The 115343-nt window shown below is 67.2% G+C and carries 77 protein-coding genes and 2 pseudogenes (1 of these 79 cut by a window edge); 36 read left to right on the forward strand and 43 right to left on the reverse strand.

Annotated elements, in window-relative coordinates; all coding sequences use genetic code 11:
• The 6 genes from ACFWO8_RS02830 to ACFWO8_RS02855 form a co-directional block, all read left to right on the forward strand.
• Window positions 1–529, forward strand: the final stretch of a protein-coding gene (locus ACFWO8_RS02830) for an ATP-binding protein (protein WP_378940822.1). Its footprint begins 2282 nt before the window's first position; the window shows 529 of its 2811 coding nt (coding positions 2283–2811); the start codon falls outside the window, past its left edge; its stop codon occupies window positions 527–529.
• Complete coding sequence (locus ACFWO8_RS02835; RefSeq protein WP_019049250.1) at window positions 526–930, forward strand: roadblock/LC7 domain-containing protein; 405 nt, start codon at window positions 526–528, stop codon at window positions 928–930. Before ACFWO8_RS02830 ends, ACFWO8_RS02835 begins: the two co-directional genes overlap by 4 nt.
• Window positions 931–936: 6 nt before the next feature.
• Window positions 937–1308 carry a DUF742 domain-containing protein gene (locus tag ACFWO8_RS02840; protein WP_056813973.1) on the forward strand — a complete coding sequence of 124 codons (372 nt, stop codon included), beginning with the start codon at window positions 937–939 and terminating at the stop codon, window positions 1306–1308.
• A gap of 4 nt (window positions 1309–1312) precedes the next feature.
• Window positions 1313–1912: an ATP/GTP-binding protein gene (locus tag ACFWO8_RS02845; protein ID WP_378943098.1), complete on the forward strand. Its 600-nt coding sequence runs from the start codon at window positions 1313–1315 to the stop codon at window positions 1910–1912.
• The gene (locus ACFWO8_RS02850; protein WP_378940824.1) at window positions 1905–2681 is read left to right on the forward strand and encodes a hypothetical protein; all 777 of its coding nucleotides are present in this window, start codon (window positions 1905–1907) and stop codon (window positions 2679–2681) included. Before ACFWO8_RS02845 ends, ACFWO8_RS02850 begins: the two co-directional genes overlap by 8 nt.
• A gap of 504 nt (window positions 2682–3185) precedes the next feature.
• Window positions 3186–3410 (forward strand): hypothetical protein, encoded by a 225-nt coding sequence (locus ACFWO8_RS02855; protein ID WP_062986981.1) that lies wholly within the window; start codon window positions 3186–3188, stop codon window positions 3408–3410.
• A 180-nt stretch (window positions 3411–3590) separates the two neighbouring features.
• On the opposite strand, the gene rpmF is transcribed toward ACFWO8_RS02855, so the two are convergent.
• The 3 genes from rpmF to mrf are packed head-to-tail and all read right to left on the reverse strand — an operon-like array spanning window position 3591 to window position 5335.
• A complete protein-coding gene (gene rpmF, locus ACFWO8_RS02860; RefSeq protein ID WP_378911147.1) occupies window positions 3591–3764 on the reverse strand; it encodes a 50S ribosomal protein L32 in 174 nt (57 codons plus the stop codon).
• 3 nt (window positions 3765–3767) lie between these two features.
• Window positions 3768–4034: a type B 50S ribosomal protein L31 gene (locus ACFWO8_RS02865; protein ID WP_378940827.1), complete on the reverse strand. Its 267-nt coding sequence runs from the start codon at window positions 4032–4034 to the stop codon at window positions 3768–3770.
• Window positions 4031–5335, reverse strand: a complete 1305-nt coding sequence (gene mrf, locus ACFWO8_RS02870) for a ribosome hibernation factor-recruiting GTPase MRF (protein ID WP_378940829.1) — start codon at window positions 5333–5335, stop codon at window positions 4031–4033. The genes ACFWO8_RS02865 and mrf overlap by 4 nt, the downstream gene beginning before the upstream one ends.
• A 103-nt stretch (window positions 5336–5438) precedes the next feature.
• Between mrf and rpmB the strand changes: the two genes are divergently transcribed.
• The 4 genes from rpmB to rpsR all read left to right on the forward strand — a co-directional run bounded on the left by rpmB (window position 5439) and on the right by rpsR (window position 6528).
• Window positions 5439–5675: a 50S ribosomal protein L28 gene (gene rpmB / locus ACFWO8_RS02875; protein WP_194826729.1), complete on the forward strand. Its 237-nt coding sequence runs from the start codon at window positions 5439–5441 to the stop codon at window positions 5673–5675.
• A gap of 9 nt (window positions 5676–5684) precedes the next feature.
• A complete protein-coding gene (gene rpmG / locus ACFWO8_RS02880; RefSeq protein WP_056813994.1) occupies window positions 5685–5855 on the forward strand; it encodes a 50S ribosomal protein L33 in 171 nt (56 codons plus the stop codon).
• Between the two features lie 73 nt (window positions 5856–5928).
• Window positions 5929–6234, forward strand: a complete 306-nt coding sequence (gene rpsN, locus ACFWO8_RS02885) for a 30S ribosomal protein S14 (RefSeq protein ID WP_378940831.1) — start codon at window positions 5929–5931, stop codon at window positions 6232–6234.
• Window positions 6235–6270: 36 nt separating this feature from the next.
• On the forward strand, window positions 6271–6528 hold the full coding sequence (gene rpsR / locus ACFWO8_RS02890) for a 30S ribosomal protein S18 (RefSeq protein ID WP_378913384.1): 258 nt from the start codon (window positions 6271–6273) through the stop codon (window positions 6526–6528).
• Between the two features lie 59 nt (window positions 6529–6587).
• Here the strand turns inward: rpsR and ACFWO8_RS02895 are convergent, their stop codons facing one another.
• Window positions 6588–7139 carry a LysM peptidoglycan-binding domain-containing protein gene (locus ACFWO8_RS02895; RefSeq protein WP_378940833.1) on the reverse strand — a complete coding sequence of 184 codons (552 nt, stop codon included), beginning with the start codon at window positions 7137–7139 and terminating at the stop codon, window positions 6588–6590.
• A gap of 170 nt (window positions 7140–7309) precedes the next feature.
• On the opposite strand from ACFWO8_RS02895, the gene ACFWO8_RS02900 reads away from it, so the two are divergent.
• The 3 genes from ACFWO8_RS02900 to ACFWO8_RS02910 all read left to right on the forward strand — a co-directional run bounded on the left by ACFWO8_RS02900 (window position 7310) and on the right by ACFWO8_RS02910 (window position 8780).
• Window positions 7310–7753: a hypothetical protein gene (locus tag ACFWO8_RS02900; RefSeq protein ID WP_378940835.1), complete on the forward strand. Its 444-nt coding sequence runs from the start codon at window positions 7310–7312 to the stop codon at window positions 7751–7753.
• A gap of 97 nt (window positions 7754–7850) precedes the next feature.
• Window positions 7851–8516 (forward strand): TNT domain-containing protein, encoded by a 666-nt coding sequence (locus ACFWO8_RS02905; RefSeq protein ID WP_378940837.1) that lies wholly within the window; start codon window positions 7851–7853, stop codon window positions 8514–8516.
• A 15-nt stretch (window positions 8517–8531) separates the two neighbouring features.
• Complete coding sequence (locus ACFWO8_RS02910; protein ID WP_378940839.1) at window positions 8532–8780, forward strand: hypothetical protein; 249 nt, start codon at window positions 8532–8534, stop codon at window positions 8778–8780.
• 53 nt (window positions 8781–8833) lie between these two features.
• Here the strand turns inward: ACFWO8_RS02910 and purH are convergent, their stop codons facing one another.
• The 6 genes from purH to sucC form a co-directional block, all read right to left on the reverse strand.
• Entirely contained in the window at window positions 8834–10399 is a 1566-nt protein-coding gene (gene purH / locus ACFWO8_RS02915) for a bifunctional phosphoribosylaminoimidazolecarboxamide formyltransferase/IMP cyclohydrolase (RefSeq protein WP_378940841.1), read from the reverse strand.
• A complete protein-coding gene (gene purN / locus ACFWO8_RS02920; protein ID WP_378943111.1) occupies window positions 10392–11072 on the reverse strand; it encodes a phosphoribosylglycinamide formyltransferase in 681 nt (226 codons plus the stop codon). Before purN ends, purH begins: the two co-directional genes overlap by 8 nt.
• A 36-nt stretch (window positions 11073–11108) precedes the next feature.
• On the reverse strand, window positions 11109–12629 hold the full coding sequence (locus ACFWO8_RS02925; protein WP_378940843.1) for a DUF6350 family protein: 1521 nt from the start codon (window positions 12627–12629) through the stop codon (window positions 11109–11111).
• Between the two features lie 154 nt (window positions 12630–12783).
• The gene (locus ACFWO8_RS02930) at window positions 12784–13806 is read right to left on the reverse strand and encodes a DUF5336 domain-containing protein (protein ID WP_378940845.1); all 1023 of its coding nucleotides are present in this window, start codon (window positions 13804–13806) and stop codon (window positions 12784–12786) included.
• Between the two features lie 204 nt (window positions 13807–14010).
• Window positions 14011–14928, reverse strand: a complete 918-nt coding sequence (gene sucD / locus ACFWO8_RS02935) for a succinate--CoA ligase subunit alpha (protein ID WP_378940847.1) — start codon at window positions 14926–14928, stop codon at window positions 14011–14013.
• A gap of 12 nt (window positions 14929–14940) precedes the next feature.
• Window positions 14941–16110: an ADP-forming succinate--CoA ligase subunit beta gene (gene sucC, locus ACFWO8_RS02940; RefSeq protein WP_378940849.1), complete on the reverse strand. Its 1170-nt coding sequence runs from the start codon at window positions 16108–16110 to the stop codon at window positions 14941–14943.
• Window positions 16111–16627: 517 nt separating this feature from the next.
• Here sucC and ACFWO8_RS02945 point away from each other — a divergent pair.
• Together ACFWO8_RS02945 and ACFWO8_RS02950 are read left to right on the forward strand one after the other, a co-directional pair.
• A complete protein-coding gene (locus ACFWO8_RS02945) occupies window positions 16628–17668 on the forward strand; it encodes a M23 family metallopeptidase (RefSeq protein ID WP_378940851.1) in 1041 nt (346 codons plus the stop codon).
• Between the two features lie 203 nt (window positions 17669–17871).
• Window positions 17872–19251, forward strand: a complete 1380-nt coding sequence (locus ACFWO8_RS02950; RefSeq protein WP_378940853.1) for a DUF1731 domain-containing protein — start codon at window positions 17872–17874, stop codon at window positions 19249–19251.
• Between the two features lie 276 nt (window positions 19252–19527).
• Here ACFWO8_RS02950 and ACFWO8_RS02955 read toward each other — a convergent pair whose 3' ends face one another.
• Window positions 19528–22110 (reverse strand): UvrD-helicase domain-containing protein, encoded by a 2583-nt coding sequence (locus tag ACFWO8_RS02955; RefSeq protein ID WP_378940855.1) that lies wholly within the window; start codon window positions 22108–22110, stop codon window positions 19528–19530.
• A 379-nt stretch (window positions 22111–22489) separates the two neighbouring features.
• On the opposite strand from ACFWO8_RS02955, the gene ACFWO8_RS02960 reads away from it, so the two are divergent.
• Window positions 22490–22783 (forward strand): chorismate mutase, encoded by a 294-nt coding sequence (locus tag ACFWO8_RS02960; RefSeq protein ID WP_056816138.1) that lies wholly within the window; start codon window positions 22490–22492, stop codon window positions 22781–22783.
• Between the two features lie 99 nt (window positions 22784–22882).
• On the opposite strand, the gene ACFWO8_RS02965 is transcribed toward ACFWO8_RS02960, so the two are convergent.
• A complete protein-coding gene (locus ACFWO8_RS02965) occupies window positions 22883–24340 on the reverse strand; it encodes an NAD-dependent succinate-semialdehyde dehydrogenase (protein WP_378940857.1) in 1458 nt (485 codons plus the stop codon).
• 91 nt (window positions 24341–24431) lie between these two features.
• Between ACFWO8_RS02965 and pgi the strand changes: the two genes are divergently transcribed.
• Both pgi and ACFWO8_RS02975 read left to right on the forward strand, forming a co-directional pair.
• Entirely contained in the window at window positions 24432–26072 is a 1641-nt protein-coding gene (pgi, locus tag ACFWO8_RS02970) for a glucose-6-phosphate isomerase (protein ID WP_378940859.1), read from the forward strand.
• Between the two features lie 70 nt (window positions 26073–26142).
• Window positions 26143–27240: a hypothetical protein gene (locus ACFWO8_RS02975; protein WP_378940861.1), complete on the forward strand. Its 1098-nt coding sequence runs from the start codon at window positions 26143–26145 to the stop codon at window positions 27238–27240.
• Here ACFWO8_RS02975 and ACFWO8_RS02980 read toward each other — a convergent pair.
• From ACFWO8_RS02980 to ACFWO8_RS03005, 6 genes are all read right to left on the reverse strand, one after another.
• Window positions 27201–28667, reverse strand: a complete 1467-nt coding sequence (locus tag ACFWO8_RS02980) for a GAD-like domain-containing protein (RefSeq protein ID WP_378940863.1) — start codon at window positions 28665–28667, stop codon at window positions 27201–27203. The genes ACFWO8_RS02975 and ACFWO8_RS02980 overlap by 40 nt on opposite strands.
• Window positions 28668–28857: 190 nt before the next feature.
• Entirely contained in the window at window positions 28858–29397 is a 540-nt protein-coding gene (locus ACFWO8_RS02985; protein ID WP_378940865.1) for a potassium channel family protein, read from the reverse strand.
• A 376-nt stretch (window positions 29398–29773) separates the two neighbouring features.
• Window positions 29774–30919: an RNA-guided endonuclease InsQ/TnpB family protein gene (locus tag ACFWO8_RS02990; RefSeq protein ID WP_378940867.1), complete on the reverse strand. Its 1146-nt coding sequence runs from the start codon at window positions 30917–30919 to the stop codon at window positions 29774–29776.
• A 177-nt stretch (window positions 30920–31096) separates the two neighbouring features.
• Entirely contained in the window at window positions 31097–31540 is a 444-nt protein-coding gene (locus tag ACFWO8_RS02995; protein WP_378940869.1) for a hypothetical protein, read from the reverse strand.
• Between the two features lie 41 nt (window positions 31541–31581).
• On the reverse strand, window positions 31582–33210 hold the full coding sequence (locus tag ACFWO8_RS03000) for an acyl-CoA dehydrogenase family protein (protein WP_378940871.1): 1629 nt from the start codon (window positions 33208–33210) through the stop codon (window positions 31582–31584).
• A 19-nt stretch (window positions 33211–33229) separates the two neighbouring features.
• Window positions 33230–33835 carry a TetR/AcrR family transcriptional regulator gene (locus tag ACFWO8_RS03005; RefSeq protein WP_378940873.1) on the reverse strand — a complete coding sequence of 202 codons (606 nt, stop codon included), beginning with the start codon at window positions 33833–33835 and terminating at the stop codon, window positions 33230–33232.
• A 63-nt stretch (window positions 33836–33898) separates the two neighbouring features.
• On the opposite strand from ACFWO8_RS03005, the gene ACFWO8_RS03010 reads away from it, so the two are divergent.
• Complete coding sequence (locus ACFWO8_RS03010) at window positions 33899–34696, forward strand: crotonase/enoyl-CoA hydratase family protein (RefSeq protein ID WP_378940875.1); 798 nt, start codon at window positions 33899–33901, stop codon at window positions 34694–34696.
• Complete coding sequence (locus tag ACFWO8_RS03015) at window positions 34696–36060, forward strand: hypothetical protein (protein WP_378940877.1); 1365 nt, start codon at window positions 34696–34698, stop codon at window positions 36058–36060. Before ACFWO8_RS03010 ends, ACFWO8_RS03015 begins: the two co-directional genes overlap by 1 nt.
• A 23-nt stretch (window positions 36061–36083) precedes the next feature.
• On the opposite strand, the gene ACFWO8_RS03020 is transcribed toward ACFWO8_RS03015, so the two are convergent.
• A complete protein-coding gene (locus tag ACFWO8_RS03020; protein ID WP_378940879.1) occupies window positions 36084–37382 on the reverse strand; it encodes an alpha/beta hydrolase in 1299 nt (432 codons plus the stop codon).
• 132 nt (window positions 37383–37514) lie between these two features.
• On the opposite strand from ACFWO8_RS03020, the gene ACFWO8_RS03025 reads away from it, so the two are divergent.
• On the forward strand, window positions 37515–39617 hold the full coding sequence (locus ACFWO8_RS03025; protein WP_378940881.1) for a bifunctional lysylphosphatidylglycerol flippase/synthetase MprF: 2103 nt from the start codon (window positions 37515–37517) through the stop codon (window positions 39615–39617).
• A 58-nt stretch (window positions 39618–39675) separates the two neighbouring features.
• Here the strand turns inward: ACFWO8_RS03025 and ACFWO8_RS03030 are convergent, their stop codons facing one another.
• Window positions 39676–40368, reverse strand: coding sequence for a pyridoxamine 5'-phosphate oxidase family protein (locus ACFWO8_RS03030; protein WP_378940883.1), 693 nt, complete (start codon window positions 40366–40368; stop codon window positions 39676–39678).
• Between the two features lie 79 nt (window positions 40369–40447).
• Here ACFWO8_RS03030 and ACFWO8_RS03035 point away from each other — a divergent pair, with 79 nt between their 5' ends.
• Genes ACFWO8_RS03035 through ACFWO8_RS03045 form a run of 3 tightly spaced genes read left to right on the forward strand, consistent with a single transcriptional unit; the run spans window position 40448 to window position 43581 of the window.
• Complete coding sequence (locus tag ACFWO8_RS03035; protein WP_378940885.1) at window positions 40448–41842, forward strand: PLP-dependent aminotransferase family protein; 1395 nt, start codon at window positions 40448–40450, stop codon at window positions 41840–41842.
• 51 nt (window positions 41843–41893) lie between these two features.
• Window positions 41894–42139 carry a DUF2630 family protein gene (locus tag ACFWO8_RS03040; protein ID WP_378940887.1) on the forward strand — a complete coding sequence of 82 codons (246 nt, stop codon included), beginning with the start codon at window positions 41894–41896 and terminating at the stop codon, window positions 42137–42139.
• The gene (locus ACFWO8_RS03045; RefSeq protein ID WP_378940889.1) at window positions 42136–43581 is read left to right on the forward strand and encodes a dihydrolipoyl dehydrogenase family protein; all 1446 of its coding nucleotides are present in this window, start codon (window positions 42136–42138) and stop codon (window positions 43579–43581) included. The genes ACFWO8_RS03040 and ACFWO8_RS03045 overlap by 4 nt, the downstream gene beginning before the upstream one ends.
• Here ACFWO8_RS03045 and ACFWO8_RS03050 read toward each other — a convergent pair.
• Window positions 43574–44443 carry an Fpg/Nei family DNA glycosylase gene (locus tag ACFWO8_RS03050; RefSeq protein WP_378940891.1) on the reverse strand — a complete coding sequence of 290 codons (870 nt, stop codon included), beginning with the start codon at window positions 44441–44443 and terminating at the stop codon, window positions 43574–43576. The two genes, ACFWO8_RS03045 and ACFWO8_RS03050, sit on opposite strands and share 8 nt — an antisense overlap.
• A 43-nt stretch (window positions 44444–44486) precedes the next feature.
• Entirely contained in the window at window positions 44487–45227 is a 741-nt protein-coding gene (cobF, locus tag ACFWO8_RS03055; protein ID WP_378940893.1) for a precorrin-6A synthase (deacetylating), read from the reverse strand.
• Window positions 45228–45285: 58 nt separating this feature from the next.
• On the opposite strand from cobF, the gene ACFWO8_RS03060 reads away from it, so the two are divergent.
• The 6 genes from ACFWO8_RS03060 (at window position 45286) to ACFWO8_RS03085 (ending at window position 49527) form a co-directional block, all read left to right on the forward strand.
• A complete protein-coding gene (locus ACFWO8_RS03060) occupies window positions 45286–46089 on the forward strand; it encodes a thymidylate synthase (RefSeq protein WP_378940895.1) in 804 nt (267 codons plus the stop codon).
• Window positions 46086–46571: a dihydrofolate reductase gene (locus ACFWO8_RS03065; RefSeq protein WP_378940897.1), complete on the forward strand. Its 486-nt coding sequence runs from the start codon at window positions 46086–46088 to the stop codon at window positions 46569–46571. The genes ACFWO8_RS03060 and ACFWO8_RS03065 overlap by 4 nt, the downstream gene beginning before the upstream one ends.
• 126 nt (window positions 46572–46697) lie before the next feature.
• Complete coding sequence (locus tag ACFWO8_RS03070) at window positions 46698–47024, forward strand: cupin domain-containing protein (protein WP_378940899.1); 327 nt, start codon at window positions 46698–46700, stop codon at window positions 47022–47024.
• Window positions 47025–47102: 78 nt separating this feature from the next.
• Complete coding sequence (locus ACFWO8_RS03075; RefSeq protein ID WP_378940901.1) at window positions 47103–48155, forward strand: Dyp-type peroxidase; 1053 nt, start codon at window positions 47103–47105, stop codon at window positions 48153–48155.
• Window positions 48156–48953, forward strand: coding sequence for a family 1 encapsulin nanocompartment shell protein (locus ACFWO8_RS03080; protein ID WP_378940903.1), 798 nt, complete (start codon window positions 48156–48158; stop codon window positions 48951–48953).
• 46 nt (window positions 48954–48999) lie between these two features.
• A complete protein-coding gene (locus tag ACFWO8_RS03085; RefSeq protein WP_378940905.1) occupies window positions 49000–49527 on the forward strand; it encodes a hypothetical protein in 528 nt (175 codons plus the stop codon).
• Between the two features lie 74 nt (window positions 49528–49601).
• Here the strand turns inward: ACFWO8_RS03085 and ACFWO8_RS03090 are convergent.
• The 7 genes and pseudogenes from ACFWO8_RS03090 to ACFWO8_RS03120 form a co-directional block, all read right to left on the reverse strand.
• A pseudogene (locus ACFWO8_RS03090) lies at window positions 49602–50126 on the reverse strand (alpha/beta fold hydrolase); the annotation flags it as partial.
• Entirely contained in the window at window positions 50074–50358 is a 285-nt protein-coding gene (locus tag ACFWO8_RS03095; RefSeq protein WP_378940907.1) for an ATP-grasp domain-containing protein, read from the reverse strand. The gene ACFWO8_RS03095 and the pseudogene ACFWO8_RS03090, both read right to left, overlap by 53 nt.
• Before the next feature lie 312 nt (window positions 50359–50670).
• A complete protein-coding gene (locus tag ACFWO8_RS03100; RefSeq protein WP_378940909.1) occupies window positions 50671–51249 on the reverse strand; it encodes a Uma2 family endonuclease in 579 nt (192 codons plus the stop codon).
• Window positions 51250–51388: 139 nt separating this feature from the next.
• Window positions 51389–96076, reverse strand: coding sequence for a non-ribosomal peptide synthase/polyketide synthase (locus tag ACFWO8_RS03105; RefSeq protein ID WP_378940911.1), 44688 nt, complete (start codon window positions 96074–96076; stop codon window positions 51389–51391).
• 420 nt (window positions 96077–96496) lie between these two features.
• Window positions 96497–97240, reverse strand: coding sequence for a precorrin-4 C(11)-methyltransferase (gene cobM, locus ACFWO8_RS03110; RefSeq protein ID WP_378940913.1), 744 nt, complete (start codon window positions 97238–97240; stop codon window positions 96497–96499).
• A gap of 31 nt (window positions 97241–97271) precedes the next feature.
• Window positions 97272–97706 carry a type II toxin-antitoxin system VapC family toxin gene (locus ACFWO8_RS03115; protein ID WP_378940915.1) on the reverse strand — a complete coding sequence of 145 codons (435 nt, stop codon included), beginning with the start codon at window positions 97704–97706 and terminating at the stop codon, window positions 97272–97274.
• Window positions 97703–97957: a type II toxin-antitoxin system Phd/YefM family antitoxin gene (locus tag ACFWO8_RS03120; RefSeq protein ID WP_378940917.1), complete on the reverse strand. Its 255-nt coding sequence runs from the start codon at window positions 97955–97957 to the stop codon at window positions 97703–97705. Before ACFWO8_RS03120 ends, ACFWO8_RS03115 begins: the two co-directional genes overlap by 4 nt.
• A 239-nt stretch (window positions 97958–98196) precedes the next feature.
• Between ACFWO8_RS03120 and ACFWO8_RS03125 the strand changes: the two genes are divergently transcribed.
• On the forward strand, window positions 98197–98826 hold the full coding sequence (locus ACFWO8_RS03125; RefSeq protein WP_378940919.1) for a DUF3105 domain-containing protein: 630 nt from the start codon (window positions 98197–98199) through the stop codon (window positions 98824–98826).
• On the opposite strand, the gene ACFWO8_RS03130 is transcribed toward ACFWO8_RS03125, so the two are convergent.
• The 7 genes and pseudogenes from ACFWO8_RS03130 to ACFWO8_RS03160 form a co-directional block, all read right to left on the reverse strand.
• Entirely contained in the window at window positions 98823–99248 is a 426-nt protein-coding gene (locus tag ACFWO8_RS03130; protein WP_378940921.1) for a PPOX class F420-dependent oxidoreductase, read from the reverse strand. The genes ACFWO8_RS03125 and ACFWO8_RS03130 overlap by 4 nt on opposite strands.
• A gap of 58 nt (window positions 99249–99306) precedes the next feature.
• Window positions 99307–99429 carry an XRE family transcriptional regulator gene (locus tag ACFWO8_RS03135; protein ID WP_378943116.1) on the reverse strand — a complete coding sequence of 41 codons (123 nt, stop codon included), beginning with the start codon at window positions 99427–99429 and terminating at the stop codon, window positions 99307–99309.
• 57 nt (window positions 99430–99486) lie between these two features.
• Window positions 99487–99948 carry a hypothetical protein gene (locus tag ACFWO8_RS03140; RefSeq protein ID WP_378940923.1) on the reverse strand — a complete coding sequence of 154 codons (462 nt, stop codon included), beginning with the start codon at window positions 99946–99948 and terminating at the stop codon, window positions 99487–99489.
• Window positions 99949–100283: 335 nt separating this feature from the next.
• Complete coding sequence (locus tag ACFWO8_RS03145) at window positions 100284–101072, reverse strand: nucleotidyl transferase AbiEii/AbiGii toxin family protein (protein ID WP_378943121.1); 789 nt, start codon at window positions 101070–101072, stop codon at window positions 100284–100286.
• 110 nt (window positions 101073–101182) lie between these two features.
• On the reverse strand, window positions 101183–102235 hold the full coding sequence (locus tag ACFWO8_RS03150) for a type IV toxin-antitoxin system AbiEi family antitoxin domain-containing protein (RefSeq protein ID WP_378940925.1): 1053 nt from the start codon (window positions 102233–102235) through the stop codon (window positions 101183–101185).
• Between the two features lie 419 nt (window positions 102236–102654).
• Window positions 102655–102774: pseudogene (locus tag ACFWO8_RS03155) on the reverse strand (PPOX class F420-dependent oxidoreductase); the annotation flags it as partial.
• 221 nt (window positions 102775–102995) lie between these two features.
• Complete coding sequence (locus tag ACFWO8_RS03160) at window positions 102996–103811, reverse strand: DUF6159 family protein (RefSeq protein ID WP_378940927.1); 816 nt, start codon at window positions 103809–103811, stop codon at window positions 102996–102998.
• Window positions 103812–104069: 258 nt separating this feature from the next.
• Here ACFWO8_RS03160 and ACFWO8_RS03165 point away from each other — a divergent pair, with 258 nt between their 5' ends.
• From ACFWO8_RS03165 to ACFWO8_RS03180, 4 genes are read left to right on the forward strand one after another with little or no spacing between them, the layout of a single operon-like run.
• The gene (locus ACFWO8_RS03165; protein ID WP_378940929.1) at window positions 104070–104597 is read left to right on the forward strand and encodes a DUF3558 domain-containing protein; all 528 of its coding nucleotides are present in this window, start codon (window positions 104070–104072) and stop codon (window positions 104595–104597) included.
• Window positions 104598–104631: 34 nt separating this feature from the next.
• Entirely contained in the window at window positions 104632–105057 is a 426-nt protein-coding gene (locus ACFWO8_RS03170) for a hypothetical protein (protein ID WP_378940931.1), read from the forward strand.
• Entirely contained in the window at window positions 105057–106262 is a 1206-nt protein-coding gene (locus tag ACFWO8_RS03175; protein ID WP_378940933.1) for a hypothetical protein, read from the forward strand. Before ACFWO8_RS03170 ends, ACFWO8_RS03175 begins: the two co-directional genes overlap by 1 nt.
• The gene (locus ACFWO8_RS03180; RefSeq protein ID WP_378940935.1) at window positions 106259–107038 is read left to right on the forward strand and encodes an ESX secretion-associated protein EspG; all 780 of its coding nucleotides are present in this window, start codon (window positions 106259–106261) and stop codon (window positions 107036–107038) included. The genes ACFWO8_RS03175 and ACFWO8_RS03180 overlap by 4 nt, the downstream gene beginning before the upstream one ends.
• Before the next feature lie 642 nt (window positions 107039–107680).
• On the opposite strand, the gene ACFWO8_RS03185 is transcribed toward ACFWO8_RS03180, so the two are convergent.
• Both ACFWO8_RS03185 and ACFWO8_RS03190 read right to left on the reverse strand, forming a co-directional pair.
• A complete protein-coding gene (locus ACFWO8_RS03185) occupies window positions 107681–108151 on the reverse strand; it encodes a hypothetical protein (RefSeq protein WP_378940937.1) in 471 nt (156 codons plus the stop codon).
• The gene (locus ACFWO8_RS03190; RefSeq protein ID WP_378940939.1) at window positions 108136–109362 is read right to left on the reverse strand and encodes a hypothetical protein; all 1227 of its coding nucleotides are present in this window, start codon (window positions 109360–109362) and stop codon (window positions 108136–108138) included. The genes ACFWO8_RS03185 and ACFWO8_RS03190 overlap by 16 nt, the downstream gene beginning before the upstream one ends.
• A gap of 573 nt (window positions 109363–109935) precedes the next feature.
• Between ACFWO8_RS03190 and ACFWO8_RS03195 the strand changes: the two genes are divergently transcribed.
• Window positions 109936–110703 carry a DUF3558 domain-containing protein gene (locus tag ACFWO8_RS03195; RefSeq protein WP_378940941.1) on the forward strand — a complete coding sequence of 256 codons (768 nt, stop codon included), beginning with the start codon at window positions 109936–109938 and terminating at the stop codon, window positions 110701–110703.
• 338 nt (window positions 110704–111041) lie between these two features.
• Here ACFWO8_RS03195 and ACFWO8_RS03200 read toward each other — a convergent pair whose 3' ends face one another.
• The 5 genes from ACFWO8_RS03200 to ACFWO8_RS03220 form a co-directional block, all read right to left on the reverse strand.
• Window positions 111042–111509 (reverse strand): hypothetical protein, encoded by a 468-nt coding sequence (locus ACFWO8_RS03200; RefSeq protein ID WP_378940943.1) that lies wholly within the window; start codon window positions 111507–111509, stop codon window positions 111042–111044.
• Between the two features lie 256 nt (window positions 111510–111765).
• Entirely contained in the window at window positions 111766–112215 is a 450-nt protein-coding gene (locus ACFWO8_RS03205; RefSeq protein WP_378940945.1) for a hypothetical protein, read from the reverse strand.
• A complete protein-coding gene (locus tag ACFWO8_RS03210) occupies window positions 112215–113417 on the reverse strand; it encodes a hypothetical protein (RefSeq protein ID WP_378940947.1) in 1203 nt (400 codons plus the stop codon). The genes ACFWO8_RS03205 and ACFWO8_RS03210 overlap by 1 nt, the downstream gene beginning before the upstream one ends.
• A 45-nt stretch (window positions 113418–113462) precedes the next feature.
• A complete protein-coding gene (locus ACFWO8_RS03215) occupies window positions 113463–114347 on the reverse strand; it encodes a DUF3558 family protein (RefSeq protein WP_378940949.1) in 885 nt (294 codons plus the stop codon).
• A gap of 490 nt (window positions 114348–114837) precedes the next feature.
• Entirely contained in the window at window positions 114838–115116 is a 279-nt protein-coding gene (locus ACFWO8_RS03220) for a helix-turn-helix domain-containing protein (RefSeq protein WP_378940951.1), read from the reverse strand.
• Between the last annotated feature and the right edge of the window lie 227 nt (window positions 115117–115343).

Raw genomic sequence — 115343 nt, forward strand, 5'->3', positions numbered from 1 at the left:
TCCGCCGACGCCGGCACCCGACTCGCTGTCCTTCGGCCTGCCACAGCGCATCCCCGCGAGCGCGCTGGCCGAGCTCTCCGCCCCCTCCGCACCTGCCGCACCCTCGGAGCCGGAGCCGGTCGCACGACCCTTCGACGCCGACCCGATGCCGACGACGAGCACCCGCTTGCAGCCGGTCTCCGGCCCGGCACCGACCCCGATCTACCAACGGATGGTCTCGGAGTGGCTCGTCGAACCCGCGTCCGCCCCTGCCGAATCCGGTAACGGCATCGGCGCGTCGTGGAGTGCCCCCGGCGACGCGGGCTGGTCGGCCGCCGCCGAGGCGGACCACCCAGCCACGTCCTCGCGAACGAGCGGCGGGCTGCCGATCCGCAAGCCGGGCGCTCAGCTCGTCCCCGGTGGGCTCACCCCCGCGGAAGAAGAGGGAGCTCGCGACCCCGAGGAGATCCGCAACAACTTGACCCGACATCTCAGTGGCGTCCGCAGCGGCCGTGCCGAGATCCAGTACAACGACGGAGGCCTCGAATGAGCAACGCGCACCCCACAGACGAGAATCTGAACTGGTTGGTCGCCCGCTTCACCCGCGACGTACCCGGCGTCTCGCACGCGGTGCTCGTCTCGGCCGACGGACTGCTCCAGGCGACCAGTCCCCATCTGCCCTCGGACCGCGCCGAGCAATTGGCCGCGGTCACCGCCGGTTTGGCCAGCCTGTCGATGGGTGCGGCGCACCTGTTCGACGGTGGCAAGGTGATGCAGTCGATCGTGGAGATGCAGCGGGGCTATCTGCTGGTGATGAGCGTCGGAAACGGTTCGCACCTGGCGGTTCTGGCCAACAAGAGCCACGACATCGGCCGCATCGGCTACGAGATGGCGTTGCTCGTCGACCGGGTGGGCTCGGCGGTCACCGCCACCGCCCGCTCCGCCGGCTGAGGTGAGATGTCGAGCCCTTACGGATCCGATCACCGGCCGACGACGCGAGTCAGGCCCTATGCCCTGACCTCCGGCCGCACCGAGCCCGCGATCGCACTGCCCTTGGAGGCAGTCGTCGAAACGGTCTCTTATACAGCTCACAATGACTGGTCCGCAGGCGATTTGCGGATCGAAATCGTGCGTCTTGCCACACATCGGCTCTCTGTCGTCGAGATTGCTGCATACCTTGGTCGCCCACTGGGTATGGTCCGGGTGATGATCGGTGATCTCGTAGTGGGCGGGATTCTTCGAGTGCATTCGACGCTGACCGAACAGGCGAGCTACGACGAACGCCGATCACTGATGGAGAGGACTTTGCGTGGACTCCGTGGCCTCTGATGGCATGCGCCCGCCGGTATCAGAACAGCGAGTCGCATCGACCAAGATCGTCGTGGCCGGTGGATTCGGGGCCGGTAAAACGACTTTCGTCGGTGCGGTGTCGGAGATCGTGCCGCTGCGCACCGAGGCGATGGTGACCCATTTCTCCGACGGCATCGACGACCTCGCCGAGACGCCGGAAAAGGAAACCACCACCGTAGCCATGGACTTCGGCCGCATCGTGCTGCCCGGCAACCTGGTGCTCTACCTGTTCGGCACCCCGGGGCAGAAACGCTTCTGGTTCATGTGGGACGACCTGATCCGTGGTGCCATCGGCGCGGTGGTGCTGATCGATACCCGCAGGCTGGAAGACAGCTTCGCCGCCGTCGACTTCTTCGAGGCGCGCGGGCTGCCGTTCCTGATCGCGGTGAACCGCTTCCCCAACGCCCCCCGCTTCCCCATCGCCGAACTGCGCGAAGCGCTCTCGGTGCGCGAGGGGATCCCGATCGTCGACATCGACGCGCGCAACGCCGTCGAGGTCCGTCAGGCACTGGCGGCGGTGACCGAATACGCCATCGCCCAGCTCGAGCCGCAGCAGTTCGAAGGAGCGGGCAGGCGTGCTTGATGTGCTCGCCGCGACCGGTGCCGAAACTTTCGCGCACGGCACCGGTATCGCGTGGCTCGCGCTGGATCTGTCAGCGCTCGGGGCACTGGTGTCGTTCGCCTGCATCCGGCACGCGAAGTACTCGATCCGGTTCCGGCTCATCTGGCTGACGATGGCCGCGGTCTCGCTCGGTGGTGTCGGGCTGTGGCTGGCGAATTCGGTCGCGCTGCTCGCGATGCGGGTGAACGACAGCGTCATGCGGTACAACGTCGCGCTCGGTGCGGCGGCGCTGGCCATCGCGGTGGTCGGCGTGCTGGCCGGATTGCTGATCAGTGGCCGGACCACACAGGTGCCGCGGCTGATCATCGGCGGGCTGACGATGGGTTTGAGTGTCGGACTGTCGACCTATCTGACCCTGGACGCGCTTGCCGTGCAGGGCACCGTCGACGAGTCGCTCGGCCTCATCGGGGTTTCCGTGCTGGTGTCGATGGCGCTGTGCACCGCGACCCTGTGGGTGTCGCAGGTGGTCCGGCGGGTGCCGGTGCGGGTGCTGGTGTCGGTGCTGTTCGCGCTCGGCGTCGCCGCGGTGTACTACACGGCGGTCGCCGCGCTGACGTTCTCGATCGATCCGGGTATCCGGACACCGACCGGGCTGTCGCTGTTCGACCTGGTGTTCCCGATGTTCGTGATCGGCGCGCTCGGTTTGACTGTGCCGATCACCGCGGTGCTGGTGGCGCCGGATCGGCGAGATGCCGCGGCCCCGGTGCGTCAGCCCGTTCCGGCCCGCTGAAGGCAACCAGCTAACGTCCGGTTTGTCGGAATCTTTCCGGTCTTCCGCCCCGCTGATCGAAGCTCTCGCGACCTGCGGCGAACTGCCGCGAAAAACGCCCCTGAAGTGGCGATGAGCGGGTTCCCCTGACTCGGAGAACCCGCCCTCCCGCACGAGAGTACATACCTGTGAGGGACTCCGCATCAGTGGTTGGGGAATTTTCTTGTGGCGAAAAACAAACCAAGAGTTGGTAATTCGACCGCCAGCAAATATTCCGCAAGCCATTCGACGCGTCCGCGCCAAGTGGCATGCATCACACCGTTAACGGGGCGGTTGCCCCACACCCTCCCCTAAGGCCCTGAACAGGCACAACAGTGTCGGAGTAAGGCCCCTGGACATATGGCCGCGCAGAACGAACCGCCGACGCCGTGGAAGCCCACCACACGGTGCGCCAACCGAGTTATGGTCGCTGCAGGGCGCATTCGTCTCGCCCAGCACATCCAAGGTTCGTTCGAAGGAGTTCGCATGGCCGTCAACGTGGTGCTCGACAAAGTCCTCGACAAGGAATTCGAGAACAAGACGCTCGCGGAAATTCTCGCCGCTCCCCCCTCAGCGCTCGCCGGTCTCACCGAGGCGCACGACAAGCAACTGCTCGAAGCGCTGAAGATCAAAACCATCGCCGACCTGGGCAACAACAAGTTCTTCCAGCTCGCCGCGGCCCTGGTCGCACTGGCCGAGCGCGAAGGCTGAATTTTCTAGCGGCTGGCGCCGCGGGGTTTGCGGCCCCCGGTTGCCTCGAATCCGAGGGGCGATACTGCGGCTTCGCCGTTACGTCTCGCCCCTCGGATCCGAGGCGGGCCGCAAACCCAGGACGGTAGAGACAGCCCGATGGCCTGTCAGGAGTTTCCTGGCAGGCCATCGTCATTGCTTTCAGAGGCGGGCTGGGTCGATCATGCCCTTGCGTACGGCGTTGACGATCCGGCGTGGCACTCGGTATTCGACGCCTGCCACCGTCACCGGGACCAGCTGTGGCACTTCCGCTTTCCACTGCGCGCGTCTGCTTCGTGTGTTGGAGCGCGACATTCTGCGCTTGGGAACCGCCATGATTCAGCCTTCCTTGCCTGTGCGCGAGCGCTTTCCGTACTTGCGCTCGAACTTCTCGACCCGGCCCTGGGTGTCGAGGTTGCGGGCGGTGCCCGTCCAGAACGGGTGCGAATCGGAGGTCACGTCGACCGTCATGAGCGGATAGGTGTTCCCGTCGGCCCATTCGATCGTCCGGTCGCTGGTCGCGGTCGACCTGGTCAGGAACTTCTTCCCGGTGCTCGCGTCCTCGAACACGACGGGGTGGTAATCGGGATGGATGCCCGCTTTCATGCCGTTTCTCCTCTCGGATTGGTGCGCTCGCTCACCGAGGCCGTTGCCTCGGTGGGGTCGGCGCAGGGATCTTCGTGCCAGTCGCCGAAGGGGTCCTCCCACAACGCGACTCGTTCCGGTGCCCGCTCGACGAGCAGCAGTTCGTCGTCCTCCACCAGCGCCCAGTGCAGGGCATGGCGGATCTCGGCGGGGTCCGCGTCATGGGCCAGGATCACCAGCGACACGTCGCGATCGCCGAATCGCTCGTCCCAGCCCAGCGCGGCCATCACCCGCCGATCGGCGTCGACGGCGGCCTGCTCCTGCGCGCTCATCGCGGCCAGCCAGCGACCGGCACCACCGACCCGCAGTCCGCCGCCCGCCGACTCGAGCCACACCACGTGATCGGGCTGGGTCGCCAGCCAGATCCGGCCACGGGCGGTGACCACGCCGTCGAGCAGGACGTCGAGCGCCTCGTGCAACCGCTCGGGATGAAACGGCCTGCGCGCGGCGAATTCGACGATCGAGACACCGCAGTCGGTACTCAGCGGCGGCTGCCCGCGCAACAACGGCGCGTGCGCGCCGAAGATCCGGCCGCGGCGCGAATCGGCGGGCACGCGGGTCAGCAAGGCGCCGATCTCCATCGCGTCGAAGCCAGGCAATTCGTCGAGCCAGGCGGTCGGTGCCGCGGGTGCCAGCCGGTCGAGGACCGCCCCGAGTCGTTCGCGATCGAGCGCGTCGGCCCCAGCGGCAAGGACGACCAGCGCGTCGGCGAAGTCGACCTGGCCGACCGCCACCTGCGCGACCGTACGCTCGTCGTCGGCCGAGGCCAGTCCACGATCGGCCAGCACCTCGTCGCCGGTGGCGTCGGCCAGCCACTGCTGCCCGTCGAGGCAGGTCAGCACGGCCTCGATCCGCACGGAACGCCCGGCGGGCCCATCGACGCGATCGGCGACGCCGGTCACCACGACATTCTCGATCGCGTGACACAGCGCCTCGGCCTCGATGCCGGGATCCAGCGCCAGCACGATGCGGTCGATATGAGCTCGGGTGGCGAGCGTGCACAGCATCGGTAGCAGGTCGGCGCGCAGCGTGCACGACACACAGCCGTGCGCGAGCTCGAGCACCGTGGTGCTCACCTTGCCCGCGGTACGCACCGTGCGGCGCACCACGCCTTCACGCAGTTCGGCGAGGTCGTGATGCAGCACCACGGTGCCCGCGTCCGCGCTCAACGTCTCCGCGATGTGTTCGACGCCGCCCATGGCGGGTCCCGAGAAGCCGGCCAGCAGCACCACGGGCGTTCTCCGGTCTGACTGGTCAAGCACCCGAAACCCCTTTCGACAATGATTTTCATTTGCTTCAGCGCGACTGTACAGTGCGGAATAATCGTTGTCGAAAATGGTTGTCATAACCATGGAAGGAGGTCGCATGTCGGCCCACTGCCAGGTCACCGGTCGCAAGCCCGGCTTCGGAAAAGCCGTCTCGCACTCGCACCGGCGCACCAACCGACGCTGGAACCCCAACATCCAGCACAAGACCTACTACCTGCCCAGCGAGGGCCGCCGCATCACGCTGACGGTCTCCACCAAGGGCATCAAGACCATCGACCGCGACGGGATCGAGGCTGTAGTGGCTCGGATCCGCGCTCGCGGGGACAAGATCTAGGAGCTGAACATGGCCTCGAAATCGACCGATATCCGGCCGATCGTCAAGCTGAAGTCCACCGCCGACACCGGCTTCACCTACGTCACCCGCAAGAACCGCCGCAATGACCCAGACCGGCTGGTTCTGCGCAAATACGACCCCGTCGTGCGCCGCCACGTCGACTTCCGCGAGGAGCGCTGACGCTCCCTGAGCTCAGGGCCGGAAGCGGCAGCGCAGCGTAACCATGTAGGCACAGTGAAGGGAGCCAATAGATATGGCGAAAAAGTCCAAGATCGCCCGCAATGAACAGCGCCGCGAGATCGTCGAACGGTTCGCGGCCCGGCGTGCCGAGCTCAAGGAGATCATCCGCAAGCCGAGCACCGGCGACATCGAACGCTCCGCCGCACAGGCCGAACTGCGCGACCAGCCGCGCAATGCCAGTCCGGTACGATTGCGTAATCGGGACGCTGCTGACGGCCGCCCACGCGGCTATCTCCGCAAGTTCGGCCTCTCCCGTGTTCGTGTGCGCGAGATGGCCCACCGGGGCGAGCTGCCCGGGGTCCACAAATCGAGCTGGTAGAGACTCCCCAAACTGATTCGTGAGAAGGAATATCCCATGGCAGTGAAGCGAGCACCGTCCAAGAAGGCACGTGCCGACCAGGGCCGTAAGCCGAAGAAGAATCCGCTGATCACCGCGGGCATCGAGTACGTCGACTACAAAGACGTCAACCTGCTGCGCACCTTCATCTCCGATCGCGGCAAGATCCGCAGCCGCCGCGTCACCGGCCTGACCCCGCAGCAGCAGCGTCAGGTCGCCGTCGCGGTGAAGAACGCGCGCGAAATGGCGCTGCTGCCGTTCACCACCACCAAGTAGCACCGTGAACACGAGAATGGCCCCGAAGCTGTTGCCTCGGGGCCACTTTCGTCTGCGTTTTACGGGATGGTCAGTACCTGACCGGCGTTGATGAGATCCGGGTTGTCGATACCGGAGGCCGCGGCGATCTCCTGGTAGCGGTTGCCGTCACCGTAGAAGCGCTCCGAGATGGCCCACAGGGTGTCGCCCGACTCGACCGTGTAGGTCTGCGCGGCCGGCGCGACCTCTTCGGCGATCGGGGCGGCGGCGACCGGCTCGGGAGCAGGCAGCGGGTTGTCGGTATTGGTGGCGGTGGACCACGCGACCGAACCGTCGGTGCCGTAGAGCACGACGTTGCGGTCGGGCTGCACGACCAGCTTCTCGACGTTGCGGCCACTGGTGTCGGTCGCCCAGATGCGCGCCCCGCCACCGCTGTAGACGACGAAATCGCCGTCGTGCTGCAGAGCCGCGCGCTGCGCGTCCTGCCCATGCGTCATAGCGGCCCAGACGACGTTGCCGTCGGGCTCACTCAGCACGAGGTTGCCGTCCGGCTGCAGAGCCAGGGTGTACGCACCGCCGGTCAGGGACTGACCCAGACCCAGTTCTTCGCCTACGCGCAGCGTGTCGGCCACGTTGTTCCTTTCGAAGATCGCCAATTGCTTCAGCCCAACAGAAGATGCCGGCCGATTGCCGCAGAGCCGCATCGCAGCCGAATGTAGTCCTCGCGGCGGGGAAATGGAGGGGTTATGCGCAGGGTTCGCGGAAAGTTCACGGGCGGGCCGTGCCGTCTAGGGTTGACGCCATGAGAACGATGTCGCGCTACACCGCCGCCGCGGCGGCCGTGGCCGTGCTGATCGCACCCCTCACCGCCTGCGGATCCTCGGATGATCCTGCGCCCCAACATGTTACATCGAACGCCAACAGCCGCCCCGAGGACCCGAAACCCGGCATCGGCCAGCCCTTCATCGCCGATCCCACCCTCGTCGATCCGCACCCGATCCCCTTCACATCCTGGAATCGCCTGAGCGACACCAAGATCAGCGTCAACTTCCAGACCGGCAATCCCGAGTGCTACGCCGTGGACGCTACCGTCACCGAAACCTCCGAGGCGGTCACCGTCGCCCTGCGCTCCGGAACCCGCGCGGATGCCGTGAACAAGATGTGCACCATGAACGCCGTCTTCGGCACGCTGGAAATCCCGTTGGGCTCGCCACTGGGCACCCGTGAGGTCCGCGACGCGAAATAGCCGAATTCGGACGAAACGCCGCCAGCCGGACCCGATCCAGCACGGCGAGATGCTCTAATGGCGCCAAGCGGTTTCGCCCCATCGAGGAGGCAATCACGTGCGCTCGAGTCCAATTTTCGCGATCGTTTCCGCCGTGGTGGCGTTGCTCGCGGGGCCCCCAGCCATCGGTTCGGCCGCACCGGCCGGGCCGTGCTCGCCGGGTGCCCCCGACATCGCACCGGAAACCACCACTTTCTACGACGCCGACCGCCAGTACCTCGGCCCGGACCCACTGCCGACACAGCCACCGGTCGGCCCCCTCCTACCCGGCTATCAGCGGTTCGGCACCTTGAGCGCCGACCAGTTCGTCGCGAAATACCGCACCGAGCAGGGGTGGTGGATCTACCCACCCGAGGATGGATTCGTCGTACGGGCCGGACAACCCATGCGTCACCCGCAGGCATTGCCACCGGGCAAGCGCGTCGACCGTTTCGGCTACTCGGGCGGCAAATTCCTTGCCCCACAAGGTGATTCGTTCGCCGCACGCGCCCTACCGCCCCAGAACCTCAACACCCCGACCGGCACACCGCTGAGCAACTACCACCGGTATTGCGTACTCAAACCATTCCAGGTCGACGCGGGCCCGATCGCGGCGTGGTTCGAACAGCCCGGCGGCGGCACCCAGTACAAACTGGAGTCGAGCCACCTCCCCGAGGCGGGCGCAGCTTTGAGCGTCACCTGGCTGCTGCAGAACGGCTACCTCGTCGAAGAACGACCGTCCTGAGCGGAGTGATCAACCATGAATCTCCAACAACTCGCTGCCGCCCTCACTGCCGCGGGTCTACCCCCTGATTCATTCCAAATCGCCGAGGTACACGAAACCAGGCCGACGCCCACCGACTTCTGGTTCCTGCGGCCGGGCCCCGACCACGGCTGGGAGGTGGGCGCCTACGAGCGGGGACAATTCGACGTGCGGGCGTGCTTCGACACCGAATCCAATGCCGCCCAATGGATGCTGACCACCCTCACCGGCACTCCATCGAACTGACGAAAACGGGTGCCGCACCGAGGATTCGGCGCGGCACCCGTTCGGGTTTCGACTCAGTGGGCGAAGTGGCGGGCACCCGTCAGGTACAGGGTGACGCCGGCTTCCTTGCAGAGTTCGATGGTGTCCTTGTCGCGGATCGAACCACCCGGCTGCACGATCGCGCGCACGCCCGCGGCCACCAGGATCTCCGAACCGTCCGAGAACGGGAAGAAGGCGTCGGAGGCGGCGACAGAGCCTTTCGCACGCTCACCCGCGCGCTCGACGGCGAGCTTGCAGGAGTCAACGCGGTTGACCTGGCCCATGCCGACGCCGACCGCGGCGCCGTCCTCGGCGAGCAGGATCGCGTTCGACTTCACCGAACGACATGCACGCCAAGCGAATTCGAGGTCGGCGAGGGTGGTGACGTCGGCCGGATCGCCCGCCGCGAGGGTCCAGTTCACCGGATCGTCGCCCGCGGCGTCGAGGACATCGCGGTCCTGCAGCAGCGCACCGCCGCTGATCGGACGCAGCTCAACACCCTTGCGCTGCGGCGCTTCGGCCACCAGCACGCGCACATTCTTCTTGCGCTGCAACACTTCCACGGCACCGGGCGCGTACCCGGGAGCGATGATCACCTCGGTGAAGATCTCGGCGACCTGCTCGGCCATCTCGACGCTGACCTCACGGTTGGCCGCGATCACACCACCGTAGGCACTGACCGGGTCGGTGGCGTGCGCCTTGCGATGCGCCTCCGCGATATCGGCCGCGACGGCGATGCCACACGGGTTGGCGTGCTTGATCACCGCGACCGCTGGCTCGTCGAAGTCGAACGCGGCACGCCAGGCAGCGTCACCGTCGGTGTAGTTGTTGTACGACATCTCCTTGCCGTGCAACTGCTCGGCCTGCGCGATCCCGACCGTGCCGTCGTTGCTGGTGTACAGCGCGGCGGCCTGGTGCGGGTTCTCGCCGTAGCGCAGCACCGCGGCGCGCTCCCACGAACCGGCGACCCAGCCGGGGAACTGCTCGGTCTCCTCGGCGACGGCGGGCACGGCGACCGAGCCCATCCAGCTCGCGACGGCCACGTCGTAGCTCGCGGTGTGCTGGAAGGCCTTGGCGGCCAGCGCGGTCCGCTCGGCGAGGGTGAACCCACCGGACTTCACCGCGGCCAGCACGTCGTCGTAGTCGGTGACGTCGACGACCACACCCACGGACGGGTGGTTCTTCGCCGCGGCACGCACCATCGACGGCCCACCGATATCGATCTGCTCGACACACTCGTCGACGCTCGCGCCACTGGCCACGGTCTGGGTGAACGGGTACAGGTTCACCACGACCAGCTGGAACGCCTCGACACCCAGCTCGACGAGCTGATCGACATGCTCGGCGCGACGGGTGTCGGCCAGGATGCCCGCGTGCACACGGGGGTGCAGCGTCTTGACGCGGCCGTCGAGGGTCTCCGGGAATCCGGTCAGATCCTCGACCTTGGTGACCGGAATCCCGGCCTCGGCGATCTTGCCCGCGGTCGACCCGGTCGACACCAGCTCCACACCGGCAGCGTACAGCCCGGTGGCGAGCTCGATGAGCCCGGACTTGTCGTAGACGCTCACCAGCGCCCTCTGGATCGCCTTACGTTCACTCACCGGCGTGCTCGCTCACTGGTATTTCTGCCTTTCGTCCGTCGGAGACAATGCCTCGCGTCGCGACGGCGGCGATGACCTCCGCCAGTAACCGTCGCTCGACAACCTTGATGCGCTCCTGCAGCGTGTCCTCGTCGTCGCCGGGCGCCACCGCGACCGTCTCCTGCGCGAGGATCGGGCCGGTGTCGATGCCCGCGTCGACCAGGTGCACGGTGCAGCCGGTGACCTTGACGCCGTAGGCGAGCGCGTCACGCACCCCGTGCGCGCCGGGGAACGACGGCAGCAGCGCGGGATGAGTGTTGATGAGCCGACCGCCGAAACGTTCCATGAACGCGGGGCCGAGGATCTTCATGAAGCCTGCCAGGACCACCAGATCGGGCTTGTGCGCGTCGACGGCCTCGGTGAGGGCGACGTTCCAGGCTTCCCGATCGGCGAAATCTTTGAGGCCCACCTTGAAGTGCGGTACTCCGGCGGCGTCGGCGTGCGCGGTGGCCGGGCAGTCCCGGTCGACGCCGACGGCGACGATCTCGGCCGGGTAGCCGGGCTCGCGTGCGGCGGCCAGCAGTGCGTTGAGCAGCGAGCCGGTGCCCGAGGCCAGAACGACGACGGTGGCCGGTGTTCTGGCGGGCTTCCACGGGGCAAACGAGGACGTCAGCGCTCTACTCCTGCGTGTGATCGGGCGGCGGCGATGGCGATAGGCGCCGGGTCGAGCTTAGCGACCGGGGGTCTTGTCCCCGTCCGGCAGGTCCGACTCGACCACTTCGACGTCGACGATGTCGTCGGTTGGCTCGTCGGTCGAGCCGGGTGCGGCGATGCTCACTTCGACGTCGTCATCGAAGTCCTCGACCAGTTCGCCGTCGACTTCGACTGCGGGATCGTCGTATTCGACGGCATCCTCGTAGTCGGCGGGATCGTCGTCGTCGTACTCGTCGTCATACTCGTCGTCGTCGTAGTAGTAGTCGTCGTCCTCGTAGTCGTCGTCGTACTTTTCGTACTCGTCGTAGTCCTCGACCGGCGCGGTCGGTGCCAGGAAGCGGCGGGCGAACACCATGCCGACGAAGCCGCCGAAACCGAACCAGGTGACCATCAGCACGACCAGCATCAGCAGATCGACGCCGACCCACCCGACCGCACCGAGCTGACCGCTGCCGAGGATCGCGAGCACCAGGAATGTCAGCGTGGACAGCGCGGCGCAGGTGAGTGTCGCCCATGGCGCGCCGGGCCGATCGTCGCTGGTGCGGCCCAGTTCGATCCCGCCGAGCACACCCACGGCGAGCGGAACCACCAGCAGCGCGGCCCACCACGCGGACGCGGGCCCTTCCGGCACGGGGATCAGCGCGGGCAGCACCGGCATGTGCCCGCCGGTCACCCCGAACAGGCCGACCGACCCGGCACCGAACAGCACCGCGGCACCGCTGAGGATCCCCGCCGCCCCGATCACCACATTCGGCAGGTAGAGCAGGGAAACCAACGTCATGCCGAGCACATCGGTGAAATTGTGGGCTTGCTCAAAGGCACCGTCGAGCCGGGACAGATGGACGAAGAAGGAGATCGCGGTGGCCAGTGCGGCGCAGCCGAGCATGCGGAGCACGGTGCGACGCGCGGCGCGGGCACCGAGGACCGCCCACTCCGGGATCTCGATCGGCACCAGCGCGCACAGCGAACCCCACGCCCGACTGCCGATCCCGGCGGCGGCCGCCATCAGATACAGCACGAGCACCCAGCCGAACGCCGCGATCGGACCGGCCGATTCGAGTGGGGTGACGCCTGCGGCATCGCCGGTGACGGCGAGGCAGACGGCTGTCATCAGCAGCGGTCCGGCCAGCACCGCGCCGGTCAACCAGCCCAGCTCGACGGGAGTCGGACGATTCGGGACGGCACGCGCGCATTCGCGGGCGGCCAGCCAGACCAGCACGGCCGTGGGTACCAGCGGGAGCAGGCCGAGCGTCGTCCTGCCGACCGTGAGCGGAACCTGGTGCGCGGCAAGCCAGGTCGCGGCGACCGCGGCGGGCGCGCTGGTGAGATCGGTCCCGGTGGTGAGCATGACCACGAGTACGAGTAGCACCGTCGCCGCCAAGGCGGTGATAGTCGGCCTCGCCGCGACCAGCAGCAGGGTTCGCGCCCGCTCGGGCGAGAGTGACCACCAACCGGGCTCGGGCGGTGGTGCGGCGACTGTCTCCTCGGTGCCGCGTGACCCGGAGGTCCGGCGCACGAGGGCGTTACGGGAGCTCATGACAATTCAGCGTGGCAGCTTCCCCGGCAGCCGCGGGTCAGGCGCGCCGCGAGCCCACAGGCGTACCTGTGGGCTCGCGACCGAACCTGGACCACCGTGCGGCAGCCGTGTCAATTTCGGCATGTCCGGGCATTGACCGACCATGCCTGCGGTTTTACTTGTTGTCGTCGTTCGGACGGAACGCGGTGGTCGCGTCGGCCGCCGGATCGGCGGTCTGCTCGCCACCGAACGGCTGGCCCGGCGACGACGGCTGCGCGCCACCATAGGTCGGCGCACCGAACGGCTGGCCCTGCTGCTGCCCACCGAAGGTCTGCGTCGCGCTCTCATCAGGACGCGGCTGTGCCTGCGGCGCCGAACCGTACGGCGAGGGCTGCTGCTGCGGGGCACCGTACTGCTGGCCGTACGGGGACTGCTGCGGCTGACCGTAAGACTGCTGACCCGGCTGACCGTAGGACGGCTGCTGCGCCTGCGGCACCGACGGCTGGCTCTGCTGGCCGTACGGCGACGGCGACTGCGTCGGGTACTGCCCACCGGTCTGGGCCTGGCCGTAACCGGTCTGGCCGTAGGACTGCTGGCCGGTGGTCTGGCCGTAGCCCTGCTGCTGGCCGTAACCCTGCTGACCGTACTGGCCGTACTGGCCCGGCTGCTGTTGCGGCTGAGCCGGTTTCGGCGCGGGCACCTTGATGAGGCCGAGGCCGAACAGCAGCGCCAGCACCAGCAGCACCGCGACGATGAACGAAAGGGCAACCACGACGAAGGCACCCCACTGCAGTTCGGTGCCTTCGCCCGCCTTGATCAACGACACGACGACGCCGGCGAACGCGGCCACGGCGACCGCCGCCGCTACCCCGAGAACGTTCTGCTTGGGCAGCAACGACAGACCTGCCAGCAGCGCGGCGACGAGCACCAGCGTGGCGTTCACCGAGCCCGAGGTTTCGAAGAAGCTCACCGTCTCGGTGGTCTTGAGCAGGGTGATACCCACGAACGGCGCGAAACCGAGCAGGAATGTCACCACACCGAGTCCGGCGCCGGCCGCGGTCAGAATGAACGGCAGCCCTATGCCTTCCGACCCGGTAGCGGTCGATGGAGCCGCCGCGGCGGCTCCGGTACTCGGGCCCTGAGGCGCGGCGGGCGTCGCGGGTGTGTTGTACCCGGAGCCCCCGGTCGGGTATGACATGTCTCGTCGTCTCCTTGTCGAGTCGTGCGCATCGGTCGCGTCGAACTGACTGGTGCCTGATCCGATACCTGACGCTACTGCACGCCACGGCCCCGGTCATCACCTACCGATGCAGGCTGTGGATAAACCACTGCCTGTGGATGAATCGACGAAGGCCGCCCAGGTTAAACCTGAAGGCGGCCTTCGACAGTGTGAGATTTGCGATCAAGCAGAAGCGATGGACGCCTTCTCCAGGATCTCGCGAGCGAGCGCGGCGGTCGCGGACGGCGTCTTGCCGACCTTCACGCCTGCGGCCTCGAGCGCGTCCTGCTTGGCCTGCGCGGTACCGCCACCACTGGAGACGATGGCGCCGGCGTGGCCCATGGTCTTGCCCTCGGGCGCGGTGAAACCGGCGACGTAGCCGACGACCGGCTTGGTCACGTTGGCCTTGATGTAGGCCGCGGCACGCTCTTCGGCGTCGCCACCGATCTCGCCGATCATGACGATGATCTTGGTCTCGGGGTCCTTCTCGAACGCCTCGATGGCGTCGATGTGGGTGGTGCCGATAACCGGGTCGCCGCCGATGCCGATCGCGGTCGAGAAACCGAAATCACGCAGCTCGTACATCATCTGGTAGGTCAGGGTGCCCGACTTCGACACCAGGCCGATCGGGCCCTTGCCGGTGATGTTGTTCGGGGTGATGCCGACCAGCGCCTCGCCGGGGGTGATGATGCCGGGGCAGTTCGGGCCGATGATGCGGGTCTTCTCGCCCTTTTCGACGTTGTAGGCCCACGCGAACGCGGAGTCCTGCACCGGGATGCCCTCGGTGATGACCACGAGCAGCGGGATCTCCGCGTCGATGGCCTCGATGATGGCGTCCTTGGAGAAGGCGGGCGGCACGAACGCGATGGAGGTGTCGGCGCCGGTCTTCTCGATCGCCTCGGCGACGGACGCGAACACGGGCAGCTCGATCTCGTTGCCGTCTTTATCGGTGTGCTTGACCGTGGTCCCGGCCTTGCGCGCGTTCACGCCGCCGACGACGTTGGTGCCCGCCTTCAGCATCAGCGCGGTGTGCTTGGTGCCCTCGCCGCCGGTGATGCCCTGGACGATGACCTTGTTGTCCTTGTTCAGGAAGATGGACATGTTCGCTGTTCCTTACTTGGCGCTGAAGGCGAGTTCGGCGGCCTTGTCGGCGCCCTCGTCCATGGTCTGGGCCAGCGTCACCAGCGGGTGGTTGGCCTCGGCGAGGATGCGGCGACCCTCTTCGACGTTGTTGCCGTCCAGACGAACGACCAGCGGCTTGGTGGCCGCGGCACCGAGCACCTCGAGCGCGCCGACGATGCCGTTGGCGACCGCGTCACAGGCGGTGATGCCACCGAACACGTTGACGAACACGCTCTTGACCTGCGCGTCGCCCAGGATGACGTCCAGACCCGCGGCCATCACCGAAGCCGAAGCGCCACCGCCGATGTCGAGGAAGTTGGCGGGCTTCACGCCGCCGTGGTTCTCACCGGCGTAGGCGACGACGTCCAGGGTCGACATGACCAGACCGGCGCCGTTGCCGATGATGCCGACCTCACCGTCGAGCTTGACGTAGTTGAGGTCGTTTTCCTTGGCCTTGAGCTCGAGCGGGTCGGTCGCGTCGACGTCGGCGAACTCGAGGTGGTCGGGATGCCGGTACTCGGCGTTCTCGTCCAGGGTGACCTTGCCGTCGAGGGCGAGGATCTCGTCGGTGGGGGTGCGCACCAGCGGGTTGACCTCGACCAGGGTGGTGTCTTCGTTGATGAAGACCTCCCACAGCTTCTGGATGGTCACGGCCGCGGCGTCGAGCACGTCGGCGGGCAGGTGGCCCTTCTCCGCGATCTCACGGGCGAAGGCCAGGTCGACACCCTTGACGGCGTCGACGGCGATCTTGGCGAGGCGCTCGGGAGTCTTCTCCGCTACCTCTTCGATCTCCATGCCGCCCTCGACCGAACACATGGCCAGGTAGGTGCGGTTGGAGCGGTCGAGCAGGAAGGAGATGTAGTACTCCTCCGCGATGTCCTTGGCCTCGGCGACCAGGAGCTTCTTGACGATGTGGCCCTTGATGTCGAGGCCGAGAATGTTCTGCGCGTGCGTGAACGCGTCTTCCGGGGTGGCCGCGTACTTGACGCCGCCAGCCTTGCCGCGGCCGCCCACCTTGACCTGCGCCTTGACCATCACGGGCTTGCCGATTTCCTCGGCAATGGCGCGTGCTTCTTCGGCCGTGTCGCAAACACGACCCTCGGACGAAGGCACTCCGTGCTTAACGAAGAGCTCCTTCGCCTGATATTCGAAGAGATCCATGTACTCACCGTCTCGTCTGCGTTGCTATGACAACGTCTTTGTTGGCGGCCCGACGTCGGTAGCGGGTCGGATCGGACTGTAGCTAGTCACGGGGAGGGGTAAACGACCACGTTCATAGTAAGTGGCGCAGGTCACGACCCTTTACGGAGGCCCCGAAAAACCGCTGGCCAAGGCTACTGGCGAGTAGTTTTTCGATGTTTTTCGGCACCTTGGCAGGTCGGGCCGCCTAAAGTCCGGGCCCCCCGGCATCTACTACGTTATGTCGTCGACAGACCTCACCCGGAATGCCGGAAACAGGTGAGATATTCCGCCGCGTTACGGTGACGAATGTCACACACGCGTGTAGGTTTTCGACCAGCGCTTGCCACTCTGCAATCGCTTCGTTACCGTCAATGCGGTCGAAGTCACAACCAGGTCACGACAACCAGGTCACGACTGGCAAGTCAGGACTGAGGAGGACGACAAGCTTGAGGTACTTCAGTACTCGCTTGGAACAGCTGGCGATTCGGCACAGCCGATGAACCACCGCTCCACCCTTCCAGTCGAAGATCGCACCACCTCCGGCCACCGTTACCGGTACGCCGACGAATACACATCGCACCCGCAGGCTCGTCGCGCTCCCGCCGCCGCATGGCCGCAGACCGACGACGCGTGGCGCGACCAGAACACCTGGTCCGACGACGCGGCATGGACGCCCGCCGAGGACGAATGGACCGCGGACGAGTCCTATGACACCGGCACCTACGCCACCGACTGGGCGCCCGCGGCCGAAGAGACCACCGCTGAAGAACCGCCGGCTCCGCGCCGCGCCGATCGTCGCGGTGGCGCACACCGCGTCCCCGCACCGCCCGCCGCGCTGAAGGGCCGCGCCGCGGTCATCGCCGTCGCCGCCGGCGCCGTTGTCGCCGCAGGTCAGGCGGCTATGGCCGATCCCGGTCAGCCCGCACACGGCATCGATTACGAGGCCGCGGGCCAGGTCCACGAGATCGCCGCACAGTCGATGAGCACCGCCGACATCGGCGACCCAGGCACCGGCGCGTCGCCGCAGGTACTCGACGCCACCGCCGTCGCCGACAAGAACCACTTCGACGACATCCTCGCCAAGGGCGCCAAGTTCGCCGAAGACCTCGCCGCCCAGGAATCCGCCAAGCTGCGGCCCCTGTTCGCCAAGTTCACCTCGGGCAACTACACCTCCGGTTACGGTGCTCGCTGGGGCGTCCAGCACCTCGGCATCGACGTCGCGGGCCCGATCGGCACCCCGATCTACGCGGTCGCCGACGGCACCATCATCGAAGCGGGCCCGGCCTCGGGTTTCGGCATGTGGGTCCGGGTCCTGCACGACGACGGCACCGTCACCATCTACGGCCACATCGACACCGCCACCGTCTCGCAAGGCGAGCGTGTGATGGCAGGCGACCAGATCGCCACCATGGGCAACCGCGGCTTCTCCACCGGCCCGCACTGCCACTTCGAGGTCTGGCTCAACGGCACCAACAAGATCGACCCGGTCCCGTGGCTGGCCACCCGCGGCATCAGCCTCGGCTCCCAGCGCGACTGAGCTGTTCCGCCTCTCCGGGTATTTTGGCCGGGCTTAGGTGCGGTGTGATTTGCGTTGGCGACCGGCGGGATGTTGTGGGGTGGGTTTGCTGTTGTCGGTGAGTTACCCATGTTCGTGCGTTGATCAGGTGTTGCGTATTGCTAGGTCTTTACGTGACCAGTAGCACGCTTCCTCTCTGTCATGGGCGGGGTTAGCGTTGCGGTATGGCTGGTACAACGAAGTACACGCAGTTCATCGGGCTCGCACCGGAATTGGTGTGGGGGGTGCTCGGGGATCTCGAGCAGTGGCCGGAGTGGAATCCCGGGGTGCGGTCGGTGCGGATGCACGGGCCGGTTGCCGTCGGTGCCACCGGCGACTACCTCCCCAACGGAAAAGTCTCAGCGCGGATTCACGGCCGTTTCGCCGAACCGTTCACTGTCACCGCGTTCGAACCGAATCGTGAGCTCGGGATCGAGCAGCCCGAACCCGCGGGCACCATGTACCTCACCTGGCGGCTGACCCCTTGCGACGGTGGCACCGAAATCACCCAGGAACTCCGTTTCACCGGTCCCTCTGCCGCCGCGGCCCGCACCGTTGTCCGGCCGTTCATCGAAACCGATGCGCGCGTGAACTTCTCGCGCCTGGCCCGGCTGGCCGGACTCGCTCCGGCCGACGACGCGCTGAATGTCGTCATCGCGGGCGGCACCGGTGCGCTCGGTCTCCAGATCGCGGCCGACCTGACCTGCCGCGGCCAGCGCGTCACCCTGCTGACCCGCCGCCGCAACCCGGACCTCCCGTTCCGCCAGACCGAATGGGACGGCCGCTCGGTCGGCGCCTGGTCCGCCGAACTGCGCGAACCCGGTCGGCTCGCGGTGATCAACCTCGCCGGAAAGCTGGTGGACTGCAGGCCGACCGAACGCAATATCGCGGAATTGCGCTCCAGCCGAGTCGATTCCACCACCGCCCTTGTCGCCGCGGCGGGTCTTCGCGACACCCCCGTCGACTATTGGGTTCAAGCCAGCACCACGGCCATCTGGTCGGACGCGGGCGAAACCCGGTGCACCGAAACAACTCCCCTCCCCGTCGGCCTCCCACAGATGACCGGCGTCGCCCAGCCATGGGAGGAAGCGTTCGACCCCGCCCGCGCCGACCACTGGACGATCCTGCGCACCTCCATCGTCCTCGACCCCGACGCCCCCGCCCTCAAACGCCTCGGCCAGCTCACCAAGGCCGGCCTCGGCGGCCGCGTAGGCCCCGGCGATCAGTGGTTCAGCTGGATCCACATCGAAGACTGGCTGGCCATCGTCCGCGCGTCACTAGGCCTCGACCCCACCGTCACCCTCCCCGACGGCATCCTCGTAGCCGCCACCGAATTCCCGGTCCGCAACACCGAACTCATGTCCACCCTCCGCCGAATCCTGCACCGCCCCCCATCACCCCCCACCCCCTCGGCGATCCTGAAAATAGGCGCGGTGGCCCTCCGCACCGACCCCGCCCTCGGCCTCACCGGCCGCCACGCCACCTCCGAAGTCCTCCACAAAGCAGGCTTCGACTTCAAATACCCCACCCTCGACGAGGCCCTGACCGACCTACTCCCCCACTGACCCCGACAACGCACTCCCAACCACACCGTGCACCTCAAGACCGCCATGACCGCACTACCAACCACCGCACTCCCGACCCCTAGGGAGGGACGGCCACGAAGTGGCCGGTCCGCGGCCGGGTCGCCGGTTAGCGCTCGAAAGCGCTGAGCCGAAGGCTCTAGTCTCGAGCGCTAACCGGCGGCCCCTTGGGGCCGCGGACACGCGCGCGCCAGCGCGCCAATAAACACAGCGTCAAACCTGCCTGGGACTACCAGACCCTGGATCCCCAGCCCACAATCACAACTTCACAATGGTCCGACTGAACTGCGGAATCAACCGAATCTTCCCCGCCGACCCGAAGTCGATGGTCACCGTAGCCAACGGCCCCACCCCATCAGCAGCGACAACCCGCCCCAACCCATACTTGTCATCGGTAACCCGATCACCCACGGCCAGAACCAATTCCGTGTTGTTCCGCTTTACTGCCCCACCCGGCGCCGGCCTGCGCTCACCGGATCCCCCACGCACACCGGGCCGCTGATCCCACCCACTCCCACTGGTCCAATCCCGATCGAACCCACTGTCCTCACCCCGGCGCCGCCCCCGCTGCACCGGCGAGATCACCGGCTCCAACCTGCGCCAATCCAGCAGATGCTGCGGAATCTCCTGCAGGAACCGCGATTCCGGATTGGACACCGGCTGCCCCCAGCCCGACCGCACCACCGCGCGCGAAAGATAGAGCCGCTGACGCGCCCGCGTAATCCCCACATAGGCCAGCCGACGTTCCTCGGCCAGCTCGTTGGGATCACCCAGCGCCCGCATGTGCGGGAACTGCCCGTCCTCCCAACCGGTTACGAAGACCACGGGGAATTCCAGCCCCTTGGCCGTGTGCAGCGTCATCATGGTGACCACACCTGTGCCTTCGTCCGGGATCTGATCGGTATCGGCGACCAGTGACACCCGCTCGAGGAACGCGGCCAGCGACCCCGGCTCCGGTTCACCATCGCCCGACTCCGGCACCAGCCCTTCCTCACGCGCCGCCTCGGCATTGTTGAATGCCTCGGAACTGAATTCGCGTGCGACGCTGACCAATTCGTTGAGGTTGTCGAGCCGCGCGCCGTCCTGCGGATCGTCGGAGGCTTCCAGTTCGCCGCGATATCCGGTGCGGTCGAGCACCGCCTCGACCACATTGCCCACATCGGGATAGTCGCTGTCGGCCCGCTTACCGGCCACCCGGATCTCGTCGAGCAGCTCGAGGAATCCCGCGATGGCCCGCTGCGCGCGGGTATTCAGCAACGCGACCTTGCCATCGGCCGCATCGCGCAGTGCCGCGGCGAAACCGATGCCGCGCTGTTCGGCGTGCACCGCCACGCAGGCCTCCGCGCGATCGCCGATCCCGCGACGCGGAGTGTTGAGAACGCGGCGCACACTCACCGCGTCTTCGGGATTTTCCAGCACCCGCAGGTACGCCACCACGTCACGCACTTCTTTGCGCTCGTAGAACCGCACACCACCGACGACCTTGTACGGCAGGCCCATTCGGATGAAGATCTCTTCCAGCGCACGCGAATTGTTGTTGGTGCGATAGAACACCGCCACATCGCCGTAGTTGGCATCGCCGGTGTCGACGAGCCGGTCGATCTCCTTGGCGACGAAAGAGGCTTCGTCGTGTTCGTTGTCGGCGACGTAGCCGGTGATCAGTTCACCCTCGCCGGAATCGGTCCACAGTTTCTTCTCGCGCCTGCCCTCGTTGCGCGCGATCACCGCGTTGGCGGCGGACAGAATGTGCTGGGTGGAACGGTAGTTCTGTTCCAGCAGAATGGTTTCCGCATCCGGGAAGTCGCGTTCGAATTCCTCGATATTGCGGATCGTGGCGCCACGGAACGCGTAGATCGACTGATCGGCGTCGCCGACCACACACAACTCGCTCGGCTCGACCGACTGCTCGTCCGCCTCGCTGTGATGGCCGACCAGCTCACGCACCAGCACATACTGGGCGTGGTTGGTGTCCTGGTACTCGTCGACCAGCACATGCCGGAACCGGCGCCGGTAATACTCGGCGACCTGCGGATGGTTCTGCAGCAGTGCCACCGTCTCGCCGATCAGATCGTCGAAGTCCATCGCGTTGGCCGTGCGCAGCCGCCGCTGGTACTCGCCGTAGACCCTGGCGACCAGGGCGGGCAGTTCGGTGTCGTCGGCTTCGGCGTCGGCAGCGGCCTTTTCCGGACCGATCAGTTCGTTCTTCAGATTCGAAATGGCGGTCGACAGCAAACGCGCGGAATACTTCTTCGTGTCGATCTCGAAATCGCGGCTGATCATCGTGAGCAACCGCCGCGAATCATCGGCGTCGTAGATCGAGAAATTCGAATTCAAGCCGGGCAGCAGTGCGGCCTGCATCCGCAGAATGCGCACACAGCTGGAATGGAAGGTCGACACCCACATGCTGGCCGCGCGCGGACCGACCAGCCCGGCGACCCGCTCCCGCATCTCGGCGGCGGCCTTGTTGGTGAAGGTGATGGCCAAGATCTCACCGGTGCGCACGCCACGCGCCGCGAGCAGGTAGGCGATCCGGCGGGTGAGCACCGCGGTCTTGCCCGAACCCGCGCCCGCCACGATCAGCAGCGGGGAACCCGCGTGCATCACCGCGGCACGCTGGGGCGGGTTGAGCCCGTCGAGCAGTCGCTCGATCTCCTCGGCGCGCTGTTGTTCGCGCTCCTGGCGCCGCTGCGACTGTTCGGCGCTGTTCCTGGCCGCCGCCTGAGCCAGCGCCGACGCGCCGGTGCCACCACCGTCCCGGGGCGGTAGCGCGGCACCGCTCGGCGCGGGCGCTGGTTCGCTGGGATCGGTGGCTGAGGCGTGGGGAGCGACCGTGATATCCATCGTCTGTCCACGCTACCGGCGGGCACCGACAAGCCGCGAACCGCCGCCGCCGCGATGACCGGCCGACGACGGCCCGGCAAACCACCGGTGAACGCGGCCAGGTCGGCACAGACCGCACCCTGTGAACGTTCTCAGCGAATTCCTAAACAGAACTGTTTTGCCTACCTAGCAGCCCGTGGCAGACTGGGCCACATGTTCAGCGCTTCTCCGCATGCCCGGATCGGCTGCCGATCCGATATCGTGACGGTGCGTACGATTTATTGCGCGCTCCCGGGGGGATCAGGTACCGCCCATCGGGAAAGTTTCAGGGTGACGGAACAGATCGGGTAACAGGCCGTTCGGTTTGACCGATCCAAGTTCTGACACGAGGAGATGAATGATGAGCACCCCCGCTACGACCACGGGCTCCGATTCGGCCTTGCCGCAATCCGAAGCCGAGATCGACAAGCTCCGCCTCGAGATCGACCAGCTCGACGCCACGATCCTTGCCGCGATCAAACGCCGCAGCGAAATTTCCCGGATCATCGGCCGCACCCGCATGGCTTCCGGCGGTACGCGCTTGGTCCACAGCCGCGAGATGAAGGTGCTCGAGCGCTTCAGCGAGCTCGGCCAGGAGGGTCACACTCTCGCCATGCTCCTGCTCCGCCTCGGCCGCGGCCGCCTCGGCCGCTAGACAACCCCACAAACCACGCGGCGGACCAGCCAGTTCGCCGCTTCCAAAAAGCCGCCCCGGGTGCGACACCATCCCCGGGGCGGTTATTTTTGTCCCGGCTCAGGTCAGGGCGATGTATTTGGTGTTCAGATATTCCTCGATGCCCTCGGTGCCGCCCTCGCGACCGAAGCCTGATTCCTTGACGCCGCCGAACGGGGCCGCGGGGTCGGAGATGACGCCACGGTTGACGCCGACCATGCCACTCTCCAGCGACTCCGAGATGCGAAGCGCCCGGTCGAGGTCGCGGGTGAAGACGTAGCTGACCAGTCCGTATTCGGTGTCGTTGGCGGCGGCGACGCCCTCGTCCTCGGTATCGAAAGCGACGATCGGGGCCACCGGGCCGAACACCTCCTCGCGCAGGATGCGGGCGGTCGGCGGAACATCGGCCAGGATCGTGGCCGGGTAGTACCAGCCAGGACCGCCGGGGGCCTTGCCGCCGATCAGCACTCGCGCGCCAACGGAAACGGCGTCATCGACCAGGTCGCTCACGATCTCGCGCTGGTCCTCGCTCACCAGCGGGCCGAGGGTGGTCGCCGAGTCGGTGCCCGGACCCATCACGACGGTGTCGGCCATCGCGGCGACGAACTTCTCGGTGAACTCGGCGACCACGCCACGCTGCACATAGAACCGGTTGGCCGCGGTGCACGCTTCGCCGCCGTTGCGCAGCTTCGCCTGCATCGCACCGGCCACGGCGGCGTCGATATCGGCATCGTCGAAGACGACGAACGGCGCGTTACCGCCCAATTCCATGGACGTGCGCAGCAACCGGTTCGCGGACGCGGAGACCAGTTTCTTGCCGACTTCGGTGGAACCGGTGAAGGTGAGCTTGCGCAGCCGCGGATCGTCGATCAGCGGACTCGTGACAGCCCCGGAACGCTGGGTGGTGACCACCGACAGCACCCCGTCGGGCAGGCCGGCTTCGCTACAGAGCTTGGCCAGCGCCAGCATGGTCAGCGGGGTCGCCGAGGCGGGTTTGACGATCATCGTGCAGCCGGCCGCCAGCGCCGGCCCGATCTTGCGGGTGCCCATGGCCAGCGGGAAATTCCACGGCGTGATCGCCAGGCACGGCCCCACCGGCTGCTTGGCGACCATGATCCGGCCCGTCCCCGACGGCGCGTTCAGATATCGCCCGTGAATGCGCACCGCCTCCTCGCTGTTCCAGCGGAAGAACTCGGCGCCATAGCGCACCTCATTGCGGCTCTCGGACAGCGCCTTGCCCATTTCGAGCGTCATCAACAGCGCGAATTCCTCCGCCCGCGCGGTCAATTGCTCGAACACCGTTCGCAGGATTTCGCCCCGCTCCCGCGACGGCGTCGCCGCCCACGCCTCCCCCGCCGCGACGGCCGTGTCGAGTGCCCGCATCGCGTCCTCGGGAGTCGCGTCGGCCACCTGTGCGAGCACCGTCCCGTCGGCCGGATTGCGCACGTCGAAAGTCCCACCCCCGGTGGCCTCGACAGGTCCGGAGCCGATCCACAAACCCCTGGGTACGAATTCGAGTACGTCGCGTTCAGACACCATGAGCCCAGCCTAAGCCCGCTGCCCCGGCCACCACCTCGAACCTGCGAACACACGCGGCGCCCCTCGATGGCCAACGCGGTACCCTCGGGTCGTGAGCAGCGACATCACCGAGTCTTCGGCCTGGCAGGCACTGCGCAGCAATCACCGCACTGTTGCACCGATGCATCTACGACAGCTGTTCGCCGATGACCCGGCACGCGGCCGCGAGCTGACGCTGCAGGTGGCCGACCTGCACATCGATTACAGCAAACATCGGGTGACTCGCGAAACCCTGCGCCTGCTCGTCGATCTCGCGCGCACGGCGGGTGTGCCGCAACGCCGTGACGCGATGTATTCCGGTCAGCACATCAACACCTCCGAGGACCGGGCGGTCGGGCATATCGCCCTGCGCCTGCCGGTCGGCGACCAGCTCTGGATCGACGGCACCGACGCCGACGCCGAGGTGCACGACGTCCTGCGCCGGATGGGCGAATTCGCCGATTCGGTGCGCTCGGGTAAGTGGCGTGGCGCGACCTCCGAACGCATCGAGACCATCGTCAATATCGGTATCGGCGGTTCGGATCTGGGCCCCGACATGGTGTATCGCGCGTTGCGCCACTATGTCGACGCGGGCATCGACGCGCGTTTCGTCTCGAATGCCGATCCCGCCGATCTGGTCGCCAAGCTCACCGGACTCGACCCGGCGACCACCCTGTTCATCGTCGCGTCCAAGACGTTCTCGACGCTGGAAACCCTCACCAACGCGACCGCCGCGCGCCGCTGGCTGGTCGACGCGCTGGGCGAGGAAGCGGTCGCCAAGCATTTCGTCGCGGTGTCGACGAACGCGGAACGGGTGGCCGACTTCGGGATCGACACCGACAATATGTTCGGTTTCTGGGATTGGGTCGGCGGCCGCTACTCGGTGGATTCGGCGATCGGCCTTTCGGTGATGGTGACTATCGGCAAAGAGCGGTTCGCCGAGTTCCTCAGCGGAATGCACGCCATGGACAAGCATTTCGCGACCGCGCCGCTGGAAGAGAACGCACCGGTGCTGCTGGCGATGCTCGGCATCTGGTACTCGAATTTCTTCGGCGCGGAATCCCGTGCGGTACTGCCCTATTCGAACGATATGGCCCGATTCCCCGCCTATCTCCAGCAATTGACAATGGAGTCCAACGGTAAGTCGGTGCGCGCCGACGGCACCCCGGTGACCTCATCGACCGGCGAGATCTTTTGGGGCGAGCCGGGTACCAACGGTCAGCACGCCTTCTACCAGCTCCTGCATCAGGGCACCCGCCTGGTCCCCGCCGACTTCCTCGGCTTCGCCAGGTCCACCGACGACCTGCCGACCCGCGACGGCACCGGCAGCATGCACGACATCTTGATGAGCAACCTGTTCGCGCAGTCGAAGGTGCTGGCATTCGGCAAGACCGCCGAGGAGATCCGCGCCGAGGGCACCGACCCGGAACTGGTGCCGCACAAGGTGATGCCGGGCAACCGGCCGAGCACCACGATCCTGGCGGCCGAACTCACGCCGTCGGCGCTGGGTCAGCTGATCGCGCTCTACGAGCACCAGGTGTTCGTCGAGGGCATCATCTGGGGTGTCGACAGTTTCGACCAGTGGGGTGTCGAGCTGGGCAAACAGCAGGCGCTGGCCCTGATGCCGTTGCTCAGCGGTCCGGAAAAGCCGGTGTCAGTGGGTGATTCGTCGACCGACGAGCTCATCGACTGGTATCGGGCGCACCGCCGCTGATCTCGTCGGTTAATAGACAATGGGGCGGACAGACCCTGCTACCCCACTACCGTCGCAATACAATCGAAGTGTGAGAAAACCGTGGGGCGATTTCGGCGTCGATGAATGGCTGTGGACACAGATCCGCAACCCGCGACCGAGCCTCGTAACGCCAGTCCCGGTGGTCGATCTGCCCGGGTGCGCTGCGGGCGAAGTGTCATCGCGGCGTTGGCTCAACTGGAGACAGGCGAACGCCGTCAGTGCGTTCGCGGTAGGGTTGACTCGTGAAATCGTGACGGCCTTAGGGCAGGAAGGTATTACGCCCACCGAAACCTGGCTGCACCAAGAAGCCAGGGCAATCAGCTGGGGTGGACGCAGGCGAATGTGCGACCCGCACGGCGACTACAACGGCTTCACCGTCGTGACTTCGGTGAAGTTCCCGAAATACAGTCTCAGCTCCTACAAACTGGACAGCATAATCGTGCCGCCGATCTACACCCGGTACCCAATCTCTGAGACCTGTACCGGACACATCGACAGTTCGATACCCGGCCCCTATGGATTTCGCACGGGAGTGGGATTCCCGCTGCATGGCAAACGGTACGATCTCCTCTGCATCGGTTCCGCTGGCTACTACTACCGCTACCGCGGAAGCGGCGCCTACCCTGGCCGCTACATCGGGAACTGGCCCCTGGACCCCGCCGATGAGCGCGAACCGCTCGTATACCCGGACAAACCACGAACCACCATGCCCGCACGGCGTCACATTCCCGCAATCGCCGAATACACCCTGGCCGAAGTGACTCGCTGGAGCGAGTTCCTCGGCTGCCAACTGGGCGATGCAACCGCCGGCTGGCAGTTGGACTTCCGGGATGAGCCCACCGTCAAAGGTTATGAGACATACGTGATCTCGGCGCCTGTCACGCTCACCCTCACCGAAGCCGAAATCGGGCAACGCGCACTCCCCCACACCGCTGTGTCGGCCCCACTCAACGGAGTATCCCGCGAACCGCGACCCGGGAGTCATCGACGCTTGCCACTGGTTACCTTCACCGTCTTCAACGGCTTGCGGGCGGATATCAACGACCGCGATACTCCGGGTCAATTCGTCCTGACGGTCGCGAGCAATGGCTACCGGGCCGGTGTCGATCAGTCTTCTCTGCCGCCGAAACCGCTGAAGAAGGGCTGAGAAGTGAGCTTCAGGTGTGCCGTTGCCGCGGCGCGGATCCTGGACATCGCTGAACGTGCGTCCACCCGGGCCGCTCTCTCGGTGACGTAGACAACACTGGGTCCGCGGGGATTCTCGCCGACGAAGGGCAGCGGATCGAAGCCGTAGATCGTGGCGTGGTCGAGTGGGCCGAGCGCTGCCACGATCTTCCCGAAGGCCCTGCGCCAGTAGGTATCGCCGCTGACTTGCGAACTCAATCCCAAGACGAGCGCGCCGAAGTCGACCCCCCGCGCGATATGGACGACTTCGGGTGTGAGTGGGTCAATGCGGATCAGGTTGCCCATTTCTGCCTTGAAGCAGATGATTTGTCCGAACGCGGTCCGAAACAGCGGGAGCTGGCCTCCGCGGTGGGATTCCGGAAGGTCGAGTCCCGCCAGCCATTCGTCGACGATCGGTTGCCATTCGTGCGGGTCGCACACCCACAACAATCCCTTGTCGAAGCCGGCGAACCCGACCTCCCGCCAGAAGGTGTGCACGATGTCGGGCAGATCGCTGTACTCGTCGAAGTAGCTCTCCGGAACCGCCACCTGATCAAGCGGTTCGCCTGTCCAGCTGGTGCTCCACCGGGACAGGAAGTCGTGTACTTCCAGCGGGAGTTGCTTTCCGGTGGCGCCGAGCGCCGTCCACAGCTCGTCGAACTCGGTCTGGCGGGTGATGAACTGCCGCAGTTCCTCTCGTTCGTGCAGGTAGCAGATGACAACGTAGGGGATATAGACGCTGAATCCGTATTCGCCCTGCGAGGACGTGTAGTTGGTGGGGCCGACGCTCGAGGCTCGCACATAGTCCTTCACCGAGTCGTCCAGGCTGTCGATACGCGCATCGAAGTGGCGGTAGATGTACTCGTAGAACTCGGCGATCCTTGTGATCTCGTCCCAGCCCTCGCATTCGTCGATGAGTTCGCCGATCTCGAGGTAGTCGTACGGGTAGGCCATGAAGGCGAAGTCCTCCAGGTACCGGTAACGCCAGTCGTCGGGCATCGTCGAGAGGTCCGTCGGCAGACTGTTCAGCACGCGGCCGTGGCTCCACAGAACTTCCTCGTCGAATTGAGATATCTCGAAGTCGTCCATCATGGACAACATCGACCTCAGGAGGAGTTCGCGCACATCCGCGTACCCGTCGACGTGATCGGGGCAGCCCCGCAACAGGTCGTCGACCTGGTCCATCGAATCCTCGATTTCGCCGCTCCAGTCCATGTCGTCGCCCGAGGGAGCATCCGAATACTCTTCGGTCAACCGGCTCTCGAGAGTGTCGAACAACGTCACGACATCATCGGAGTACCTCGGTTCCGCAGCGATGTTCCACTCGATCTCATTCACCGACACGGTGTGCCCGGTCGATTCTGCGATGAGGTCGATGGCGGCGCGCTGGTATCCCTCCTCTACGGGCACCGTCTTCGCGAACCGTCTGGATTCTCCGGCAAGCTCGCGCGGGATGCGGACAAGGTAGTTCCTTCTACCCTGGATTCGGACGTGCACGCGATACATAACCCTCCCCTGTCCTCCAGTGTCACGTGGTGACGACCCTAGGCGGCGACCGCGTGCGACCGGGGACCGCTACCAGTAGCCGATCAAGCGCAACCTACTGCGCAGCAGTGTTCGCCGCGCTGAGCCTGCGGGTAACGCTGGTTGTGACAATAGTGGCCAGGGTGCCGATTACCACCAGGTCGAACACGATCTGGACCATCGTCGCGACGCGGGCCACCTGACCGACGGCGTGGACGTCGCCGTATCCGATGGTGCCGAGGGTGGACATTGTGTAGTACAACGCATCGGTGCGCGTCACCAGGCCGTCGAACTCGTCCGGATGTAGTTGCTGCAGCCGGTAGTAGAACAGCGAGAACACCACACAGACGACACATACGACAAGCAGGACACCATCGACCCGTCCGCCCGCCGTCGCCGGCGCTTTCAGGAAATGCTCGATCCGCCGCCACACCAGCCACACCAGTCCGACGACGCCCGCGATGAAGCTGACCACCCCGAACACCCGCCCCGGCCAGGCATCGAGCTGGAACGCCCAGCTCATCGGCACGCTGTAGTAGAGCAACAGCGCGCACACCGCCGCCGCGCCGTTGCGCAACGCGTGCCCTGGCACCGATACCCGTCGACGTCGCGTCATCGCTCCATGATTGCCTGGTGACGCCGAATTTCGTGGCGCACGCGCCGACTGCGCGACCGCCACTGCCGAGTCACCTCAGCTGAACCGGTATCCCTGCCCCACCGCCGCGAGCACCAGGTCGGCTCTGTCCCAGCTCGCGGCGACGAGGTCGGCGTTGCGCAGATCGCTGCCCGTCACCTTCTCGCTCGCCTGAGCCGGTGTCCGCGTGCAGGCGACGTGCCGGTCGAGCAGTCGCTCGGTGAGGATCGATCGCGGCGCGTCCAGGTACCAGCACGCGTCGATTGACGTCCTCCCCGGCCTGAAACCCGGGGATTCCTACCAGCGCCCGGACGGGGCGCTCTCGGTGGGTTCCTGTTTCACAGGGACTCGCCTACCGCTACGCGGCAGGACTTACCGTCCCTCCGCAAGCGTTTAACCACTCCGCACGTCCTGCGGCGTGAATATTCATCGCGGCATTGAGATCCCGGTCGTGGACAGTGCCACACACGCACATCCACTCGCGCACATGCAACGGCTTCTTGCCACTGACCACCCCGCACACCGAACACAACTGAGACGACGGGAAGAACCGGTCCACCTTCGAGAATGCCCGACCGTACCGGGCCGCCTTCTCCTCGAGCATGCGGATGAACATGCCCCACCCGGCGTCGTGGACCGACTTCGCCAACCGGGTACGCGCGAGACCTTTCACGCACAAATCCTCGACGAACACCGCTTGGTTGTCGCGGATGATCATCGTGGACTGCTTATGCGCCCAATCCCTGCGCGTATCAGCCACTCTCGCATGCGCCCGAGCGACCTCGACACGCGCCTTTGCCCGGTTCTTGCCACCCTTCTCCTTGCGGGACAACATTCGTTGTGCCTTGCGGAGCTTGCGTTCCGCGCGGCGCAAGAACCTCGGGTTGTCGATCGTCTTGCCGTTCGACAACACCGCGAACGTCGTCAAACCCAGATCGATACCGACCTCGGAATCCGATACCGGCATCGGCTGCTCGTCCACCTCCACCACGAACGACGCGAAATACCGGCCTGCCGCGTCCTTCACCACGGTCACACTCGACGGATCCGATGGCAGCTCCCGTGACCAGCGGACCGCGACGTCCCCGATCTTCGGCAACCGCAACTTTCGGCCGGCCGTGACCGCGAATCGGGCGTTTTTCGTGAACCGGATAGCCTGCCGATTGTCCTTGCGAGACCGGAAACGCGGTGGCGCGACCTTGCCGCCCTTCCGCGTGCCGGTGACCGAGCCGAAGAAGTTCCGGTACGCGGTATTCAGATCAGCCAGGGCCTGCTGCAACACCACCGCCGACACCCCACCCAACCACGAACGCTCCGGAGTCTTCTTCGACTCCGTCAACAACCTCGACAGCTCCGCATCAGTAACCCGACGGCCCTCCCGGAACGCCTGCTCCCGGATCGCGAGGGCGTCGTTGAATACGACCCGGGCACAGCCGAATGCTTGCGCCAACGACTGCTGCTGCCCCACCGTGGGGTAGACGCGGAAGTTATATCGCAGCTGCATAACCGACAGTGTGGCACCGGGGTACGACAACAAACCGGCCACCGGGAATCACCTGGTCGCGAAAGCTATGCAGGACCATCGCGTTCAGGGCACACCCGGCCTTGGCGGGCCTCCCGCGTGGGCATTCACCACCCCCGGAAGGCGGCGCACTGGCGCACAGCGGGTAGCCCGCGCACCTCAGCCCAGCCGGGCGCATCGGCGTCGGTACAGCAGGTAATTCCCTACGACGATGACAACGCGTTCGTCACACACGACCACACCACCGTCGGTCGGCTCGTCGATCGCCCGATCGAACAGCGGCCACGGCACCGGCGCGCCGACCGGCGTTTCCCGCAGCAACCGCAGGTCCGCGACGAAACCGGCCGCGTCGAAGGTATCCGGCTCGCCCTTGCGTGCCAACGCGTTCCGCGCCCTGAGCACAGCATTGCGTAGGTGGTAGCCGTCCATCGGTGCGACGACGGCAGGGCGCCCGGACGTGCTCAGCTCGGCGCGAAGACGCTGCGCCAGTGTCGATTTCCCAGCGCCCGGCGGACCGGCGATCCCGAGCAGGAACCGCTCACTACGCACCGGAACTCGCTGCGCCAGTTCGCCCACCGACAGCACCCCGCTCGCCCAGGTCACCGCCCTACCTTACCGACGAGCTCCGATGAGCCCGCCCGACGTCACTGCACGTCGACGAACCCGCGCTCGAGGATCGCGCCGGTGTCGACGCCGACGGGCAGGGTGCCGAAGGCGATGCCCCAGTCGCCGCCGAGGCGCGTCGCGCAGAAGGCGTCCGCGACGGCGGCGTGACCGTGGCGCACCAGCTGGGCGCCTTGCAGGACCACAGCCATCAGTTCGACGACGCGACGGGCGCGGTATTCGATGTCGGACAGATCGGTGAGTTCCTTGCCGACGCGGTCGATCGCGTCGTCGAGGCGCGAATCGGCACCGCGGGCCAGACCGACCTCGGCGAAGTACGCCTCGACCGTCTCGGGCTGACGTCCCATGGCGCGCAACGCATCCAGCGCCGCCACATTGCCCGAACCCTCCCAGATCGACATGAGCGGTGCCTCGCGGTACAGCCGCGGCATGCCCGATTCCTCGGCATATCCGTTGCCGCCCAGGCATTCCAGCGCTTCGGCGGCGTGCGCGGGAGCACGCTTACAGACCCAGTACTTGGTGATGGCCAGGGCGATCCGGCGTAGTGCGGCCTCCGCCGGGTCGCTGCCCGCGCGGTCGGTGGCACCGGCCAGCCGCATCATCACCGTGGTCGCCGCATCCGATTCGATGACGAGGTCGGCGAGCACATTGCGCATGGCGGGCTGGTCGATCAGCTTGGCGCCGAAGGCTTCTCGGTGCCTGGCGTGATGGATCGCGCTGACCGCGCCGAGTCGCATGCCGGTGGCCGAGCCGATCACACAGTCGAGGCGGGTCATGTTGACCATCTCGATGATCGTCTTCACACCCGCACCCTCGGCACCGACGAGCCAGCCGGTGGCGTTCTCGTACTCGATCTCCGAGGAGGCGTTGGACTTGTTGCCCAGTTTGTCTTTCAGCCGCTGGATGCGGATGGGGTTGCGGGTGCCGTCGGGCAGCACGCGCGGCAGCAGAAAACACGACAGGCCACCGGGGGCCTTGGCGAGGGTGAGGAACATGTCCGACATGGGCGCCGAGGTGAACCACTTGTGCCCGACGATGCGGTACGCGCCATCGGGTTGCGGGGTGGCGGTGGTGGTGTTGGCCCGCACGTCGGAGCCGCCCTGCTTCTCCGTCATCGACATGCCCGCGATGAGCCCGGCCTTGGTCGAGGGCTCGCGCAAACCGAAATCGTAGGTGCGCGAACCGAGTAGCGGCTCGAAGCGCGCTGCCAGTTCGGGATTGTGGCGCAACGCGGGCACCACCGCGTACGTCATCGAGATCGGGCACATGTGTCCGGCATCGGCGACGCCCCAGGTGAAGAACTTGGCGGCGCGAGCGGTGTGCGCGCCGGGCCGCTCGTCCAGCCACGGCGAACCGTGCAGACCGTGCGCCACCGCGACATTCATCAGGTCGTGCCAGTGCGGGTGGAACTCCACCTCGTCGACACGATTGCCCCAACGGTCGTGGGTGCGCAGCACCGGCGGGTACTCGTTGGCCAGCCTGCCCCACTCCTGGGCCTCGAAACCGCCTGCCAGCGCACCGAGTTCGCGCACCTCGGCTTCGGCCCAGCCCGCTCCTTCGCGGTGCAGACCTTCCAGCAGCGCGGGGTTACGCGCGGCATCGAAGGGGATCAGCGGTGGCGCCTGGTTGAACACTTCGTGGGTCGGCATGTCGTGGCAACTCCTTCGACTACAGCGTTTCCGGGCGCGCACCGAGTGCGCGCACGGCGAAAGCGACCAATTCGGGGATGACGGTCTCGGCGTGCGGTGCGGCGACCAACGGGCCGACGAGCACCTCGCCGATCGCGCCGACAAGAGCAGCGGCGGTGAGGCTCGGGTCCTGCGCGGGCAAGCGACGTTCGGCGACACCGTGCGCGATAGCGGTCTCGAACGACGCGGCGAACGCCCGCCGAAATTGCAGCCGTTGTGTATCCACGGCGGCGTCGACGGGCTCGGCCAGCAGCACATAGGCCAGTTTCGGATTCTTCAGCGCACGGCCGGCGAAAGTCTCCACCGCAGCGGTGACCCGACCGACCGCGTCACCCTCGGCCACCGCGGCCCGTACCGCGTCGACCTCGCGGGCGACCACCGTCTCGAACACCGCCGCGACCAGCTCGGCCTTGTTCTCGAACTGCTTGTACACGGTGCCGGTCGCGATCCCCGCCTCGGCGGCGACCGCGGCCATCGACAGCCCGGCGAACCCGTCACGCGAGAGCACGCCGGTGGCACCCTGCACGATCAGCGCCCGTTGCGCGTCGAGCCGGGCCTGCACGGCCGGGGTCCTGCGGTACACCATGTGAAGAAGTGAAGCACAAATTCACCCCTTCACACAAGGGCACCGGGTCCGTATGGTCGAGGAATGGAACAATCAACCGGGCAGCCGACCTCACTCCCCGTGCGCGTCGAGCACTCGGGCCCGGTCACGACGGTGATCCTGAATCGCCCGCAGGCCCGCAACGCGGTGGACGGCCCGACCGCTCGCGCGCTGGTGGAGGCCTTTCGCGCATTCGACGCCGACCCCACCTCCTCGGTGGCCGTGCTGTGGGGCGAACACGGCACCTTCTGCTCCGGCGCCGACCTCAAGGCCCTCGGCACCGAGAACAGCAATCACGCCACCGAAGACGGTGACGGCCCGATGGGTCCGACCCGGCTGCGCCTGTCCAAGCCGGTGATCGCGGCGGTCTCCGGGTACGCCGTGGCGGGCGGGCTCGAACTGGCCCTGTGGTGTGATCTGCGCATTGCCGAGCAGGACGCCACTTTCGGTGTCTTCTGCCGCCGCTGGGGCGTCCCACTGATCGACGGCGGCACCGTGCGCCTCCCGCGCATCGTCGGCGAAGGTCGCGCACTCGACATGATCCTCACCGGCCGCCCGGTAAGCGCGCCCGAAGCGCTGCAGATGGGCCTGGTCACCCGCGTTGTCCCCGTCGGCGATGCCCGCCGTGTCGCCGAGGAGCTGGCTACCCAGCTCGCCGCACTCCCCCAAACCTGCCTGCGCACCGACCGTGCCGCCTTGTACGACCAGTACGGCCACACCGAGGAAGAGGCGCTGCGCGTCGAATTCCGGCACGGCATGACGGCCCTGTCCGGCGGCGCACTCGACGGGGCCGCCCGTTTCGCCGCGGGCGAGGGCAGGCACGGTAGCGCCGACCACCGCTGATGGACCACCTCACCGTCGTCGACGAAATCTTCCTGCGCACCCATCGCGGCATGGGCACCCCCATCGCCCTGCAGGGCCTGTGGCGTACCCCCGATGCGATGGAACCTGATCTCCTGCAAGCGATTCACGGCCGCCTGCGCGTCGGTCACCTCGGCCGCAGAGTGGTCAGCCCCCGAGTCCCCGGCGCCCGTCGCACCTGGCGGCCCAACACCAGAGCCCATCCACTCGACGTCGCCATCGGCCCACTTCGCGAGAGCGAAATCCTGCCATGGGCCGACGCCCTCGGCACCGACCTCGACCCGGAAAACGGCCCTGGCTGGCGCCTGTCCGCCGCGCGCCTTCACGACGGTGGAACCGTTGTCGCCCTGACCTGTTCGCATGCACTGGCGGACGCACGTGGCTTGATCCACGCCATCACCGCCGCCCTTCGATCGCTCGAATCCACCGTCTCCGACGCCTCGACAGAGCTGGCAGGAGCCGAGTTGGTCCCCGCGCGCGACGACGAACTATGGAGTCGCACAACGCCTTCGGAATGGGCAGACGCGGTCTCCCAATGGACCACTATCTTCGGCGGCACCGCACGCGCGCTGCACCAAAAGCTCTCTCGACCGCTAGTACCGCCCGCACCGGACTTGTCCCCTGATCGCACCTTCCGCGAAGCCGGGCCCGACCCTGTGTCGAGCAGCGCCGTGCCGACATCGCGGAAACCACAGTCATCGCGGGCCGACACGAGCGACCGACACCTGCGGCCGCTCCTGCTCACCTTCGATGCCACCCACTGGGACACGACCGCGATCACCCTCGGCGGAACTCCGAACAGCCTGTTCATCCACTTGATGGCAAACATCCTGTGGCAGACCGGTTTTCCGAAACCGACGATAACCGCGAGCCTCCCGGTGGATACCCGTGACGAACCCCGCGTCGACAACGACCTCGCGATGACAGAGATCGCAATCGAACGCACCGACACTCCCGCGACAATTCGCGACAGGGCCAAAGCCGCTTATCAGCGCCGAATGTCGAGCCCCGCAGGCCTTCCGGAGGAGATCCTCCAGGTACTCCCCGACCGCTGGGCCTACGCCCTGAGTAAGGGCGCGGGCGAACGAGACATCCTGTGCTCCAACATCGGCCACCTACCCGACGCCGTGCGAAAAGTCGGACCGCACCACTGCACCCGGGTAGCCGCACGCGCGATCCACCCTGACATCACCACCTTTCCCCGCACCCAACTCGCGGGCTACCTCTCCCGCCTCGACGACACCTACACACTCGCCCTGGTCAGCCTCGCCGCCGACAGCGATTTCCTGCCCGATGCCATCGATAAAGCCTGCGCGACAACCGGATTACGCCCTAGCCCCTGGTAGTCGGTCCATGGCGGGTTTCCGCGTCAGGGTGTCAGACCGAGCCGGGTGGCCAGCCACGGCAGCTGATCGCGCAGCCCATGCGCCCACAGCGCGAAGTTGTGTCCGCCCGGCAGAATCCGCAACCGCACGTCCATCCCCGCGTCTTTCGCCGCCTGATACATCCGCTCCACCTGCGGCCGGTACATCTGGTCATCGGCGCCGACAACGAACGCACCGGCGGAATTCGGGTACGTCCGCGACCGCAGCAGATCGAGCGGATTGACCCGCAGCAGCGCCTCGGTATCCCCGCCGAACGCGGCGTCCACCGTGCGCTGCCGGTCGCCCAGTGTCGGCTCGTCCTGCCCGGAGAGGTCGAGGAAGGTGGGATAGACCTCGGGATAATTGGTGGCCAGTTGCAGCGCGCACGTGCCGCCATACGAGAGCCCACCCACCGCCCAAGATCGCGGATCCGGATCGATCTGCAGATTCGCCCGCGTCCAGGCAGGCACGTCGACGGCCAGGTAGGTGGCGACATTGCCCAGCGCGGAATCCAGGCACAGCGGGTTCGCCAGCTCGGAACCGGTCCCGTCGGCCACCACGACCACCGGCGCGAGCCCGTTGTGCGCGCGGGCGAAGGAGTCCATGGTCTCGGCCAACTGACCACCGACGAACCAGTCCTGCGGCGCGCCCGGCTCACCGGCGAGCAGCACCAGCACCGGCAGCAGCGGACGCGGATCCGCGAAATAGGCAGGCGGCAAATAGATCTGGGCATCGCGAGCGGCGAATCCGGACGCGGTCGGGGGCACCGTCGCGGTCAGCACCCGCCCGCCGTCGGGCAATCCGCCGGGCGCCTGCCATGCGGGCTCGAGCGGCCGCGCGCTGATCACCTGCTCGCGCCCGGTCAGCTCACCGGCCTCGACCCGATCGACCTGTTCGACCCCGAGCACCGCGCCCACTGTCGGATACGACGCGTACACCAGGTTGATCCGCACACCCACCGCGACCAGCACGGCAACGGCCGCGAGCACGGTCACCACCCCGGTCCACACGCTGCGGCGAACCAGAATTCGTGGCACCACCAACAGCACCGCGGCCACCGCGATCCCGATCAGCACGTACACCGACACCGCGATCGGATCGGGAAACGGCCGCCACACCTCCTCCACGACCAGGTACAGCGCCACGGTCGCCACCACGGCGGACAGCACCACGATCGGCATGATCGTCGTGACATACCGTCGTACGCGGGGTAACAGCAACCACACCGCACCCACGGCGCCCAGTACCGTCAACGCCACCGGCAGCCATCCGGCGAGCAACGACAGATCGATGATTCGCGTCATCGCTGACCTCCACAGATGCCACCTCGACCGCCCTTGCGCGCGCATCACGGTCCCGGTACGGCCGCGATGACATACGGTACACAGAAGACCGCACCGAGCCGGTGCGGCGCACTCGCAGCAAAGGGTGGTTCTATGGACGACATCGCGGCTGCCACCGAACCTGCTCCCTCGCGCGGCCTCGCCTTGGCGCACACCGTGATCCGCCGGGTGCCGTTCACACTCGGCTTCCTCGTCGTGGTCGCGGTTCTCGGCCTCGCCACCGGCGGCCTCTGGCGCAGGCTCGACCAGCGTTCCTGGTTTCCCGATATCGCCTACGGCTGGCCCGCGCTGACCGAGGGTAAGTGGTGGACGCCGCTGTCAGGCTGGTTCTTCGGGCTCACCCCTTTCCAATATGTGTGCATGGCAATCATTTTCGCGGCTGCGGTCGGCTGGACGGAGTGGCGTCTCGGCACCGTGCGCACCGCCTCGGTCTGCCTGTCTGGTCAGTTGATCGGCGTCCTCGGCGCGTCGGTGACGGTCGGGCTGCTGGCGCACACCCACCTCGGCTGGGCCGACCGGCTTTCCGAGGTACGCGATGTCGGGTTCACCACCGCGGCGATCTCGGCGTTGGCCGCGGTCTCGGCGACCCTGCGATCCCCGTGGCGCCTTCGGGTGCGCGCCGTGCTGATGGCACACGTGGCGATCACCTTCCTGTTCGAATCGACCTTCGCCGATCTCATGCATCTCATCGCCGTCGCCGTGTGGCTGCCCGCGGGCGAAAAGCTGTTCAGCCGAACCGAACACGGCTTCTGGCCGCGCACTCGACGTGAGGTGCGCATGCTGGCCTTCGCCGGACTGCTGGTGATCGCCACGGCCTCGGTGGCGGTGTACTTCTTCCCCGCCAACAGCCTGCTCGGCCCCACCGAGAACGAACGCGGCTCGCTCTGGAGCACGATCCTCACGGTGGTGGTGATCGCGGTGGTCGCCGATCAGCTGCGCAAGGGCAGGCGCTGGGCATGGTGGGGCACCCTCGCCTACGGCCTGCTGCACGTGGTGCTCACGCTGGTGCTACTCGGCGTGGCCATCGGCACCGACTACGAGACCACCGGCGCGCTGACCGTCGGCACCGCCCTGCTGTGGGCGGGCGAGGTGGCGCTGCTCTACGGCGGCCGCGGCGCGTTCCGGGTGCCGGTCCGGCGCAAGATCTCTGACGGCGCGCTCACTGGCACCGAACCCGGCGCCGCGGTGCGCGCCTTGCTCGCCCGCTACGGCGGCAGCACCATGTCGTGGATGACCACCTGGCCGGAGAACAAATACTGGTTCGCCGCCGACGGTGAACGGTGCGTCGCCTACCAGCGCCACGCGGGCACCGTCATCGTGCTCACCGACCCGATCGGTCCCGTCGACCTTCTCCCCGCCACCATCGCCGGGTTCACCGATCGCTGTGAAGCCGACGGACTCGTCCCGTGCCTGTTCTCCACCACGCGGGCGGTCGCCGATATCGCCGGCGAACTCGGGTGGCGCAGTGTGCAGATCGCCGAGGACACCATCGTCGACCTGCCCGAGCTGGAGTTCAAAGGCAAAGCCTGGCAGGACATCCGGTCCGCGATCAACCGGGCGACCAAGGAGGGTATCGAGTTCCGCCTCGTCGAACTGGCCGACCAGCCGTTCGCGGTGATCGAGCAGGTACGCGCGATCTCCGAGGAGTGGGTAGGCGAAAAGGGGCTGCCGGAAATGGGATTCACGCTCGGCGGCGTGGAGGAAGCCATGGATCCGGCCGTGCGGGTCGGGCTGGCGATCGATGCCGAGGGCAGCGTGCACGGCGTCACCTCCTGGCTGCCCGTCTACGGCCCCGGCGACGAGATCCGCGGCTGGACGCTGGACGTGATGCGCAGGCGCCCCGACGGCTTCCGGCCGGTCGTGGAATTTCTCATCGCCTCGGCGTGCCGGGAGTTCAAAGAGGAAGGCGCCGAGATCGTTTCGCTCTCGGGGGCGCCGTTGGCGCGCAGTGCGAGCACCGATGGCGCCGAACCGATCGATCGTCTGCTCGAAGGGCTCGGCGCCGCGATGGAACCGTATTACGGCTTCCGGTCACTGCATTCGTTCAAGGCCAAGTTCCAGCCCCGCCACGAGCCGGTGTACCTGTGCTATCGCGACGAGGCGGACCTGCCCCGCATCGGCATCGCTCTGACCAAGGCGTACCTGCCCGAAGTCTCGGCAAAGGACCTGATGGTTCTCGGGGCGGCGGGAAAATAGCACCGGCGCCCACACGCCGATCGGCGCGGCTCAGTTCACCGGCGGTCGATCAGGGATCTCAACTCACCGGCACCGCGCTCGGCGTCACCCGCGCGAGCACGTCAACGGGCAGGTCGACGCCCGGCTCGAGGTTGTCGGCCGGGATCGGCTCGCCCCAGACCTGCCGCAGCGGCAGCACACCGGCCCACACCCCGCCGGTCGCGATGTCGCCCTCGTCGTCGTTCGGTCCGCCCGAGCGCACCTTCACCGACGCCTCGGTGAGGTCGAGCGCGAGCACCATCGTCGCCGCCATCTCCTTGCGGTTGGGCGGGCGCACCCGATCCCAGGCACCGGGCGCGGCGTGCTCGACGATCACCCGCAGGGCGTTGTCGCGCTCGGCTTCGTCGGTGACCAGTACCGCCCTGCCCCGAATCACCGCGCAGCGGTAGTTCATCGAGAAGTGCATGGCCGAGCGGGCGTACACCAGCCCGTCCACGTGGGTCACGGTGAGGGAGATATCGGTGTCGATCGCGGCGCGCAGATTGCCGGCTCCGGTGGATCCGTGCAGGTAGAGGGTGTCGCCGACGCGCCCATAGATGGTGGGCAGCACGACCGGCGACCCACCGAGCAGCACGCCGAGGTGGCAGAGAAGACCCGCGTCGAGCACCGCGTCGAGTGCGGCGCGATCGGTGGCGCCGCGTTCCTTGGCGCGGGTCAGCGTGGTGCGCGGGGTGGGCGACAGGGAGTTGCGGTTGACGTCGTGCGTGCTCATAAGATGAGCTTCGCCGAAGAAGTGGACCGTGTGGAGGTCCAATTCAATAGAAGTTCAACAGGCCAATTCGAGGTGGACGATGCTCGACGACCTTCCGATTCCACTCGACCGGACCGCCCCCGTACCGCTGTCGGCGCAGGTGGCCGATGCCCTGCGCGCCGCCGCGACCGACCGGGTGCTGCGCGTCGGCGACCGTTTGCCGTCCTCGCGCGCCCTGGCACAGCGACTCGGGGTGAGCCGGACCGTGGTGGCAGGCGCCTACGACCAACTGCACGCGGAAGGGTGGCTGACCGGCCGACACGGCTCCGGCACCTACTTGAGCACCGCCCCGGCCACCGCACCGCCGAGCACCGGCGCGGGCCACAACACCGATCCCGACGCGGGCCTGCTCGATCTCGGCCCCGGCGCACCGTGCGCCGAAGCGGTCGACTCCGCCGCATGGCGCCGGGCCTGGCGCGCGGCAGGCGACCAGGCTCCCGAGGCCCGCAAGAACCGTGCGGGCGAACCGGACTTCCGAGCGGCGGTCGCCGATCACCTGTTGCGCCATCGCGGACTGGCCGCCGGGGCCGGATCGGTGGTCCTTGCCACCGCCGGTACCAGCGCGGCGGTGGGTGAGCTCGCCACCGCACTGCTCCGCCCCGGCGACACCGTGGCCATCGAGGATCCCGGCTACCTGCGAGCCGTCGGCGCGTTGCGTGCCGCGGGGATCGAGGTTGTCCCGGTGCCCGTCGACGCAGGCGGTTTGTGTGTCGACCGAATCCCGTCCGGTGTCCGCGCGGTGTATTGCACACCGGCACACCAGTTCCCGCTCGGCGCGATGATGCCCGCGTCCCGCCGGGTCGAGCTCATCGAATTCGCCAGAAGAACTGCTACTTTCATCATCGAAGACGACTACGACGGTGAATTGCGTTACGACACAGCCCCACTGCCACTGCTGGCCGCGATGGCACCCGACGTGGTCGTTCATCTCGGCACCACCAGCAAGATCATCGCCACCACCCTCGGCGTCGGCTGGCTCGTGGCCCGCCCCGACGTCACCGACGCCGTGCTCGCCCATCGCGCCGAGATCGGCAGTTCCCCGAGTCCCGCCGGGCAGCGGATCCTCAGCGAATTCGCCCGCCACGGCGACCTGTCCCGGCACCTGCGCCGGCTGCGCCGGGTCGTGCCGCCCCGGCGCGCCCTGGTCGTCGACGAACTCGCCCGCCGTGGTGTGCCCATCATCGGTGACGACGCGGGCTCGCACGTCGTCGTCGAGCTCCCCGGCCCCGCCGCCGAACGCCACGCCGTCGACGCCGCCCGCGCGCGTGGTGTCCTCCTCGACGGCCTGGCCCGGCACCACCTCGCCGACCCACACCACTTCGGCGTCGCCATCGGCTACACCGCCCTGAACAGCGCCGACCTCGCCCGAGCCGTGCCCATCGCGGCCGACTGCCTCGCCGAAGCAGCTCGCGTAGTCGGCCCATCGCGGTCGTAGCATGGACCAGGAACCGGCACTACCCCTGGCGACTATCGAAGAGGTGAGCACATGACCGATCAGGACATTCTGGCGCGGATCAAAGAGCTGGTCGACGACGAGCACGCGCTGCGAGCCAAGGCCACCGCGGGCGAGATCGACCCGGTAGCCGAACGCAAGCAGTTGGCCGAACTGGAAGTGATGCTCGATCAGGCATGGGATCTGTTGCGGCAGCGGCGCGCTCGCACCGGCTCCGGTGAATCACCCGACGACACCGGGATGCGTTCCCCCCATGAGGTCGAGGGCTATCTGCAGTGACCGAGGCCGAGTACGACGTCATCGTCATCGGCGCGGGCCCGGCAGGCGAGAACGCCGCCGCCTATGCCATCGCGGGCAGCGACCGCACCGCCGCCCTCGTCGAGCGGGAGCTGTTCGGCGGCGAGTGCAGCTATTGGGCGTGCATCCCCAGCAAGGCGCTGCTGCGGCCCGGCGCCGTCCTCGACCTCGGCGAGTCGATGCCGGGGGTGAGCGCGAGTGGCCCGCAGGTGGCCGACATACTCGCCCGCCGCGACTCCTTCGTGCACAACCACGACGACAGTTCCCAGGTCGAGTGGGCGACATCGGCCGGCATCGTGCCCGTTCGCGGCGCGGCTCGACTGATCGGCGAACGACTCGTCGAGGTCGATACCGAGGACGGCGTCAAGGTCCTGCGCGCCCGGCACGCGGTCGTCCTGGCGACCGGCACCACCGCCACCATCCCCGATATTCCGGGCGTGCGCGAGGCCCTGCCGTGGACCTCCCGTGACGCCACCAACCTGACCGTCGTCCCGCGCCGGGTCGCCATCATCGGTGGCGGTGTCGTCGCCTGCGAGACGGCGACCTGGCTGGCCGAACTCGGCGCCGAGGAGGTGACCCTGCTGGTCCGGGGCGACCGCCTGCTGCCACGCAGTGAGCCGTTCGCTTCGGAACTGGTCCTGCGGGGTTTGCGCGACACCGGAAATGTCACGGTGCGGTTCCATACCGAACCCCTGCTTGTCTCGCGCCGCGATCCCGAAGACACCGGTGTCGGCCGCATCCACGGCGGTCCGGTCACCCTGGTGCTCGACGACGGCGAACTCGAGGTCGACGAACTCGTCGTCGCCACCGGCCGCACCCCCGCCACCTCGAATCTCGGCCTCGACGCCGTAGGACTGCCCGCGGGCTATATCGAGGTCGACGATCAGCTGACCGCGCGCGAGGTGCCCGGCGACTGGCTCTATGCCGTCGGCGACGTCAATCACCGTGTGGCACTGACGCATATGGGCAAGTACCAGGCCAGAGTCTGCGGTGACGTGATCGCCGCCCGCGCGGCGGGCACACCTCTCGACGGCATGCGGTTCACCGCGAGCGCCGACCACCAGCAGGTACCCCAAGTCGTCTACACCGCACCGGAACTCGCGGCCGTCGGCCTCACCGAACACGAGGCGCGCACCGCCGGACACGCGGTGGACACCGTCGAGCTCGATATCGCCGTCGCGGGTTCCGCGCTCTCGCGTGACGACTTCCACGGCCGTGCGAAGCTCGTGATCGACACCGCCGCCGACCGCATTCTCGGTGCCACCTTCGTCGGTCCTGACCTTGGCGAACAGCTACACGCGGCCACCATCGCGGTGGTCGGACAGGTGCCGCTGGACGCGTTGTGGAACGCGGTACCCGCCTTCCCGACCGTCAGCGAATTCTGGCTGCGGCTGCTGGAAGCCTGGCGCGAGAAGACTATTTGAGCAGCCGCGACATCCGCCGGTCGGCGAGCACCTTGCCGCCGGTCTGGCAGATGGCGCAGTACTGGAACGACCGCTCCGCGTAGGACACCTCGCGCACAGCGTCCCCACACACCGGGCACGGCTGCCCGGTTCTGGCGTGAACCCGCATGCCCGAACGCTTTTCGCCTTTCAACCTGGCCGCGTCCTGGCCCACCGAACGATCGACCGCGTCGAGCAGCACCGTGCGCAGGGCGGCGTACAACTGCGAAACCTTCTCCGCCGACATTGTTTTGGTGTTCGCGAACGGAGAGATCTTCGCGGTGTGCAGAATCTCGTCGGAATAGGCGTTGCCGATTCCGGCGAGCAGGGTCTGGTCCACAATCGCGGTCTTGATCCGCTGCGAGGTACTTTTCAGCAGCGCGGCGAATTCGTCCTCGGTCAGTCCGAGCGCGTCCGGTCCGAGCCGCGCGATGCCCGGCACCAGCTCCGGATCCTCGACGACATAGACCGCCAGCCGTTTCTTCGTGCCCGCCTCGGTCAGGTCGATCGCGGGCGTCGCACCCTCGGGAGTGAAGAAATGCACGCGAAGCGCCAGCGGGCTCTTCCCACCCGGCTTGGGCGGCAACGGATTCGGCTCATCGATCCAGCGCAACCACCCACCGCGCGACAGATGGGTGATCAACCACAGTCCGCCACAATCCATACCGAGGAATTTCCCCCACCGGCCCGCGCCGGTGACATCCCGGCCGGACAGCGCGGTAACCGGCGGATCGAAGGTCTTCACCGCGCTCAGGGCCGCCACGTCGACGCGGCCGACCACAGCGCCGACCGCATGATCCCGAAGGAACTGCGCCAACGCCTCTATTTCCGGCAGTTCGGGCACGGTTGCCAGTTTAGCGATCTATCGCGCGTCGGCGCGGGATCCATCAGCCCGCGCGGAGCAAATAAACGTCCATGATCCAGCCCTTTTCCGCGCGTAGTTCCGCGCGGCGGGCCACGATGTCGCGTTCGACCTCGCGTAGATTTCCCTCGATCAGGGTTTCGTCGGGCATGCCGAGATAGGCGCCCCACCAAATATGGATATCGTCGCCGCCGACCTCGGTGAACGAGCATTCACCGTCGAGCATCACCACCGTCGACCCGGGACCGAGCCCTTCATCGCGCAGCCTGCGCCCGGTCGTGACGTGGACGGGTTCGCCGATCCGGTGCAGCACCATCCGGTGCCGGGCTGCCAGCGCGGCGATGCTGGTGACGCCGGGGATCACCTCGTAGCCGAAATCGGCGCGACCCCGCGCCAGCACGTGCTCGACCATGCGCAGGGTGCTGTCGTAGAGCGCCGGATCGCCCCACACGAGGATCGCGCCGATGCCGTCCACCTGGTCGAACGCGGCTTCGAGGAGTTCGGAGCGCCGTTCGTGCCAGTCCACCACGACACCGGCGTAGTCCGCGGGGGTGCGCTCGCGCGGCGGATCGGTGATCTCGATGATCCGGTGCGGCGTGTCAACGTGCTCGGCCAGGATCGTGGTGCGCACGTCGACCAGTTCCTGTTTCTCGGTGCCCTTGCCGATCACGAAGAAGGCCTCGGCCTTTCGCATGGCCTTGACCGCCTGCATCGTCACCTGGTCGGGGTCTCCCGCACCGATGCCGATCACGTAGAGCTTGCGCATAGCCGAAGAGCTTGCCAGGTGCCGATCCGCCGAGCCGACCCCCGTAGAATCACCAGGCGTGGCCACCCCTGATACGCAGTACGAGGATCTGCTCCGGCACGTTCTGGAGCAAGGCACGCCAAAGGCCGACCGCACCGGCACCGGAACCCGCAGCATCTTCGGTCACCAGCTGCGCTACGACCTGGCTGATTCCTTCCCGCTGATCACCACCAAGCGGGTCCACATGAAATCCATCGCCTACGAACTGCTGTGGTTCCTGCGCGGCGATTCCAATGTCTCCTGGCTGCGCGAGCACGGCGTGACGATCTGGGACGAATGGGCCGACGCCAAGGGCGAACTCGGCCCCGTCTACGGCGTGCAGTGGCGCTCGTGGCCGACCCCCGACGGCACCCACATCGACCAGATCGCCCAGGTACTGCACACCCTGCGCACCGACCCCGATTCGCGCCGGATGATCGTGTCGGCTTGGAATGTGGCCGACCTGGACAAGATGGCGCTCGCCCCCTGCCACGCCTTCTTCCAGTTCTATGTCGCCGACGGCAAACTGTCCTGCCAGCTGTATCAGCGCAGCGCCGACCTGTTCCTCGGGGTGCCGTTCAATATCGCCAGCTACGCCCTGCTCACCCTGATGGTCGCCCAGCAGACCGAGCTCGAGCCCGGCGAGTTCATCTGGACCGGCGGCGACGTGCACATCTACGACAATCACCTCGACCAGGTTCGCGAGCAGCTCACCCGCGAGCCCTACCCCTTCCCGACGCTGCACCTGCGTCCGGCGACGAGCCTGTTCGATTACACCTACGAAGACATCGAGCTGTCCGGCTACCAACATCACCCTGGCATCAAGGCGCCGGTGGCGGTGTGAAGCAGATCGGCCTGATCTGGGCGCAGGCGAACGACCGGGTGATCGGCCTCGACAACACCATTCCGTGGCGTGTGCCCGAGGATATGGCCAACTTCCGCGACACCACCATGGGTCACCCGGTGATCATGGGCAGACGGACGTGGGATTCGCTCCCGGCGAGTTTTCGTCCGCTGTCCGGACGCCGCAATATCGTGGTCACCCGCCAGACCGATTGGGCTGGCGACGGTGCCGAACGCGCCGCGTCGGTGCCCGACGCGCTGACCATGACCGACGAGTCGGACACCTGGGTCGCGGGTGGCGGCGAGATCTACCGCGCCGCGTTGCCCTTGGCGACGATCCTGCTGGTCACCGAGGTCGACACCACCGTGGCCGGCGACGCGTTCGCCCCGGTCATCGGCCCGGAATGGCATGCGGACGACACCCCGTGGCTGACCTCGAAAACCGGTCTGCGCTACCGCATTCGCCACTACACCCGCGACTGAGGAACACCTGGCCGACGGTCACGGCAAATGGCTAACGGTCACGGCAAAACGCCCGAACGCGTGGGCGGCGTCGGGCATACTCCTTCGCAAGACCTGCCCGCGAGAAGCCTGCGAAAGGCCCGATTCATGGACAAGAAATCGCTCACCGCGGTGGCCCGCCAACAATTGAAGCTGGCAGCCTGTTCGACGAGCGGCCGGAGCTCGCAAACCCTCATCGGCGGCCACACCCACGCGCTGCGCCAGACCGTCGTCGCACTCGCCGAGGGACAAAGCCTGGCCGAACACGACAATGCGGGCGACGCCACCATCCAGGTGCTCACCGGAACGCTGGTGCTGATCGCGGGCACCGACGAATGGAAGGGCTCGGCGGGCGATCTGATCGTCGTGCCGCGCGCCCGCCACAGCGTCAAAGCCGTCGACGACGTCACATTTTTGCTGACCGTCGCGAAGTAGCAGGTCGTTCGCCCGAATTGCGCTGACACCTCGAGGTGTTGATCGAACCTGTCGGTGCGGAGCCGTACTGTGGACGCCATGGGTGAGCCACAGCCGATCCTCGATCCACTCACGCCGTCCGCGATTTTCCTGGTCGCCACCATCGACTCCGGTGGCGAATCCGCGGTCCGCGACCTCTTGTCAGACATCTCCGGGTTGCGCCGTTCGGTCGGATTCCGGGTTCCCGGTGAGGGTTTGACCTGCGTCACCGCGATCGGCTCCACAGCCTGGGATCGACTGTTCGTCGGCCCGAAACCGGCTGAGCTGCACGAGTTTCCCGGTTACAACGGCCCGATCCACAGCGCACCGACCACCGCTGGCGACCTGTTCTTCCATATCAAGGGCGAAACCCAGGGCCCCTGCTTCGAACTCGCCATGGCGATCGGCGCCCGCCTCAAAGGTGCGGCGACCATCGTCGACGAGACGGTCGGCTTCCGGTATTTCGAACAGCGCGACCTGCTCGGCTTCGTCGACGGCACCGAGAACCCCGAAGGCCCCGGCGCGGCCTCGGCGGCGCTGATCGGCGACGAGGACCCCGGGTTCACCGGCGGTAGCTACGTGATCGTGCAGAAGTACACCCACCCGCTCGATCAGTGGAACGCGCTGTCGATCGAGGAACAGGAGCGGGTGATCGGGCGGACCAAGCTCGCCGACTACGAACTGCCCGACGATGTGAAACCCGCCGACTCGCATGTCGCGGTGAACACCCTCATCGACCCCGACGGCACCGAGCGCCAGATCGTGCGCGCCAACATGCCGTTCGGCACCATCGGCACCGGCGAGTTCGGCACCTACTACGTGGCCTACGCCGCCACCCCGAGCGTCACCGAGCGCATGCTCGAGCGGATGTTCCTCGGCACCAGCGAGGCGGCTTACGACCGCATCCTCGACTTCTCCTTCGCGGTCACCGGCACGCTCTTCTTCGTTCCCACCGTGGATTTCCTCGACGACCTGCCCGACGCGCCCATCACCGCAGGCGCCGCGATCGAGCCGTCGACACTGCCGGAAATCGCCCCGGTCGAACGCGCGAACGCGACGGCGGATCGCTCGGACGGCTCCCTCGCTATCGGCACGATGAAAAGGAGTAACTGAATGAACAATCTGCATCGCGAACTCGCGCCGATCACCGGCGAAGCCTGGTCGCAGATCGAGGAGGAGGCGACCCGCACGTTCAAGCGCAACATCGCGGGCCGCCGGGTGGTCGACGTGTCGGGACCGCACGGGTTCGACTTCTCGGCCCGCAACCTCGGCCGGGTCACCTCGATCGCCTCGCCCGACGACGGCGTGCAGGCCCGTCAGCGCGTGATCCAGCCGGTGATCGAGTTGCGAGTGCCGTTCACCCTGCAGCGCGACGAGCTCGACGATATCGCGCGCGGAGCGGGCGATGCCGACTTCGACAATCTCAAGGACGCGGCGCAGAAAATCGCCTTCGCCGAAGACCGCGCGATCTTCGAGAGCTACGCCGCCGCGGGCATCACCGGTATCCGCGACGCCGCCTCGAACTCCCCCGTCGCCCTGCCGAGCAATGTCGTCGACATTCCCGATGCCATCTCGCACGCGCTCACCGGCCTGCGCCTGGCCGGTGTGCAGGGCCCGTACTCGGTGGTGCTCAGCGCCGAGCTGTACACCCAGGTCAGCGAGACCTCCGATCACGGTCACCCGATCCGGACCCATATCGAGCGGCTGATCGACGGCGAGATCATCTGGGCACCGGCGATTTCCGGCGGTTTCGCGCTCACCACCCGCGGCGGCGACTTCGAACTGGCGCTCGGTCAGGATCTGTCGATCGGGTACCTCAGCCACGATGCCGAGACCGTGCAGCTGTACTTCCAGGAGACCTTCACCTTCCTCGTCGAGACCTCCGAAGCAGCGGTGTCGCTCGGCTCGTGAGCGCGGCCGCTAGGGTGGGCCACGAATCATGGAGAGGGAGGTCCGCATGTCGGTCGTGCGTGCCGGTGTGGTGTCCGCCAGGCGGAGCCTGTTCTATTGCTTGATCGGAGTCCTGGTCACCACGGGCGTCGTCGGGTTGTTCCTGGCGATGTTCGGGGTGAACCGGGTGATCACCGGGTTGCTGGTCGGTGCGGTCGGCGGGTTCGTGGTCGGTGTCGCGCTGTTCGTCCGTGATGTCGTCGAACTGCACGAGCACGCGATCTACGCGCGGACCCCGTTCCGTTCGTCGACCGTGCCGTGGGACCGCGTCGTCGCGGGCCGCTTCACCCTCGACGAGCACGCGCGCTGGGTCCTGGCGTTGGACCTCAACGGCGAGTCGGCCGACGAGCTCGTGCTGCTGTCGATCCCCCCGGTGATCGGGCCCGTCACCGGCGCCTACGACATGCGCAAACGCGAGCAGGTGAGCGAGATCCGAGAGATTTTGCGCGCCAAGCGAATCCCGATCACCGTGCTGCCCGAGATCGCGGGCGCGCTCAACCAGCACTGGCAGATCGCCCCGCCGACCGCCCGCTGATCACGCGGGCGGGTGGACTGGACAGCGATGTAGCCGAACTCCTCGTTCATGAACGCCTCGATCCGGGCGATGCGGTCGCGCTCGAGTTCGGTCAGGCTCGCCATGTCCGCATCGGAGAGCGGCAGCTGCGGGAACGAGCCCGCACCACCGTTGACGTGCACGCCGACCACCCGATCCGGCGCCACTCGCCCGACCTCCGGACTCACCGCCGCGCCGATATCACCACCCTGCACCCCGAACCGCTCGTACCCCAGCCTGGTCATCAACTCGACCCAGGCCTCGGCGATCCGGCGAACCGGCCACCCCTCGGCGACCGGTCCGGAGAACCCGAAACCGGGCAGCGACGGAATCACCACGTGGAAGGCATCGGCCAGGTCGCCACCGTGCGCGCGCGGGTCGGTCAGCGGGCCGATCACATCGAGGAATTCCGCGATCGAGCCCGGCCAGCCGTGCGTCAGCAGCAGCGGCACCGCATCGGGTTCGGCCGAGCGGACGTGCAGAAAGTGAATGTTCTGCCCGTCGATCACGGTCGGGGAACGAAATCGGTCAGCCAGGAACCAGGTCCGCACTCCTGCGCACCGCACCCGGCAGCTGACCATCCACCTGCGGCGCGACCTCCATGACCGCTTCCGCCACGGCGAGACAGGCACCCAACCGCAGTGGCTTGCGCAACCCCGAATCCCCCTGCAGCAGTAGCCGAACCGCCGCCCACGGCAGATTCACATCGGCGAAGGACGTGTGGAACAAACCCGCCGAGGGACGTGGATTCGCCTCGAGCAGCACCGATTCCCCACCGCGATAACGCAATTGAACATTCGTCCCTCCCGCCATGGCGGCACGGGAATGCCTGCCGCACGGGCGATCTCATAGGTGCGAACCTTGTCGGTCAGCGCCTTCACCGCCGACAGCGGCGAACACATCAGGCTGGTGCCGACCGCCGCGAAGTCCGCCGCTCGGCCCGCGAGCGCCTCGAGGCGGCGCGGCGGGATGAGAACGTCGATGCGATGCATGCGACAACCCGGACCCTATCCCGGTTCAGCGTCGAGCACATTTCGAGAACAAAGACCCCACATCACATCCACCCGGCCAGCGTCCGAGTACTGCACGACGGCGACCCCGCGGCGGGTGTACTCGAGAGATGGCCTAGCGAGGGAGCAGCGCACCCGGGTCGAATGTGACCTCGAACGGTGCTCGCAACGTCACCGGGTCACCGGCCGACGCACGGTGCGTGTGTTCGTATTCTCCGTCCGGGCCGAGCGCATAGGCGAACAGCACCGGCAACTGCTCATCGACCAGACGGCCCTTGAACGAGTTGATCTCGAAACGCCAGTACGTCGGGATGCCCGCCTGTGCGTACAGCACGGGCTTTACCATCCGGTCCTGCAACGTTGTCGACTTCGACACGACTTCGACGGCGAGTTCGACCTGACTGGCCGGCACCCCGCGCCCGTGCCAATCGATCGGGCCCGCGACCACCATGAGGTCGGGAATGGGCTCGTCATCGCCGATGAGCACGCCGACGCCGTCCATCACCAATCGGTCGGCGGGTACAACCGCGTCGAGGACCTGCGTGAGCCGCTTTATCAACCACTGATGCATCGGTTTCGGCGCCGCATTCACGACGAGCTGGCCATTCAGCACCTCATATCGCAGACCGTCATCGGGCATGTGATCGAGATCCGCGGCAGTCCAATGATCGGAGCGCGGCAACGGCATCGCCATACATCCACCTCCGACCTCGTCGAATGCACCGCGCGCCGCCCGCGTCGGTCGATTCGAGTCTAGCGGCTGCGAGATACATCCGGCATGCCCGTTGCTGCTCGCCCAGCAGAGATGACCTGGTGGGCGAGCAGCTTCGGGCCTACTCCGCGATGATCACCCGGACTTCACCGTCGGCCGCGTCGGTCGGATCTACCGCTGTGACGAACCAGTGGGTGACCTCCCCGTCCGCCAGGTCGTCTTCGACCGAGCCGTTGGGCAGGACCGACAGGGCGCCCGCGGTGGACGAGGCCAGGAATTCCTGGATGGCGGCCGGGCCGGAGGCGTGGGTGGTGTAGGTGGTGCATTCGTAGTCGATGCCGTGTTCGTCGCGGAGGCGTTCGGCCATGGCTACCGCTTCGGACTGGTCGAGGACCGTGGTGTTCTCGCCGGAGACCGATACGAAGGCTGGGTGGTTTTCGGCGAGCGGGCGGACTCGGTCGGCGTAGGAAACCGGATGTGCGGCGGCAGAGGTGATTTCGGCTTCGATGTCGGGCAGGACCAACCACTGGCCAGCCACGCCGGCGACCGGGGTCGCGCTGACACCGAATGCCGCTCCGGCAGCGGCGATCTCGACGCCGGGGAGTTCGCCGGCGAACAGTACCGCCGCACCCGCCTTGTGGACCGCCCAGGCGGCGAGGACCGAATCCACGCTGCGCGGCAGCGAGATCGCGACCACGTCGCCGGGGCCCGCACCGCGGGCGATGAGCACGCGGGCCAGCTGCGAGGATTTGCGATCCAGTGCGCTGTAGGCGATTTCGCTGTCGCCACGCAGCAGGGCCGGGGCCTGCGGGTCGGCTTCGACGACCTCGGCCAGCACCTTCGCCACTGTCTGCGCGCCGACGCCCGTCGCGACCGGGGCCGAAACAGCGGCTGTCACACCGGAATCGGCGAGCAGCTGAGCCCGTTCGCTCGCGTCGAGGATGTCGATGTCGCCGACCAGGCCGGTCGGGTTGTCGAGCAGCTCGTCGAGCACGCGTAGCAGGCGCTGCGAGAGCGTACGAACCTCGTCGGCGGTGAAGGTGCTGGTCAGGTACTTCATCGTGATCTCGATGGTCGACTCGGCCATCACCACCAGCGTGAGCGGGTAGTGGGTGGCGTCGTCGAGGCCGACACCGGTGACCTGCATGCCGTCGATCGAGCTCGCCGCGGTGACGGCGTCCTTGTCCATCGGGTAGGACTCGAACACCACCAGCGTGTCGAACTGCGAGCCCATACCGGCCACCCGCTGGATGTCGGACAGGCCGACGAAGTGGTGGCTGAGCAGTTCGGCCTGCTCGGACTGCACCCGCTGGGTCAGCTTCTCCGCGGTCATCCGGTCGTCGATCTGGATGCGCACGGGCAGGGTGTTGATGAACAGGCCGACCATGGACTCCACACCGGGCAACTCGGCCGGGCGACCGGAGACAGTCGCGCCGAACACCACGTCGTCACGGCCGGTGAGACGCCCGACGACGATGCCCCACGCGGTCTGCAGCAGCGTGTTCACGGTGACACCCAGTTCACCGGCGAACTTGCCGAGCGCCCTGGTGCGGTCGTTGTCGATCTCGACGATGACCTTGCCGAGTTCGTAGCGTTCCTCGGAGCGCGGCGCGGGCGCGAGCTGGGTGGGGGCTTCGACCCCGGCCAGCGCTTCGGACCACACCTGCAGCGACACTTCACGATCCCAGCCCGAGAGCCAGGACAGGAAGTTGCGGTAGGACGCCACGCGCGGGAGCGCGGTGAGGTCACCGTGCACCGCGTACAGAACCAGCAGGTCGCGCATGAGCAGCGGCATGGACCAGCCGTCGACCAGGATGTGGTGGACGGTGATCGCCAGGTGCGCCTTACCCTCGCCGACCGTGTAGAGACCGAAGCGGATCAGCGGCGCGGTGGCCATGTCGAACTGGTTGGCCTGGTCGGCGAGCAACAGCTGCCGCATGCGCGGCATCCGCTCGTCTTCGGGCAGGTCGGTGAGGTCGACCTCGCGCCACGGCACCTCGAGCTCGGAGAGCACCAGCTGCGCGGGCTGACCCGCCGAATCGGTGACGAACGCGGTCCGCAGGTTCGGGTACCGGTCGAGCACGGCTTGGGCGGCCCCGCGCAACCGCTGGGTGTCGAGGGTGCCGGTCAGGTCGAGGACGGCCTGCACGGTGTAGACGTCGACGGTCGCCGAGCTGATCATGGCGTGGAACATCAGGCCCGCCTGCAGCGGCGAGAGCGGCCAGACCTCCGACAGCGCCGGGTAGTCGCGCTCCCAGAGCTCGATATCGGGCTGGCCGACCCGCACGAGCGGCATGTCGGACGGGGTGAAACCACCCGCGTCGGCACGCTGCGCGTGGGTGGCGAGCGCGGTCAGCGCGGCCACGAACAGATCGGCGAAGCCCTTGGCCTGTTCGACGGTGAGCAGCCCCTTCGGGAACGCGATGTTCGCGCCGAGCTGCGGGCCCTCGTCGCCGTCGTTGACGATGGCGTTGATGTCGAGGGTCGCGTTGGCGGGCATGTCGAGGTCCATCTCGGCGTCGAGCTGACCCAGGTCCGCCACCGGCACCCAGCCGAGTTCGGCGAGCTCGGCGGGGATCTCACCCGCGGTCGCGCGGCCGAGGTAGTTGAAGCTGATCTGGCCGACGCTCGGCAGATCCGCGCCCTCGGCGGTCAGGTACTTGAGCATGCCGTAACCGATGCCCTTGTCGGGCACGGCCAGCATCTGTTCCTTGACCGACTTGATCACGTCGGCGAGCACGGCGCCACCGGCGAACGCGTCGTCGAGGTCGGCGCCTGCCAGGTCGAGGCGGACCGGGAAGGCGGTGGTGAACCAGCCGACCGTGCGCGACAGGTCGGCACCGGCGACGATCTCTTCCTGGCGGCCGTGGCCTTCCAGCTTGATCAGCGCCGCGGTGCCGGATTCGTCACCGCGCCACCGGGATACGGCCAGCGCGAGCGCGGTGAGCAGGCCGTCGTTGACGCCGCCGTGGTAGAGGCCGGGGATCGCGGTGAGGACCGCGTCGGTGACCTCGGGCGAGAGGGTGACCTGCACCCGGTCGACAGTGGCGAAGGTGTCGACCTGCGGGTCGAATGCCCGCGCACCGAGCCGCGGATCGGCGGTGGCCGAAACCTCGCGCCAGAACGGCAGTTCCGCGCGACGGTCCGTCGACTGCTCCACCAGGCTGTGCGCCCAGCGCCGCATCGAGGTGCCGTTGACGGGCAGCGCAACCTGCTGGCCCGCCGCGATCTGACCCCAGGCCATGCCGAGGTCCGGGATCAGGATGCGCCAGGAGACGCCGTCGATCACGAAGTGGTGGCCGACGATGAGCAGCGCGTCGCGGCGGCGCGGGCCCTCGGCGGGCTCACCGAAGGCGAACCAGACGAACTGCACCATGGCGGCGCCTGCGGGATCGAGACGACCCATGGCCTTGTCGTATTCGACGCTGGCCAGCTTGGAGAGCTGATCGTCGGCGATGTCACCGGCGACCTCGACCCGGCGCACGAGTGTGGTCACGTCGACCTCGCCCGGCGCCAAAGCCTCGAAGACCCAGCCGTTCTCGCTGCCCGACTGATCCGCGCTCACGGGCGCTTCGGTACGAGCGACGCGCGAACGCAGCACGTCGTGGTGGTCGAAGACCGCACCGATGGTGGCGTGCAGGACCTCGGCGGTGATGCTCTCGGGCAGACGCAGCACCATCGACTGGGAGAACCGGTCGTAGGTGGAGCCACCGGCGAGGATCTGGCGCATGATCGGCAGCATCGGGATGTCGCCGACACCGCCGCCCGGCAGTTCCTCGAGGACGATCTGTTCGGCATCGCCCGCGAGCACGGCGATCTCGGCGAGCCCTGCCACGCTGCGCTTTTCGAACACATCGCGCGGCTTGAAGAGCACGCCGCGGTCCTTGGCACGCGAGACCAGCTGGATGGACAGAATCGAGTCGCCGCCGAGGGCGAAGAACGAATCGTCCAGACCGACGGCGTCGACTCCGAGCACCTCGGCGTAGACGGTGGCGATGATCGCCTCGACTTCGCTTGTCGGCGTGCGGAACTCGCGCGGGGCGAGTACCGGCTCGGGCAGTGCGCGACGGTCCAGCTTGCCCGCGGGGGTCAGCGGGATCTCGTCGAGGACCATCACCGCGGCGGGCACCATGTGCGCGGGCAGGTGCTGTGCCGCGTACTCGACCAGGGCGGCCGGGTCCACGGCGCGTCTGGCGGGCCCGGAGGAGGTAGCGGAGCGTGACCCCGCAGGGCCCTCAGGCTCGCCGTCATCGACAGAGCTGGCGCGCACGTAGGACACCAGGATGGTCGCGCCCGCGTCGGTCTTGCGGCCGATGGTGGCGGCGAACTCGACGTCGTCGTGCGCGGTGAGGACCGCGTCGATCTCGCCCAGTTCGATCCGGAAACCGCGGATCTTCACCTGGAAGTCGTTGCGGCCCACGTATTCCACGACCGGCTTGCCGTGCACCGTGCGCCAGGCGACGACGTCACCGGTGCGGTACAGGCGCTCGCCGTCGGCGTACGGGCTGGCCACGAAACGCTCGGCCGTGAGGCCGTGGCGCGCGTGGTAACCGCGAGCCAACGGGACACCGCCCAGGTACAGCTCGCCGGCCACACCTTCGGGCACCGGACGCAGGCGACTGTCGAGCACCAGCACGGTCGCGCCCGCGATCGGACCACCGATGTTCATGGTGTCGCCCGGCAGCAGCGGATCGGACAGGTTGGTGGCGATGGTCGCCTCGGTCGGACCGTAGGCGTTGTAGAACCGGTGGTGCGCCGGGTCGGAGCCCGCGCTGTGCCAGTTCGCGACCAGGTCGACGGGGGCCTTGTCGCCACCGACGATCAGCGCTTCGAGTCCGGCCAGCGCCGCGGGTTCCATCGACGCCGCGACCAGCGGGGTGAGGAACACGTGGGTGAGCTGCTGGCTGGCGATGATGTCGGCCAGCTCCTCGCCGCCGACCACACCGACCGGCGTGATGACGAGGGTGCCCGCCGAGCCGACGGCCAGGAGGAACTCGAGGATCGAGGCATCGAACGACGGTGACGCGAAGGCCAAGGTCCGAGCGTTCTTGTCGAGACCGAACTGCGCGACCTGGGCGGCGGCGAAGTTGGGCACACCGGCGTGGGTGACGACGACGCCCTTGGGCAGGCCCGTCGAACCCGAGGTGTAGATCATGTAGGCCGTGTTGCCGGGGCGGACCGCGCCACGGCGGCCGGCCTCGGTGATCGGAGCGTCGGACTGTGCGGCGATCGCGGCCCGGGTGGCCGTGTCGTCGAGTGTCAGCCAGTCGCCCAGTGCGGGCGTCGGCAGGTGGTCGACCTCGGACGATACCGTAATGCCCAGTGCCGCACCGGAGTCCGACATCATGTGCGCGATGCGCTCGGCCGGGTACTTCGGGTCGACCGGCAGGAATGCCGCGCCCGTCTTGATGACGGCCCAGATCGCCAGGGTGGTGTCGAGCGAACGCTGCAGGGCGATGGCGACGACCGTTTCCGGTGCCGCACCGCGCTCGATGAGCTCGCGGGCCAGGCGCGACGAGGCCGCGTCGAGCTCGGCGTAGGTCAGCGACGCGATCGACTCGCCCTCGGTCGTCACCGACGTGAGCGCGCCGATCAGACCGCTGTCTGCCGACTCACCGGGCGCGACGACGGCCTGTCCGGTCGGGTTGGCCGCCACGGCCTGCGCCAAAAGCTCTGGCAATGTGCTCACCGAAGCGGCGGGACCGCCTGTGCGAGTGAGCAGTTCGGTGCGCTCGGTGCCGTCGAGGAGTTCGAGATCGCCGACCGGGGTGGTGGTGTCGGCGACGACCTCGGCGAGCAGACGCTGGAAGCGCTGCGCGAACTTCTCCACTGTCGACTGGTCGAACAGCGCACTGGCGTAAGAGAACTCGGCGTATGCACCAGCGTCGTCACCGGCCGCTGCTTCACGCACGGTGAGCAGCAGGTCGAACTTGGCCGTGTCGACGTCGAAGTCGACGGCCGAGACCGACAGACCCGGCAGCTCGAAGCTGGCGTCGGGCAGGTTCTCGAACGACAGCGCCACCTGGAACAGCGGGTGCCGCGCGGTGGAGCGCTCGGGGTTGAGCAATTCCACCAGGCGCTCGAACGGGATGTCGGCGTGCGCGAAGGCGGCCAGGTCGGCTTCCTTGGCCTGGGTCAGCAGCTCCGCGAAGCTCAGCTGCCCGCCCACCTGCGTGCGCAGGGCCAGGGTGTTGACGAACATGCCGATCACGTCGTCGAGTTCGGCCTCACCACGGCCGGCGATCGGGGTGCCGATGACGATGTCCTCGGTGCCCGACATGCGCGCCAGGAATACCGCGAGTGCGGTGTGCACGACCATGAACAGCGTCGCGTTCTGCTCGCGGGCGATGGCGGACAGCCCGGCGTGGATGTCGCCGCCGATCGGGAACAGCACCCGGCCACCGGCGAAGGACTGCGTGCTCGGACGCGGTCGATCCAGCGGCAGGTTCAGCTCGTCGGGGACACCGGCGAGTGCGCGCTTCCAGTAGTCGGCCTGCTGGGCGACGAGGCTGGTGTCGTCTGTCTCGGCGCCGAGGACCTCGCGCTGCCAGACGCTGAAGTCGGCGTACTGCACCGGCATCGGCGCCCAGCCCGGCGCCTCGCCTGCGGCACGGGCGGCGTAGGCGATCATCACGTCGCGGGTCAGCGGGCCCATGGACCAGCCGTCGGCACTGATGTGGTGGGCGACGAAGACGAGGACGAATTCCTCGCCCGCGATGCGTCCGGCGGGCCCGGAGGCGGTAGCGGAGCGTGACCACGCAGGGTCCTCGGACGCATCGCCATCGGACACCGCGACCCGCATCAGCTTCGCGCGCAACGGAACTTCGTCGATAACATCGAAGCCGGTGGAGATCAGCTCGGCGATCTTGTCTCGAACCTGTTCGGGAGCAACGGTTTCCGGTGTCAAATCCTGAATATTGCCCTCGACCGGCAGGATCACCTGGTGCGGGGTGCCGTCGGTCGACGGGTACACCGTGCGCAGGGTCTCGTGCCGCGCGAGCACATCGGCGACGGCCAGCTGCAATGCCTCGACATCCAGCGCGCCCGACAGGCGGACGGCGACCGGGATGTTGTTCACCGAGGACGCGGTGTCGAACTGGTTCAGGAACCACATGCGCTGCTGCGCGAGCGACAGCGGCACCTGCTCCGGGCGCGGTCCGGCGACCAGCGCACGACGCCCACCGGCGCCCGCACCCTGCTCGACCTTCACCGCCAGACCGGCCACCGTCGACGCCTCGAACAGCAGGCGCACGGGCACCCGGCTGTCCAGTGCGGCACCGAGGCGGGCCGCGACCTGGGTGGCCAGCAGCGAGTTGCCGCCGAGGGCGAAGAAGTCGTCGTCGGCGCCGACGCGCTCGGCGCCGAGCACATCGGCGAACACGCCTGCCACGATCTCCTCGATCGGGGTCGACGGCGCGCGGAAGGCCTGCGCCTCGAACTCCGGCTCCGGCAGCGCCTTGCGGTCGAGCTTGCCGTTCACGTTCAGCGGCAGCGCGTCCATGACGACGAACGCGGCAGGCACCATGTACGACGGCAGACCAGCGGCCAGCGTCGACTTGATCAGTGCCACATCGACTTCGGTGGATCCACCCACAGTCGCGGTGGCAGACGCATCGCCCGCGCTCACGACACCCGCCGACCGGGCGCCGACCAGGTACGCCACCAGGCGATCACCGGTGCGCGGGTCCGACTTCGCAACCACCGCGGCCTGCGCGATCTCTGGCAGCGCGAGCAGCGCGGCCTCGATCTCGCCGAGCTCGATCCGGAAGCCGCGGATCTTCACCTGGAAGTCAGTCCGGCCGCGGTAGTCGAGTTCGCGGTTGTTCCAGGCCACCAGGTCACCGGTGCGGTACATCCGGGTACCGGGGGTGAACGGGTTGGCGACGAAACGATCGGCGGTCAGGTCGGGGCGACCGAAGTAGCCGCGAGCCAGCTGCGCGCCTGCCAGGTACAGCTCACCGGCGACACCGTCGGGCACCGGGCGCAGGCGCTCGTCGAGCACGTAGACCTGGCTGTTCCACTCGGGCGAACCGATGGAGACCGACACCTGGTCGGCGGCGTTCACGCGGTGCGAGGTGATCGAGACCGCGGCCTCGGTCGGGCCGTACAGGTTGAACAGCTCGGTGCGGCTGAACTCGGCGCGGAAACGCTGGGCCAGCGAGCCGGGCAGCGCCTCACCGATGGCCAGGACCCGCCACAGCGAATCGGGAATCCCCGCGGCGAGCAGCGCGTCGAGCATCGAGGGCACCACGTGCAGGGTGGTGACCCATTCGCGGGCCATCAGCTCGTTGAGGTAGGCCGGGTCGCGATGGCCGTCGGCCGAGGCGATCACCAGGCGACCACCGCACACCGCTGCCGACCAGAACTCCCAGACCGAGAGGTCGAAGGTGGCGGCGGTCTTGAGCAGCACCGCGTCGGCCGCGTCCATGCCGAACTCGATCAGCTTCCACTGCAGCTGGTTGGCGATCGCGCCGTGCGCAACGGCGACACCCTTCGGCCGACCGGTGGAGCCGGACGTGAAGATCACGTACGCGGTGTTCTCCGGACGCAGCGGTTCGGTGCGCTCGGCATCGGAAATCGGTGCGGCGCCGATCGATTCGAGGTCGAGCTCGTCGATGCGGACCACGGGCGCGACGTCGGTGGCGAACTCGGCGTTGGTCAGCACGCAGACCGGTGCCGCCGTCTCGAGGATGTAGTCGGTGCGCTCGGCCGCCTGATCGGGGTCGACCGGCACATACGCGCCACCGGACTTGGCCACCGCGTACATCGCGACAACCAGATCCACCGAGCGGCGCATGGCGAGCGCGACACGGGACTCCGGGCCGACACCCAGCGAGATCAGGTGCCGTGCGAGACGGTTCACCTTCGCGTCGAGTTCGGCGTAGGTGAGCTGGGCACCATCGTCGGTGACCAGGGCGGTCGACTTCGGGTCGGCGGCCACCGACGCGTCGAGCAGCGAGACCAGGGTGGCCTCGGTGTCGACCGCGTAGGCGGTGGCGTTGCGGGCGTCGAGCACCTGAGTGCGTTCAGCCGGTGCCAGCAGCTCGATATCGCCGACCGCGGTGCGCGGAGTGGCGACAATCGCGCCGAGCAGGCGGACGAAACGCTCCACGAAACCTTCGACCGTGGCGTGGTCGAACAGGTCGGTCGCGTAGGTGAACAGACCCGAGATGCCTTCGGGCTCACCGGCATCGCCGTAGCGGTCGGTGGCGATCAGGTGCAGGTCGAACTGCGACAGCTCGGTGGCGATGTCGAGGCCGGAGACGGTCAGACCCGGCAGTTCCAGGGTGGCGCGGCTGAGGTTCTGGAACGACAGGCCCACCTGGAACAGCGGGTGCCGCGCGGTGGAGCGAACCGGGTTGAGCACCTCGACCAGGCGCTCGAACGGCACGTCGGCGTTGGCGAACGCCGCGATGTCGTCCTCGCGCTGGCGGGCCAGCAGCTCGGTGAAGGCTTCGCCGCCGTCGACCTTGGTGCGGAACACCAGGGTGTTGACGAACATGCCGATCATGTCGTCGAGCGCGGCTTCGCCGCGACCGGCCATCGGGGTGCCGATGGCGATGTCGTCGGTGCCGGACAGGCGCGCGAGCAGTACGGCGAGGGCGGTGTGCACGACCATGAACAGCGTCGCACCCTCGGCGCGCGCCAGTTCGACCAGCGCGCGGTGGGTGTCGGCGTCGATCTGGACGTCGACCTTGCTGCCCGCGAAGGTCTGCACCGCGGGGCGCGGACGGTCGGCGGGCAAGTCGAGCTGATCGGGCAGATCGGCGAGGGCCTGCTTCCAGTGCGCGACCTGCTTGGCCGCCATGGACTCCGCGTCGTCCTCGCTGCCGAGCAGGTCGCGCTGCCAGATGCTGTAGTCCGCGTACTGCACGGCCAGCGGCGACCAGCCGGGCTCGGAGCCCATCGAGCGGGCCGCGTAGGCGGTCATCAGATCGCGGGTCAGCGGGGCGACCGAGGATCCGTCACCGGAGATGTGGTGCACGACCAGGGCGAGCACGAACTCATCGGTGTGCTCCACGCGGAACAGCGCGAGCTTCAGCGGCACCTCGACGGTGACATCGAAGCTGGTCGACATCAGTTCCGCGACCGCCGACTCCACCTCGTCGGCGGCGACGGTGCGTTCGATCAGCTCCGGTGCGGCCTGCGCGGGCGACAGGATCACCTGTGCCGCACCCGATTCGGTCTGCGGGTAGACGGTACGCAGGATCTCGTGGCGCGAGACCAGGTCGGTGACCGCGGCACGCAGCGCGGCCACGTCGAGGTCACCGGTGAGCCGCACCGCGACCGGGACGTTGTAGGCCGCGGACTGGGTGTCGAAGCGGTTGAGGAACCACATCCGCTGCTGCGCGAGCGAGAGCGGGATGTGCTCGGGACGCGGACCGGCCGTGAGCGCCTTGCGATCTCCGGTTTCGGCGTGCTGCTCGACCCGATGAGCCAGGGCAGCGACCGTGGACGCCTCGAACAGCAGGCGCACGGGAATCCGGGTGTCGAGCGCCTCGCCGAGGCGAGCGGCGACCTGCGTGGCCAGCAGCGAGTTACCGCCCCAGGCGAAGAAGTCGTCATCGAGGCCGAAACGCTTGTCCGCATCGAGGCGAAGGACCTCGGCGAAGGTGGCGGCCACGAGCTGCTCGCTCGGGCTCACCGGCGCGCGGAACACGGCCTTCTCGACCTCGGGCTCCGGCAGCGCCTTGCGGTCGAGCTTGCCGTTGGCGTTCAGCGGCAGCGCGTCGAGCTGCAGGACCACGGTCGGAACCATGTACGACGGCAGCTCGGCGGCGAGGGCGGTGCGCAGCGCGAACTTGTCGACCTCAGTGCGATCAGCGGCCGAGCGAGACGGCGCGCCACTGTCGGTCGCGACGTCGGCGGTCTCCTCGGAAGCGGTTCCGGCCACGACATAGGCGACCAGCCGGTCGCCGACGACAGGGTCGGTGTGAGCGAGCACGGCAGCCGACGTGATGCCCGGCTGACGCAGCAGCGCGGCTTCGATCTCGCCGAGTTCGATGCGGAAGCCGCGGATCTTCACCTGGAAGTCGGTGCGACCGCGGTAGTCCAACTCGCCGTTGGTGTTCCAGGCGACGAGGTCACCGGTGCGGTACATGCGCTCGCCGGTCACCGCGAACGGATCGGCGACGAACCGGTCGGCGGTGAGGTCCGCGCGGCCGTAGTAGCCGCGGGCCAGCTGGGCGCCGGCCAGGTACAGCTCACCCGACACACCGACCGGAACCGGGCGCAGACGCGAATCCAGCACGTAGACACGGCTGTTCCACTCCGGCGCACCGATCGAGACCGACACCTTGTCCGCGTCGGTCACCGCGTGACTGGTGATCGAGACCGCGGCCTCGGTCGGGCCGTACAGGTTGAACAGCGCGGCGGCGTTGGCCGTGCGGAAGCGCTGCGCGGTGGCGGCGGGCAACGCCTCACCGATGGCGAGGACGCGACGCAACGTACGCGGCAGTGCCGCACCGGATTCGGTCAGCAGCGCGTCGAGCATCGAGGGCACCACATGCAGCGTGGTGACGGCGGTGGCCCGCATCAGGTCGTTGAGGTAGGCCGGGTCACGGTGACCGTCGGCGGTGGCGACCACCAGGCGGGCACCCGCGACGGCGGCGGTCCAGAACTCCCAGACCGAGAGGTCGAAGGTGGCGGCGGTCTTGAGCAAGACCGCGTCGTCGGCCCCGATACCGAATTCGGCCGTCTCCCAGAGCAACTGGTTGACGATCGCGCCATGCGAGACCGCCACACCCTTGGGCTTGCCGGTCGAGCCGGACGTGAAGATCACGTACGCGGTGTTCGCGGGGACCAGGGTGCGCCCGGTAATCGCGGCATCGCTGACATCGCTCAGGTCGAGCTCGTCGAGGACAACCACTTCGGCTGCCGCCGTACTGAATTCGGCGTTCGCCGTGGTCAGCACGACAGCCGGTGCGGCTGTTTCCAGGATGTAGTCGGTGCGCTCGGCAGGCTGATCCGGGTCGATCGGCACGTAGGCCGCGCCCGTGCGGGCCACCGCGTACATCGCGATGATCAGCTCGGCGGAGCGGCGGATGGCCAGCGCAACCCTGTCCTCGGTGCCGATCCCGCGCGAGATCAGGTGCCGCGCAAGACGGTTGACCTCTGCATCGAGTTCGGCATAGGTCAGCTCACGACGACCGCCGACGATGCGGCCGGCGGAACCGACCTGTGCGCCCATCAGGCCCTCGGAGGTACCGGCCGACGCAGTCGCGTCGGCGGAACCGCCGTCGGGTTCCGAGCCATCAATGACCAGAGCGATCGTGTCGGATTCCGGTTCATCCACAACCAGCGCGATCGCGTCGGGCGTGGCTGCCACGGTCGCGTCGAGCAGCGAGACCAGGGTGGCGTCGGTGTCGACCGCGTGCGCGGTGTCGTTCCACGCCGTGACGATCCGCTCGGCTTCCGGCGTGGTGAGCAGGTCGATATCGCCGACCGCGATGGTGGCGTCGGCGGCGACCGCGTCGAGCACCAGCAGGAAGCGGTCGGCGAAGCTCTGGACCGTCGCCTCGTCGAAAAGATCGATGGCGTAACCGAATTCGGTGACCAGCTGGGCCGGTGCGCCGTCGTCGGTGTAGCGGTCGTAGAGGGTGACGTGCAGGTCGGTCTTGGCCAGCTGCGAGTCGTAGTCGACGGCGCTGACGGTCAGGCCGGGCAGTTCGAAGGTGGTGTCGGCCAGGTTCTGGAACGACAGGCCCACCTGGAACAGCGGGTTGCGCGCGGTGGAGCGGACCGGGTTGAGCACCTCGACGAGACGCTCGAACGGCACGTCGGCGTTGGCGAAGGCTTCCAGGTCCCGGTTGCGCACGTCGGCGAGCAGTTCGGCGAAGGAGGCGCCGGGGTCGACGGCGGTGCGGAACACCAGGGTGTTGACGAACATGCCGATCAGGTCGTCGAGCTCACGCTCGCCACGGCCCGCGATCGGAGTGCCGACGGCGATGTCGTCGGTGCCGGACAGGCGAGCGAGCAGCACCGCGAGCGCGGCGTGCACAACCATGAACAGCGAGGCGTTGTTCGCCCTTGCCAGCTCGTGCAGGGCCGCGTGGCGGGTCGGGTCGATCTCGAAGCGGATGGCCTGACCCTGGAACGACTGCGCGGGCGGGCGCGGCCGGTCGGCAGGCAGTTCGAGCTGGTCGGGCAGCCCGGCGAGAGCTTCGCTCCAGTAGGCGACCTGCTTGGCCGCCAGCGATTCCGGATCGGTCTCGTCGCCGAGGACTTCGCGCTGCCACAGCGCGTAGTCGGCGTACTGCACGGGCAGCGGCGCCCACTGCGGCGCCTCGCCCTGCACGCGGGCCACGTAGGCGGCCATGATGTCGCGGGCCAGCGGGCCCATCGAGGAACCGTCGGCGGAGACGTGGTGCACGGTGAACGCGAGCACGTAGTCGGTGTCGTTCAGCTCGAACAGCGCGACCTCGAGCGGCACCTCTTCGGTGACGTCGAAGGTGGTCATCGCGAATTCGATGACGGTGCCGAGCAATTCGGCCTCGGTGACCGCGATGTGGTGCACCACCGCGCGGCTCTGCGAGACCGGCAGGATCACCTGGTGCGGGCCGTCGGGCGAGCTCGGGTAGGTGGTGCGCAGCATCTCGTGGCGGGCGAACACATCGCCGATGGCCTGTTCGAGCGCGGGCACGTCGAGTTCACCGGTGAGGCGGACGGCCAGGGGGATGTTGTCGACCGCGGAGGTGGACGTGTCGAACTGGTTGAGGAACCAGTACCGCTGCTGGGCGGGCGAGAGCGGGATGACGGCGGGCCGCTCCCCCGCGGTCAGGCGCGGACGGGTCCGGCCCGAGCCCGCGTTGTGCTCGGCACGGGTGGCGAGCGCGGAGACGGTCGAGGCTTCGAACAGGTCGCGGACCGAGAGCTGGATGTCGAGGGCCGCGCCGATGCGGGCGGTGACCTGGGTGGCCAGCAGTGAGTTGCCGCCGAGTTCGAAGAAGTCGTCGTCGGCGCCGACCCGGGTCACCCCGAGGACGTCGCCGAAGGTGCCTGCCACGATCTCTTCGATCGGGGTGGACGCCGCGCGGAACACCTTGGCCTCGAACACCGGCGCGGGCAGCGCCTTGCGATCGAGCTTGCCGGAAGCGTTGAGCGGGAAGGCATCCAGGATCACGAAGGCGGTGGGGACCATGTAGGTCGGCAGCGCACCGCCGAGTTCGGTGCGCACGCCATCGAGATCGATGCTCGCGGCTGTGCCTGATGCGGGTGCTCCCGAGGGCCCTGCGTGGTCACGCTCCGCTACCGCCTCCGGGCCCGCCGGTCGCACCCGGCCCGCCGGGATCAGATAGCCGACCAACTGGTCGCCCAGGCGCTCGTCGGAGCGGACCACGACCACGGACTGGGCGATCGAGGGCAGTGCGGTGAGCGCGGACTCGATCTCGCCGAGCTCGATGCGCAGACCACGCAGCTTCACCTGGAAGTCGGTGCGGCCCAGGTATTCCAGCTCGCCATCGGCCGTCCAGGCAACGAGGTCACCCGTGCGGTACATGCGCTCGCCGTCGGTCCCGAACGGGTCGGCGACAAAGCGGTCAGCGGTGAGGTCGGGACGGTTGACGTAGCCGCGCGCCAGCTGGACACCGGCCAGGTACAGCTCGCCGGAAACGCCGACGGGCACCGGATGCAGGCGCGAATCCAGCACGTACACCTGGGTGTTGAACACCGGGGCACCGATCGGCACCGAGGTGCTGTCGGCATCGGTGACCTCGTGGAAGGTGACGTCGACCGCGGCTTCGGTTGGTCCGTACAGGTTGTGCAGGGCCGCGCCGGTGAGGGCGCGCATCCGCTGTGCGGTCGGCGCGGGCAGCGCCTCACCCGAGGCGAACACCAGACGCAGGCTGTTCGGCACCGGCTGACCGTCGGCGAGGGCAACGGCCGCGGATTCGGCCAGTTCGGCGACGAATACCGACATCATCGACGGCACGAAGTGCGCGGTGGTGACACCCTCGGTGGCGATGAGCTCGGCGAGGTAGGCCGGATCGCGGTGACCGTCAGGCTTCGCGACGACCAGATGCGCACCGATCTGCAAGGGCCAGAAGAACTCCCACACCGACACGTCGAACGTGGCAGGCGTCTTCTGCAACACCACATCGGCCTCGGTCAGACCGTAGGCCTGCTGCATCCACACCAAACGGTTGACGATCGCACCATGGCTGACCGCCACACCCTTCGGACGGCCCGTCGAACCCGACGTGAAGATCACATACGCCGTGTTCTCCGGACGCAGCGGGAGGATCCGCTCGGCGTCGGTGACCGGTGCGTCCGAGTAACCGGAGAGATCCAAGCGCTCGATGTTCAGCGTCATGGCCGAACCCGCGTCGAATTCGTCACGGGCCGTGGTCAATACGCACACCGGCGCCGCGGTCTCGAGCACGTAGTTGGTGCGCTCGGCCGGGTGGTCGGGGTCCAGCGGCACGTAGGCGCCACCGGCCACGCTCACCGCGTACATGCCGATCACCAGGTCGAGCGAGCGGCGCATGCCGAGCGCGACCATGGTGTCCGGCCCGACGCCCTGGGCGATGAGGTGGCGGGCCAGGCGGTTCACCTGTGCGGCGAACTCGCGGTAGGACAGACTCGTCCCCTCGAAAGTGAGGGCCGTCGCGTGCGGGCTGGTCGCGGCCTGTTCGGAGAACATCGACACCAGCGTGGCGGCCTGGTCGACCGGGTGCTCGGTGGCGTTCCAGTCGGTGACCACCTGGCGGTATTCGGCCGGGGCCAGCAGGTCGACCTCGCCGATCGCGCGGGCGGGCTTGGCCACGACCGCGGTCAGCATCCGCACCAGGCGCTGCGCGAGGGCGGCGACGGTGTCGGCGTCGAACATATCGGTGGCGTAGGCGAATTCGGCCGTCATGCCGTCGGCGGAACCGTCGGCACGGTGGCGGTCGGCCAGGTTCAGGTGCAGATCGAACTTGGCGGTGACCACGTCCAGTGGCACGCCGGCGACCTCGAGGCCGGGAAGTTCGAAGGAGGCCTCACCGGTGTTCTGGAAGGACAGCATCACCTGGAACAGCGGGTGGCGGGCCTGCGAACGGGCCGGGTTGAGGATCTCGACGAGGCGTTCGAACGGGAGGTCGGCGTGGCCGAAGGCGGCGAGGTCGTTCTCCCTGGTCCGGTCGAGCAGCTCGGTGAACGGCTGGGCCGGGTCGACGGTGCTGCGCAGGACCAGGGTGTTGACGAACATGCCGATGGCGTCGTCGAGCACCGCTTCGCCACGACCGGCGACGGCGGTGCCGATGGCGATGTCGTCGCTGCCCGACAGGCGGGCCAGCAGCGCGGCGAACGCGGCGTGCACGACCATGAACAGGCTGGCGCCGTGTTCGCGGGCCAGCGCGTTGAGTCCGGCCGACAGGGCGGGATCGATCGAGAACTCGTGCACGCCACCGCGATTGGACGCGACGGCGGGACGGGCGCGATCGGCGGGCAGGTCGAGCTGGTCGGGCAGCCCGGCCAGGTGCTGCGACCAGTAGGCCACCTGCTGGGCGATCATCGACGCCGAATCGGTTTCGGCGCCGAGCGTTTCGCGCTGCCACAGGGCGAAGTCGGCGTACTGCACGGGCAGCGGCGCCCAGCCGGGTGCTTCGCCGCGCGAGCGGGCGGCGTAGGCGATCATCACGTCGCGGGCCAGCGGGCGCACCGACCAGCCGTCACCGGAGATGTGGTGCACGACGAACACCAGCACGTGGGTGTCGGGGTGTGAGCCGTCCATGGAGCCCGCGATGCGCAGCAGTTCGGCGCGCACCGGGACCTCGGCGGTCACGTCGAACCCGGCGAGCACGAGTTCGCTGATGCGATCACGGACCTCGTCCTCGCCGACGCTGACCGGGTTCAGCGAGATCGGCATCTGCCCCGCGGGCAGCACGACCTGCACGCCCTGGCCGTCGGCGGTCTCCGGGTAGACGGTGCGCAGCACCTCGTGCCGGTCGACCACGTCGGCGACGGCCTGGCGCAGCGCGTCGATGTCGAGGTCACCGGTGAGGCGGACCGCGAGGGGGATGTTGTTGACGCCGGTCGCGCTGTCGAAGCGGTTCAGGAACCACATGCGCTGCTGGGCCAGGGAGAGCGGAATCCGGTCCGGGCGCGCACCGGCCACGAGCTCGCGACGGCTGCCGCTGCCCGCGTGGACCTCGACCTTGGCGGCCAGCGCGGCCACCGACGGCGCCTCGAACAGCGCGCGCACGGGGACGCGGGTGTCGAGGGCGGCGCCGAGGCGGGCCACCACCTGGGTGGCGATGAGCGAGTTGCCGCCCAGGTCGAAGAAGTCGTCGTCGAGGCCGACCGCGCGGTCGCCGGACAGGCCGAGCACCTCGGCGAAGGTGGCAGCGACGATCTCCTCGATCGGCGTGCGCGGCGCGCGGAACTCGCGCGCCTCGAACACCGGCTCGGGCAGGGCCCTGCGGTCGAGCTTGCCGTTGGCGCTCAGCGGCATCTCGTCGATGACGACGAACGCGGCAGGCACCATGTAGGACGGTAGCTGCGCGGCCAGATGCGCACGCAGCGAGTCGATTTCGACAGTCTCACCCGCGGCGGGGACGACATAGCCGACGAGCTGGTCGCCGGTGCGCGCATCCGAACGCACGACCACAACCGCCTGCGTGACGGTGTTCTGCGCGGTGAGCGCGGCTTCGATCTCGCCGAGCTCGATGCGCAGACCACGCAGCTTGACCTGGAAGTCGGTGCGGCCGAGATAGGTGATGACGCCGTTCTCGTCGCGGCGGACGAGGTCGCCGGTGCGGTACATGCGCTCGCCGCCTGCGGGGCTGCCGGCGGGCCCGGAGGCGGTAGCGGAGCGTGACCACGCAGGGCCCTCGGCGGCCCCGCCATCGGATACAGCCCCGAACGGGTCGGCGACGAAGCGGTCGGCGGTGAGGTCCGGGCGGCCGAAGTAGCCGCGGGCCAGCTGGGCACCGGCCAGGTACAGCTCACCGGCGACACCGGCGGCGACCGGGTGCAGTCGCGAATCCAGCACGTAGGCCTGCGAGTTCCAGACCGGCGAACCGATCGGGACGGCACCGTCGACCTGGTCGGCGACCGGTCCGTGCGTCGCGTGGACGGTGAACTCGGTGGGGCCGTACAGGTTGAACAGGGCCGCGTCGCTCACCGTGCGGAGTGCGACTACCGCGTCGGCGGTGAACGCCTCACCGGCGATCAGCAGGGCGCGCAGTGAGGACAGAGCTCCGCCCGCAACGGCGGCGGCATCGATGCTGCCCGCGAAAACGGTGAGCATCGATGGCACGAACGAGGTCATCGTGACTCGTTGCGCGGCAATAACATCCGCGAGGTACTGCGGATCGCGGTGCCCGTCGGGGCTCGCCACGACGATCCGGCCGCCGGTGCTCAGCGGGCCGAACAGTTCCCAGACCGACACGTCGAAGGTGGCGGGTGTCTTGAACAGCACCACGTCCTCGGCGTCGATGCCGTATTCGCCGGTGATCCAGCGGATCTGGTTCACCACGGCCGAGTGCGGCACGGCCACACCCTTCGGGCGGCCGGTCGAGCCGGAGGTGAAGATGACATACGCCGGGTGCTGCGGGAGCAACGGAACTATCCGCTCGGCATCGCTGACCGGAGTCTGCGGGTACGCCGAGAGGTCGATCGCGTCGATAACCAGCGTAATCGGGTCACCGGCCACCTCGCCGCGGACAGCCGAGCCGGTCGCGGCAGCATCGGCCGCGCCGTCATCGAGTCCGAACCCGTCGCGGGTAGTGGTGAGGACGGCGACCGGGGCGGCCGTCTCCAGCACGTACGCGATGCGGTCGGCGGGCTGGTCCAGGTCCAGCGGCACGTAGCCACCGCCCGCTTCCTGCACCGCGTAGGCGGCGACGACCAGGTCGATGCTGCGGCGCAGGCCGAGCGCGACGAGGGATTCCGGGCCGACGCCTGCTTCGATCAGGCGATGCGCCAAACGGTGCACGCGAGCGGCGAATTCGGCGTAGGTCAGGGTCTCGCCGGTGGCGGGGTCGACTATCGCGACCGTGTCCGGGGTGGCCAGCGCCTGGCGGGCGAACTCGTCCACCAGGGTGCCCGCGCCGGGCAGCTCATGGGCGGTGTCGTTCCAGCCACGCACGGCCAGTGCGGTTTCGGCGGCATCGAGCAGGGCGATATCGCCGACAGCGCGGTTCGGGGCCGCCGCGATCTCGGCCAGCAGGCGGGCGAAGCGGGCACCGAAGCGGTCCATGGTGGCCGCGTCGAACAGGTCGGTGGCGTAGATCAGTTCGGCGACGATGCCGGATACATCGCCCGGCTTCTCGGTCAGCACCACCTGCAGGTCGAACTTGGCCACGTCGATCGGCAGGTCGACGCCGCTGACGGTGAGGCCGGGCAGTTCCAGGCTGGTCTGGCCGGTGTTCTGGAAGGCCAGCATGACCTGGAACAGCGGGTGACGCGCCTGTGAGCGGGTGGGGTTGATGATTTCGACGAGGCGTTCGAACGGCAGGTCGGCGTGGCCGAAGGCGGCGATATCGCTCGCGCGGACCTTACCGAGCAGGTCGGTGAAGCTCGCGTCGCTGTCGACCTCGGTGCGCAGCACCAGGGTGTTGACGAACATGCCGATCAGGTCGTCGAGGGCACGCTCACCACGGCCCGCGATGGGGGTGCCGATGGCGATGTCGTGCTCGCCGGACAGGCGCGAGAGCAGCAGCGCGAGCGACGCGTGCGCGACCATGAACAGCGTCGCGCCACGGGTACGGGCCAGATCGGCCAGGGCCGCATGGGTTTTCGCGTCGATCTCGAAGGTGTGGGTGGCGCCGCGTCCGCTGGCGACCGCGGGGCGCGGCCGGTCGGCGGGCAGGTCGAGCTGCTCGGGCAGGCCGCGCAGGTTCGCACCCCAGAACGAGATCTGCTGGGCGATCACCGATTTCGCGTCGTCCTCGTCACCGAGCACGCCGCGCTGCCACAGCGCGAAGTCGGCGTACTGGACTTCCAGCGGACGCCAGGCCGGTTCGGCACCTTCCACGCGGGCGCTGTAGGCGGTCATCACGTCGCGGGTGAGCGGGCCCATCGAGAAGCCGTCGGCCGAGATGTGGTGCACGACAAGGGCGAGCACATGTTCGGTGGGGCTCACCTCGAACAGCGCGGCGCTGAACGGCACCTCGGCGGTGACATCGAACGCGGTGCGCACCAGCTCCGAAAGCCGTTGCGGCAGTTCGGCGGCGGTGGCCTCGATCGGCGCCAGGTCGGGGATGACCTTGCCGGTCGGGACGATCACCTGGTAACCGGCGCCGGCCACCTCTGGGTAGTAGCTGCGCAGGGATTCGTGGCGGGCGAGCACGTCGGCCACGGCCACCTGCAACGCCTGGCGGTCGAGCAGGCCCGACAGCCGGACGGCGGCGGGGATGTTGTCCACCGCGGACTCGGGGTCGAAGCGGTTGAGGAACCACATGCGCTGCTGGGCCAGCGACAGCGGCACCCGCTCGGGGCGCTGCTGCGGCACCAGCGGCGCGCGGCGTTCGGCACCGGAGTGCGTCTCGGCGCGGGCGGCCAGCCCGGCGACGGTGGAGGCCTCGAACAGCTCGCGCACACCGATATCGGTGTCCAGCGCGGCCGACAGGCGGGCGGCGACCTGGGTGGCGGTCAGCGAGTTGCCACCGAGGGCGAAGAAGTCGTCGTCGAGGCCGACCCGGTCCAGGCCGAGCACACCGGCGAAGGTCGCGGCGATGATCTCCTCGACCGGCGTGGTCGGGGCGCGGAACACCGCGGCCTCGAACACCGGCGCGGGCAGCGCCTTACGGTCGAGCTTGCCGGAGGCGTTGAGCGGGAACTCGTCGAGGACGATGATCACCGCGGGCACCATGTAGGCGGGCAGGTTGTTGCCCAGTTCCTCGCGGGTGTCCTCGATGTCGACGGTGCGGCCGGTCGCCGGGATGACGTAGGCAACCAACTGGTCGCCGGTGTGCTGATCGCCGCGAACGACGACCACGGACTGGGCCACCTCGTCGAGGCCGGTCAGCGCGGACTCGATCTCGCCGAGCTCGATGCGCAGACCGCGCAGCTTCACCTGGAAGTCGGTGCGGCCCAGGTATTCCAGCTCGCCCTGTTCGGTCCAGGCGACGAGGTCACCGGTGCGGTACATGCGCTCGCCGCCGTCACCGAACGGGTCGGCGACGAAGCGGTCGGCGGTCAGGTCGGGGCGGGCGACGTAGCCGCGTGCCAGCTGGGTACCCGCGAGATAGAGCTCACCCGCGACGCCGACCGGGACGGGGCGCAGGCGCGCGTCGAGGACGTAGACCTGGGTGTTGAAGACCGGGGCGCCGATCGGGACCGTGTCCACATCGGTGTCGACGACCTCGTGGAAGGTGACGTCGACCGCGGCCTCGGTGGGGCCGTACAGGTTGTGCAGCGCGGCGCCGGTCAGCTCACGCAAACGGTGCGCGGGCTTGGGCGGCAGCGCTTCACCGGAGGCGAACACCATCCGCAGCGATTCGCAGCGCGCGGCCGCGGCATCGGCGACGAACACCGCGAGCATCGACGGCACGAAGTGCGTGACGGTGACACCCTCGAGGCGAATGATCTCCGCGAGGTAGGCCGGATCGCGATGGCCGTCGGGCTTGGCGACAACCAGCTTCGCGCCGATCTGCAAGGGCCAGAAGAACTCCCATACCGACACGTCGAACGTGGCGGGCGTCTTCTGTAGCACTACGTCGGCTTCGGTCAGGCCGTACGCGGCCTGCATCCACACGAGGCGGTTGACGATCGCACCGTGGCTGACCGCCACACCCTTCGGACGGCCCGTCGAACCCGACGTGAAGATCACATACGCGGTGTTCTCCGGACGCAGCCCGACGATCCGCTGGGCATCGGTGACGCGGGTGTCGGCGTAGCCGTCCAGGTCGAGCAGGTCGATGCGGACCTGGGCGGTGTCGATCTCCAGATCGGTGCCCGAGGTGAGCACACAGACCGGATCCGCCGTCGCCAGAATGTATTCCGTGCGCTCGGCCGGATGATCGGGGTCGAGGGGCACATAGGCGCCACCGGCCACGCTCACCGCGTACATGCCGACGACCAGGTCGATCGAGCGGCGCATGCCAAGTGCCACATAGGTTTCCGGGCCGACGCCACGGTCGATCAGCCAGCGCGACAGGCGGTAGACCCGCTGGGCGAACTCGGCATACGAAAGACTCGTGCCCTCGAAGGACAGCGCCGTGGCCTGCGGGGTCCGTGCCAGCTGGGCCTCGAACATCGAGACGAGGGTGGCGCGCTCGTCGACCTCGTGCGCGGTGGCGTTCCACTCACGGACGACGAGTTCACGTTCGGCGGTATCGAGCAGTTCGATATCGCCCACTGCCACAGTCGGTTCCGTGGTGATCGCGGTGAGCACCCGGATCAGGCGCTCGGCGATGCGGTGCACGGTGGCCGCGTCGAACAACGCGCTCAGGTAGCCGGCGCGGATGCGCAGCTGGGTGTCGAGCTGGGCGATCAGCGAGAGCGGGTAGTGCGTGGCATCGGCGGCGTCGAGGCCGGTGACAGCCATCCCGTCGATATCGGCGGCCTGTGCCTTGATGCCCTCGGCGTCGACCGGGTAGGACTCGAAGACCACGAGGGAGTCGAACAGGCCACCGATGCCTGCCGCGGACTGGATCTCGGCGAGGCCGATGTAGTGGTGGTCGAGCAGGTCGGCCTGCTCGCCCTGGGTGCGGGTGAGCACGTCGCGCAGCGATTCGGCGGCGCCGAACCGCACGCGCACCGGGACGGTGTTGATGAACAGGCCGACCATGGATTCCACGCCGGAGAGCTGCGCGGGACGGCCCGAGACGGTGGTGCCGAAGAGCACGTCGTCGCGGCCGGTCATCCGGCCGAGCACGATCGACCAGGCCACCTGCAGGACAGTGTTCGGGGTGACGCCGAGGTCGGCGGCCAGCGCCACGAGCCGCGCCGTGGTTGGCTCGTCGAGGTCGAACAGGTACTCCTCGGACAGCGCGGCGATCTCGCGGCTCGCGTCGGGGCGGGCCAGCATGGTCGGCTCGGTGACGCCGCGCAGCGCATCGGCCCAGGCCTCGACCGAGACCGAGTGATCCTGGCGGGCAACCCATTCCAGGAAGTGGCGGTAGGAGCGGACGGCGGGCAGCGCGCTCGCGTCGCCGTGCAGGGCGTAGAGGGCGAGCAGGTCACGCATGACCAGCGGCGTCGACCAGCCATCCAGGAGGATGTGGTGGTTGGACACCACGAAGCGCCATTCGTGTTCGGCGATCTGGATCAGCGTGAAGCGGATCAGCGGCGGGTTGGCCAGGTCGAAGCGGGCGGTGCGGTCGGCCTCGACGAGGTCGGCGTATTCGCCGGTCTCGATGCGGTCGTGTTCGGTCCATGCCACACGGGTGGTGTCGAGGACGACCTGCACGGCATTGCCGTCGTGGTCGGTGACGAACGCGGTGCGCAGGGTCTCGTGGCGGTCGAGCAACGCCTGGGCGGCGGCGCGCAGACGGGTGGCGTCGACGCGGCCGGTGAGCGTGAGGACGGCCTGGGCGGTGTAGACGTCGACCGAGGTGGCGGCGAGGCGGGCATGGAAGAACAGGCCTGCCTGCAGCGCGGCCAGCGGCCACACCTGGGTCAGCTCGGGGTAGCGCTTCTCCCAGGTGTCGATATCGCGCTGGGTGGAGCGCACGAGGGCGAAGTCGGACGGCGTGTGGCCGCCCGCGTCGGCCGAATTGGCGTGCCGGGCAACGGCTTCCAGTGCGGTGATCCACAGGTCCGCGAATTCGCGCACCTCGGCCTCGGCGAGCAGCGTGCTCGGGTAGCCGATATTGGCGCTGAGCTTGTCGCCGACGACGATCGCGTTGACGTCCAGGGGCGCCATCGCGGGCATGTCGGCGTCGTAGGCGCCGCCGAGGGCGGCCAGCTCGGGTGCGGGGATCCAGCCGAAGCCGCGCAGGGCGTCGGGGACATCGCTGTCGGCGACGCGGCCGAGGTAGTTGAAGCTGATCTGGCCGGGCAGCTGCGTGGGCAGTTCGGCGGCGGTCTCGGCGTTCATGTACCGCAGCAGGCCGTAGCCGATGCCCTTGTCGGGCACCGAGAGCAGCTGTTCCTTGACCGCCTTCACGGCCTGGCCCAGCGCCGGACCACCGGCGAGCGCGGCGTCGATGTCGATGCCTGCCAGGTCGAGGCGGACCGGGAAGATCGCGGTGAACCAGCCGACGGTGCGGGACAGGTCGGCGCCGGGCGCGACCTCTTCCTCGCGACCGTGGCCTTCGAGCCGCACGAGCAGTGCGTCGTTGTCCGAGTCGGCGCGGCGGCCGTTGCCGAGTGCGCCGGGGCCGGTGCGGGTGGAGCGCCACTTGGCGGCGGCCAGCGCCAGCGCGGTGAGCAAGCCGTCGTTGACGCCACCGTGGAACAGGGCGGGGACCGTGGTGAGCAGGGCCTTGGTGACCTCGGCGGACACCTCGACCGGCAGCTTCTCGATCACGCCGGAAACGTCGACCGCGGGGTCCATCGCCCGCGTGGTGAGCAGCGGGTCCGGGGTGGCGACGACCGCACGCCAGAAGTCGAGCTCGGCGGCGCGTTCGGTGGTGCGCGCCTCGTCGGCCAACGCGTGCGCCCAGGCCCGCATGGAGGTGGCGGGAGCGACGAGTTCGGGCTGCTGACCCGCGGAGAGCTGACCCCACGCGGCCACGAAATCGGGGACGAGGATGCGCCACGAGACACCGTCGACGACCAGGTGGTGGGCGACGACGATCAGGCGGCCTGCGCGAGGCGCGTTCGACGCACCGGCGGCGACAGCGGTGCCCGCCACGATGGCATCGCCGGTGGCGGCGTCGGCACCTACACCGTTGCCCGCCTCAGCTGTGCCCGCCTCAGCTGTGCCCGCCTTGGCAGTGCCGCCGACGGCGGCGTTCGCGTCCGGCTCCAGCCAGACGAAACGCACGACGACACCGTTAGCCGGGTCGAGCCGATCCAGGCTCGCATCCAGTGCGGCCGAAGCGATGTCGACGAGCTCGGCGTCGGAGACGGCGGGGTCGAAGGTGGTGTGGTCGATGAGCGCGGTGGCGTCGACGGTGCCCGTGGGGGCGGTGGTGACGATCCAGCGGCCGTCGACCTGGTGCAGACGCGAGCGCAGCATGTCGTGGCGGTCGATGACCGCGCCGACGGTGGCGGCGATGCCCGCGCGGTCGATGCCGACCGGCAGCTCGAGTGCCATGGTCTGGTTGAACCGGTGGAACGAACCGGGCCGCTCCGCCATGAACCGCACGACCGGGGTCAGCGGCATCTCGCCGACGCCACCGCCCGGCAGCTCGGCCAGGGTGATCGCGGAAGCCGCTGCCACATCGGCGGTTTCGGCGACCGAGGCCAACCCGGCGACGGTCCGCTGTTCGAAGACATTGCGCGGCGAGAACAGCACGCCGCGAGCCTTGGCGCGGGAGACGAGCTGGATGGAGACGATCGAGTCGCCGCCGAGGGCGAAGAACGAATCGTCCACGCCGACGCGCTCCACACCGAGGACCTCGGCGAAGACCTCGGCGATGGTCTGCTCGATCGGGTTGCGCGCGGCCCGGAAGGTGACCTCGGTGGCGAAGACCGGCTCCGGCAACGCTTTTCGGTCGAGCTTGCCGACCGGGGTCAGCGGCACGTGGTCGATCACCATGATCGACGACGGCACCATGTAGGCGGGCAGGCGCTCCTCGACGTGCGCGGTCAGCGCGGCGACATCGATCGAATGACCCGGTACGGCAACCACATACGCGACCAGCGAGACAGCGCCCGCGGTGCTCTTGTGGCCGACGGTGGTCGCGAAGTCGACGGTCTCGTGCGAGGCGAGCGCGGAGTCGATCTCGCCCAGTTCGATACGGAAGCCACGGATCTTGACCTGGAAGTCGGAACGGCCGACGTACTCGACCGTGCGATCAGCGGTCCAGCGCACAACGTCGCCGGTGCGGTACATCCGCTCCCCCGGGACGAACGGGTCGGCGACGAACCGGTCGGCGGTGAGCCCGGCGCGGGCGTGGTAGCCGCGAGCCAGCTGAATGCCCGACAGGTACAGCTCACCCGCGACACCCACCGGAACGGGCTGGAGCTGGGCGTCCAGGATCAGCGAACGCATGCCGCGGGTCGGGCCACCGATGGTGACCAGCTCGCCCGGCACCAGCGCGGCGCTGATGTTGGTCATGATCGTGGTCTCGGTGGGGCCGTACCCGTTGTGGAAGGCACGAGTTGTGCCGGATGCCAACGGAACTGCCCACTTGCTCACCAGGTCGGCGGGCACCGCTTCACCACCGGCGACCAGCACGCGCAGCGAGTCGAGCCCGCTGGGGTCGAAGGTCGCCAGGGCGGCGGGGGTGATGAAGGCGTGGGTGACCCGCTCGGTGCGGATCAGCTCGGACAGCTCGTCGCCGCCGTAGACACCCGGCGGGACCACGACCAGCGCGCCACCACGGGCCAGGGCCAGCAGCAGTTCGAGGATCGAGGCATCGAACGAGGGTGAGGCGAAATGCAGTGCGCGCGTGTCGGTGTCGAGGGCGTAGCGCTTGGCCTGCTCCTCGCCGAAGTTCGCCAGACCGGCGTGGGTGACGACGACGCCCTTGGGCACGCCGGTGGAGCCGGAGGTGTAGATGACGTAGGCGGGCTGCTCGGGGCTGGTCTCGCGGACCAGTTCCGAGTCGGCGATCGGTCCGCCGTCGAAGCGGGCGAGGTCCAGCTCATCGAGCACGAGCCAACCGGCCGCGGGAGCATCCGCGGACGAGCTGTCGAGCGGCGTCTCGGACTCCCCCACCCCAGCCGACGCGTGCGGCGTGGATTCGACACCGGCCGCAGCACGCGGCGCGATGTCGGGCAGTCCGCCCAGTACTGATGCGACGGTGATGCCCAGCGGCGAACCGGAGTCGGTGACCATGTGGGCGATGCGGTCGGCAGGGTAAGTCGGGTCGACCGGGACGAAGGCGGCACCGGTCTTGGCAACTGCCCACGCGGCCAGCACCGAGTCGGCCGAGCGGGGGACGCCGATCGCGACGAGGTCTTCGGCGCCGATACCCTCGGCGATCAGCAAGCGCGCCAGTCGGTTCGAGCGTTCATCGAGCTCGGCATACGAAACGCTCGCGCCCTGGAACACCACGGCCGGGCCGGTCGGGTTCTGGGCGACAGCCTCGGCCAGGAGGGTGCGCAGGGTGCGCGCGGGCACCGGCGGTTCGCCGACCCGGAACACCAGGTCGGCCCGCTCGGCGCCATCGAGCACATCGATCGCGCTCACGGTCACCGACGCATCGGCGGCCACAGCTTCGAGCACTCGTTCCCAGCGGGTCGCGATAGTGGCGACGGTGTCCTCATCGAACAGTTCGGTGGCGTAGTTCAGTGCCAGCGCCATCCCGCCGTGGCCGGGTTCGCCCAGCTCGGAGAGGGTGAACTGCAGGTCGAAGCGGGCGACGCTCTCGTCGAGGTCGAGCGCGGAGACGGCGAGGCCGGGCAGTTCGAGGGTGGTGCGGTCCAGGTTCTGGAAGGCCAGCATCACCTGGAACAGCGGGTTGCGCGACTGCGAGCGCTCGGGCGCCAGGAGTTCCACCAGGCGTTCGAAGGGCACATCCGCGTTGCCGTAGGCGTCGAGGTCGGTCTTGCGGGCCTGCTCGAGCAGATCGGTGAACGACTCGGCGGGACGCACGCCGGTGCGCAGCACGAGGGTGTTGACGAACATGCCGACCAGATCGTCGAGCGCCTGCTCACCACGGCCCGCGATCGGGGTGCCGATGGCGACGTCGTCGGAGCCGGAAAGGCGAGCCAACAGCACCGCCAGCGCGGTGTGCATGACCATGAACAGCGACGCACCCTGGCGACGGGCCACCTCGTCGAGCTTGGCGACGAGTTCGGGCGAGAGCTCGCGGTGCACGGAGGCGCCGCGCAGCGAGGCGATCGCCGGACGCGGCCGATCGAACGGCAGGGTCAGCTCGTCGGGGACGCCGGCGAGCTGGGACTGCCAGTAGCCGACCTGGCGCGACATCAGCGACTCGGTGTCGTCCTCGGTGCCGAGCACGGCGCGCTGCCAGATCGCGAAATCGGCGTACTGCACGGGCAGTGGTGCCCAGCCGGGCGCGGTGCCCTGGGCGCGGGCCGTGTAGGCGCGCATCACATCGCGGGTCAGCGGTGCAATGGAAAAGCCGTCGGCGGCGATGTGGTGCACGACCACGACCAAGACGTGCTCGGCGGCGGCAGCACGACCGACAGACTCCGAGGCAGCGGTGTGCTCGGTGGCAGCGGCGCTACCGGCAGGCTCGGACTCACCGACTGAGCGGGTCACGCCGGTGCGGTCGTCGATGGCGGCGACGCGGAACAGACGCGCGCGCATCGGAACCTGTTCGGCCACATCGAAACCGGTGGATACGAACTCGGTGACGGTCTCGAACAGCTCGTCCCGATCGATGGCGACCGGGCGCAGATCCAGCGAAATACGTTCCGCCGCAACAATCTGCTGCACCGGGGTGCCGCCGTGCTCGGGGTAGCGGGTGCGCAGCGACTCGTGCCTGCGGACCAGGTCGGCCAGCGCCAAAGACAGTGCCTCGGTGTCGAGTTCGCCGGTGAGGCGGATCGCGACGGGCAGGTTGTAGGCGGCCGAGGTGGTGTCGTACTTGTTGAGGAACCACATGCGCTGCTGCGCGAACGACAGCGGAACCAGTTCACCGTCGGCGCGCTCACGGGCGACCAGCGCCGCGCGGGCGGTGCCGCCGGTGTGCGATTCCACCCGTGCCGCGAGGGCTTCCACGGTGGAGGCTTCGAACAGCGCGCGCACCGGCACCGTGGCGCCGAGCGCCGCACCGATGCGGGCCACGACGCGGGTGGCGATGAGCGAGTTGCCGCCGAGGTCGAAGAAGTCGTCGTCGACACCGACCCGGTCGAGGCCGAGCACATCGGCGAAGACCGCGGCCACGGTTTCCTGCACCGGGGTGACCGGTGCGCGGAAGGCCCGTGCCTGCACCGCGGGTGCGGGCAGCGCGCGGCGATCCAGCTTGCCGTTGACGGTCAGCGGGATCCACTCGAGGCGCACGAGCGCCGCGGGAACCATGTAGGCGGGCAGCTGTTCGGCCGCACCGCTGCGGATGGTCTCGAGATCGGGTTCGTGGTCGCCCTCGGCGACCACGTAGGCGACGATCCGCTGGTCACCCGGCTGATCCTCACGCACGATGACCGCGGCCTGGGCGATACCCGGCTGCGCGAGCACGGCGGCTTCGATCTCACCGAGTTCGATGCGGAAGCCGCGGACCTTCACCTGATCGTCGGCGCGGCCCAGGTATTCGAGTTCACCGAAGCGGTTCCAGCGCGCGAGGTCGCCGGAGCGGTACAGGCGCGAGCCGCCCTGGTTCGGGCTGGCAAGGGGGTTGGCGACGAAACGGGTGGCGGTCAGGTCGGGGCGGCCGAGGTAGCCGCGCGCCAACTGCGGTCCAGCGACATACATTTCGCCCGCGACACCCACCGGCACCGGACGCAACCGGTTGTCCAGGACGTACACGCCGAGACCCGCGATCGCCCGGCCGACCACCGAACCGGCAGCGGCGGCAATGGTTTTCGCGTCCAGCGCACGGAACGACACGTGCACCGTGGTCTCGGTGATGCCGTACATGTTGACCAGCGTCGGCGAGCTGTCGCCGTGGCGCGCAACCCAATCCGAGAGTCGACGTAGTTCGAGCGCCTCGCCACCGAACACGACGTAGCGCAGCGCGAGTGGTTCCAGACCCGGTCCGGCGTTGCGGTCGGCCTCGGCCAGTTGGTAGAAGGCCGACGGCGTCTGGTTGAGCACCGTCACCTGTTCGACGCGCAGCAGTTCCAGGAACTGTTCGGGCGAACGCGAGGTGTAGTAGTCGACGACGATCAGCGAGCCACCGAACAGCAGCGGGCCCCACAGCTCCCACACCGAGAAGTCGAACGCGTAGGAGTGGAACAGCGTCCACACATCGCGCGGGCCGAAGCCGAAGTCGCGGTCGGTGTTGGCGAACAGGCGCACCACATTGCGGTGCGCGACCGCGACACCCTTGGGGCGGCCGGTCGAGCCGGAGGTGTAGATGACGTAGGCGACATTGTCCGGCGAGAGCGGGGCGATCCGGTCGGCGTCGGTGATCGGCGCGTCGTCGGCGTCTTCGATATTGCCGGTTTCCACGGCGAATCCGTCGAGCACCACCGAGGGCAGGTGCTCGGGCACGCTCACCTGGACGGTGGAATCGAGGACGACGCTGGTGGGGCGCGAGTCCTCGAGCACGTAGGCGATGCGCTCGGCCGGGTACGTCGGGTCGACCGGCACGTAGCCCGCACCGGTCTTGACCACGGCGAGCAGCGCGACGACGAGATCCAGCGAGCGCGGCAGGATCACCGCGACCAGCGATTCCGGGCCCGCGCCGTCGTCGATCAACCTGCGCGCCAGCACATTCGCGCGGCGATCGAGTTCGGCGTAGGTCAGCGACTCGACACCGAACTTGGCGGCGATGCGGTCCGGATAGGCGGCGGCCGCGGCGTCGAACAGGTCGACCAGGGTCGTGTGTTTGTTGCCGAACAGGCCGCGCCGGTAGCCGGCGGGGGTGCTGGCGTCGTGGATGACCGGCAGACCGATGGCGTCGACACCGGAGGACACCCAGCGCTGGGCGACATCGCGCTGTTCGGCCTCGCCGAGCAGGTCGATATCGCCGACGATCACGTCGGGGTTCTCGGCGACGCTGCGCAGGATGCGTACCAGGCGGTCACCGAATGCGGCGACCGTCTCGATGTCGAACAGATCGGTGGAATAGTTCCACGACAGCGCCAGGGAGCCCTCGGCTGCTTCGCCCACGGTCAGCTGCACATCGAATTTCGCGGTGCCCGGGTCGAAGTCGACGACGGACAGGTCGAGACCGGGCAGTGCGATGGTGCCGGTGTCGGCGGCGGTGGCCGCTTCGAAGGTGAGCGCCACCTGGAACAGCGGGTGGTGCGCCTGCGAGCGGGTGGGGCTGAGCACGTCGACGAGGCGCTCGAACGGCACATCGGCGTTGGCGAACGCGGACAGGTCGACCTTGCGGATCTGATCCAGGAGGTCGCTGAAGCTCGCGCTGGAGTCGACCTCGCTGCGCAGCACCAGGGTGTTGACGAACATGCCGACCAGGTCGTCGAGCGTGCGCTCGCCACGACCGGCGATGGGGGTGCCGATGGCGATGTCGGTGCTGTTGGACAGGCGCGCGGCCCAGGTGGCCAGTGCCGCGTGCATCACCATGAACAGGGTGACACCGCGGGCGCGGGCGATCTCGGTCAGCGCGTGGTGCAGGTGCGCGTCGACCGAGAAACGGTGCAGGTCACCGGCATTGGTGGCAACCTCGGGGCGCGGCCGGTCGGCGGGCAGTTCGAGCTGATCCGGCAGGTCGCGCAGCTGCTCGGTCCAGTAGGCGAGCTGGCTCGCGGCGACCGACTCGGGATCGGACTCCTCGCCGAGGACCTCACGCTGCCACAGGGTGTAGTCGGCGTACTGGACTTCCAGCGGCGCCCAGGCGGGGATCTCACCGCGGGTGCGTTCGGTGTAGGCGATGACGACATCGCGCAGCAGCGGACGCAGCGAGAAGCCGTCACCGCTGATGTGGTGCATGACCAGCACGGCCACGTGGCTACGGTCGTCGACGCGCAGCAGGCTCGCGCGGAACGGGACTTCGCGGGTGACGTCGAAGTGCACGCTCGCCAGCTCGATCACGCGCGCGACCACGTCGCTCGCGGCGACCGGCTGGGCGGGCAGTGCGAAGCGGACCTCGTCGGCGGGCAGGACCTGCTGGTAGCCGGCACCTTCGTCCACCGCGCCGGCGGCGATGCCGGATGCCGGGTAGAAGGTGCGCAGCGACTCGTGCCGGGCCACCACATCGGCGATGGCCGCTTCGAGCGCGGCGACATCGAGGTCACCGGTGAGGCGGATCGCGACGGGGATGTTGTTGACCGCGGTGCGGTTGTCGAAGCGGTTGAGGAACCACATCCGCTGCTGGGCCTGCGACAGCGGCACCAGTTCGGGGCGCGGGCGCGGGGCGAGCGGGATGCGTCCACCACGACCGGTGTGCGTTTCCACGCGAGCCGCCAGCGCGGCCACGGTCGAGGCCTCGAACAGCGCGCGCAGCGGCACCTGCGTGTCGAGCGCCTCGGACAGCCGCGCCGCGACCCTGGTGGCGACCAGGGAGTTACCACCGAGTTCGAAGAAGTCGTCGTCGAGGCCGACCTGACCGGCACCGAGTACCTCGGCGAAGGTCGCGGCGACGATCTGCTGCACCGGGGTGACCGGAGCCTGGAAGGTGCGCGCGGCGAAGACCGGTGCGGGCAGCGCCTTGCGGTCGAGCTTGCCGGAGGCGTTGAGCGGGAACGCGTTCAGCACCACATACGCGGCAGGGACCATGTAGACGGGCAGCGCGGTGCCGAGCGCGTCCTTGACCGCGTCGGTGTCGATGGTGACGCCGGTCTGCGGGATGACGTAGGCGACCAGCTGATCGCCGGTGTGCTCATCGGCGCGAACCACGACCACCGACTGGGCGATCTCCGGCAGCGCGGTGAGCGCCGACTCGATCTCGCCGAGTTCGATACGCAGACCACGCAGCTTCACCTGGAAGTCGGTGCGGCCCAGGTATTCCAGCTCGCCGTCCGCCGTCCAGGTGACGAGGTCACCGGTGCGGTACATGCGCTCGCCGGGCGCGAACGGGTCGGCGACGAAGCGGTCCATCGTCAGGTCGGCGCGACCGACGTAACCGTGGGCCAGCTGCACGCCCGCGAGGTAGAGCTCACCCGCGACACCGACCGGAACGGGGCGCAGCCGCGAATCCAGCACGTACAGGCGGGTATTGAACACCGGCGCGCCGATCGGCACCGTCTCGGTGTCGGCGTCGGTGACCTCGTGATAGGTCACGTCGACCGCGGCTTCGGTGGGTCCGTAGAGGTTGTGCAGTGCGGCGCCGGTCAATTCGCGCAGACGCTGCGCGGTCGGCGCGGGCAGGCCCTCACCGGAGGCGAACACATTGCGCAGCGAGACACATTCGGCGGCAAGCGGTTCGGTGACGAACACGGCCATCATCGACGGCACGAAGTGCACGGTGGTGACCTGCTCGGCCACGATCAGGCGGGCCAGGTAGGCCGGGTCGCGATGCCCGTCCGGCTTGGCGACGACCAGTCGCGCGCCGACCTGCAAGGGCCAGAAGAACTCCCACACCGACACGTCGAAGGTGGCGGGGGTCTTCTGCAGCACCACATCGTCGGCGGCGAGGCCGTAGGCGGCGTGCATCCACACCAGGCGGTTGACGATCGCCGCGTGGCTGACCGCGACACCCTTGGGGCGCCCGGTCGAGCCGGAGGTGAAGATGACGTAGGCGGTGTTGTCCGAGCGCAGCGGGCGATGCCGATCGGCATCGGTGACCGGCGCGGTGGAGTGGCCGGACAGATCGAGCTGGTCGATGCGGACCTCGCGACCGGCGGCGGCGGGCAGGCTCTCGCCGGAGGTCAGCACGCAGACCGGTTGCGCGGTCTCGAGGATGTGCTCGATCCGCTCGGCCGGGTGATCGGGGTCGAGGGGCACGTACGCGCCACCGGCGGCGGACACGGCGTACATACCGACCAGCAGGTCGATCGAGCGCCGCATACCAAGGGCCACATACGATTCCGGGCCCACACCGGCGTCCTTGAGCCAACGCGCCAGCTGTCGGACCCGGCCCGCGAACTCGGAATAGGTGAGCGTCACGGAGTGACTCGATGAGGGGTGGTGGTCGGGCGACGGGTGGGCCAGACTCGTCCCCTCGAACGTGAGCGCGGTCGCGTCGGGGGTCCGCGCGACCTGGGCCTCGAACAGGGCGTGGAGGGTGGCCGGATCGTCGTCGCTCGGCGTGCTCAGCGCGGCGTCGACGGCGAATTCGGTGTCGTTCCAGCGATCGAGCACCAAGGCACGCTCGGCGGAGTCGAGCAGTTCGATGTCACCGACGGGGGCCGAGGGGTCGACCACGACGGCGGTGAGCACGCGCAACAGGCGGGCGCCGAAGGTCGCGGCGAATCCCGCGTCGAAAAGGTCTGTCGCGTAGACGAGTTCGGCATCCATATGGCTGTCGTCGTCGGCCGGGACCTCGCTGAGCGCGAGTTGCAGGTCGAACTTGGCCATGTGCTGGTCGATGCCCAGCTCGGAGACCGTGAGGCCGGGCAGTTCCAGGGTGGTGCGGCCCAGGTTCTGGAACGAGAGCATCACCTGGAACAGCGGGTGCCGCGACTGCGAACGCGCCGGGTTGAGCACCTCGACGAGGCGCTCGAACGGCACGTCGGCGTGCGCGAAGGCGGCCAGGTCGTGTTCGCGGACCTGACCGAGCAGCTCGGCGAAGGTCGCGCCGGGGTCGACCTGGGCGCGCAACACCAGGGTGTTGACGAACATGCCGACCAGATCGTCGAGTGCCTGCTGACCACGGCCCGCGACCGGGGTGCCGATGGCGATGTCGGAGGTGCCCGACAGGCGCGACAGCAACACGGCGAAAGCGCTGTGCACCACCATGAACAGGGTGGTGCTGTGCTCATGGGCGACCCGGTTCAATGCCTCGACGAGCTCGCCCGGCACTTCGAATCGGTGCGTGCCCGCCTGGTAGCTGGCCTGCGCGGGCCGCGACTTGTGGCCCAGGCGCAGTTCGTCGGGCAGGTCGGCCAGCGCGCCGCGCCAGTGCTCGAGCTGCTCGGAGATCAGCGAGGTGGGATCGGTTTCGTCGCCGAGGATTTCGCGCTGCCAGAGCGCGTAGTCGACGTACTGCACGGCCAGCGGCGGCCAGCCGGGTTCGGTGCTCGCGGTGCGGGCGACGTAGGCCGTCATCAGGTCGCGCACCAGCGGGCGCAGCGAGAAACCGTCGGCGGCGATGTGGTGGACCACCATCACCAGCACGTGCTCGCGTTCGCTGAGCTCGTAGACCCGAAGGCGCACAGGCGCGTTCGCGGTGACATCGAAACCGCGGCGGGCGAACTCGTAGAGCGAGATCGCCATATCGGTCTCGTCGGCCTCGATCAGCTCGACGTCCGGGATCGAGCCCGCGGCGGCGAGGACCTTCTGATAGGCGGTGCCGTCCGCCATGGTGGCGCGGCCCGACTCGGGGGCCACGTACACCGGGTAGACCGTGCGCAGGGTTTCGTGGCGGGCGACCACGTCGGCGACCGCACCGCGCAGGGCGGGCAGGTCGAGCAGGCCCTGCAGGCGGACCGCGACCGGGATGTTGTAGGTGCCGGTATCGGCGATGTCGAAGCGGTTCAGGAACCACATGCGCTGCTGCGCGAGCGACAGCGGCGGATGTTCGGGACGCTGACGGGCCGTGAGCTCGGCACGCAGACCGGTGCCCGCGTGCGATTCCACCCGGGCGGCCAACGCACCGACGGTGGGCGCCTCGAACAGGGTGCGCACGCCGACCTCGGCGTCGAGCGCCTTGCTCAGGCGGGCCGCGACCTGGGTGGCGACCAGGGAGTTGCCGCCGAGGGCGAAGAAGTCGTCGTCCACGCCGACACGCTCGGCGCCGAGCAGGTCGGCGAAGATCTCGGCGACGATCTCCTCGATCGGAGTCGAGGGCGCACGGAACACCTTCGCCTCGAACACGGGCGCGGGCAACGCTTTACGGTCGAGCTTGCCGGAAGCGTTGAGCGGGAAGGCATCCAGCACGACCAGTGCCGATGGCACCATGTAGGTGGGCAGCTCGTCGGTGATGCCCGCCTTCACGGCGGCCACGTCGACGGTCGTCTCCGCCTCTGGCACAACGTAACCGACGAGCTGGTCACCGGCGTGCGCGTCGGAGCGCACGACGACGACCGACTGCGCGACGCCGGGCTGGGCCAGCAGGGTCGCCTCGATCTCGCCGAGTTCGATGCGCAGACCGCGCAGCTTCACCTGGAAGTCGGTGCGGCCCAGGTAGTTCAGCTCGCCGAACGACAGGTCACCATCGGACACCGCGGTCCAGGTGACGAGGTCGCCGGTGCGGTACATCCGCGAACCGGCCGCGCCGTACGGGTTGGCGACGAAACGGTCGGCGGTCAGATCGGCCCGGTTGAGATAGCCGACGGCCAGCTGATCGCCCGCCAGATAGAGCTCTCCCGCGACACCGGGGGCCACGGGGTGCAGCCGGGCATCCAGCACGAACACCCTGGTGTTCCACACCGGGCGGCCGATCGGCACGGACTCCACATCGGCGTCGACGACCTCGTGATAGGTGACGTCGACCGCGGCCTCGGTGGGGCCGTACAGGTTGTGCAGGCGCGCGCCGGTGAGCTCACGCAGACGCTGCGCGGTGGGCGCGGGCAGCGCCTCACCGGAGGCGAACACCTGACGCAGGCGCACCGCATGCCCGTTCCCGTTGGTACCCAGCGTCGAGACGAACACCGACAGCATCGAGGGCACGAAGTGCGCGGTGGTGATCTGGCGTTCGGCGATGACCTGGGCCAGGTACACCGGGTCGCGGTGGCCGTCGGGCTTGGCCACGACCAGGCGGGCGCCGGTCTGCAAGGGCCAGAAGAACTCCCACACCGACACGTCGAAGGTGGCCGGGGTCTTCTGCAGGACGGCGTCGGCGGCGTCGATCGGGTACTCGTGCTGCATCCACAGCAGCCGGTTGACGATCGCGGCGTGGTCGACCGCCACACCCTTGGGGCGGCCGGTCGAGCCGGACGTGAAGATCACGTAGGCGGTGTTGGTGGCCCGCAGCGGTCGCACGCGTTCGGCATCGGTGATCAGGGCACCGCTGAAGTCGGCGGGCGAGAAGATGTTCTCGACCGCAGCCACGGTGACACCGTCGGCTTCGAACGAGTCGCGTCGGCTGGTGAGCACCAGTCGCGGCTGCGCGGTCTCGATGATGTGGCCGATGCGGTCGGCGGGCTGATCCGGATCGAGCGGCACGTAGGCCGCACCCGTCTGCAGCACCGCGTACATCGCGACGACCAGCTCCGTAGAGCGCCGGATCGCCAGTGCCACATGGTCACCGGGGCCGATGCCGTCGGCGATCAAGCGGCGGGCGATGCGGTTGGCCCGCTCCTGGAGCTCGAGGTAGGACAGTTCTTCCTGCTCGAAGACCAGGGCGACGGCGTCCGGGGTCCGCTCGGCCTGGGCGTCGAACAGCGACACCAGCGTGCCGTGCGCGACGGCGTGCGCGGTGTCGTTCCAGTCGACGAGAACCTGCGCGTGCTCCTCGGGCGCGAGCAGATCGATATCGCCGACGAACACCTCGGGATCGGCGACGACCGCGGCGAAGATGTTGTCGAGCCTGCGAGCGAACGCGGCGACCGTCGATTCCTCGAAAAGGTCGAGCGCGTAGGAGAACTCGGCCGCCATGCCGCCGGCTTCGCCGTCGGTGTCCTGCACCTCGGTGAGGGTGAGCTGCAGGTCGAACTTGGCCAGTTGAGGGTCGTAGTCGATACCGCTCACCGCGAGGCCGGGCAGCTGGAGCGAGGCCTGCTTGTTGTTCTGGAACGACAGCATCACCTGGAACAGCGGGTGGCGGGCCTGCGAACGGGCCGGGTTGAGCACCTCGACCAGGCGCTCGAACGGCACGTCGGCGTGCGCGAAGGCCTGCAGGTCGGTCTCGCGGGCCTGGGCGAGCAGGGTAGCGAACGGAGTCGCGCCGTCGACCTGCGAGCGCAGCACCAGGGTGTTGACGAACATGCCGACCAGGTCGTCGAGCGCCTGATCACCGCGGCCCGCGACCGGGGTACCGATCGCGATATCGCTGGTGCCGCTGGCCCGGGCCAGCAGCACCGCGAGCGCGCTGTGCATGACCATGAACAGCGACGCGTTGTAGCGGCGGCCCAATTCGACCAGGGCGCGCTGGGTTTCGCTCGCGATGACGAAGCTGTAGGTGCCACCACGGTAGGACGCGGCAGGCGGGCGGGGGTGATCGGCCGGGAGTACCAGCTCGTCGGGCAAGTCGGCGAGTTCTTTTGCCCAGTAGGCGATCTCGGAGGAGATCAACGACTGCGGATCGTCCTCGGAGCCGAGGACCTCACGCTGCCAGAGCGAGTAATCGGCGTACTGGACCGGCAATTCGGCCCAGGTCGGCGCTTCCCACGAGGTGCGGGCCGCGTAGGCCATGATCACATCGCGCGAGAGCGGTGCCATCGACCAGCCGTCGGCGGAGATGTGGTGCACCACCATGCCGAGCACGTACTCGGACTCGGAAACCTCGAAAAGCCGTGCGTGCAGCGGCACTTCGCTGGTCACATCGAACGCCATCGACGCCAGATCGATCAGATGATCGATGAGGTTGTCCTCGGTGACCCGGTACGGGGTGAGGTCGGGGACGATCTGCGCGGCATCGAGGACCACCTGCACGGGGCCGGTGCCGGAATCGGGGAACACGGTGCGCAGCGACTCGTGCCGGTCGATGACATCGATGACCGCCACCTGCAGCGCGGCCACGTCGAGGTCACCGGACAACCGGATCGCGACGGGGATGTTGTTCACCGCCGAGGCGGTGTCGAACCGGTTGAGGAACCACATGCGCTGCTGCGCCAGCGACAGCGGCACCTGGTCGGGCCGTTCGCGGGCGACCAGCGCCTTGCGGGCACCATCACCGGCCTGGGACTCCACGCGGGCGGCCAGCGCCGCCACCGTGGGCGCCTCGAACAGCATGCGGACCGGGACACGGGTGTCCAGGGCGATACCGATGCGGGACGCCACCTGGGTGGCGATCAGCGAGTTGCCGCCCAGTTCGAAGAAGTCGTCCTCGACACCGACCCGCGACAGCTCGAGCACGTCGGCGAAGATCTGCGCCACGATCTGCTCGATCGGAGTGGTGGGCGCGCGGAACTCGCGCACCTCGAACACCGGCGCGGGCAGCGCGCGACGGTCGAGCTTGCCGTTGACGGTCAGCGGGACCGCGGCGAGCACCATGATCGACGAGGGCACCATGTACGCGGGCAGACGCTGCGCGACGTGGTCGGTCAGTTCGGCGATATCGATCGAACTACCGGGCACCGCGACGACATAGGACACCAGCGAGGTGCTGCCGCCCTTGTTCTTGTGGCCGATGCTCACCGCGAAGTCGACGGTCTCGTGCGAGGCGAGCGCGGAGTCGATCTCGCCCAGTTCGATCCGGAAACCGCGGACCTTCACCTGGAAGTCGGAGCGGCCGACGTATTCCACATTGCGATCGGCGGTCCAGCGCACCACGTCACCGGTGCGGTACATCCGCTCACCGGGGGTGTACGGGTTGGCGACGAATCGGTCGGCGGTCAGCGAGGCGCGCGCGTGGTAGCCACGCGCCATACCGACGCCACCGATGTAGAGCTCACCCGCGACACCGACCGGCACGGGGCGCAGGCGGTCGTCGAGGATCAGGGTGTGGACGCCGCGGATGGGGCCACCGATGACGACCCGCTCCCCCGGGATCAGCCCTTCGCTGAGGTTGGACGCGATGGTGGTTTCGGTGGGGCCGTAGACATTGCCCAGCATGCGCCGCGAACCGTTGGGCAGGCGCACGGCCCACTTGGCGACCAGTTCCGGCGGGACCGCTTCACCACCGGCGGCGAGTACTCGCAGGTGATCGAGGCCGCGGGCGTCGAAGGTGGCGAGCGCGGCGGGGGTCACGAACGCGTGGGTGACCTCTTCGGTGATGAGGATGTCACGCAGTTCCTCACCGCCGTAGACGCCCGGCGGGACGACGACGAGCGTGCCGCCGCGACCGATGGCGAGCAGCATTTCCAGCACCGACGCGTCGAATGAGGGCGAGGCGAAATGCAGTGCGCGCGTGGTGGAGTCGAGCGAGTAGAGGTCGATCTGCTCGGCGCAGAAGTTGGCGACGCTGGCGTGGGTGACCACGACGCCCTTGGGCACACCGGTGGAGCCGGAGGTGTAGATCAGGTACGCGGGCTGCGCGGGATCGGTCTGGCGAACCAGTTCACGCGGCGCGAGGGGGGCATCGGAGATACCGGTGAGGTCGATGTCGTCGACCACCACCCAGCTCACCGAATCAGGGAGCTCATCGGCTTCACCGGTGACCGTGATACCAACGGACACACCGGCATCGGTGATCATGTGGGCGATGCGGTCGGCCGGGTAGTTCGGGTCCACGGGCACGAACGCGGCACCGGTCTTGGCGACCGACCACACCGCGAGCACCGACTCCAGCGAACGCGGCACGGCGACAGCGACGAAGTCCTCGGCGCCGAGACCCTGCTGGATCAGCAAGCGCGCCAACTGGTTCGAGCGACGATCGAGTTCGCCATAGGACACCGCGGTCCCCTCGAACACCACGGCGGTCGACTCGGTGTCGCGGGCGGCCTGGGCGATCAGCTGCGGCAGCGTGCGGGCCACCGCGGCGGGGGCGCCGAAACGGGTGACCAGGTCGGCACGTTCGGCATCGTCGAGCACGTCGATCGCGCCGACGGTGACGGCCGGGTCGGCCAGGATCGCGTCGAGCACGCGGCGCCAGCGCAGCAGCAGCTCTTCGACGGTCGACTGATCGAACAGGTCGATGGCGTAGGTGAGCACGCCGGTCATGCCCGACAGCGAGCCGGTGCCGGTGCGTTCCTCGGTGAGCGTCCACTGCAGGTCGAACTTGGCCATGTCGACCTCGACCTCGTCGGCCGTGACCGTGAGACCGGGCAGCTCCAGAGTGCCGTGTGACATCTCCTGGAACGACAGCACCACCTGGAACAGCGGGTGGCGTGCCTGCGAGCGCGCCGGGTTGAGCACATCGACGAGCCGCTCGAACGGCACATCCGCGTTGGCGAACGCGCTCAGGTCGGTTTCGCGTGTGCGGGTGAGGAATTCGGTGAACGGCTGCGTCGGATCGACGTCGGAACGCAACACCAGGGTGTTGACGAACATGCCGATCAGGTCATCGAGCGCCTGCTCACCGCGGCCCGCGATGGGCGTGCCGACGGCGATGTCGGTGGTGCCCGACAGACGCGCGAGCAGGACCGCGAGGGAGGCGTGCACCACCATGAACAGGGTGACCCCGTTGGCACGGGCCACCGCGGCGAGCTGTTCGTGGGTGTCGGCGTCGATCTCGAAACCGACGCGCGCGCCACGGAAGCTCTGCTGCTGCGGGCGCGGGCGGTCGCTGGGCAGGTCGAGCTGGTCGGGCAGGCCATCGAGGGCCCGCTGCCAGTAGTCGAGCTGCCGCGCGGCCATCGAGGTCGGGTCGGATTCGGCGCCGAGCAGTTCGTGCTGCCACAGGGTGTAGTCGCGGTACTGGACCGGCAGCGGCATCCAGGCCGGGGCCTGGCCCGCGGCACGGGCCAGGTAGGCGGTGGCAACGTCGCGCGCCAGCGGACCGAAGGAGAAACCGTCGGCCGCGATGTGGTGGACCACGAAGGCGACCGCGTATTCCGGTGTGCCGTTGGTGGTTCCGCCGACGACCTTGAAGATCTGCACCCGGATCGGCAGTTCGAGGGTCACGTCGAAGCCGGTGGAGGCGAAGTCGATCAGCTCGTCGCGCAGCCGCGACTGGTCGATCGGCGTCACCGCGATGCCGAGATCGAATTCGTCGGCGCCGAGCACATGCTGGAAGCCGCCGTCGGCGTCGGGGAAGATCGTGCGCAGCGATTCCTGGCGCACCACAACATCATTGAGCGCGGCGATCAGGGCGTCGACATCGACGCGACCCTTCATCTGCACTACGAAGGGCAGGTTGTAGGTGGGCGCGGTCGGGTCGAACTGGTTGATGAACCACATCCGCTGCTGGGCCAGCGACAGCGGCACCTGTTCGGGATGCGCCTGCGCGGCCAGCGGCGGGCGAACGGCTGCTGAAATATCCGCGGGCGTAGCGGATTCGGCGCGCGAGGCGAGTCCGGCCACGGTCGGGGTCTCGAACAGCGCGCGCACACCCAGCTGGATGCCGAAGGCGGCACCGATGCGGGCGACGACCTGGGTGGCGACCAGGGAGTTGCCACCGAGTTCGAAGAAGTTGTCGTCGGCGCCGACCCGAACCTGGCTCAGCACGTCGGCGAAGATGCCGGCCACGATCTGCTCGGCCGGGGTGCGCGGTGCGCGGAAATCACCTGCGGCAGCGGTGAAGACGGGCTCGGGCAGCGCCTTGCGGTCCAGCTTGCCCGAGGTATTGAGCGGGAACGCGTCGAGCACCATGATCGACGCGGGCACCATGTAGGCGGGCAGCTTCTCGGACACGAAGCGGGTCAGCGTCGCCGGGTCGGCGGACTGACCGGGTGCGGGCACGATGTAGGCCACCAGCTGCTGGCCGGTCGCGGTATCGACCACGAGGACCGCGGCCTGACTGACACTCGGGTGCGCGAGCAGGTCGGTCTCGATCTCGCCGAGCTCGATGCGCTGACCGCGGAACTTCACCTGGAAGTCGGTGCGGCCGATGTATTCCAGAACGCCGTCGGCGTTCCAGCGCACGAGGTCGCCGGTGCGGTACATGCGCTCGCCGGGGGCACCGACGGGGTTGGCGACGAAGCGGTCCGAGGTCAGGTCGGGGCGGCCGCGGTAGCAACGGGCCAGCTGACGACCGGCCAGATACAGCTCACCCGGTGCGCCGATCGCGGCCGGGCGCAGACGCGAATCCAGTACGTAGACTTCGACATTCCACTCGGGGATACCGATCGGCACCTGGGTGGTGTCGGCTTCGGTGGCCTCCCAGTAGGTGACCGAGACCGCTGCCTCGGTGGGGCCGTAGAGGTTGTGCAGGCCGGCGTCGGAGATCGCGCGCAGACCCGCGGCGGTCTCGGGGGGCAGTGCTTCACCGATGACGAAAACCGCACGCAGCGTTGCGCATTGGGCCTGCGTCGCGTGGGAGACGAACACGGTCAGCATGGACGGGACGAAGTCCGTCACGGTGACGCCGTGGCGGGCGATCATGTCCGCGACATACAGCGGGTCGCGGTGGCCGTCGGGGCTGGCGATGACCAGTTTCGCGCCGACCATCAGCGGCAGGAAGTAGCCCCACAGCGACACGTCGAAGGTGGTGGCGGTCTTCTGCAAGTACACGTCATCGGCGGTCAACCGGTACTCGTCGAGCATCCACAGCTCTTGGTTGACGATCGCGTGGTGGGTGACCGCGACGCCCTTGGGGCGACCGGTGGAACCCGAGGTGTAGATGACGTAAGCCGTGTTGTCCGGGCGCAGCGGAGACAGGCGATCGGCATCGGTGAGAGCTGTGGCGTCGAAACCGGTCGTGTCGAGTCGATCGATCTCGACGCGGGCGACGGTATCGGGCAGGTCGAGGTCGTCGCCGGAGGTCGTCAGCACGCAGACCGGTGCCGCGGACTCGAGGATGTAGGCGGTGCGGTCGGCCGGATGATCCGGGTCGATCGGCACATACGCGCCACCGGCCCTGAGCACAGCGTGCATGCCGATGACCAGGTCGAGCGAGCGGCGCATGCCGAGCGCTACGAGCGATTCCGGGCCGACGCCGTCGGCGATCAGGAAGCGGGCAAGACGGTTCACCTTCGCGCCGAATTCGGCGTAGGTGAGGGTTTCGCCCTCGAAGTCGAGCGCGATGTTGTCCGGGGTGAGCGGGATCTGCGCGTCGAGCAGCGCGGGCAGGGTGGTCGCGGGGACCTCGTGTGCCGCGTCGTTCCACTCGGTCAGCGAGCGTTCCAGTTCCGCGGTGCCGGTAACCGGCAGATTCCACACCGGTAGCTCGGCGTCGGCGGCCAGGAACCGGTCGAAGAACTCGAGGAACCGGCCGTGATGGGTGTGCGCGTCGGCCGCCGAGTACAGGTTCGGGTTGGTCTCGAAGTCGATGTGGGAGCGGGTGCCACCGTGCGACTGATAGAAGTTGACGCCCAGGTCCTCGATGCTGCCCGTGGACAGCACGTTGAGCGTGCCCTCCATGTCACCGAAGCTCAGGTGGTTGTCGAACAGCATGATGTTGACCCACGGGCCGAAGAACTCCGTGGAGACCATGCCATCGCCCGCCGAATCACGGCGGATGTCCTCGTGACGGTAGCGCTGGTGGCGCAGGGCGCCGGAGACCTCGGTGGTCACCGAACGCAGCAGCTGCGCGACGGTGGTGTCGTGGCCGACGCGCAGACGCAGCGGCACGATGTTGGAGGTCACGCCGCCGGAGCGACGCATCACCGCGGTGGTGCGGGCGGTGACCGGGAGACTGAGGATGACGTCTTCGGTGCCGGTGATCTGGGCCAGGTAGGCGGCAAAGCCGGCGATCAGCAGCGGGGCCGCGGTGCTGTCGTGGCGGGCGATCGCGGCGGTGAGCCGCTCGTCCTGGGCGGGGCTCAGCGCCGCGCTGGTGACGTCGTTGACCGGCGAGGGCGGGGCCGAGCGGCCGGTGAGGCTGCTGCCCTCCTCCAGACCCGCTACGCGCTGGGCCCAGTGTTCTTTGTCGGATTGGAAGCGGGTGCTGTCGCGGTAGACGAGCTCGGACTCGTAGAGCGCGCGCAGGTCGGTGGCCTTGTTCGGCGAGACCGGGGTGCCGGTCACCGCCGCGGTGTAGTACTCCGCCGTGCGGTTGACGAAGTTATTGGCGCCGAAACCGTCGAGCATGATGTGGTGAACGCGGGCGTACCAGTACCAGCGGTCATCGCTGAGCTGGATCGCGGCGGCCTGGACGAGGCGGTCGCGAACGATGTCGAGCGGGCGGCTGTACTCGGCGCGCATCCACGCGGCAGCGGCCGCTTCGGGGTCGGCCTCGCCACGCACATCGACATAGATCAGCGTCGCGTCCTGGGTGGGATCGATGGTCTGCATCGGCTCACCGTCGATCTCGACGATGCGCAGCCAGCCCGATTCGAGGTCGGTGGCCGCGTCGGCGCTCGCGCGCTCGAGCACGGCGACATCGAGGCGTCCACGCAGGTCGACGTACTGGGCGATATTGATCGGCACCTGTGGGTCGACGTGCTGCGCGTACCAGATACCCAGCTGTGCGGGCGAGAGCGGGAAGTACTCCGAAGAGCCTCCACGTCCGTCACCAGTTTCGCCGTTTCCGCCGAAATCCAGCCGGTCCAACCCAAACCTCGCTTCCGGAACACCTGGGTAGGCGCTCCCCGACGACACCGGAACGCGAGCGCCCACCTAATCTCCAGCGGGGCGCCCGCGTCTCGGGTTCAGTTCTCGAATCAATCAGGCAAAAATGTCCATTGGCACTATCTGTCACCCGGGCGGGTCTCGTTACACAGCCGAGACCATGCACCTGACCGCCCGGCCGCCAGCGCCGGTCTACTCGTCGCAAACCATCGCACCAATCTACCGGTGTGCCCGCCCCGCAACCAACCACCTCCATAGCTGGTGAGCATCGTCCCAGGTGAAGCCCGCGACCCGCGTTTGCTGACGCTTGTCCGCCTTCTCACATCCCCGCCGGATGCCCTGTGCACCTCGACAACTGAGTGATGGATCACACCGACCGGTCTGCTGTTGTGGCAGTGGGTTTTACCGGGCCCTGGCGGGGTCGTAGAGGTGAGACTGGGCGCAGTCGATGGACGTGGACAGTGCGCGACCGACCAGGATCACCGCGGCTTGACGCAGGCCCGCCGCCTCCACGTGATCGGCGATGTCGGCCAGGGTGCCGCGCAGGACGAGTTGTTCGGGTTGGCTGGCGCGATAGACGACGGCGACCGGGCAGTCCGCGCCGTACTCGGCGACCAACTCCTCGGCCAGCACTCTGATCCGTGTGATCGCCAGATGGAGGGCGAGGGTCGCACCGGTCGCGGCGAAGTTCGCCAGGGCCTCACCTTCGGGCATCGCCGTGGAGCGGGCCTGGGTTCGGGTGAGGACTACCGACTGGACGACCTCAGGGACGGTCAGCTCGGTACCAAGAGCGGCTGCTGCGGCCGCGTAGGCGGGGACGCCCGGAGTGATGTCCCATGCGACGTTTTTGGCGTCGAGCCTGCGAGTCTGCTCGGTAAGGGCCGAATAGATCGAGGGATCGCCCGAGCACAGCCGTGCCACATCCCGCCCCGCTCGGTCGGCACGCACGAGGTGGTCGATGATCTGGTCCAGGTCCAGGTGCTGGGTGTCGATCAGTTCGGTACCGGGCGCGCAGTGCGCGAGGACCTCGGGATCGAGATAGGTACCCGCATAGAGGCAGACCGGGCTATCGCGCAAGAGGTTGACCGCTCGCACCGTGAGCAGGTCGGCGGCGCCGGGGCCTGCCCCGATGAAGTGCACGGTCATGCACAGGAGTGTAAGGACCGCTTCCAGCCCGTCACAGCCCCGGTGCGTTCGAATCGAACGCGGCGATCCCGAGCGCCTTCCAAGCGGTGAGCAACTTCCCGTCACCCGACGCGGCAACCAGATCAGGGTCCTCGAGTTGTGCGGCAGCTGCACAATGGACGGCATCGTAGCCGCGCAGCGCATACCGCTCCGCGAGGGCAGCTGCCGATTCGGTCAGCTTCTCGTCCACCTCAGTCACGTTGATCTGTTGCCAGAAATCGTCCCGCAGGCGCGAGGCCGCACGGAACTGAGATTCGTCGAGTCGGCCCATCCGGTGTGCCTGAGCCAGCGCCGCCGCTGATTCGACATAGAGCAGCCGACACGAGACGACATCATCGGCGAGGTCCCAGAATCGTTTACACGCGGCACTGCTCGGCTCGGCGACCAACAGCGGGATGAACGCCGAGGTATCGAGATAGCCGATCACCGGCGCTGATCATCGATCAGGTCAGAAACGATTCCGCTGCCCTGAACCGGCTCTGCCGCAGGCTGCTTGCGCTTTCGGGCCGGCTGAACTCGGCCTTCGGCCCGCAACTGCTCCAAGGCGGTCAGCCGATCAACGGGGACGATGCGGGCGATCGGCTTACCGTGGTCGGTCACTGTCACAGCCCGGCCCGCGCGCACGTCGGCCAAATGGCTGCTGAGATGGTCCCGCAGCTCGCGCACACCGATCTCCATGACGCTCCTTATTGTGGCCATAAATATTTCCCTCATTGTAGCCACTTATGTCGATCCTCGACAGATGCCGCGCCGACAGCAGCCGTCAGCCGTCCCCGCTGGTTGTGGGCCGAGAGACGGAGACAAGTAGGTTCTGTATCGGACGGCAGGCGTCGGCGACGATGAAACGGGGGTCCGCGATGCGGGTTTCGAGTAGGACCGGTGGAGTGCGCGGCGCAGGTGCTCGCGCGGTTGTGGTCGTGGCCGCGACCTTGGCGGCAGGATGCTCGACCGACACGATCGTCGGCCAGGCAACCGTCGCCGCGGACAGCTTTGCCCCATCAGCGGACAATCACGACCCCTCGCTCCAGATTTCCGGCGTCGTCGTCACCGAGATCAAGCCTGGACAGCCGCACGTGCTGCCGACCCAGCGAGTCGCCTACCCGTCGATTCCCCCGGTCGGCGGACCGCACGATTCCCAATGGGCAGCCTGCACCGGCGTCGTCTATTCGAAGGCCCTGCGCTCCGAGAACGCGGTGCACTCGCTCGAACACGGCGCGGTATGGATCGCCTACAACCCCGCGAAGGTGAGCCCGCAGGATCAGGCGACGCTGAGCGCGAAGGTGACCGACCGGCAGTACACCCTGATGTCGCCGATCCCCGACATGGAGCACCCGATCTCTCTGCAGTCATGGGGCCACCAACTCACCCTCGACTCCGCCACCGACGAACGCATCGACCAGTTCATCGTCGCCCTCCGCGAAAACCCATACACCACACCAGAAGTCGGAGCGACCTGCTCGTCTCCCCTCTTCGACCGCAACGATCCCCCGCCCTACGACCCGACCCCGCCCGGCCCTGACGCGGTACCGATGGACGGCGCCCGCTAGCCCGTCATATCGAAGTGCGCGATGACCTTCGTCGGCCGCAGCCGCACCACGAGTTCACCGGGGACGCCGTTGCGCTTACCGAACTCCGCCGCCCTGTCCGGACCCATGTATCGGGCACCGATAGCGGTAGCGGTACGCACGAGCTCATCGAGGTCCTCGGACAGCGTGACCGTCCCCTGCACCGCGACCAGCGCATACGGCGGCTCCTCGAGATCAACACTCAATGCGACGCGAGGATCACGCGCGAAAGCCCGCCCCTTGGCCGTGCCCTTACCCGTATTGAAAACCAGCTCATCACCTTCGACGATGAACCACACCGGCGTCACCAACGGACGCCCATCCGCACCAGCGAACGCCACCTTGCCCGTTCGTGTGCCGTGGGAAAGAAATTCGCGCACCTGAGGATCCGACAGGGAAGCCATGAGCGCAGGGTAGACCAACAAGATGACACCTCGCGTGAGCGCGCGCCCGGCCAGTCACTCACGCCGCACGAACACTCATCTCTACATGCATCCCGGCCGCGACAACCATATTCACCAGCGCGTCCAAGCTGAACAGGCTGATCTTTCCCCGCATCAGAGCCGATCTGCCCCGCCTCTGTATCGAGGCGGGGCAGTCAGCAACCCGGCGGCTTCCTGAACGGGCACAATCGGGACGAACTCAACTCGTTGCACTGGTTTGATCGCGATACTGGTCGACGAGATGCTGATAGAAACCGTTCTCCGGCGAATCCATCGAGATGGCTCGCAGGCCTACAGTGACATTCCGGTCTGCTGCCGTCGAGTACCCGCCCGCGGCGATACCGAGGTCCTCGACAACCGCAGTCACCAACACGTCCAGTTCGTCATCGGTGACGTAGACAGCGAGGCAGCATTCCGCTGGAACGCGTGCCGCGTCGTGCGCGTCGCCCCATGCGCGCTGCGCGAACTCATCGAATGCGGTGACCGGACCGAAGCTTGTGTAGCACGGGATTCGGTTCACCCCCTCGATCCGATGAACACTCTCTTCGAGCGCCAGGGCAATCGGGTGGATCCCCTCCCCGTCGAGTGCGCCCGGCCCAGTCTCGTCCGGGAGCCCGAGTCCCACCGCGAACTCCCATACCTCGCGTTCGTCGTCGTCCACGTACATCCTTTCGGCTACTTCTTGGAGGAGTTCTCGGTGCGGCAGTTAGCTCGCGATGATCAGGAGTACCGTGGCACGCGCCCGACATCGGGAGTGCCCGGGCCGGATGTCCGATCTCATCCGTCCATGCCTTCTCCTGATCGGCGTTCGCGCGCTCGACTCTGTGGGCGCGATGGGCTCGGCGTTACCCTCGGTCGCAAGAGGCGCGGGTCAGCGCTGCCGGAATGCCTCGGCCAGGCGTGCCTCAGCAAAAACAACGGGCACGATTCCGTCGACACTGAACCGGTACTACGAGGCCTGGTAGATCCCAGACAGCGCTGACACACCGACAGCGGTCACGTTTCTTGCCAGGTGGCCGTTTCCGGGTTCCACCTGGCCGTACGGTCGACGACTGGCAACGAGATCAGCACCCGGTTGTAGCAGCACCCGGCCGCGACCAGCGCCGCGTCGAGGTTGTGGTGATGATTTCCGAGTGGGCTCGTCGCTACCTGGCGGCTCCACCCCGCGATCCAATCGGTGCTCGGCGCCGTGATCGTGGCGGGTAGGTCGGTGATGGCGCGCAGCACTCGCTCCTGTTCGAGGGCGTCGACCGCCGTGCCCAGGTCGATCGGCAGATACTCGGCGATCAGCAGCAGATCGACAAGGTCACGGAATCGGCCGGAAGCGCCTGAAGGGTGGGTCTCGTAGATGCCACAAATTTTGTCGGCGATCTGGTCAGCGACCGGATAGAGCTGCACCTCGGGATCTTCCGGGAAGTCGGCGGTATCAACCAGGCGTGGAAGACGTTTGAGCTCGACCGCGCCGACCAGTTCCCGACGCGGCCGCACGACATCGATCTTGAACGTGTCGAACACCGTGGGCCCAAGCCGTGCCTCCACGGTGATACGCACGCCCTTGCCGCCCGCGAGTGCGGAGCGCTTTTTCACCTGGAACCGGAATGCGTCAATATTGTTGTCGCGCACGATCCGTTCGAGCTCGGCGATCGGATCATCCCCGTCACGTGCTTGCAGGTCAATGTCGGTGCTATGACGGGCCCGAGGCAGGCGCACCATCATCGCGACACCGCCCTTGAGGATCCAGCCTTGTGGATCAGCGCTGAAAACTCTGGCCAGGAACCGCGACATCACGAACCGCCGCTGCAGCTCGCCGAAGTTCTGCGGCCCCTCGGCGGCGTGGCGTTGCAGATGGTGGGTGACGCTGGTTCGGGTCTCGCGCGGTGAACGCGCCGCCGCGCTCACCGCCGCTCCCGCTGCACGTGCTCGGCCGCGAGTGAAACGGCCTCGGTGACGCGCGGGCTCCTGCGTTCAGGGTCCAGACGGTCGGCGGCCGCAGCGATCGCGGCGAGCTGATCACCGAAACGCTCGATCTCGGCCACGGACTGCATATCAGCAACGATCGACTCGAGCAGCGCTCGCCGCTTGCCCGCACCGGCCGGATCGTCGTTCGAGGAGGAGTCGGCGGCGAGCAGGCGGGTGAGGCGTCGCACATGCGGGTCGGTGGCGCGTCCGATCGTTTCGAGCACGTCGATGATGCTGGATCTGCCATCGTTCGCCTCTAGCAGCTGATCGAGAACTTTGTCCCGCTGCTGCACGAGCTCCGACTGTGAGGCGATGCGGGCCAGCGCGAGCGCGCTGGCGGGAATCCCGGCCTCATCGATGAGCGCATCGCGGAACCCCGCGCCGTCGAACGGCTGGTGCCCGTAGCTGAACGCGTGGGGAGCCAGGGCGTCGGCGGCCTGTGCCGCGGAGATCCGGTCACCGGCGACCGCGTCACGCACCACCGAGCCCAGGTGACCCGCGTCGACGGTCACCGCGGCCAGGTCGCCGATCGTGCGCGCGACCGTCGTCACGGGAACACCGTCGACGATCTCCCAATCGTCGCGGGTGAGTTCACCACGGTGAACGATGACATCGGGCAGCGAGAGCCGAATCCGGCGCGGCGCAGTCAGCTCGACGGTATCGGCATCCATGTCGCCGAGATCGTGCATCCGCGCGGCCGTGGCGTGGGAAAGCACACCACCGGGCACGTCCTGATCCAGGCGCTCCCACGCCGGTAGCCCGGGATCGATAGCCAGCCACGCGACGCGCTGGGGTTGATGCAGGTCGGACTGGAAATGAGCGACCCGATAAATGCCATGATGCAGGCGCTCGAGCTGCCCCGAATCGGCCATGCGTTTGAGCTGGTGCGAGGTGGCACCAGCTACTGCGTGGGCTTGCCGGCTGGTGACCACACCGTTCTGCTCAGCAGCCAGCGCCACCACTTCAGCAGCACGACTATCCGCTCTCATGCCACGAAAATATACGTTACTGTCGATTATGTCGACCCGGCCGCAATTATTGCGCCAAATTCAGGGACGGCGGTACCTCCGCCGCCCGAGATCCCCCTCGCCACGGCGACGGCACGGTATCGCCGCATGAAGTCGTCCGCGCCGCCCACAACGGCCAATCAACCATCGCCTCGAACGTAGGTGGAGAACCCTTCCTCGATCCTGAGCGCATGGTTACCGCGATCAATGCCACCCAACCCCTGACTGACGGCCCCAAAAACGACAGCGTTTCCCCTGCTCGTTGTCCTCGCCGTTGTCCTGCGCGTGGCGATCGCCGCGTGGTTCGCCTACCGCTACCGCTCCGGCCCTGCCGAAGACCGAACCGAGTCGATCCTCTCGGCGGTGAGTATTGGTCGCATCCCTGCCGCGACGACCATATTGACCAGCGTCCAAACGGGCGCTACCAGCGGACGCCCATCCGCGGCCGTGACCGCGACCTTGCCTGTTCGCGTGCCGTGGGAGAGAAATTCGCGCACCTTGGGATCAGACAGGGAAGTCATGGGCCCAGGTTAGGCCAACAAGACGCCACCTCGCGGTACCGACCGGCCAGCACCAGGCTATTTCCATGAGCAGGCAACCATCGAACCAGTTTGCCCACGGACCGCTCCCAGATAGGTCTTGGTGCGGCAGCGCTCCGCCCATGATCGACGATCAGCGTTCGCGCGCACTACTCTGTGGGCGCGATGGGCTCGGCGCTACCCTCGATCGCAAGAGGCGCGGGTCAGCGCTGCCGGAACGCCTCGGCCAGGCGTGCCTCAGCAAAAGCACCGGGCACGATTCCGTCGACACTGAACCGGTACAGCGCGGTCTGGTAGATCCCAGACAGCGCTGACACTGCGACGGCAGCCACGATCAGCCAAGCGATGCCAACGAGTAGAACCATCAGTGCTGCAACGACATTGGATCCGAGTATCGAGACGCTCGCGATGATCAGAAGTACGCCCGGGACAGCGAGAAGGAAGCCGAAAATGCCGAGTCCGGCGTTGCCGACGACGTTCTCACCCCAGGTCCGCTTCATCGCCGCGGCCGAATCCTTCACGGCGTCAACGACTCCACGGTCGGCGAGCACCATCTTGGGCAGCACGAGATACGAGATGACCTGCCAGGCGGTTCCTGCGATCGCGGCCAGGATCGTTCCGAGGAATCCGACCCGGTCCTGCAGAACCCGCAGCAACTGCGACACCGTCGCCGAGATCGCCGCCCACACCAAGATGCGCGGCCACTTTCCTGCCGCGATGCTGATCCCACCTGCCACGCTGGGATCGCCTCCCCGCAACGCGACATCAGCCTGCGAGATGAGCGCGGCATTGAAGAACACTGTGACGAAAGCCGATGCCAGATACATCAATCCGAACAACACGTAGGTTGCTGCCGAGGATGTGTCCCACAGGTCCGTCGCCACGATCGGCACGATGAACGTGGCGGTCACCGCTACACTTGCCACACCGGAGATCACGGGAAAGACCGCCAGCTCCTTGCGCGATTTCAGCACGGCGGCCGAAGTTTTGAACATCTGCCACGAATTCGCGAACGCCACCCGTGATCCCCCTCATTCAACGATCGAACAACGCGGTCAGCGTATCCGGTCGTCCTGTGCCGTCAACTTGACGAGGCTTGACTGCGCGTGGGTCGGCGGTCGCCTGCGCGGTTGCCCGGCCGACACCGAATTGATAGCCTTCGCCCGATATCAACTTGGTGGACCGGCTGCGGCGGCACACGGTCGAGGGGATCGGCGGGGACGATGGCGGGGGTACAGGGCAAGCGCTGGCGTGGGGCAATCGCTGTTGTGGGTGCTGTGCTCGCAATCAGCGCCTGCGGACCGGATTCACCGTCTGAACAGCCCGCCAATACGGCCCCCACATTCGCCGCTGAGGTGCCGACCGGGTTCGATCCCTGCACCCAGGTACCCGCCGAGGTGTTCGAGTCCGAGAATCTGCGCCCGGACCGCAACCCCGAGTCCAATCTCGATGCGCCGAACGGGGTGAAGTGGCGCGGGTGCGGTTGGGGAAATAAAAGGGGGCGAGGGTACGGGGCCAAGATCAGAACCACGAATCTGACACTGGAGATGATCCGGGCACGGAACTTCACCGATGCGGAGGAGTTCGTCGTGAGCGGACGGCAAGTGATCGTCTCGCGTCAGCAGGACGCTGACGCGCCCGGCCCGGACCGTGTCTGCACCGCGAATGTCGAGATGCAGGACGGCAGCCTCGACATCTTCATCAGCAACCCGGAATATGTCCCCGACACCGGGCATATTCCGGCGTGCACGATCGCTCGGACGCTCGCGGAGAAGATCGCTCCGAGCATCCCGGCCGGGGCTTGAGCACACAACTGAATGGACCTGGGGAGGAACCCTGATGACCGGCACGACACCGCTGGCCCCGCTGATCACCGAAGCCAAGAACGGCAATCTGACAGTCCGGATGGAACCGGAAGAGTTCGCCAAGATCGAATACGAGTGCGCATCATTCCAGGCGACGATTCTGGCGATTCAAACCAATATCGACGACGTCGCCAAGATCCAGACCTGGGGGTTCGGTGACCACGGTGGTTCGATTCTGACCTCAGCTCAGACGATGGCTGACCGGTTCCGCAAGATCGCCAGTGGCAGCGACGGCGGTAACGACTACCACACCGTGCTGAAGGAACATTGGGACGCCGTGGAAGACATTCGCCTGCTCCACGTCGCCGTCCGCGATCGTTTCGTAGCCGAGGACGAAGCGTTCGCCGCTCGCTTCAACGCTGAGACCGAGCGCCTGGACCAGATCCCCGGCGGGCGTTGATGGCCGGTACCGAAAACCCGAAGATCCCACCCCGCACCGAGCGCCCGCAGGAGCTGTCCCACGCCAAGATCATCGACAGCTTCGACCCCGTCGGCGTCGATCCGTCATTCGGTGCCGTCGCCGTCTTCTGGCAAGCAAAGACAGATTGGGAAGTCGGACTGGCGACATTCCGGCAGCGGATGCACGCGGCGATCGCCGAAGCCTGGGAAGGCAACGCCGCCGAGGCCTCGAAGAACGCGATCTCGTCCTACACCACCAAGGCCGAAGAACTCACGCCCACCTTCGAGACAGTCGCCAGACTGATCTCCTCGTCCGCCCTTTCCTCCTCCGACACCAAATCCTCGCTCCCTGCGCGCAAGGAAGACCCCGACATCTGGGATATCAACGACCGCTGGATCAACAACGACGAGTTCGAAGACGGCCGCAACGATGACGAGGAAGACGCCCGCGCCATCATGAAGGCCAAATACGTCGAGGCCTTCGGAGTCGTCGACGCAGGCCTGCCCGTGCTCGATCACCCCACCAGCCTTGTTACCGATTCCTTCGTCCCCGGTGGCGACGGCGATGATGGCAACGGCGATGGCGGTGGCGATGATGGCGGCGGCAGCGACGATGAAGACGAGGACAACGGCACCGGCGACGACCCGGACACCGGGGACGAAAACACGGGAGACGACGACAACACCGGTGACGACACCGAGGACGACACCACCGGCGACGACACGGCCGAAGACGACACCGAGGACGACACAACTTCCGACGACGACACCGCCGCCGCATCCACGGAATCACCGGCGACCACACCGGGAACTACGACACCGAACGCACCGGGCTCATCGGGCAGCCCAAGCAGCCCGTCAGGTGGTTCCCCATCAGCAGGAGTCCCCGGCGCCGCCGTACCGACACCAGGCCGTGCGATACCCGGCATCCCCGCGGCCGCTGTCACCGGCACGGCCGCGGCCGCATCCGCAGCAGGTGGCGCAGGACGCGGGACGACGGGCGCCCCCGGCATGATGGGCGCCGGCGCGGGCCGTGGTGGCGGAAAAGACGACGAAAACACCCACGAGACCCCCGACTACTTGATCAACGAAGAGAACACCCGAGAACTGATCGGCGAGATCGCCAAGGCCACACCCCAAGCGATCGGCGCACGATTCCTCTCAGCACAAACCCTCCCCGCCGACCAGGAAGGCGAGTCGAAGTGACTGACTGGACCTTCGACCCCGACGACTTCGCGATCCACTGGTACAGCGACGCGGTCGACCGCTTCCCCCGCCCCCTGCACTACACCTCCCGTTTCCCTTACCAAGAAGAGTTCGACAACCACCGCGCGAAACTCCTCGACAGCTACCCACGCGACGAACTCATCATGATCCGCCGCGCGATCGACACCGCCACCAGCGCTACCTTCCGCATCCAAATATCAGGCAGCACAACCAAAACCCGAGACAATACGACAGCCGCCTACCGAGTCCACGCCACCCGCAACGACTTCCAGGCCGTCGTAATCAGCCAGATAAACCGGGACGGTACTGACGGCCCAATCACCGTCCACCTCGGTCGCCCCGACGACCTCCCCCACGAGCTGATCAACTGTCTTCCCAAAGCCTCGCCTGGCACCCACCCAGCTACGACGTTCCACACCAGCGACCTGTCGCCCCGACGCGACACCTACTTCGAGGATGTCGCCCACAACTCGCCGTCGGAACGTGCCCGCCGATTCTTCAACCGTCCCACCGACGGCCGCGGCCGCGCTGCTCTCTATCTCGGCACCGTCCTCGAGCGCCCGGAACCGCATCACAGCACCGAATGGCACGACTTCACCGACGACGGCCGATACACCATCACCCGCCTCCACAACGACTTGAACGTCAAACCCGCCACGCCGCAAGGCCAGGCAAGCCAGCTCGGCCAATGGATCGACGCCGCCGTCCGCCTCAACCAACCTGATATGGATGACACATACGGCAATCCGTGGTGACTACTCGGATCCCGACGCAAGACCCCTGACCCCGACTAGCGTGAACGGGGCGAGGCCAGGTTAAGGAGTTCTAAGTGGGTCGCAGACGCAAGTTAGTCAACCCAACGACTTTGTTGTGGATGCTGATCTCGGGAGCAGGCATCATCCCCTTTACTGCAGGAGTCTTGAAAGTCGGCCTGGGACTGGGGCAGTGGTCAGGGAATAGAGCCGTGACGGCGTTATCGTTTCCGCTGAGCATCGTGTTCGGGATCGCGCTATGGGCGCAGGTCCTGGGTCTGGTTTGGCGCGGCCGCCGGGCGTATCTGCAGCGGAGGGCGAGGATAGTCGCCGGGTCCGTTGTGGAGTCACGCTATCGCAGAGTAAGCAGAGCGACAGGTCTCGATGAGCATCGGGTGAGAATCGAGGTAGATTTCGTGCATCCGGACACTGGGATGGATCATCGACTGCAGAAGGAGTATATGTTCACTCCGTTCCGCCGACGAAGGGCCGGGGCATTGCATGCCCGTTTCCCAGAGGGGGCCACTATGCCAATGTTGGTGCGAGGCCGTTCCGGAGCCTTCGATATCCCGGAACGGCCCGGCTGGGTGGATATCTGGTAGGTCACCGGTTTCGCCTGAGAGAGCGGAAACCAGCGACGGGCCATTACTCCAACCAGGAATCAGGGGACTGATCAAACTCGTCATCCCAGTCGGACGGACCGACGGCATTGCTGTCTCGCCGCACTTCCTGCGATGGATCGGATTGCGACGCCGCATATTCCGAACTCCACATCCAAAGGAATCTGTCCGAGGATTTCAGTTCTGCAATTTCCGGCGGCAAAGGCCAAGCGAATTTCTCGACATCGGACCATCGGTACCCGCGGTCTCGTACGAGAAGCGCATAGGAGACCAGCTCCGCTGATGCCCCGGGTCGCTCCGCCAATATCCACATGAAGTCGTCCGTAACCTCGGTCGGTTCGGCGAAATACGCTTCCATGTCGAAGTTGTCAATGCGAATACAAGCCGTGCGGAGATCGTCGACGGCACCCATCAAATCTCTGACGGCCGCCTCGATTACAGGATCGGCGTCAGGCTCACGCGCGGAGCCCCACTGCGGCCTCACGCGTTCGCCCAAGGGTTCTGACCGTCGCCCGAGTCGAACCTTTCATCTGGCCTGTTAATTGTGTCATTTAGCTGCGCAGATTTAGCTGCGTCCTCCAAAATATCACCGGCTTTAACGCCCTTCGCGAACGGCTGGACGAGTTCTTCGAACCTCTGAGTCGCACCCTCCTGAACTGACTTGACAGGGTCTTTTACTATTTCAAGGAATTGCTTGACCTTATCGACCAGGGCTCGAATTTTGTCGATGAGCTGGATCACATCATTGACAATATTAACCACCTTGATTGCCATTTCAGTGACGGTGGCAGCCCATCCGACGACTGGGATCTTTCGGAAGCACACCTTGAATGCCTCCGCGACGCTGTCAGCCGTGACCTTGAGCGGGATCTCGAGTAGGTCCCAAAGCCACTGAAGAGCCTTGTGAATCGCGTCGCGAAGTTGATTGGTAACCTCCCCCAGCGCCTCGGCGATCAACCTCCCGGTAGGGCCCTCCCATTTCATGGCGGCAATCTGGCGATTTGCCCAGTCCTCGAAGGCGATCGCCGCCTTTCCATCCCAGTTCGGCGTACCACCTGCCGCAGATCCCGCCAAGCGCTTCAGCCCAGATTCGAGGTTCTTCCCACAAGCCTCCATTGCCTGTCCGGCAACTTTGTAGGACTCGCCGATTCGGCGAATTTCGCTCCAGTTCCCCGGCACTTGCTTCAACACTTCACCGAGCGGGTCGAACTCTCTACCAACATCTTTCGTGATTCGCTTGACGGTGTCATTGACGGCCCCGATCGGTTCAAACGCCGATCCGATAAGCTCCACCAGTTCTTCTTTGTTGGCAGTTGGTATGTCTAGTTTCACCTCCGCCGGCTTGGAATACTTCGCGGCGCCTTCGTAGGCCTGCACGGCACCGACCGCCGCCCTGTCAGCATAGACAGGCACCGACTGATCCCCGGTGACCATGATATTTGACTTGTGCTTGTTGAGGGCCTCGTAGTTCTGCTGATCTTGATCGTGATAGAGCCAAGCCGCTTCCCTCAACTCCAGACCGGAATCGGCAGTTGTCGTCCCGATGCCGGCCATGCGACTCTTCCACATCGTGGCACACGAATCCACATACGAAACTATGTCGTCGATGATCGGCCCACTTACCCATTCGGCCCCAACTCCGTGCTGTCCGATAAACTCGGCAGCATTCCAGGCATCACGACCTATCTCGCTCAGAAGCTCGCCCATCCCAGCTATTTCGGAAGGATTAGCAGCAAACTGTTGACTCAATTAACTTCACTCTCTACCCGACGTTGATTCTATATATCAATTGCAGAAGCGATTTTGGGCCGAACCTTCGACATCGAGATCTCCCCCTCCTTGAAAGCATCAGTGGCGAGTCCGCGGAACTCGTGGCCATGCCCCGCCAGCGCGAGATCACCGGCTCAGACGATCCTGGCCTCCCGCGAATTCGATTCCTGTTGTGCACAATCGAACAAACTCACGGCCCCCAGAGTGCAGTTTTCGAACTTTGCATGATCGTAAGCCCGAACGTCACAGCTGGCAAACCGATAGCCGAGGCGTATGTCGCTGTGTCGCAGCGAGTTCCGCTTCACCACCCACAGGCAGGGTGTCAGCGGAGTCGGGAAAATTGACTGTGAGCTGTGATTTCAGCGTGCCCTTGTGACGGGCAACCAACGGCCAACCCACTGACCGTGCGAAGGATCGAGCCTAATGCTGTAGGAGACAGGCGGTTCCACTGCAGGAACCGGATCTGAACGGAAGCCACGCCTCAGATACACTGCGACCGACACATCGCAGGTGGCAACACACACGCCATCAACCTTCGACGCGTCGGCCGCCCGGCGGGCCACGCTCAGACGAAACGGGATTCAAGAATTGGACGGGACTTCAAAACGCCGATCGCGATGGATTGTCGGGGGTAGAGCATGCGCTCTGGCGGCAGTCTGGACCCTCGCCGCGTGCGCCTCCGATGAAGGTAGCGGTGCCCTGCCGAGCACAACTAATGCTGCTAGCTCCAGCACTGCTGCTGCTAGCACGAGCAAGGCGGCGGAAGGTAGCACTGCGCCGGGCATCAAAGTGCCTCTCCCTCCTGCTCCAGATCAAGTCGTCCCTCGTGTCGTGGCGTTTGATCCCTGCTTCCGAGTCGTGGATTCCCTCATCTCCCAGACCGGGTTTGATCCGAACAGTCGACAGCGATACGCATCCGAGGTGACCTCGTCGTTGTGGACGAAGATCGGCTGCAGTTTCCGCAGATCCGAGCTGGTGAATGGCGAGGAGTCCCTGACTGGCTTCCTCTCCATCCTCACCAACAGCGAAAAAGTTGCAGAGATCAGACAAAACCCGCGTAATGAGGTTGTCAGCACGGACCCCATCGACGGCCGACCAGCGGTAATCTACCGCCCGCCATTGGGGATCCCCACATGCGACGCTGCCATTGAATCACCGGACGGAACCTTGCTGCTGTCATTGACGACTCCACGGACTGCCTCAGTCGACGCGCCCGAGCCTTGCGACCAGGTTCACGATGTAGCAAATATCGTCGCAGGATCGCTCGACAGCAACTAGGAGAATCTCAGCGCCTATCGAGCGCCCCGAGCGGGAATTTACGGGCGTTGGACCGGAACGATCGTAACGCGACTGCGCTACCCGATCAGATCGCCCTGAGCGCGTGCCCTGGCGACGGCGGAGGTGCGGGATTTCACGCCCGCTTTGTATGGGCGTGGGCGGGGTGGGATTCACTTGATTCGGCCACTGTTCGATCAGGTCGACCGAATCCGCAACGGATCACCGCCGAGACCGAACCCGCCACCGTCGCGGTGCAAGCCGTTGGTGGGGTGCCGTATTCGGCACCCCACCTCGCATCGCGGCTACTCGTCGCTCGGCATGCGGCCCGCAGATGAGAATCAGGGCAAGTCCACACGATCGAGAATCGAAGTAAGGAGCGGCCGCTGTACGTCGCAACTGACCGTAGACCGATCATCGAGATCGACGTTTGTTTTGTCCCTGGCTGGATTGATACTGATCACAGCCTCCGCATCTCGATAAACAACCCAGACTCTGCAATCGCCGCCCTTCTCGTCGACGACGGCAGCTTGCCGCCCGCCGAAGTCGAGATCACGGATAACGTATGCGCGCGTCCGGGGCGTAGGCCCCGACAGCACGACCGACAGAAACCCCTGCCATTTGCACTCGCTACTGGAATCGTTGTTCGACCGCTTCGGCTGCGTCACCGCATCGATCGATCTGCAGTTATCGACCTGGGCAACCTCGTTCGGTTCCACCAGCGCACACGGGTCGATGGCGTGCCAATCCAACGGCTCCGCTGCATCGTCACCACAACTTGCGACAAGAGTCGCAACGACAGCAATCATCGGCAGGACAATAAACGGAGTGCTCGCGCGCCCGGATCGCATCGGTACTTATCCCACGGCCGGTCCGAGCCCGGGGGCTTCACCGAGTTCGACGAATCTGCCGCTCCGACTCTGCGATCCAATCAGCCTACCCGCGAGCACCCCCCGCAGCGAGCGCCCCATAGGTCGGCGCATCGGACGCCATCCGGCCCTATCACACCCACCGATCAAACTGGCAGACCCCTCAAACCCTCTGCTGGACAGCCGAACAGCCACCCTATACGAGCCAAGATTGAGGTGTGTCGTCATCGTCACCGTCGCTCGGTCCCACGATTTCGCCGCGGCGGAAGACTGAGCCATAGGTCAAAGCTCGACCAGGTTCATTGGGCGGCGTTGGCTTAGCAACGGGACAGTACAGCCACTCGTGGCGCGGTGACGCCTTCAGTTCCGCGACCTCCGGCGGCACCGGGTTGGCCCATAGCTCGATGTCGTTCCAGCGTGCTTCGCCACGCACCACTCGCTGGGCATAGATCTGCAACGCCGCGGACGCCGCGGGAGCTGCCGCCAAACGATTCATGAACTCATCGGTGACCGGAACAGCGCACAGCTCATCTATGGTGGTATTTTCGCTGCGGATTCGCAGGGTCGCCAGAGCGTCTACCGCTCCCATCAAGCGATGGAATGCTCGTAAATGTTGCGGATCTGAATCGCCTACCGAATTGTTCATCAGGAACCCCATGGTTGTGTCCCGCTGCCGACCTCATAGGCCGAATCTGGCTTGTTCCTAATCGTTTCAATATTCCCCGCTGCGACAATATCCTGGGCCATCTCCGCCTTCTGCTGAGCGTCTTCGATCTTGTCGGTGATCGGCTTCAGCTTGGCTTCAAGCCCCTCTTCGACATTGCCGACCGGGTCCTTGACAAACTCGATAAAATCCTTCACCGAATTGACTGTGTTTTGAATGGATTCAACCAACGTCAAGACATGGTCCATTACTGCTTTGAGCTGCAGTGCGATGTCGGCGAGCTGGTATGCCCATCCAGCAACCGGCACCTTCTTCAAGGCGAACTTGAGTGCAGACTTGACACCTTTGACCTCGACCTGACTTTTCAGTACGTCAATTATCTTATTGACGGCTTCGGTGACAGCCCTTTCAATCTCGTCGGCAACTCGTTCGAGTGCAGTGCAGATCAATCTGCCAATCGGCCCTTCCCATTGCATTCCGGCGGACAGTCGACCGGCAAAGTCCTGGAAGCTGGTGGCCGCTTGCCCGTCCCAATGCGAGTCGACTGTGGTTCTCCCCCATTCCAGATTCAGTCCGCCCTTTTCGAAAGTCTCGCCGACATCCTGGTGAACTCCGCCGACACGCCTCAGATCGTTCCAGTTCCCGGCAATCTTCTCAAGGACATCAGTGAGTGGGTTATAACCAATCTCGGAGAAGTAGTCCAGGATATCCTGTACCCATTCATTGCCTTGCGCCAGGATTTCATTCAGATTTGGAGGCACCGATATTGTGCAGGGCGGGACCGAGAGAAACTCCGGACCGCTGTACGGCACGGCATTCACAAAGGCTTCAGTGGCCCCCTGCTCCTCAACGTTGGAATCACCGGTCTCGATCCCATTCGTATGAGCATTCAGCGCGGCATAGTTTTTAGCATCCTGATCGACGTACATCCACGCGGCCTTGTTAAGCTCCACGCCAGTATTCTGGAGAACGGTCGTCATCTTTCGCTGGCGATCGCTCGTCGCATCTCGAAGCGAATTCAGCGGCGTGACGAGCAACTGCATAATACCGGTATAGCCATCGCTAGCAGGGCTGCCCATGACCCCGGACGTTCGCGTGAGAAGGTCGGCATTAGCGCCAATCTCGTCAATCAGCTTGCCGAGTCCAGCAACTTCGCCAGCCTCGACCTTGAACGGTGTCCCCACTGCTCTTCCCCTCCACAGGATTGGACCTAACGTCCAACGTTTATGCTATTTCCATGGAATTTTACTGAATACCTGTTTGATAAAAGCCCTCGACCGAGCACACACGTCGTCCTCCAGGGATGACGACCGTTGCTGCTCGGGCGGGTAGATCTTCAAATCAACCATGCGATCGCTGCTGTACCAGGCGTACGCGTGGCACGCACCAGAAATCGTGCTTACCTTGGCCGGATGTCCGATCTCGTCCGTCCATGCCTTCTCCTGGTTGGTAGAAGGCAACGTAGGTGGTGTGGTGAACGAGAGTTGCACTCCCAAATCTTTGGGAGGTCTCCATGAGCAGGCGGCCATCGAACCCGCTTGTCCAGGCGCCACTATCCGTCTGGGAGATCCGATGCTCGGTGCGCCGGTGGCATTACGCGCTTCCTCGCTGGTCAACAGCGTGCACGGGTCCAAGCCCTCGAACGCGGCTGGAATAGCAGACACAGGCTCGCCTTCGACAGTGGCGGTCGGAGTCGATACCTGTGGACCACCGTCGGATTCGTCAGAGCTACAGCCAGCAGACAGACCCGCAACCGACACCACTATGGCTAGTCCGTAGACAGCGGACGCGGTACGGGTCACTGGATTTCCCCTATCAGGAACGGACTGAAAATTTCTCACCAGCCTAGTCGGTTGGGGCAGCGTACAACTCGCTGTCAACGCGACCTTGCCGTGGCTCCCACACACTAGCGACGCCGAGCGTGTTCGGTCAACGCGATCATCAAGTCGCGACACTGGCCGCAGGTTCTCTGTTCCTGTGGAACGTCCTCGATTGCGTCCCCCACGCTGGCGATCCCTCTGGAGCCCGCGCGAAAACCTTGTTGATGTGCACGGCGCGCCACACAGTTCAGTAGCCCACTGACCGGCGCAGCCGGTCAACCGGTGGGCAATCACTGCGATGGCAACGTTAGGCCATCGCGCGACGCCGAAAACGCTACTCCCGCTCGCCAAACACGGCTATAACAATGATACTCACGCGAGAATCTGATGCCGCGAGTCCGCCGGCGGCCGTGGCGACGACCGAGGTTCGGGACTTGACGCCGTGTTTGGCGTATACGTGGAGATGGTCCGACTGTACGGTAGTGGGCGGTCCCAAATCCGTGACGGTCTTTCTCGTCGAAGACATCCGATGATCCGGGGAACGCGCCCAGCAACCCGGTCGGCTGCCGTTGGCTCGGCCCGGCTGGGTTTCGCAACATCGGCCCGATCATCGGTCTTCCGGCCAGCGCACGAAACCCACACGGCCGGGCCAAGACCCGACCACCGGATCCAGAAACGGTGTCAGGGCGCGGCGCCACGCCCGGGAAACACCCCCAACACGGCAATCACGGCTACCGAGGCGACCGAGCAAGCACCCTAAATACCAAAGCTGAGTGTCGGTTACTTACGCCGCACGAACACTCATTTCCACGCGCATTCCGGCCGCGGCAACCATATTCACCAGCGCGTCCAAGCTGAACAGGCTGATCTTTCCCCGCATCAGATCCGACACCCGAGGCTGTGTCACGCCGAGCCGCTCGGCAGCCGACACCTGCGTCCAGCCGGAACTCTCGATGTGCTCGGTCAGCGCGATCATCAGCCGCGACCGCAACCGCATATTCTCTGCTTCCTGTGGGGTGTCCTCGATCGCATCCCACACGCTGTCGAACGTCTCGTCCGCCATCAGCGCTCTCCCTTCCCATTGCAACACCGGACGAGCACGAACCCCTGGTTTCGCCCTATCACCAGCACCCCTGTCACTGCCATGACAACGTTAGACCATCACATGGCGCCGAAAACCGCCCCTCAGCTCCCTAAACACTGCTATCGCAGTGATAGACGACCCAGAGTTCAATGCGGCGCAGGTTCGGCCCTCCGGGAACGTGCGGCACCGGCCCTCGCGGATCGCTT

This window comes from Nocardia sp. NPDC058480, from assembly GCF_042720495.1.
Lineage (GTDB): Bacteria > Actinomycetota > Actinomycetes > Mycobacteriales > Mycobacteriaceae > Nocardia.

Excerpts from the sequence above, each read along its gene's own strand:
- ACFWO8_RS03080 (WP_378940903.1), top strand. The coding sequence starts at position 48,156 with ATGAACAATCTGCATCGCGAACTCGCGCCGATCACCGGCGAAGCCTGG.
- ACFWO8_RS03150 (WP_378940925.1), bottom strand. The coding sequence starts at position 102,235 with ATGAGAGCGGATAGTCGTGCTGCTGAAGTGGTGGCGCTGGCTGCTGAG.
- rpsN (WP_378940831.1), top strand. The coding sequence starts at position 5,929 with ATGGCGAAAAAGTCCAAGATCGCCCGCAATGAACAGCGCCGCGAGATC.
- ACFWO8_RS02900 (WP_378940835.1), top strand. The coding sequence starts at position 7,310 with ATGAGAACGATGTCGCGCTACACCGCCGCCGCGGCGGCCGTGGCCGTG.
- cobM (WP_378940913.1), bottom strand. The coding sequence starts at position 97,240 with ATGACCGTGCACTTCATCGGGGCAGGCCCCGGCGCCGCCGACCTGCTC.
- rpmB (WP_194826729.1), top strand. The coding sequence starts at position 5,439 with ATGTCGGCCCACTGCCAGGTCACCGGTCGCAAGCCCGGCTTCGGAAAA.
- rpmF (WP_378911147.1), bottom strand. The coding sequence starts at position 3,764 with ATGGCGGTTCCCAAGCGCAGAATGTCGCGCTCCAACACACGAAGCAGA.
- rpmG (WP_056813994.1), top strand. The coding sequence starts at position 5,685 with ATGGCCTCGAAATCGACCGATATCCGGCCGATCGTCAAGCTGAAGTCC.
- ACFWO8_RS02865 (WP_378940827.1), bottom strand. The coding sequence starts at position 4,034 with ATGAAAGCGGGCATCCATCCCGATTACCACCCCGTCGTGTTCGAGGAC.
- ACFWO8_RS02945 (WP_378940851.1), top strand. The coding sequence starts at position 16,628 with ATGAACCACCGCTCCACCCTTCCAGTCGAAGATCGCACCACCTCCGGC.
- ACFWO8_RS02925 (WP_378940843.1), bottom strand. The coding sequence starts at position 12,629 with ATGAGCTCCCGTAACGCCCTCGTGCGCCGGACCTCCGGGTCACGCGGC.
- sucD (WP_378940847.1), bottom strand. The coding sequence starts at position 14,928 with ATGTCCATCTTCCTGAACAAGGACAACAAGGTCATCGTCCAGGGCATC.
- ACFWO8_RS03095 (WP_378940907.1), bottom strand. The coding sequence starts at position 50,358 with ATGGCGGGAGGGACGAATGTTCAATTGCGTTATCGCGGTGGGGAATCG.
- ACFWO8_RS03100 (WP_378940909.1), bottom strand. The coding sequence starts at position 51,249 with ATGGCGATGCCGTTGCCGCGCTCCGATCATTGGACTGCCGCGGATCTC.
- ACFWO8_RS03170 (WP_378940931.1), top strand. The coding sequence starts at position 104,632 with ATGACCGGCACGACACCGCTGGCCCCGCTGATCACCGAAGCCAAGAAC.
- ACFWO8_RS02930 (WP_378940845.1), bottom strand. The coding sequence starts at position 13,806 with ATGTCATACCCGACCGGGGGCTCCGGGTACAACACACCCGCGACGCCC.
- cobF (WP_378940893.1), bottom strand. The coding sequence starts at position 45,227 with ATGCGCAAGCTCTACGTGATCGGCATCGGTGCGGGAGACCCCGACCAG.
- ACFWO8_RS03015 (WP_378940877.1), top strand. The coding sequence starts at position 34,696 with ATGGACCACCTCACCGTCGTCGACGAAATCTTCCTGCGCACCCATCGC.
- ACFWO8_RS03040 (WP_378940887.1), top strand. The coding sequence starts at position 41,894 with ATGACCGATCAGGACATTCTGGCGCGGATCAAAGAGCTGGTCGACGAC.
- ACFWO8_RS03120 (WP_378940917.1), bottom strand. The coding sequence starts at position 97,957 with ATGGAGATCGGTGTGCGCGAGCTGCGGGACCATCTCAGCAGCCATTTG.
- ACFWO8_RS03075 (WP_378940901.1), top strand. The coding sequence starts at position 47,103 with ATGGGTGAGCCACAGCCGATCCTCGATCCACTCACGCCGTCCGCGATT.
- ACFWO8_RS02840 (WP_056813973.1), top strand. The coding sequence starts at position 937 with ATGTCGAGCCCTTACGGATCCGATCACCGGCCGACGACGCGAGTCAGG.
- ACFWO8_RS03030 (WP_378940883.1), bottom strand. The coding sequence starts at position 40,368 with ATGAGCACGCACGACGTCAACCGCAACTCCCTGTCGCCCACCCCGCGC.
- ACFWO8_RS03145 (WP_378943121.1), bottom strand. The coding sequence starts at position 101,072 with ATGTCGCGGTTCCTGGCCAGAGTTTTCAGCGCTGATCCACAAGGCTGG.
- ACFWO8_RS03010 (WP_378940875.1), top strand. The coding sequence starts at position 33,899 with ATGGAACAATCAACCGGGCAGCCGACCTCACTCCCCGTGCGCGTCGAG.
- ACFWO8_RS03205 (WP_378940945.1), bottom strand. The coding sequence starts at position 112,215 with ATGAACAATTCGGTAGGCGATTCAGATCCGCAACATTTACGAGCATTC.
- ACFWO8_RS02965 (WP_378940857.1), bottom strand. The coding sequence starts at position 24,340 with ATGGTGTCTGAACGCGACGTACTCGAATTCGTACCCAGGGGTTTGTGG.
- ACFWO8_RS02960 (WP_056816138.1), top strand. The coding sequence starts at position 22,490 with ATGAGCACCCCCGCTACGACCACGGGCTCCGATTCGGCCTTGCCGCAA.
- ACFWO8_RS03005 (WP_378940873.1), bottom strand. The coding sequence starts at position 33,835 with ATGGTGTACCGCAGGACCCCGGCCGTGCAGGCCCGGCTCGACGCGCAA.
- ACFWO8_RS03020 (WP_378940879.1), bottom strand. The coding sequence starts at position 37,382 with ATGACGCGAATCATCGATCTGTCGTTGCTCGCCGGATGGCTGCCGGTG.
- ACFWO8_RS03190 (WP_378940939.1), bottom strand. The coding sequence starts at position 109,362 with ATGGGCGAGCTTCTGAGCGAGATAGGTCGTGATGCCTGGAATGCTGCC.
- ACFWO8_RS02855 (WP_062986981.1), top strand. The coding sequence starts at position 3,186 with ATGGCCGTCAACGTGGTGCTCGACAAAGTCCTCGACAAGGAATTCGAG.
- ACFWO8_RS03130 (WP_378940921.1), bottom strand. The coding sequence starts at position 99,248 with ATGGCTTCCCTGTCGGATCCTCAGGTGCGCGAATTTCTTTCCCACGGC.
- ACFWO8_RS02910 (WP_378940839.1), top strand. The coding sequence starts at position 8,532 with ATGAATCTCCAACAACTCGCTGCCGCCCTCACTGCCGCGGGTCTACCC.
- ACFWO8_RS02990 (WP_378940867.1), bottom strand. The coding sequence starts at position 30,919 with ATGCAGCTGCGATATAACTTCCGCGTCTACCCCACGGTGGGGCAGCAG.
- ACFWO8_RS03035 (WP_378940885.1), top strand. The coding sequence starts at position 40,448 with ATGCTCGACGACCTTCCGATTCCACTCGACCGGACCGCCCCCGTACCG.
- ACFWO8_RS02985 (WP_378940865.1), bottom strand. The coding sequence starts at position 29,397 with ATGACGCGACGTCGACGGGTATCGGTGCCAGGGCACGCGTTGCGCAAC.
- ACFWO8_RS02955 (WP_378940855.1), bottom strand. The coding sequence starts at position 22,110 with ATGGATATCACGGTCGCTCCCCACGCCTCAGCCACCGATCCCAGCGAA.
- sucC (WP_378940849.1), bottom strand. The coding sequence starts at position 16,110 with ATGGATCTCTTCGAATATCAGGCGAAGGAGCTCTTCGTTAAGCACGGA.
- ACFWO8_RS02845 (WP_378943098.1), top strand. The coding sequence starts at position 1,313 with ATGCGCCCGCCGGTATCAGAACAGCGAGTCGCATCGACCAAGATCGTC.
- ACFWO8_RS03220 (WP_378940951.1), bottom strand. The coding sequence starts at position 115,116 with ATGGCGGACGAGACGTTCGACAGCGTGTGGGATGCGATCGAGGACACC.
- ACFWO8_RS03000 (WP_378940871.1), bottom strand. The coding sequence starts at position 33,210 with ATGCCGACCCACGAAGTGTTCAACCAGGCGCCACCGCTGATCCCCTTC.
- ACFWO8_RS03070 (WP_378940899.1), top strand. The coding sequence starts at position 46,698 with ATGGACAAGAAATCGCTCACCGCGGTGGCCCGCCAACAATTGAAGCTG.
- ACFWO8_RS03025 (WP_378940881.1), top strand. The coding sequence starts at position 37,515 with ATGGACGACATCGCGGCTGCCACCGAACCTGCTCCCTCGCGCGGCCTC.
- ACFWO8_RS02950 (WP_378940853.1), top strand. The coding sequence starts at position 17,872 with ATGGCTGGTACAACGAAGTACACGCAGTTCATCGGGCTCGCACCGGAA.
- ACFWO8_RS03200 (WP_378940943.1), bottom strand. The coding sequence starts at position 111,509 with ATGATTGCTGTCGTTGCGACTCTTGTCGCAAGTTGTGGTGACGATGCA.
- ACFWO8_RS02835 (WP_019049250.1), top strand. The coding sequence starts at position 526 with ATGAGCAACGCGCACCCCACAGACGAGAATCTGAACTGGTTGGTCGCC.
- ACFWO8_RS03175 (WP_378940933.1), top strand. The coding sequence starts at position 105,057 with ATGGCCGGTACCGAAAACCCGAAGATCCCACCCCGCACCGAGCGCCCG.
- rpsR (WP_378913384.1), top strand. The coding sequence starts at position 6,271 with ATGGCAGTGAAGCGAGCACCGTCCAAGAAGGCACGTGCCGACCAGGGC.
- ACFWO8_RS03085 (WP_378940905.1), top strand. The coding sequence starts at position 49,000 with ATGTCGGTCGTGCGTGCCGGTGTGGTGTCCGCCAGGCGGAGCCTGTTC.